This window comes from Candidatus Methanoplasma cognatum (assembly GCA_009777615.1).
GTDB lineage: Archaea > Thermoplasmatota > Thermoplasmata > Methanomassiliicoccales > Methanomethylophilaceae > Methanoplasma > Methanoplasma cognatum.
In genome coordinates, this window is sequence record WRLM01000003.1 from 115,344 (window position 1) to 219,639 (window position 104,296).

Annotated in this window: 95 protein-coding genes and 2 tRNA genes; 51 read left to right on the forward strand and 46 right to left on the reverse strand. The window is 52.4% G+C overall.

Going from position 1 to position 104,296, the window contains the following annotated elements; translation table 11 throughout:
• Positions 1-7: 7 nt before the first annotated feature.
• Positions 8-93: transfer RNA gene (locus tag FWG96_04880), tRNA-Leu, on the reverse strand.
• 117 nt (positions 94-210) lie between these two features.
• Here FWG96_04880 and iorA point away from each other — a divergent pair.
• Both iorA and FWG96_04890 read left to right on the forward strand, forming a co-directional pair.
• Complete coding sequence (gene iorA / locus FWG96_04885) at positions 211-2,022, forward strand: indolepyruvate ferredoxin oxidoreductase subunit alpha (GenBank protein MCL2032582.1); 1,812 nt, start codon at positions 211-213, stop codon at positions 2,020-2,022.
• Complete coding sequence (locus FWG96_04890; GenBank protein MCL2032583.1) at positions 2,019-2,606, forward strand: indolepyruvate oxidoreductase subunit beta; 588 nt, start codon at positions 2,019-2,021, stop codon at positions 2,604-2,606. The genes iorA and FWG96_04890 overlap by 4 nt, the downstream gene beginning before the upstream one ends.
• 114 nt (positions 2,607-2,720) lie before the next feature.
• On the opposite strand, the gene FWG96_04895 is transcribed toward FWG96_04890, so the two are convergent.
• Positions 2,721-3,431 carry a cell division protein FtsZ gene (locus tag FWG96_04895; protein MCL2032584.1) on the reverse strand — a complete coding sequence of 237 codons (711 nt, stop codon included), beginning with the start codon at positions 3,429-3,431 and terminating at the stop codon, positions 2,721-2,723.
• Positions 3,432-3,524: 93 nt separating this feature from the next.
• On the reverse strand, positions 3,525-3,875 hold the full coding sequence (locus tag FWG96_04900) for a ribbon-helix-helix domain-containing protein (protein ID MCL2032585.1): 351 nt from the start codon (positions 3,873-3,875) through the stop codon (positions 3,525-3,527).
• Positions 3,876-4,102: 227 nt separating this feature from the next.
• On the opposite strand from FWG96_04900, the gene leuS reads away from it, so the two are divergent.
• A complete protein-coding gene (leuS, locus tag FWG96_04905; protein ID MCL2032586.1) occupies positions 4,103-6,976 on the forward strand; it encodes a leucine--tRNA ligase in 2,874 nt (957 codons plus the stop codon).
• Between the two features lie 2 nt (positions 6,977-6,978).
• Here the strand turns inward: leuS and FWG96_04910 are convergent, their stop codons facing one another.
• From FWG96_04910 to FWG96_04920, 3 genes are read right to left on the reverse strand one after another with little or no spacing between them, the layout of a single operon-like run.
• Entirely contained in the window at positions 6,979-7,512 is a 534-nt protein-coding gene (locus tag FWG96_04910; GenBank protein ID MCL2032587.1) for a UbiX family flavin prenyltransferase, read from the reverse strand.
• A 13-nt stretch (positions 7,513-7,525) separates the two neighbouring features.
• Positions 7,526-9,430: a beta-CASP ribonuclease aCPSF1 gene (locus tag FWG96_04915; GenBank protein MCL2032588.1), complete on the reverse strand. Its 1,905-nt coding sequence runs from the start codon at positions 9,428-9,430 to the stop codon at positions 7,526-7,528.
• 46 nt (positions 9,431-9,476) lie between these two features.
• Positions 9,477-10,112, reverse strand: coding sequence for a proteasome subunit beta (locus FWG96_04920; protein ID MCL2032589.1), 636 nt, complete (start codon positions 10,110-10,112; stop codon positions 9,477-9,479).
• Positions 10,113-10,582: 470 nt separating this feature from the next.
• Here FWG96_04920 and FWG96_04925 point away from each other — a divergent pair, with 470 nt between their 5' ends.
• Positions 10,583-12,826: an adenosylcobalamin-dependent ribonucleoside-diphosphate reductase gene (locus tag FWG96_04925; protein MCL2032590.1), complete on the forward strand. Its 2,244-nt coding sequence runs from the start codon at positions 10,583-10,585 to the stop codon at positions 12,824-12,826.
• Here FWG96_04925 and FWG96_04930 read toward each other — a convergent pair.
• The 4 genes from FWG96_04930 to FWG96_04945 form a co-directional block, all read right to left on the reverse strand.
• Positions 12,823-13,353 carry a DUF2085 domain-containing protein gene (locus FWG96_04930; GenBank protein MCL2032591.1) on the reverse strand — a complete coding sequence of 177 codons (531 nt, stop codon included), beginning with the start codon at positions 13,351-13,353 and terminating at the stop codon, positions 12,823-12,825. The two genes, FWG96_04925 and FWG96_04930, sit on opposite strands and share 4 nt — an antisense overlap.
• Positions 13,354-13,534: 181 nt before the next feature.
• Positions 13,535-14,938 (reverse strand): hypothetical protein, encoded by a 1,404-nt coding sequence (locus tag FWG96_04935; GenBank protein ID MCL2032592.1) that lies wholly within the window; start codon positions 14,936-14,938, stop codon positions 13,535-13,537.
• 1 nt (position 14,939) lies between these two features.
• Entirely contained in the window at positions 14,940-16,844 is a 1,905-nt protein-coding gene (locus FWG96_04940; GenBank protein ID MCL2032593.1) for a type II/IV secretion system ATPase subunit, read from the reverse strand.
• Positions 16,844-17,374 carry a hypothetical protein gene (locus FWG96_04945; GenBank protein ID MCL2032594.1) on the reverse strand — a complete coding sequence of 177 codons (531 nt, stop codon included), beginning with the start codon at positions 17,372-17,374 and terminating at the stop codon, positions 16,844-16,846. The genes FWG96_04940 and FWG96_04945 overlap by 1 nt, the downstream gene beginning before the upstream one ends.
• A gap of 102 nt (positions 17,375-17,476) precedes the next feature.
• On the opposite strand from FWG96_04945, the gene FWG96_04950 reads away from it, so the two are divergent.
• Genes FWG96_04950 through FWG96_04960 form a run of 3 tightly spaced genes read left to right on the forward strand, consistent with a single transcriptional unit; the run spans position 17,477 to position 20,265 of the window.
• Complete coding sequence (locus FWG96_04950; protein ID MCL2032595.1) at positions 17,477-19,381, forward strand: U32 family peptidase; 1,905 nt, start codon at positions 17,477-17,479, stop codon at positions 19,379-19,381.
• A gap of 45 nt (positions 19,382-19,426) precedes the next feature.
• Complete coding sequence (locus tag FWG96_04955; protein ID MCL2032596.1) at positions 19,427-19,834, forward strand: hypothetical protein; 408 nt, start codon at positions 19,427-19,429, stop codon at positions 19,832-19,834.
• Entirely contained in the window at positions 19,825-20,265 is a 441-nt protein-coding gene (locus tag FWG96_04960; protein ID MCL2032597.1) for a hypothetical protein, read from the forward strand. Before FWG96_04955 ends, FWG96_04960 begins: the two co-directional genes overlap by 10 nt.
• Here the strand turns inward: FWG96_04960 and FWG96_04965 are convergent, their stop codons facing one another.
• Together FWG96_04965 and FWG96_04970 are read right to left on the reverse strand one after the other, a co-directional pair.
• Complete coding sequence (locus tag FWG96_04965; GenBank protein MCL2032598.1) at positions 20,266-21,504, reverse strand: 2,3-bisphosphoglycerate-independent phosphoglycerate mutase; 1,239 nt, start codon at positions 21,502-21,504, stop codon at positions 20,266-20,268.
• A 2-nt stretch (positions 21,505-21,506) separates the two neighbouring features.
• On the reverse strand, positions 21,507-22,085 hold the full coding sequence (locus tag FWG96_04970) for a flavodoxin family protein (GenBank protein MCL2032599.1): 579 nt from the start codon (positions 22,083-22,085) through the stop codon (positions 21,507-21,509).
• A gap of 474 nt (positions 22,086-22,559) precedes the next feature.
• Here FWG96_04970 and FWG96_04975 point away from each other — a divergent pair, with 474 nt between their 5' ends.
• Complete coding sequence (locus FWG96_04975; protein ID MCL2032600.1) at positions 22,560-23,339, forward strand: alpha/beta hydrolase; 780 nt, start codon at positions 22,560-22,562, stop codon at positions 23,337-23,339.
• Between the two features lie 122 nt (positions 23,340-23,461).
• On the opposite strand, the gene FWG96_04980 is transcribed toward FWG96_04975, so the two are convergent.
• Together FWG96_04980 and FWG96_04985 are read right to left on the reverse strand one after the other, a co-directional pair.
• Complete coding sequence (locus FWG96_04980) at positions 23,462-25,114, reverse strand: AMP-binding protein (protein MCL2032601.1); 1,653 nt, start codon at positions 25,112-25,114, stop codon at positions 23,462-23,464.
• 9 nt (positions 25,115-25,123) lie between these two features.
• Positions 25,124-25,675, reverse strand: coding sequence for a cupin domain-containing protein (locus FWG96_04985; GenBank protein ID MCL2032602.1), 552 nt, complete (start codon positions 25,673-25,675; stop codon positions 25,124-25,126).
• Positions 25,676-25,934: 259 nt separating this feature from the next.
• Between FWG96_04985 and FWG96_04990 the strand changes: the two genes are divergently transcribed.
• Complete coding sequence (locus FWG96_04990; GenBank protein MCL2032603.1) at positions 25,935-26,369, forward strand: pyridoxamine 5'-phosphate oxidase family protein; 435 nt, start codon at positions 25,935-25,937, stop codon at positions 26,367-26,369.
• A gap of 81 nt (positions 26,370-26,450) precedes the next feature.
• On the opposite strand, the gene FWG96_04995 is transcribed toward FWG96_04990, so the two are convergent.
• The 3 genes from FWG96_04995 to FWG96_05005 are packed head-to-tail and all read right to left on the reverse strand — an operon-like array spanning position 26,451 to position 29,135.
• Positions 26,451-27,860, reverse strand: a complete 1,410-nt coding sequence (locus FWG96_04995; GenBank protein MCL2032604.1) for a 2-oxoacid:acceptor oxidoreductase family protein — start codon at positions 27,858-27,860, stop codon at positions 26,451-26,453.
• On the reverse strand, positions 27,857-28,906 hold the full coding sequence (vorB, locus tag FWG96_05000; protein ID MCL2032605.1) for a 3-methyl-2-oxobutanoate dehydrogenase subunit VorB: 1,050 nt from the start codon (positions 28,904-28,906) through the stop codon (positions 27,857-27,859). Before vorB ends, FWG96_04995 begins: the two co-directional genes overlap by 4 nt.
• A gap of 1 nt (position 28,907) precedes the next feature.
• Complete coding sequence (locus FWG96_05005) at positions 28,908-29,135, reverse strand: 4Fe-4S dicluster domain-containing protein (GenBank protein ID MCL2032606.1); 228 nt, start codon at positions 29,133-29,135, stop codon at positions 28,908-28,910.
• Positions 29,136-29,403: 268 nt separating this feature from the next.
• On the opposite strand from FWG96_05005, the gene FWG96_05010 reads away from it, so the two are divergent.
• Positions 29,404-30,189 carry an alpha/beta hydrolase gene (locus FWG96_05010; GenBank protein ID MCL2032607.1) on the forward strand — a complete coding sequence of 262 codons (786 nt, stop codon included), beginning with the start codon at positions 29,404-29,406 and terminating at the stop codon, positions 30,187-30,189.
• A 25-nt stretch (positions 30,190-30,214) separates the two neighbouring features.
• Here the strand turns inward: FWG96_05010 and FWG96_05015 are convergent, their stop codons facing one another.
• The 3 genes from FWG96_05015 to FWG96_05025 are packed head-to-tail and all read right to left on the reverse strand — an operon-like array spanning position 30,215 to position 31,709.
• Positions 30,215-30,739: a YkgJ family cysteine cluster protein gene (locus FWG96_05015; GenBank protein ID MCL2032608.1), complete on the reverse strand. Its 525-nt coding sequence runs from the start codon at positions 30,737-30,739 to the stop codon at positions 30,215-30,217.
• 12 nt (positions 30,740-30,751) lie between these two features.
• Positions 30,752-31,033 carry a hypothetical protein gene (locus FWG96_05020; protein ID MCL2032609.1) on the reverse strand — a complete coding sequence of 94 codons (282 nt, stop codon included), beginning with the start codon at positions 31,031-31,033 and terminating at the stop codon, positions 30,752-30,754.
• 52 nt (positions 31,034-31,085) lie between these two features.
• Positions 31,086-31,709, reverse strand: coding sequence for a class I SAM-dependent methyltransferase (locus FWG96_05025; protein ID MCL2032610.1), 624 nt, complete (start codon positions 31,707-31,709; stop codon positions 31,086-31,088).
• A gap of 327 nt (positions 31,710-32,036) precedes the next feature.
• On the opposite strand from FWG96_05025, the gene FWG96_05030 reads away from it, so the two are divergent.
• The 5 genes from FWG96_05030 (at position 32,037) to FWG96_05050 (ending at position 35,718) form a co-directional block, all read left to right on the forward strand.
• The gene (locus FWG96_05030) at positions 32,037-33,350 is read left to right on the forward strand and encodes a phenylacetate--CoA ligase (GenBank protein MCL2032611.1); all 1,314 of its coding nucleotides are present in this window, start codon (positions 32,037-32,039) and stop codon (positions 33,348-33,350) included.
• Positions 33,350-33,778, forward strand: a complete 429-nt coding sequence (locus FWG96_05035; protein MCL2032612.1) for an amino acid-binding protein — start codon at positions 33,350-33,352, stop codon at positions 33,776-33,778. The genes FWG96_05030 and FWG96_05035 overlap by 1 nt, the downstream gene beginning before the upstream one ends.
• 2 nt (positions 33,779-33,780) lie before the next feature.
• The gene (locus FWG96_05040; GenBank protein MCL2032613.1) at positions 33,781-34,743 is read left to right on the forward strand and encodes an EF-Tu/IF-2/RF-3 family GTPase; all 963 of its coding nucleotides are present in this window, start codon (positions 33,781-33,783) and stop codon (positions 34,741-34,743) included.
• Between the two features lie 94 nt (positions 34,744-34,837).
• On the forward strand, positions 34,838-35,278 hold the full coding sequence (locus tag FWG96_05045; protein MCL2032614.1) for a PaaI family thioesterase: 441 nt from the start codon (positions 34,838-34,840) through the stop codon (positions 35,276-35,278).
• On the forward strand, positions 35,275-35,718 hold the full coding sequence (locus FWG96_05050) for a hypothetical protein (GenBank protein ID MCL2032615.1): 444 nt from the start codon (positions 35,275-35,277) through the stop codon (positions 35,716-35,718). The genes FWG96_05045 and FWG96_05050 overlap by 4 nt, the downstream gene beginning before the upstream one ends.
• Here the strand turns inward: FWG96_05050 and FWG96_05055 are convergent.
• The gene (locus FWG96_05055; protein MCL2032616.1) at positions 35,715-36,272 is read right to left on the reverse strand and encodes a hypothetical protein; all 558 of its coding nucleotides are present in this window, start codon (positions 36,270-36,272) and stop codon (positions 35,715-35,717) included. The two genes, FWG96_05050 and FWG96_05055, sit on opposite strands and share 4 nt — an antisense overlap.
• A 91-nt stretch (positions 36,273-36,363) precedes the next feature.
• Between FWG96_05055 and FWG96_05060 the strand changes: the two genes are divergently transcribed.
• From FWG96_05060 to FWG96_05070, 3 genes are read left to right on the forward strand one after another with little or no spacing between them, the layout of a single operon-like run.
• A complete protein-coding gene (locus tag FWG96_05060; protein ID MCL2032617.1) occupies positions 36,364-39,039 on the forward strand; it encodes a PD-(D/E)XK nuclease family protein in 2,676 nt (891 codons plus the stop codon).
• Positions 39,026-41,905 carry a UvrD-helicase domain-containing protein gene (locus FWG96_05065; protein ID MCL2032618.1) on the forward strand — a complete coding sequence of 960 codons (2,880 nt, stop codon included), beginning with the start codon at positions 39,026-39,028 and terminating at the stop codon, positions 41,903-41,905. The genes FWG96_05060 and FWG96_05065 overlap by 14 nt, the downstream gene beginning before the upstream one ends.
• 21 nt (positions 41,906-41,926) lie before the next feature.
• Positions 41,927-44,494 (forward strand): HAD-IC family P-type ATPase, encoded by a 2,568-nt coding sequence (locus tag FWG96_05070; protein ID MCL2032619.1) that lies wholly within the window; start codon positions 41,927-41,929, stop codon positions 44,492-44,494.
• On the opposite strand, the gene FWG96_05075 is transcribed toward FWG96_05070, so the two are convergent.
• A complete protein-coding gene (locus FWG96_05075) occupies positions 44,495-45,082 on the reverse strand; it encodes a 3'-5' exonuclease (GenBank protein MCL2032620.1) in 588 nt (195 codons plus the stop codon). It lies immediately after the preceding gene.
• 17 nt (positions 45,083-45,099) lie between these two features.
• Entirely contained in the window at positions 45,100-45,693 is a 594-nt protein-coding gene (locus FWG96_05080; protein MCL2032621.1) for a hypothetical protein, read from the reverse strand.
• A 78-nt stretch (positions 45,694-45,771) separates the two neighbouring features.
• On the opposite strand from FWG96_05080, the gene FWG96_05085 reads away from it, so the two are divergent.
• A complete protein-coding gene (locus FWG96_05085) occupies positions 45,772-45,966 on the forward strand; it encodes a hypothetical protein (protein ID MCL2032622.1) in 195 nt (64 codons plus the stop codon).
• On the opposite strand, the gene FWG96_05090 is transcribed toward FWG96_05085, so the two are convergent.
• Together FWG96_05090 and FWG96_05095 are read right to left on the reverse strand one after the other, a co-directional pair.
• A complete protein-coding gene (locus FWG96_05090; GenBank protein ID MCL2032623.1) occupies positions 45,955-46,788 on the reverse strand; it encodes a cobyric acid synthase in 834 nt (277 codons plus the stop codon). The genes FWG96_05085 and FWG96_05090 overlap by 12 nt on opposite strands.
• Positions 46,785-48,602, reverse strand: coding sequence for a cobyric acid synthase (locus tag FWG96_05095; GenBank protein ID MCL2032624.1), 1,818 nt, complete (start codon positions 48,600-48,602; stop codon positions 46,785-46,787). Before FWG96_05095 ends, FWG96_05090 begins: the two co-directional genes overlap by 4 nt.
• Before the next feature lie 268 nt (positions 48,603-48,870).
• Between FWG96_05095 and rmuC the strand changes: the two genes are divergently transcribed.
• Both rmuC and FWG96_05105 read left to right on the forward strand, forming a co-directional pair.
• Positions 48,871-50,085 carry a DNA recombination protein RmuC gene (gene rmuC, locus FWG96_05100; GenBank protein ID MCL2032625.1) on the forward strand — a complete coding sequence of 405 codons (1,215 nt, stop codon included), beginning with the start codon at positions 48,871-48,873 and terminating at the stop codon, positions 50,083-50,085.
• A 44-nt stretch (positions 50,086-50,129) separates the two neighbouring features.
• Positions 50,130-50,309: a hypothetical protein gene (locus tag FWG96_05105; protein MCL2032626.1), complete on the forward strand. Its 180-nt coding sequence runs from the start codon at positions 50,130-50,132 to the stop codon at positions 50,307-50,309.
• A gap of 64 nt (positions 50,310-50,373) precedes the next feature.
• On the opposite strand, the gene FWG96_05110 is transcribed toward FWG96_05105, so the two are convergent.
• Positions 50,374-51,576, reverse strand: a complete 1,203-nt coding sequence (locus FWG96_05110; GenBank protein MCL2032627.1) for an aminotransferase class I/II-fold pyridoxal phosphate-dependent enzyme — start codon at positions 51,574-51,576, stop codon at positions 50,374-50,376.
• A gap of 304 nt (positions 51,577-51,880) precedes the next feature.
• Between FWG96_05110 and FWG96_05115 the strand changes: the two genes are divergently transcribed.
• The 4 genes from FWG96_05115 (at position 51,881) to FWG96_05130 (ending at position 55,493) form a co-directional block, all read left to right on the forward strand.
• Entirely contained in the window at positions 51,881-52,303 is a 423-nt protein-coding gene (locus FWG96_05115; protein ID MCL2032628.1) for a 4Fe-4S binding protein, read from the forward strand.
• Between the two features lie 115 nt (positions 52,304-52,418).
• Positions 52,419-53,066 (forward strand): serine O-acetyltransferase, encoded by a 648-nt coding sequence (locus tag FWG96_05120; GenBank protein MCL2032629.1) that lies wholly within the window; start codon positions 52,419-52,421, stop codon positions 53,064-53,066.
• Position 53,067: 1 nt separating this feature from the next.
• Positions 53,068-54,477, forward strand: coding sequence for a cysteine--tRNA ligase (gene cysS / locus FWG96_05125; GenBank protein MCL2032630.1), 1,410 nt, complete (start codon positions 53,068-53,070; stop codon positions 54,475-54,477).
• A complete protein-coding gene (locus FWG96_05130; GenBank protein ID MCL2032631.1) occupies positions 54,462-55,493 on the forward strand; it encodes a radical SAM protein in 1,032 nt (343 codons plus the stop codon). The genes cysS and FWG96_05130 overlap by 16 nt, the downstream gene beginning before the upstream one ends.
• Here FWG96_05130 and FWG96_05135 read toward each other — a convergent pair.
• From FWG96_05135 to FWG96_05145, 3 genes are read right to left on the reverse strand one after another with little or no spacing between them, the layout of a single operon-like run.
• Positions 55,480-56,421 (reverse strand): TIGR00269 family protein, encoded by a 942-nt coding sequence (locus FWG96_05135; protein MCL2032632.1) that lies wholly within the window; start codon positions 56,419-56,421, stop codon positions 55,480-55,482. The two genes, FWG96_05130 and FWG96_05135, sit on opposite strands and share 14 nt — an antisense overlap.
• On the reverse strand, positions 56,405-57,592 hold the full coding sequence (locus FWG96_05140; GenBank protein ID MCL2032633.1) for an AAA family ATPase: 1,188 nt from the start codon (positions 57,590-57,592) through the stop codon (positions 56,405-56,407). Before FWG96_05140 ends, FWG96_05135 begins: the two co-directional genes overlap by 17 nt.
• Positions 57,592-58,554: a hypothetical protein gene (locus tag FWG96_05145; GenBank protein MCL2032634.1), complete on the reverse strand. Its 963-nt coding sequence runs from the start codon at positions 58,552-58,554 to the stop codon at positions 57,592-57,594. The genes FWG96_05140 and FWG96_05145 overlap by 1 nt, the downstream gene beginning before the upstream one ends.
• Before the next feature lie 284 nt (positions 58,555-58,838).
• On the opposite strand from FWG96_05145, the gene FWG96_05150 reads away from it, so the two are divergent.
• The 3 genes from FWG96_05150 to FWG96_05160 all read left to right on the forward strand — a co-directional run bounded on the left by FWG96_05150 (position 58,839) and on the right by FWG96_05160 (position 61,668).
• Positions 58,839-59,876, forward strand: a complete 1,038-nt coding sequence (locus FWG96_05150) for a hypothetical protein (GenBank protein ID MCL2032635.1) — start codon at positions 58,839-58,841, stop codon at positions 59,874-59,876.
• A 102-nt stretch (positions 59,877-59,978) separates the two neighbouring features.
• The gene (locus FWG96_05155; GenBank protein MCL2032636.1) at positions 59,979-60,938 is read left to right on the forward strand and encodes a replication factor C small subunit; all 960 of its coding nucleotides are present in this window, start codon (positions 59,979-59,981) and stop codon (positions 60,936-60,938) included.
• Between the two features lie 13 nt (positions 60,939-60,951).
• The gene (locus FWG96_05160; GenBank protein ID MCL2032637.1) at positions 60,952-61,668 is read left to right on the forward strand and encodes a nitroreductase family protein; all 717 of its coding nucleotides are present in this window, start codon (positions 60,952-60,954) and stop codon (positions 61,666-61,668) included.
• Here the strand turns inward: FWG96_05160 and FWG96_05165 are convergent, their stop codons facing one another.
• The 4 genes from FWG96_05165 to FWG96_05180 all read right to left on the reverse strand — a co-directional run bounded on the left by FWG96_05165 (position 61,669) and on the right by FWG96_05180 (position 66,286).
• On the reverse strand, positions 61,669-62,904 hold the full coding sequence (locus tag FWG96_05165; protein ID MCL2032638.1) for a phenylacetate--CoA ligase: 1,236 nt from the start codon (positions 62,902-62,904) through the stop codon (positions 61,669-61,671).
• 119 nt (positions 62,905-63,023) lie between these two features.
• Entirely contained in the window at positions 63,024-63,752 is a 729-nt protein-coding gene (locus FWG96_05170; GenBank protein ID MCL2032639.1) for a sel1 repeat family protein, read from the reverse strand.
• A 4-nt stretch (positions 63,753-63,756) separates the two neighbouring features.
• Positions 63,757-64,854, reverse strand: coding sequence for a sel1 repeat family protein (locus FWG96_05175; GenBank protein ID MCL2032640.1), 1,098 nt, complete (start codon positions 64,852-64,854; stop codon positions 63,757-63,759).
• Between the two features lie 13 nt (positions 64,855-64,867).
• On the reverse strand, positions 64,868-66,286 hold the full coding sequence (locus FWG96_05180) for an SEL1-like repeat protein (protein ID MCL2032641.1): 1,419 nt from the start codon (positions 66,284-66,286) through the stop codon (positions 64,868-64,870).
• Between the two features lie 405 nt (positions 66,287-66,691).
• Between FWG96_05180 and FWG96_05185 the strand changes: the two genes are divergently transcribed.
• Positions 66,692-67,381, forward strand: coding sequence for a sel1 repeat family protein (locus FWG96_05185; GenBank protein MCL2032642.1), 690 nt, complete (start codon positions 66,692-66,694; stop codon positions 67,379-67,381).
• Here the strand turns inward: FWG96_05185 and FWG96_05190 are convergent.
• Entirely contained in the window at positions 67,365-69,041 is a 1,677-nt protein-coding gene (locus FWG96_05190; protein ID MCL2032643.1) for a formate--tetrahydrofolate ligase, read from the reverse strand. The two genes, FWG96_05185 and FWG96_05190, sit on opposite strands and share 17 nt — an antisense overlap.
• Positions 69,042-69,313: 272 nt before the next feature.
• Here FWG96_05190 and FWG96_05195 point away from each other — a divergent pair, with 272 nt between their 5' ends.
• Entirely contained in the window at positions 69,314-69,940 is a 627-nt protein-coding gene (locus tag FWG96_05195) for an HAD family hydrolase (GenBank protein MCL2032644.1), read from the forward strand.
• A 109-nt stretch (positions 69,941-70,049) separates the two neighbouring features.
• Here the strand turns inward: FWG96_05195 and FWG96_05200 are convergent, their stop codons facing one another.
• Complete coding sequence (locus FWG96_05200; GenBank protein ID MCL2032645.1) at positions 70,050-70,265, reverse strand: antitoxin VbhA family protein; 216 nt, start codon at positions 70,263-70,265, stop codon at positions 70,050-70,052.
• Between the two features lie 384 nt (positions 70,266-70,649).
• Between FWG96_05200 and FWG96_05205 the strand changes: the two genes are divergently transcribed.
• From FWG96_05205 to FWG96_05225, 5 genes are read left to right on the forward strand one after another with little or no spacing between them, the layout of a single operon-like run.
• Positions 70,650-72,734 (forward strand): Hsp70 family protein, encoded by a 2,085-nt coding sequence (locus tag FWG96_05205; protein ID MCL2032646.1) that lies wholly within the window; start codon positions 70,650-70,652, stop codon positions 72,732-72,734.
• 14 nt (positions 72,735-72,748) lie between these two features.
• A complete protein-coding gene (locus FWG96_05210) occupies positions 72,749-75,769 on the forward strand; it encodes a zinc ribbon domain-containing protein (protein MCL2032647.1) in 3,021 nt (1,006 codons plus the stop codon).
• A gap of 4 nt (positions 75,770-75,773) precedes the next feature.
• Positions 75,774-77,039, forward strand: coding sequence for a hypothetical protein (locus FWG96_05215; GenBank protein MCL2032648.1), 1,266 nt, complete (start codon positions 75,774-75,776; stop codon positions 77,037-77,039).
• A complete protein-coding gene (gene grpE, locus FWG96_05220) occupies positions 77,036-77,818 on the forward strand; it encodes a nucleotide exchange factor GrpE (protein ID MCL2032649.1) in 783 nt (260 codons plus the stop codon). Before FWG96_05215 ends, grpE begins: the two co-directional genes overlap by 4 nt.
• Positions 77,815-79,398: an Hsp70 family protein gene (locus tag FWG96_05225; GenBank protein ID MCL2032650.1), complete on the forward strand. Its 1,584-nt coding sequence runs from the start codon at positions 77,815-77,817 to the stop codon at positions 79,396-79,398. Before grpE ends, FWG96_05225 begins: the two co-directional genes overlap by 4 nt.
• A gap of 78 nt (positions 79,399-79,476) precedes the next feature.
• On the opposite strand, the gene FWG96_05230 is transcribed toward FWG96_05225, so the two are convergent.
• Positions 79,477-80,205 carry a pseudouridine synthase gene (locus FWG96_05230; protein MCL2032651.1) on the reverse strand — a complete coding sequence of 243 codons (729 nt, stop codon included), beginning with the start codon at positions 80,203-80,205 and terminating at the stop codon, positions 79,477-79,479.
• Positions 80,206-80,268: 63 nt separating this feature from the next.
• On the opposite strand from FWG96_05230, the gene FWG96_05235 reads away from it, so the two are divergent.
• A complete protein-coding gene (locus tag FWG96_05235; protein MCL2032652.1) occupies positions 80,269-81,306 on the forward strand; it encodes a pirin family protein in 1,038 nt (345 codons plus the stop codon).
• Here the strand turns inward: FWG96_05235 and FWG96_05240 are convergent, their stop codons facing one another.
• A complete protein-coding gene (locus FWG96_05240; GenBank protein MCL2032653.1) occupies positions 81,307-82,836 on the reverse strand; it encodes a hypothetical protein in 1,530 nt (509 codons plus the stop codon). It abuts the gene before it with no gap.
• Between the two features lie 86 nt (positions 82,837-82,922).
• On the opposite strand from FWG96_05240, the gene FWG96_05245 reads away from it, so the two are divergent.
• Together FWG96_05245 and FWG96_05250 are read left to right on the forward strand one after the other, a co-directional pair.
• A complete protein-coding gene (locus FWG96_05245) occupies positions 82,923-83,204 on the forward strand; it encodes a peptidylprolyl isomerase (protein MCL2032654.1) in 282 nt (93 codons plus the stop codon).
• A gap of 16 nt (positions 83,205-83,220) precedes the next feature.
• Positions 83,221-83,619: a DUF2188 domain-containing protein gene (locus FWG96_05250; protein MCL2032655.1), complete on the forward strand. Its 399-nt coding sequence runs from the start codon at positions 83,221-83,223 to the stop codon at positions 83,617-83,619.
• A gap of 97 nt (positions 83,620-83,716) precedes the next feature.
• On the opposite strand, the gene FWG96_05255 is transcribed toward FWG96_05250, so the two are convergent.
• Positions 83,717-83,791, reverse strand: a tRNA-Ile gene (locus FWG96_05255).
• 63 nt (positions 83,792-83,854) lie between these two features.
• Between FWG96_05255 and FWG96_05260 the strand changes: the two genes are divergently transcribed.
• Together FWG96_05260 and FWG96_05265 are read left to right on the forward strand one after the other, a co-directional pair.
• Positions 83,855-84,355 carry a hypothetical protein gene (locus FWG96_05260; protein ID MCL2032656.1) on the forward strand — a complete coding sequence of 167 codons (501 nt, stop codon included), beginning with the start codon at positions 83,855-83,857 and terminating at the stop codon, positions 84,353-84,355.
• Between the two features lie 37 nt (positions 84,356-84,392).
• Positions 84,393-84,845 carry an exosome protein gene (locus FWG96_05265; GenBank protein MCL2032657.1) on the forward strand — a complete coding sequence of 151 codons (453 nt, stop codon included), beginning with the start codon at positions 84,393-84,395 and terminating at the stop codon, positions 84,843-84,845.
• Here the strand turns inward: FWG96_05265 and FWG96_05270 are convergent.
• Both FWG96_05270 and FWG96_05275 read right to left on the reverse strand, forming a co-directional pair.
• Positions 84,805-86,097 carry a hemolysin family protein gene (locus tag FWG96_05270; protein ID MCL2032658.1) on the reverse strand — a complete coding sequence of 431 codons (1,293 nt, stop codon included), beginning with the start codon at positions 86,095-86,097 and terminating at the stop codon, positions 84,805-84,807. The genes FWG96_05265 and FWG96_05270 overlap by 41 nt on opposite strands.
• 211 nt (positions 86,098-86,308) lie before the next feature.
• A complete protein-coding gene (locus FWG96_05275; GenBank protein MCL2032659.1) occupies positions 86,309-86,818 on the reverse strand; it encodes a hypothetical protein in 510 nt (169 codons plus the stop codon).
• 329 nt (positions 86,819-87,147) lie between these two features.
• Between FWG96_05275 and FWG96_05280 the strand changes: the two genes are divergently transcribed.
• Positions 87,148-87,372, forward strand: coding sequence for a PC4/YdbC family ssDNA-binding protein (locus FWG96_05280; protein ID MCL2032660.1), 225 nt, complete (start codon positions 87,148-87,150; stop codon positions 87,370-87,372).
• A 169-nt stretch (positions 87,373-87,541) separates the two neighbouring features.
• Positions 87,542-87,739, forward strand: coding sequence for a hypothetical protein (locus FWG96_05285; protein ID MCL2032661.1), 198 nt, complete (start codon positions 87,542-87,544; stop codon positions 87,737-87,739).
• Between the two features lie 17 nt (positions 87,740-87,756).
• Here the strand turns inward: FWG96_05285 and FWG96_05290 are convergent, their stop codons facing one another.
• From FWG96_05290 to FWG96_05305, 4 genes are all read right to left on the reverse strand, one after another.
• Positions 87,757-87,945 carry a hypothetical protein gene (locus tag FWG96_05290; protein ID MCL2032662.1) on the reverse strand — a complete coding sequence of 63 codons (189 nt, stop codon included), beginning with the start codon at positions 87,943-87,945 and terminating at the stop codon, positions 87,757-87,759.
• A 49-nt stretch (positions 87,946-87,994) separates the two neighbouring features.
• Positions 87,995-88,396: a pyridoxamine 5'-phosphate oxidase family protein gene (locus FWG96_05295; GenBank protein MCL2032663.1), complete on the reverse strand. Its 402-nt coding sequence runs from the start codon at positions 88,394-88,396 to the stop codon at positions 87,995-87,997.
• Between the two features lie 49 nt (positions 88,397-88,445).
• Entirely contained in the window at positions 88,446-88,844 is a 399-nt protein-coding gene (locus FWG96_05300) for a pyridoxamine 5'-phosphate oxidase family protein (protein ID MCL2032664.1), read from the reverse strand.
• A gap of 202 nt (positions 88,845-89,046) precedes the next feature.
• On the reverse strand, positions 89,047-89,403 hold the full coding sequence (locus FWG96_05305) for a PAS domain S-box protein (protein ID MCL2032665.1): 357 nt from the start codon (positions 89,401-89,403) through the stop codon (positions 89,047-89,049).
• A gap of 212 nt (positions 89,404-89,615) precedes the next feature.
• Here FWG96_05305 and FWG96_05310 point away from each other — a divergent pair, with 212 nt between their 5' ends.
• Complete coding sequence (locus FWG96_05310; GenBank protein ID MCL2032666.1) at positions 89,616-90,551, forward strand: NAD(P)/FAD-dependent oxidoreductase; 936 nt, start codon at positions 89,616-89,618, stop codon at positions 90,549-90,551.
• Positions 90,552-90,605: 54 nt separating this feature from the next.
• Here the strand turns inward: FWG96_05310 and FWG96_05315 are convergent, their stop codons facing one another.
• On the reverse strand, positions 90,606-90,770 hold the full coding sequence (locus tag FWG96_05315; GenBank protein MCL2032667.1) for a 4Fe-4S binding protein: 165 nt from the start codon (positions 90,768-90,770) through the stop codon (positions 90,606-90,608).
• Positions 90,771-90,899: 129 nt separating this feature from the next.
• Between FWG96_05315 and FWG96_05320 the strand changes: the two genes are divergently transcribed.
• The 6 genes from FWG96_05320 (at position 90,900) to FWG96_05345 (ending at position 99,175) form a co-directional block, all read left to right on the forward strand.
• Positions 90,900-91,943: an amidohydrolase family protein gene (locus FWG96_05320; GenBank protein MCL2032668.1), complete on the forward strand. Its 1,044-nt coding sequence runs from the start codon at positions 90,900-90,902 to the stop codon at positions 91,941-91,943.
• The gene (locus tag FWG96_05325; protein ID MCL2032669.1) at positions 91,944-92,393 is read left to right on the forward strand and encodes a universal stress protein; all 450 of its coding nucleotides are present in this window, start codon (positions 91,944-91,946) and stop codon (positions 92,391-92,393) included.
• Positions 92,394-92,504: 111 nt separating this feature from the next.
• Positions 92,505-93,350: a CBS domain-containing protein gene (locus FWG96_05330; GenBank protein MCL2032670.1), complete on the forward strand. Its 846-nt coding sequence runs from the start codon at positions 92,505-92,507 to the stop codon at positions 93,348-93,350.
• The gene (gene glyS, locus FWG96_05335) at positions 93,343-95,055 is read left to right on the forward strand and encodes a glycine--tRNA ligase (GenBank protein MCL2032671.1); all 1,713 of its coding nucleotides are present in this window, start codon (positions 93,343-93,345) and stop codon (positions 95,053-95,055) included. The genes FWG96_05330 and glyS overlap by 8 nt, the downstream gene beginning before the upstream one ends.
• 156 nt (positions 95,056-95,211) lie before the next feature.
• Positions 95,212-96,390: a CBS domain-containing protein gene (locus FWG96_05340; protein MCL2032672.1), complete on the forward strand. Its 1,179-nt coding sequence runs from the start codon at positions 95,212-95,214 to the stop codon at positions 96,388-96,390.
• Between the two features lie 178 nt (positions 96,391-96,568).
• A complete protein-coding gene (locus FWG96_05345; protein ID MCL2032673.1) occupies positions 96,569-99,175 on the forward strand; it encodes a valine--tRNA ligase in 2,607 nt (868 codons plus the stop codon).
• A gap of 1 nt (position 99,176) precedes the next feature.
• Here the strand turns inward: FWG96_05345 and FWG96_05350 are convergent, their stop codons facing one another.
• A complete protein-coding gene (locus FWG96_05350) occupies positions 99,177-100,589 on the reverse strand; it encodes a DEAD/DEAH box helicase (protein MCL2032674.1) in 1,413 nt (470 codons plus the stop codon).
• 172 nt (positions 100,590-100,761) lie between these two features.
• Between FWG96_05350 and FWG96_05355 the strand changes: the two genes are divergently transcribed.
• Both FWG96_05355 and FWG96_05360 read left to right on the forward strand, forming a co-directional pair.
• Positions 100,762-102,255, forward strand: coding sequence for a DUF1846 domain-containing protein (locus FWG96_05355; GenBank protein ID MCL2032675.1), 1,494 nt, complete (start codon positions 100,762-100,764; stop codon positions 102,253-102,255).
• An 84-nt stretch (positions 102,256-102,339) separates the two neighbouring features.
• Positions 102,340-103,164: a hypothetical protein gene (locus FWG96_05360; GenBank protein MCL2032676.1), complete on the forward strand. Its 825-nt coding sequence runs from the start codon at positions 102,340-102,342 to the stop codon at positions 103,162-103,164.
• Positions 103,165-104,296: the final 1,132 nt, after the last annotated feature.

The window sequence follows — 104,296 nt, forward strand, 5'->3', positions numbered from 1 at the left end:
TATGATATGGTGCAGGGGAAGGGATTTGAACCCTTGTATCACTAAGAACAGGATCCTAAGTCCTGCGCCTTTTCCAAGCTTGGCTACCCCTGCCTGTGAAGACCTGACAACGCTTTCCGTTATTATCGTTTTCCTTTTTGAATAACAAAGCGCCGAACGAAATCCAATTAAGCAGGAGATAGATATACCGGAAAAAGAGGTGTCCCGTTAATGAACATTCTTGAAGAAAGCGGCAAAGGCCTTCTGTTGGGCAACGAAGCCATAGTGAGAGGCCTTATTGAGGCGGGAGTGAGATTCGCATCCACATATCCCGGTACCCCCTCGTCGGAGATCGGCAATATCCTGGAAGAGATCTCTGAGGAAGCAGGGATGTATTTCGAGTTCTCATCCAATGAGAAGATAGCGTTGGAAGTGTCCGCCGCCGCCGCTTCCGCCGGAGTAAGGTCCTTCGCTTTCATGAAACACGTCGGCCTGAACGTGGCCGCCGATCCCCTCATGACACTGGCATACTCAGGGGTGGTGGGGGGGATGCTCGTGCTGACCGCGGACGATCCCTCGGCGCACAGCTCCCAGAATGAACAGGACAACCGCTACTTTGCGACGATCTCCCTGTTGCCGATGATAGAGCCGTCCACAGCCGCCGAAGCTAAGGACATGATAAAGTACGCTTACGAGATATCCGAGAAGCTGACCCTTCCGGTGATATACAGGACCACCACCAGGATTAACCATGCCAGATCGATAGTCGAATACGGGCCTAAGATGGAGACGCCTGCAAAGGGGCACTTCAACAAAGACGATAAAAGATTCGTGAACATACCCGCATTCGCCAAACTGAACAGGGTGAGACTGCTTGAGCTCAACAAAAAAGCGCAGGAGCTGTCCGAGGTCTCGCCTCTGAACCGTATCGAGGGCGAAGGGGAGATAGGCGTCATCACTTCCGGCGTGAGCTACACTTATGTCAAAGAGTTCACCTCAAAGGCATCGATCCTGAAGATCGGATTCACGAACCCTCTCCCCGAGAAGAAGATCGCCGATTTCATCAGAGGTAAGAAACATGTGATAGTAGTGGAGGAACTTGATCCGTTCCTGGAGGACCAGGTGCTCCGCATATGCGCTCAGAACGGCCTCGGCGTTCCGATATACGGGAAGAGGTCGGGGCACCTTCCGAGGGAGTGGGAGTACTCCCCGGACACCATGAAAAAACTGAATGGCCTGCTTGAAGTAAAGGATATGCCTACACCTCTTCCCCCGGCCGATATCAAGCTGCCTAACCGCCCGGCGACACTCTGCGCCGCATGCCCACACAGAGGGATGTTCGCGGCGGCGAAAAGGGCCGTGGGGAAAAGGGATGTGGTATACTGCACCGACATAGGCTGTTATACGCTCGGATTGCAGCCTCCTTTCCATGCCGCCGATTTCCTGATATGTATGGGAGGCGGAGCCGGAGCCGCCGGGGGATTCGACAAATCGACAGATCAAAAAGCGATAGCTTTCATCGGAGACTCCACCTTTTTCCATTCCGGCGTGGGGCCGCTGACGTCCTCGATCTTCAATAACCACAAGATAGTGATGGTCATCCTCGATAACCGGACAACGGCGATGACGGGACACCAGCCGAACCCGGGGACGGGTAGGGACTTCGGCGGCGTATGCACCGAGCCTATCGACATGGAAACGCTGGTCAAAGGACTGGGCATAAAGTTCGTCAGGACAGTCAACCCGTATGATGTTAAGGCGGCAGAAAAGGTAATGAAAGATGCTCTCGACTTCGACGGCACTGCTGTGGTGGTGTCAAAGTGCCCCTGCCCTCTGGAACTGAAGAGGAACAAGACACTCGTCGTCAAAGAATGCAGCGTCAACCAGAACAAATGCATACACTGCCATATCTGCGTAAAGACGATCGCATGTCCCGCTCTCATCAAGAAGGGAGAGGTCGTCACGACCGATCCCGCCAACTGTATCGGGTGCGGGATGTGCGCTAATGTCTGCCCCAAAGGCGCGATAGAGGTGAGAGAATGAAGTACACAGTGCAGATCGTAGGCGTAGGCGGACAGGGAGTGCTCTTGGCGTCCATGGTGCTTGGAACTGCGGCCATGAGGGCCGGCCACCAGGTATCGATGAGCGAGATCCACGGCATGGCCCAAAGGGGAGGGAGCGTGATATCTACACTGCGTTTCGGCGGCGACACCGTCAGCCCCCTGGAATCGGCGGGCGGAGCGGACCTGATCATGGGGTTCGAGCCGGTAGAGACCTGCAGGTATCTTTCCCTAGGTAATAAGGAGACGTTCATACTAATGAATCTTGACCCGACATACCCCTCGGCGGTCGCCGCCGGCTTCGAAGAATATCCAGACATTCAGAAGCTGGTGGATTCGGTAAGGTCCAGGACAGATAACCTAAAAACATTGGACGCTACAAAGGTCGCCGTGGCCGCCGGAAAAGCGGTCGCCGCTAACGCCGTGATGATCGGAGCGGTCGCGGCGGTGAAAGGCTTCCCATTGAAGAAAGAGCTTCTCAAGGAGGTCTTATTGGAGGTCGTGCCTGAGAACTCCAAAGAGTTGAATTCAAAAGCATTCGATATGGGTTACGATGCGATGTCATAAATCAAAGAAGGAAGAACTTGGGGGAGGGGGAATCCCCCATTTTTTGATAGTGAGTTTATGCCCCCGGAGGAAGAACTTGGGGGAGGGGGAATCCCCCATTTTTTGATAGTGAGTTTAGACACCTGAGAACAACGGGAGCTCCCGTGTGTTGCCGACATCCATCTTCTTGGAGTAGACTGTCTTTTGGATTGTGGTTATTTCATCTTTTATCTTCGATGCCAGCGTAGCCGATGTTTCGCCGACGAAGCCCATTATGCTTTTGTTGACTGTGCGCATGGCTTCGTTCATTGTAGCGTTCGGCATGAGATCGAGGACCTTGTCGTTCTCTATGGTGAATGTGTTCGGGCATGTTGCCCTGATCGTTCTTATCCCCTCTCTTGCGATCGATACCTTTTCGGTCTCGAAGAAGAACGGGTTGATACCGATCGTGAATGTCATCATGTTGTTGCGGCTGCATATCTCCGCCACCACTGACGCCGCGCCTGTCCCGGTGCCTCCCCCGAGTCCGGCGATAATGAAGACCGCATCGTGCCCGATGACCGCCTTCTCTATCTCCTCTTCGTGGATCTTGGCGCATTTGTTACCGAGTCTGGCGTCGCCCTTGGTGCCCTCGCCCTTTGTGACCGCTTTGCATATGTAGACTTTCTTATCTGCGGCTGTTTCGTCCAGGGCCTTTCTGTCTGTGTTGATGGCAATGGTGTCCACTGGTGCAAGCGCTTTGTAGAAACCGCTTACAACGTTGCATCCCGCACCTCCGATACCGACCACTGCTATACGAGGCTCGATCGTTATGGATCTTTCAGTTTCCTTTGTGTTCGCTTCCATTTGTGCATCCCCATTTTTTTAAAGTGTTTCTATCCGGCGAAGATGTGCATAGCACTTTCCCATCGCCCCGCCGGAGTGTTTCCCATCCCTTCTTCATTTCATTTTTGAGGACATCTGCGCAGCCTTAAAGGAGCGGTTGGCGGAATCCGCTTCGGATTCCGGCGACACGATCCTGTCGGTCACGCATTTTCTGATGTATTCCTCTTCGCTGAAAATGGTCCCATCTTCCACCATCAGTCTTAAGGTCTCCATCTGTACCTCATTAAAGCGGATGAAGAATCCGCTTCCGGACCCAATACGCCTTTGCGAGCTTATGTGCCCGGCTATTGCGTCCCTGATGAAACTGGAGCGGCTGTCGATCTTATTCTCAGCCATGAAGTCCTCCATTTTCTGGATGTCTTCAGTTCCCATCCTGATCGAGATCGTTATTTCCTTGTCTCCCATTCCATCACCTTAAGCTCGCAGAGTCCCATCCCTCCGCGCTCGCAGTATTACTACATGTATTACAAACTATTTAAAGATGTACTACAAATGTATTATGTTCCTATTTTGCAGGCTTTAACGCGGCTGTTGTTAAGAAACCCGTATGCGGCTGACCGTTGTCACTATTCCATAAGATATTATTTTAATAAGGGGACATATTAGAGCGTAAACAACCGCCGAGGGCTCAGATGTCTGATTATGGTGAGATGGAAAGGAAGTGGCAGGCGGAATGGTCCGAGAAAGGACTGGACCGTGCCGAAAGAGATGTGGGCAGACCGAAATTCATGATCATTTTCGCATATCCGGGAGTCACCGGGTTCCTTCACGTAGGACATCTCAGGGGGTACACGTATACGGACGCCATCGGGAGATACAAACGTATGACAGGATACAATGTCCTGTTCCCCGTGGGGACGCATGCCACCGGCAACGGCGCGATAACTCTCGCTTCAAAGGTTTCGGGCAACGATCCCGATTTCATTGATTATCTGATAAGGAACGGCTGCCCGGAAGAGAAGCTGGAGGATCTGAAGGATCCGGTAAAGGTCATTGATTATTTTAACGGAGTTTATGTGAACGAATATTGGAAGAGGTTCGGATTCCTTGCCGATTGGAGACGGTTCACATGCACGCTGTACCCGGACTACGGGAAGTTCATGCAATGGCAGTTCAGAAAGCTGAACGACTGCGGCCTGCTGATACAAAAGCCGTACTACTCTCCGACCTGCCCGGTCCACGGGCCGGTGGCGGTCGACGCCTCCGAGACCGACATATCCAAAGGCGGCAATGCGGAGGTCCAGGAATACACTCTTTTGAAATTCAGGCGCGGAGATGAGTACTTGGTCGCCGCTACTCTCAGGCCCGAAACGGTATACGGGCAGGTGTGCTTCTGGGTTAACCCGGATGTAGAATACACACGGATAAAGAAGGGAGAAGAGACATGGATAGTGTCCAAAGAGGCGGCTGAAAAACTTAGTCTGCAGGTAGACGGCATAACGATACTTTCCCCCGTCGCCGGAAGGGACATGATAGGCTGGATGTGCGAAGCGCCGATGATACACAGGGAGATACCGGTCTTCCCAGCGTCTTTCTCGGACCCCAACGTGGGAAGCGGACTTGTCACATCCGTCCCCTCGGATGCTCCGGATGACTGGATCTCGCTGGAGGCCCTGAAGAAGGATCCTGCCCTTACAGAGGAATACGGCCTTCCCAGATCGCTCGTCGATTCTGTAGATCCGATCTCAATAATATCGATCGAAGGATACGGGGAATTCCCCGCTCATGACGCAATAAAGGAAATGGGCATAACCCAGCCCGGAGACCCGAGGCTCGATGAGGCCAAAAAGCAGGTTTACAAAGACGGCTACCACATGGGCCGCATGAAAGATATCTGCGGGCCATACTCGGGGATGAGGGTGGAAGAGGCCAAAGAGAAGATGAAGCAGGCCATGCTCGATTCCGGCGAGGCGGAGATATTCCACGACCTCACGGAGGAAGTGGTCTGCAGATGCGGTATGCCGGTCAGGGTGAAAAGGGTAGACGACCAGTGGTTCATCGATTACGGCAACGAAGAGCTCACCGAAAGAACAAGCGAGCACTGCCGCAGCATGGAGCTGTACCCTCCGGAGTTCAACGAGAACGTACACGCCACGCTGAGATGGTTCAGGGAACGCGCCTGCGTAAGGCAAGGCAACTGGCTCGGAACAAGGTTCCCCTTTGATGAGAAATGGATAATCGAGGCCATATCGGACTCCACCCTGTATCCGTTGTATTACATTATTTCGATGTATGCTAACGACGGGAGGATATCCCCCGATAACATGACGGAGGAGTTCTTCGACCATGTGGCGCTTGGCAGGGGAGTTTCCGCTGAAGTATCTGAAAGCACGGGCGTTCCCGAAGATATTCTGAATGATATACGGGAGGACATAATATACTGGTATCCGCTGGACATAAATCTGGGCGGCAAGGAGCACATGACCGTGCATTTCCCGGCGTACCTCTTCAACCATCGCGCCATACTTCCTGATGATATGCAGCCGGGAGGGATCATCGTTAATTGGTATATCACAGGAAGGAAGAACAAGATCTCAAAATCCAAAGGCGGAGCGCAGCCCATCTCCGGGGCAGTGGAGCAATTCGGCGTCGACCCTCTCAGACTGTATTATGCGCATGTGGCGTCGATGTTCGTGGATGTGGAATGGAACGAGGAGAACGTATTGACGTACTGCCAAAGGCTGGACAGGGTCATGGGCACGATCGAAGAACTTCTCTCCTCTGACCGCACCGATGAGAAGAAAGGGATCGACGAGTGGCTGATATCAAGGTTCAACGGCCACTTGCTGTCTGTGAAGAAGGCGATGGAGAAGTATGACCTGAGGCAGACGGCGACCGCCGTCTACTTCGAAATGCTGAACGATATTAAATGGTACGGAAGAAGAGGGGGGAAGAACGACAACACCATAAAGGAGGCCATGAGGATCTGGATACCTCTTATGGCGCCTATCACACCGCATGTTGCAGAGGAGATGTGGAACATGGCTGGGTTCGAGGGCCTCGTGTCGTCGTCACAGCTCCCCGAAACAGGCGGCATATCCGGCTCCGCAGAATACTGTGAGGAGTTCATCAGAGGCGTGATGTCGGATGTCATTCAGATCAAGAAAGTGACCGAAACGGATCCGGAGAAAATATTCCTTTACACCTCGCCATCATGGAAGAGGGACATCATGAGGATAGGGTTGGAGATGAAAGACAACGGCACTTTGGACATCCCCGCCCTCACGAAAAAATGTATGGAGAACGAAGACCTCCGAAAGAACGGCAAGGCTGTGTCTGAGTTTGTTAAAAAGACCGTTACCGACCTGACAAGGTCCTCTTCCGGAACGATGACAGAGATGGTAATGACGGACGAATACTCTGTCCTGGTCTCGGCGAAAGATTTCCTGAAAGACGAACTCGGCGCGGAAGTAGAGGTGTTCTCTTCCGACGATACGGGCATCTACGACCCCAAATTTAAATCGAAAGCCGCAGTGCCGGGAAGACCCGCCATCTATTTGGAGTGAGCTCATTCCCATTTTTTGTACAGGTTGTGGTCGATGCCCACTCTGTCCAAGCATTTTCCTACTACGAAGTCGACCATATCCTCAACGGAGGCCGGTCCCGAATAGAATCCTGGGTTGGCGTCCATGATCACCACGCCGCACCTGGCCAGTTTCAGTTCGTTCTCCAGCATTATGGCGCTTTTAGGCGTCTCCCTTACCACAAGAACGACTTTCCTTCCTTCTTTGATGCAGACAGCCACCGCTCTGGAGATCAGGGTGTCCGAGATCCCCGACGCGAACTTCGCCACGGAGGATTCGCTGCATGGCGCAACGAACATACAGTCATAGTGAAAAGAACCGGACGATATGGATGCGAAGAGGTCGCCGTCATCGAAGACCTTGTCGGCCAGCGCCCCCACCTGCTCGACCGACATGCCCGTCTCTCTCGGAATTATCATCTTTGCTATCTTGGACATCACAAGGATCTTCTCACCCGGGAGTTCCTGAAGGAGACGTATACCATATACGATCCCGGATGCGCCGGTGATAGCTACCACTGACCTCAGCCGATCACCTCAGCCTGATCGTCTCAAGATTAAGCGGTGCTTTGGTCTCGATGTTGAATTTTTTGTATATTGAGGATGCGAGGTCCGTACACTTCCTGTCTTCCCCGTGACCTATTATTATCCTATCGGGTTTCGGCTCCAGCGAGGAGATGTACTTCATCAGCTGCTTGCGGTCCGAGTGTCCGGAGAACCCGTCCACAGTCACGCGGTTCATATCTATGCTGATCGTCATCGATTTCCCCTTGTAACTGAGCGCTATGTCCTGACGCCCCCTCTGTATGGTGCGTCCGATACTTCCCTCCGATTGGTATCCTACGAACAGCAGCGTGTTCTTGGCGTCGTCCGCCCATTCTCTGAAGTATTCCAAGACAGGGCCGCCGGACATCATTCCGCTCGTCGCGAGGACTATGCATGAATCCGGCGAGTGACATATCTCTTCTCTCATATCGGCGGTCTCCACCCTCTTGAATATGGGAGACAGGAACGGGTTCTCGTTCTGCTGGAATATCTGCGTCCTGAGCTGACTGTTAAGATATTCTGGATATGCGGTGTGGATCGCGGTGGCTTCCCATATCATCCCGTCGAGGTATACGTTCATGGTGGGTATCTTGCCAGTGCGCATAAGCTCCTCGATCACGAGCATGACCTCCTGGGATCTTCCGACGGCGAACACAGGTATCAGGACCTTTCCGCCCAGCTCTGCCGCGTGCAGAAGGATCTCTTTCATCTCTTCTGAGGCATCCATCCTGGACGGCTGTATGTCGTTGTGGCCGCCGTATGTGGATTCGATGACCAATGACTCCAGTCTCGGGAATCTGTTGTTTGCGGGGTTGAACAGCCAGGTCTTTTCGTATTTTATGTCTCCGGAGAAAGCGACGTTGTGCAGACCGTCCCCCACATGGAAGTGCGCGATCGCGGACCCCAGAATGTGCCCGGCATTGTGGAAAGTAAGCCTGACGTCCGGCGAGATGTCCGTCGTTTCGTTATATTTCAGAGTTATGGTGTGCAGTATCTCCTTTCGGACATGCTGCGCCTCGTAGTGCTGTTTCTTCGCCTCGCCATATCCCAGCTTGATGTTGTCCAGCTGGAGCAGGGCCATTAGGTCCCTCGTCGGAGGGGTGCAGTACACCGGCCCTTCGTAACCGTATTTGAAAAGCGCGGGCAGCGTGCCGCAGTGGTCGAGATGCGCGTGAGTGATCACCACCGCATCGATATTGTTAAGGGGCTGGGTCTCCGGTATCGCAAAGTACGGGGTGGCGTCGCTGTTCGGGTCGAGCCCGCAGTCGATGAGGATCCTGCTCTCTCTCGTCGTAAGAAGCGTTGCGGACCTTCCGACCTGCCTGAAACCTCCCATGGTGGTCATCCTTACCCACTGCTCTCCTTCCAAAGTGGGCCTGACGAGCGATCTTGCGACGGACTTCAGCACCTTGTGCCTTTCGTCCATGTTCACTCTGATGTAACCCCTGACATCCGATACCGTCTTAGACGGTATGGGCGGAGCCCTCATGACCTTGATGTTCCACCCCGACTCCTTTTTTATGTCGGAAAGCAGCTGACCTTCTCTTCCCAGCACCTCATTGGGATTTATCGCTTCTATTATCGCCTCTCCCGTCTCTTCGATGAAGTTTATATCGAACACCTCTGCCGATTCGGGTATCATGGAGAGTATCTTCTCCCTTACCTTTTCAGGGTCAGCTAAAGCTGACGGGTCCGGCCTTATGTCCACTCTTCTCTTCAGGCTCTGGGCGAGCGTTCTCGGTATGTCGTCATTGCCAGAGAATTTATCGTATTCGGGCGTATAGATGATGATGACCGAGCCTTCGAACTCTATCGCCGATACGTTCATTTCCTGAGGTACCAGTTTTCTTACCTCTTCTCTTTGGCTTTCAAATAATCTATCTGGGTTCATGTGAAATCCTACTATCAATAATGTCAGAAAATGTTTGGACGGAGGCTCAGCTCGGGTATGTGAATCCGAGCTCCTCGCAGCGGGCCTTGATCTGGTCCTGCGCTATCTCCTCGTAGCCCTTCGGCCCGATATAGGATATCAGCATGCCGTCCCCCGACGCGCTGTCCCTCTTCCTCGAGGAGTTGAGCGCCGTGATGGCCACGTCTATCGCCTCTTTTTTGGTCATGTTCTTTTTGTATGAAGCTTCCAGGGAACCCATTGCAAATGTCGAGCCGGAGCCGATCGATATGAAGTCATCCTCAATGTATCCGCCGGCGGCGTCGACACTGAACACATGGCTGCCGGTTGAATCGTGGCCGCCGACTATCAGTCCGAGGTAGAAGCCGTTGCGCATGACGTTGCCGACAAGCGTGGCTGCTGCCTTCACCGACATGGGCGACCCCCTCTTCATGGAATATATCGACACCTCGCTCTCGATGAATCTTATCATGAGCTGAGCGTCGCCCACGACACCTGCGATCGTCATCCCGAGGTTGTCTGCCAGAGGATATACCTTCTGGACATCGCTGTGCGCGATGATGTTTCCCATAGTCGCTCTCTGATCGGACGCGAGGATCACGCCGTCTTTTATCTTCATACCGATGGTCGTCGTTCCCGTCTTAAGAATGTCTTCCTTGCTCATCTTTTCCCCTCATAGTGAAATGCAGCAAAATGCATCTGTTAGCATAACAAAGATGCTATTCCCCCCTATTACCCGCTATATTAAATACTTTGTTAACCAACAATTTGAAACCGTTTCCGGACCATTGTGGCACATTTTGGCCGGAAAGCGACACTGCAGTGCCGTTACAACATCACGGGATAAAAAGGAAAATATCCGATAATGCGGCCGCATCGACAAAGATCTCGGGTGCTTCAAACGGCGGAACGTTTTTTCTATATATAAATTCACAGCACTTACTTAGATAATGTCGCCTGCGAAACTGCCTCAAATGCTTTCCGGCTTCCGACCATTCTCAGAAAACGCGGTGAGGCGGCTTTTCGGCCTGTTTTTTTATACCTTATCGGTAGAAAGATGCGGGGTGGTTTATCCAACTTTGGGAGGTTTAATTAAAGTGAAATTCATCCTCTTCTAAGATGGGAGAATGACGCATGGAAATTGAAGAATGGCTGGGTGAAGATAACCAATTGGGCATTGATATTTGGCAAAAAAAATACTGTTACAACGGGGAGACCTTCGACCAGTGGCTGGACCGTGTCAGCGACGGGAACAAAGACGTCAGAGAGATGATCAGGCAGAAAAAGTTCCTCTTCGGCGGAAGGATACTGGCCAACCGTGGTCTCCATAAGACCGGACTGAAGATCACTTTATCCAACTGCTATGTGGTGTCTCCTCCTGAGGATTCGATAGAATCCATATTTGAGTGCGCCGGCAAACTTGCGAGAACCTTCAGCTACGGCGGCGGTGTTGGAATAGACCTGTCCAAACTCGCCCCCCGCGGCGCGAAGATCAACAACACCGCGTCCGAGACGTCCGGGGCCGTTTCCTTCACCGATCTGTACTCGATGGTCACCGGCCTAATAGGGCAGCACGGAAGAAGGGGGGCGCTGATGCTCTCCATCTCCTGCGAGCATCCCGACCTCGAAGAGTTCGCTTTTGTCAAGACCGATGTGGACAGGGTCACCAAAGCGAACATGTCCATCCGTGTGACGGATGAATTCATGGAGTGTGTAAGGGATAAAAAGAATTTCAAGCAGAGCTTCCACCGGCCAGAAACAAAGGATGCTGTGGAGAAGAACCTCAACGCTTACGAATTCTTCAAAAAGCTATGTTTCGCAAACTGGGACTACGGAGAGCCCGGATGTCTGTATTGGGACAGGATAGAATCATGGAACCTTCTCAGCGAATTCCCAGATTATCATTATGCGGGGACCAACCCCTGCGCCGAAGAGCCTCTGCCCGCGGGGGGGAGCTGCCTTCTCGGAAGCATCAACCTCGCCGCGTTCGTCAAAGATGGGGAGTTTGACGGGGAGGATTTCAGACATGCCGTCGGAATATGCGTTAGAGGCCTCAATGATGTCCTCGACGAGGGCCTCCCGCTTCACCCTCTGCAGGAGCAGAGGGATTCCGTAAGGGACTGGAGGCAGATAGGCCTCGGAATAATGGGTCTCGCCGACATGCTGATAGAACTGGAGTTGGAATATGGAACGAAAGAAGCAATGGATTTCTGTCACATGCTCGGTTTCATGATGGCCGATACCGCAATAAAAGAATCCGCCCTCCTTGCAAAAGAGAGAGGAAAATTCCCTAAATGCGATATAGGCCTGCTCATGCAGTCGCCGTTCTTCGCGGAGAACACTTGCAAAGAGACAAGAGACCTTGTGGAGAAATATGGCATCAGGAACTCGCAGCTGCTCACTGTAGCGCCCACCGGCACATTGTCCACGATGCTTGGCATATCCGGAGGCATCGAACCCATATTCGCCAATTCTTTCGAGAGGAGGACCGTTTCCCTCTCTGACCACGATGAATATTACAAGGTCTATACTCCGGTAGTGAAGGAGTACATGGACAAGCACCAGATAACCGACGAGAGGAACCTCCCCAAGTTCTTCGTGACAGCTCAGAATCTGGATTACAAACAGCGTCTCAATCTCCAGGGCACGTGGCAGATGCACATAGACGCCTCCATCAGTTCTACGGTGAACCTTCTGAACGATTTCCCTGAGAACGAGGTATACGATCTCTATATGTATGCATGGCAGATCGGCTGCAAAGGCGTCACCGTTTTCAGGGACGGCTGCAAACGTCTCGGCATCCTCACAGCGAAGGACAAAAAAGAGGACGAACAGGAAAACGGCAACGGAAAACGCAAGAAGAGAGGGTTCGTCGAAAATGTTGCGGACGATGTCGTCGGAAAGAAGAGAAAGCTTATGACAGGTTGCGGGAGTCTCCACTGCACCGCATTCTTCGACCCCCACAGCGGGGAGCTGCTGGAAGCCTATCTGAACAAAGGTTCCACCGGCGGTTGCAACAATTTCATGATCGGTCTGTCCAGAATGATCTCTTTGGCGGCGAGGAGCGGATGCGACATCACTTCAATAGTGGACCAGCTCAGAAGCTGCGGCTCCTGCCCCTCATATGTGGTGAGGACATTCACCAAAAGAGACACCAGCAAAGGGTCCTGTTGTCCGATGTCCGTAGGCTGGGCGCTTCTCGACATGCATGCGGAGATGCAGAGGGAAGTGAGCGGGACCACCTTTGAGGCGGAGAAGGAGAGGAATGCCGCCGACTCGAAGAAGACGGCCAATCCCTGCCCCAAATGCGGCGACGAACTTCAGTTCCAGGGCGGCTGCAACATATGCAAGACCTGCGGATGGACAAAGTGCGATTAACCTCCCGCATCAAACCCCATTATCTTTTCATATTGTCTTGTGACGTAATGCTGCAGCAGCAGTGCTATGCCGGCTCCGGCCAGCAGACCTGTGGCTATCCTCGCCGCAAGAATGTCTGCGCCCAGACCGTACTCGATCCCCCATTCGATGAACGTAGACGATATCATTACGGCCCCAATGATCGGGCATAAGCTCTTCCCCGCGTATATGCGGCCTACCCTCTCGTCGGCGGCCAACAGCCCGATAATTACGCCTGTGAGAACAGATACGTCCCTCTGACAGAAGGCCATCTGCGATCCGTTTATGATGAATGACCTTGCCCATTCCTGATGGCAGAACAGATCCCCCATTGTGTAAACGGTCCGGGTCAGCGGATCGGCGAACGCGAGCTGGTCCCAGTTCTCGATGATGCCGGCCCTGCCGTCAAGTCCCGCGAACGACCCGTGGGGATACAGCAGAGTCGGCAGGATCATCAAAACAAGGAAGGAAGCAGAGAACAGCAACACCGCTCTGCCCGGAGTGGACATTTCCATACGGAATCATTGCCTTTACCGTATAAAACAGCGGTGCCAGGAAAGCACAAGATCGGACGGCCCTTTTTTATCGTACATGCCGCGGCACCCAGGGCGGCGCGGATCGTGCCACAAGTCAAGAAGCATATAAAAAAAAAGGGGGGGGCACCCCCGCACAGGGGAGACCGCGGTGCGGTCACAGCCCTATGCCGGAACACAGCGTGAACATTATCATCGAGACCGGGAGCATTACCCCTATCCTGTATGCAATGTCTCTTGTGTCAACCTTGCCGTTGAGGAACGAAGTGAGCACCGCTATCAACACGCACAGCTCAACGAGATAGACCACAAGGATGGTCGATGTGCCTCCGAGGTCCACCCCCTCCATTACCCTGGAAACAGGCTCCAGCATTGTCACGCTCATCCCCAGTACCAGCGGCGCGAAAACCGCTGCCGTTCCAGTCATCATGTCGGTCATGCTCTTCAGCTTGTTCTTTATCCCCTTTCTGACCGAATCCTGGTCCTGGATCTGCCTCCCCACAGACACGGCTAGCCTGCCCGCATCTCTGACGTCCTTCAGAGAGCACCGGTAAACATCGCAGAAAACCTCTGAGATACGGGCTGATATCTTCCTGACGGCTGTCCTTATCGCGGCGCATGTGTCGCCCCTGCTTATCCCCATCTCTCTGCTGATGCTGTCTGCGACGGCCGAACATTCCTTCCTTATTCCAACCGCTTTCACGATCGCTGTTTCGAAGTTCTCCCCCGATATCAGGCGGTTGCCCAGCTCGAAAACGGAATCCTGCAGAAGCATCTCCTGCTTCTCTCTTCCCTTTTCAGACAGGACATACGGGGCCGAATACGCCAGCACCAGAACGCCTGATACCAGCGCCGCGACCGTCAATGCGGCCTGTACATCTCCGGTCATTGCGGAGACAGCGAATGCGACGGGGATAGCCGATAATATAGGCAGGATGTACTTTGGATCCAAGTTCGACACCGGCCTCATAAAGGGATTCTTGTCCTTCACGGAAAGGATCAGGAACATTATGATCGCAGGGATAAGCACCAGCGTCACCATCACTATCGGCCCTGTGTCCATCGCAGAACCGCCGAACACCCCTCCCAGACTGAGCATGGGCAGTATGGACATGAGGATCATCGGCACCATTATTCCAAGGCCGAATATCATCATGCAGGGGACGTTCAGGGACGTACTGTAGTTCTCCCCGATCTCTTTGAGGCCTTCCAATGATATGTTGGAAGCATCACCCAGCACCTTTTTCCTCTCCGAACGGTCGGAGGACGCGGCGGCGACCATCACCATGTGGACGGAACGCCTGAACGCGGCGGCTTCCGCGGGAAGGGTTGAGAGCATATCCGACAGCCCGTGGGCGATGTCCGGTATCTGCCTCGTGTCTGCTTTAACCACAATGGATCTGAACAAAGACGCCGACCTTTCCGGCCCGTTCGATGCCACATCCCTTACCGCCGTATCGATGGAGCCTCCTCCGTCGATGACGGCGGACATCATCCCGACGACGGTCGGACCTTCGTTCAGGATCGCATTGGGATTCTTCACCCTCTCTTTTCGAGCCATCTCAGACACCTATCCCCGTGAGATCGCAAAACTTAGCTTTGAATGATGTGATCACATCCTCCGCCGTTTTCCCCTGCGACCTGGAAACATGGTCGTTCGCGATGCCCACCCACTCCGGGCCGTGGTATTCTTCGCTGTGGATCTTCCCCATCTCGGCCAGGAACGACCTTATGACCGCCCTCGCCCTGATCTCTTTGGTTATATCGGCTTTGCTCATCTGAGAGGATGAGAGGACGCGCCTCATGATAGGCGCCAAGAACAATGTCGCATTATCCGTTATATCCACGAACTCACCCATCATGTCCGTGGTCGCCACAACCTCATTCACTTTTCTTACCTGGTTCCCCGTCCTTCTGTCCTTGACCGTACCCAGCGTCACCAGGATGTCGGTCGCCATGAACGCTTCCGGGGAGATGTTCATGTCGTGAACCACTCTCTCATAGACCGACTTTGCCGAGTCTCCGTGGATCGTCCCCATGATCGAGCTTCCCGCACGGCCTGTCCTCATGCTCTGATACATCGTTCTGGCCTCCTCTCCCCTGACCTCTCCCAGAATTATGGCGGATTCCCCCATCCTCAGCGATACTCTGAGCGCCTCGTCCGCTCTTGAGAGGTTGTCCCCTCCCATTCTGTCGTCGATGAGCATCGACTGTACTTTGTATCCCATCTTTCTCATTATTGCGGTCGGCAGTTCCATTGTGTCCTCTATCGTCAGTATCCTCTGCGAAAGAGGGAATTCGAACATAAGGGAGGAAAGAAGCGAGCTCTTCCCCGCTCCCCTGGCGCCGCATATCAGGAAGGTCGCTCTGTTGTCGACCATGAATGACAGAAGACCCGCGGTCCTCGGGTCCATCGTGCCGTTGGCTATCAGCCTGGTAAGGGTCCACGGCCTCACCGAATGTTTCCTTATCGCGACCGCGTCCCCGTTGGGGCTCATCGGATACCCGACGACGGTCGCTCTCGCGTCGTGTGTCTTGATATCGGTCTCAAGGATGGGGTTGGATTCGCAGAACTGCAGCCCGCTGTCCCTTTTCAGGATATTTATCAGGTTCATCACTTCTTTCTTGTCGACAATAAGGTTCGTCCTGCATTTGGTGTGGGAATTGCTGCCGACGATGCCGTTCATCGTAACGTGTATCCTGTTCCTGTCGCAAGGCGCATCGATGTATATGTCCTCGAGCTTCGGATCCGCAAGCAGCACTTCGAAAACGCCCATTCCCACTGTGTATCTGTAAATGATGCCGCACATATCCCCGATTATCTTTTCCACGGTGTCGGTATCGCTTCCGCAGACAGCTTCGATGGTATCGGAATAGTCGATCAGCATGCCTCTCGCCACCCCCATGACGCTCTGTTTGTCCATCCTTCCGCCCTTTTCCCTGTAGCTCTCCCTTATGCCGGATATGATCTTCTCCACGACGGCGTTCATCGAATCGGGATAGGAGTACTCAATCGGCATGAGGTTATACTCGGTCTCCCCGTCGATCGCTGTTCCTATAGAGACCCTGCCGCCGGGCGATTCATACTCAAAAACGTTCTCCAGATCACTTTTCTTTCCGATGAGCCAGCAGTCCGCATAAGCAGGTTTGGATCTTACGTTATTCTCTGAAAGAAGGATCATGCCGTCCAATATGGACCTCTGACTGTGTGGATGCGGACGTATGGTCTTTTCAGGCCTCGGATCGCTTTGCGGTTTCTGAGGATTGAACTGTGCTGCGGGCACACTGTATTCCATCGGTTCACAGACCGGGTCGTCATCAGGCAGATGGATGTCCGCGTGTCTTCTTCGGAAAGCGTCACTCTCCGAGTCGCTGTAGTCGGTGATGATGAGGCGGTCATTGTAGCTGACCTGATGCACATTCTTTTTGTTGATCCTTCCGACAATGGCCGACAGTATTCTGGGCATCACACACCCCCCGTCCTTGCGGCTTCGAAGGATATCCTCTTCTTCAGGTTGTTCATCCCCAGTTCTGCCTGGTCCAAAGCCCTGTACGTCTTCTGTATGCAGTTGTTGCACTTGCCGTCGACGGGGCGGAAGGACACCAGCCTGCCCCTTGCGGAGTCGAATTTGGGGTCCGGGAATCCTGCCCATGCTATCTCCATTATCTTCCGGCACGAGTTGTCGCAATCGGAGCAGGACCTGCCGCCGAGGTTCGTGCAGAGCGTCGTAGACCTGTACAAAGCGGCCATTTCGCAGAGGACCTCCGCAGCCGGCCCGAATAATTCAAGGTCTCTGCTTGTCCGGAGCCTTATCCTTCCCGCATTGCCCTCTTGGGAAATGTGGTGCACTATGCATTTCAGACACACAGGCGATCTGCAGTCAGGTACTTTGCTGCATTTTCTGCAGTTTATCGAGAGGACGTCTTCCGACAGCTCCGCGCCGACGGCGTCATCCTTCTTCATGTTCATTGCCGAACGTATTGAATCGGTTAACATAGATTACTCATCCTCCGCATAGTGTATTAAAAACGGACACTACAGTTAGCATACGGCGCTCTATGTGAGAGCTTATTAAACAATGAGGAAATAGGTGGCGATATGGAGATACTTTCACCTGCGGGTTCGCCGGAAGGGCTGATCGCTTCGATCAAAGGAGGCTGCGACGCCGTCTACCTGGGAGGAAAAGCGTTCGGCGCAAGAGCATTCTCACAGAACTTCTCTGACGGTGAGATCGAAGGGGCGGTGAACTATGCGCATGAAAGGAATGTGAAAGTGTACGTGACGGTCAACACCCTGATAAAAGACCATGAGATGAATGAAGCAGTATCTTTCGTGAGATTCCTTGAAGACATAGGAGCGGACGCTGTGCTCATCCAGGACCTGGGGCTTCTGGAGAGGATCAGCGGACTGGGTATCGGGAAACACGCCTCCACGCAGATGGGTATCCATTCCGCCCCCGGACTGGAATGGTGTTATGAGAATGGGATCGATAGAGCGGTGCTCGCGAGGGAACTGACCTTCGACGAGCTGTCATCCGTCATAAAAGGATCGAAGATAGAGACGGAGGTCTTCGTCCAGGGTGCGCTGTGCTACTGCATATCAGGCGGATGTCTTTTCTCAAGTATAGCAGGCGGAAGGAGCGGTAACAGAGGACAGTGCGCCCAGCCATGCAGGAAATCATATCTCTTCAACGGGAAAGAAGGATTCTTCCTCAGCAGCGCCGACCTTTACGGAGTGGATTGGCTTCGCCGTCTGGAATCCATCGGCGTCTCGGCCGTTAAGATCGAAGGCAGGATGAGAAGTCACGCGTACGCTTACCTGGCCGCCAAAGTATATTCGATGGCGAACCGCGGACGCCCTCCGGAGGAATTTGCAAACGAGACAGATCTGCTGAAGACCGTTTTCAACAGAGGGTTCTGCGAAGGGTATCTTCCCGGAGTGTCAAGTCCCGTTCAACAGAAATACGCGGATAACAGGGGTTTCCTTTTGGGAACCGTCTCGATCACCGATAGAAAATTCAGCCTTTCCGATCTGAACGTAACAGTGAACATCAGGGACGGCATATCGATATTCAAAGGAAAGGAAAAGATAGGCGGCTTCAAGATCAGCTCGCTAGGAACGGCGACCGTCCCATTCAAAGTAGAGAACGGGAAGTATGAGATATACAGGACATATGATCCGCACATTGACGAGATAAAGAACCTCATCGGCGAGGTGCCTGACCTGAAGGGGCGCACAAAAAGGATGCCTTATCGGCAGGATCTTGAAAAGATCGACAGAAAGGCAAAGGATCCCGATATCTCATTCTATGTAAGCTCCCTAAAGGTGCTGGAAGCTGTGATCGAGCATGCTGACCGAATCTATTATGACCTGAATGACAGCACGGGAACGGCGGAGAAGGTATGTGAAAAGAAAGGCGCGGAGTTCGTGGTCAACCTTCCGAGATTCAGACCGCTGATGGACCTTGACGCGTCCGGGCATGACGTCGTGGTGAACACGCCGGATCAATTCCGTCATTATCACAGCAGTAAAGTATACGGAAGCTACCACATGAATATGTTCAACTCCAGCTTTCCGCCCAGAATGCATCAGACCACACTTTCGGTCGAGCTCTCCAAGTCAATGATACAGGACGCGGCCGGACATTATCCGGGAAGGATAGAAGTGATGGTCTTCGGAAGAACGGAACTTATGTGCACGCGCGATCCGGGTCTTGCCGCAGGAACGCTGGCGGACGAGCTCGGGCATGAGTTTCCCGTCTACCGTGACGGTTTCGGCCTTGCCCATATTTTGAACTCGTCCGATCTTCTGCTGCTTCCGTATCTGGAGGAATTGGGTTCGATGGGAGTGGATTCCTTCGGCATAGACCTGAGGAAAAGGCCCGCCTCGCTGGCAAAGGTCGTTGCGGACGCATATCGGAACAAGGACCTCGGCAAGAAGGGGAGGATCACCGAGATGTGCGGATCCATCAATTACGGGCATTACCTCCGCGGGGTAGACTAACTGTAGAAATCTTCCCTATATATGTTGAGCATCGTAGAACATAATATGCGATTTAACAAAAGAGGGGAACTCGGTTTCCCCGAGGCTATGATGGCGGTCATGATAGTGACCTTATCACTCACTGCGTACCTCGGACTTTTTGCATTGAACGCCGCCAACAACGAAAGCGGGGCTGCGGTACACGTAGACCACAGGATATTTGACAACCTCGTCCTGAACAACGGAGAGGTGGCGGGGGACATCGAAATGCAGCTTGTGTCGGAAGCTGAAAGGCACGGATACAGAGGAATTTCGGTCATATGCGAAGTGCCGGGCGGCCTGGGGTTCAAAGGCATGTCCGTGCGCATAGGTGATATGGATGGTATGATCAGCAGCGAGAGGTTCCTGTTCCAATTAAGGTCGGCTGACGGCAGGATCGTGCCGGCGGTGATAGAGGTGGCAGTATGCGTCTGAAGAACAAGAAGGGGATGACCGCGATGGTGGATGCGATGATCTTTGTCGTGGTCATGGGGTTGGCCGTCTCCGCCATATTCGCGTTCAGCGGCGGGGAGCCTGCGCCGGACGATGCGTCGGCAGTGTGTGACGGTATCTTCACAGCAAAGCTCAGGACAAACGATATTCTTGAAACGGAGGAGACCGGGCTTGTCAGCGTGACGGATATGGCCGCTTTCTACATCCTCACCGGAGAAGGGACGATCATCAGATACATAGAAAGCGTTCTGGGGTCCCTGCTGCGTAAGCCTGACTCCTATCGCTTGGATATCAGTTATCAGGGGAGCACCGTCAGCATCGGGAACGGTGCGGGCGATGCGGTGTCGTCATCCCACAAGGAATACGTAGTGACCTACGGCGGATCTATCACGGCGGATCTGCGGATATACTGATCATGCGCCGAACTTTTCGGCGCGGTCCGCTAGGTCCATGCACATCGGGACTATGTATTTCCCTCTGATGCGTCCGATGCGGCCGTGCGAACACCCAGATTCGCTGAACGTATCTGCGTCGTCCCTTATGTTGCCGGGCGTGTATACGGTTATCGGCACCGGGTCCCCGCTGTGGTCGCCCAGAGAGCAGGGCGTGCTGTGGTCGGCCGTGAATACAATGACAAGATCTTCCCGGAAATTGTCTTTGAAGTATCTGGCCATCTCGTCCAGGCGTTTCACCACACTGCATTTCAGAAGCGGGTCGCAGTCATGTCCGCACACATCGGGCGCCTTTACGTTCATTAGAACGAAATCATATTCTTTCAGTGTCTCCATCGCAATTTTCGCTTTGGACACAAAATTGGAACTGCATCCGCCCGTACAGTCGGGAGGGAGGTCTATGACGTCCAGTCCGCATACTCCGCATATCCCCTTTATCATACCTACGCCGGCGACGCATGCCGCTTTGACCCCGTATTTCTCCGGGAATGGCTTTATGTCGGGGAACGAGCCGGCGCCTCTCGGAACTATTATGTTCGCGGGAAGAAGCCCTTCCGCTGCCCTTCTAACATTCACAGGATGGTCCTTGAGCCTTTCATACGACTCTTTGACGAACTTGTTCAATACGTTAGCGGTGAACTCCGCTTCAGGGACCATGCCTTTGGATCGATTCAGCGGTCCGTTGTCATGAGAATCCACATCCGTCACTTCCGGACTCAGACCGCTGCCCCTGAGGATCAGGGCCGCTCTGTGTTCAGTGCTTTCTTTTAAGATCGCTTCGACACCGTCGATCTTGATGCCGGCGAGGGACTTGATAAGCTCCGTGGTGTCCGGCTTGTCTATCCTTCCCGCGCGGCGGTCTATGATGTTCATGTCCTTGTCGCAGGTGGAGAAGTTGCATCTGAACGCGACATCCCCGTGCCTGCCGATGAGTCCGATGCCGGCGGCCTCGAACGGTCCTCTTCCGGTGTAGACCTCAAGGGGATCATAGCCCAGTAAGGAAAGATGGGATGTGTCGCTCCCTGGTCTTATGCCGATGTCGACCGTGTCGCATGTGCCGGCTATCCCGTTCTTTGTGAACCAATCGAGGTTCGGCGTCTCCGTTGCCTGGAGGGGGGTAAGCCCGTCCAATTCCTTACAGCCTCTGTCCCCCAGGCCGTCCATCACCACGATCAGTATCTTTTTTTTAAGGGCGGGCAATCTTATTCCTCTTTGATCTTTTTCAAAAGCCACGCCATGTTCTCTCCGAGAACTTTAACGGTCCTTACTCCTTCCTCATCCTTTTCATAATCGCCTTCCATCCTGGCGAGGCTTATGTTCCAATAAGATGACCCCACGATCATCATTTCGCTTATGGAGAAGAAGTGGTTGATGGTGTCGAAAGCGTGTATCCCTCCGGCGCGCCTTGCCGCGACCACGGCCGCTCCGACTTTCCTTCTGTTGGGGTTGCCGTTAGATTTTATCACATACCCGGCGCGGTCGATCAGGGCTTTGGCCTCGGTGTTCACGTCCGCGAAGTATGTCGGGGACCCGATTATGATGCCGTCCGCCTCGATCATCTTTTGAACGCAGGAGTTGATGATGTCGTCATCCATTACGCAACGCATGTTCTTATTTTTCCCACAGGCTCCGCACGCTCTGCATCCGTGGATGTCATTCCCTCCGACCTGGACCATCTCAGTCTCTATGCCTTCGGAGTTCAGTACTTTGAACATGTCTTTGATCATGTGCGCTGTGTTGCCGTCTTTTCTGGGGCTGCAGTTAAAACCTACTACCTTCATCAGAATCACTCTGGGTTGTCATAATGTCATCCGGATAAATAAAATGAATCATGGACGGAATTCATGACCTCCGCGGTAGCAGCAGTAAAATGTGTTCATATTGACACGGACAATCGGGACATATTCATTAAGGCCGCCGATCGCAGAACATGTCTGCTATTCGCCGCGGCCGCGGATGGTTTTAATCACCGGGTGCTTCCGTTATATAAGCAACTGTCGAACGGAAACGACGATATCTATGTACGACAAATAGAGGAACGCACACCTGCATATTCTTTCCGATCTCCGCCGTTATCGATCGGTTGTGCGGCTCTTTGGACCGAGTGTCAAAAATACTCCTTTCCTCCGAAATAAGACGTCTACTGTCCGTCGTAGTTGGAACAGAATCTTGTTTAACGTATCCCTCCTGGAACATAGTCAGCCGTCGAACTTTGGGCACAGAAGCGCTTTAATACTATTTGCAATGTAACAAATATGCCTTACGCAGATGTCAACAACGTCCATTTGTACTATGACAGAGAAGGGAGCGGCCCGCCTCTGATACTCATTACGGGCTTCGGAGGGGACATAGGTTTCTGGAGAAGGGCTTCTGAAATGCTTTCCGAAAAATTCACTCTAATAAAGGTAGATAACAGAGGGTCCGGAAACACCATCTACAAAGACCGGTTCACGCTGGACGACATTGCCGAAGACGTCAGATGTTTGACCGAAGAATTGGGATTTGATAAAATAAGCATCCTCGGGTGGTCCATGGGGTCTCACATAGCGCAGAAAGCTGCGGTACTTATGCCAGAGAAGATAACCGCGCTGATCCTCGTCTCTTCCTATCGTTACAGACCGTCCCGTTTCAATTACATCGTGTCGGCGATGGTCGATGCGATAAAACAGGGGATGCCTGCGGAATACTTAGCTAAAATACTGAACGGTATTTGTTATACGGAAGAGTTCTTTAAAAAGAAAGAAACCGAAGAAAAGAGCATCAGAGCGTATAGCTTTAAGGATATTTTGGGCTTAGGATACCAGATCGGTGCGATGGGGCTTTCAGACGTGACCGGTCTGGCGGCGGAGATCAGTGTTCCGACGCTTATTATACACGGCAGCAAAGACATCACGGTTGAGTGCGAGGAGGGGCTTCGCCTCGCGGAAACCATACCCGGATGCAAAACGGCGATAATAGAAGGGGCAGGACACCACATACCTGCGGACGAATACGTACCGCACGCCGTGGATTTCATCGAGCAACATATGGCTTGAGAGTGTCATAAAGATAGTGAATGTTATCGAACATGCGAGCCTTGATCCTGTGTCGTGATCGGGTCGGAAAAAGAGTGCCGGGTACGCCCTGTTCCGGTTCCGCACGAGAGCGAACCGCCGTCTCACACGCTCGGCCACATCTGAGCCGACATTTCCCTGAGCTTATATTTCTGGATCTTACCGCTGGCGGTCATCGGATACTCTTTGACGAAGGCTACGTACGCGGGGACCTTATGTTTGGCGATCTTTCCGCGGCAGTGGTCTTGTATGTCTGCTGGGGTCAGGTCGTATCCTTTCTTCAGTATTATGAAAGCGCCTGGGACCTCTCCGTATTTCCTGTCCGGGACGCCGACGACCTGCACATCGTTGACCCCCTCGATGTGATGTATGAAATCCTCCACCTCTTTCGGATAGATATTTTCCCCGCCCCTTATGATCAGGTCCTTGATCCTCCCCGTGACGGAAAAATATCCGTCCGCGTCTTTCACCCCGATGTCTCCGGAATGCAGCCATCCGTCTTTGTCTATTGCTTCGGCCGTCTCCTCTGGCATGTTGTAATACCCTTTCATTACGTTGTATCCGCGGCAGCAGAATTCTCCGGGTATGCCGACCTCGCAGATCTCTCCCGTATCAGGGTCGATTATTTCCACCTCTACCCCGTTCATAGCCTTTCCGACGGTTGAGCATTTCTTTTCGATGCTTGGCTCGTCATACGTTGATTGGGTCATCCCGGGGGAAGATTCGGTCAGGCCGAAGACGATCGTCACTTCCCTCATGTTCATCCTGCTGACCGCTTCCTCCATCGTTTTGGTGGGGCAAGGGGAACCGGCCATTATTCCTGTCCGCAGGGAGCTGAAGTCGAACTTATCGAACATCTTGTGCTCCATTATGGATATGAACATCGTGGGGACGCCGTAAAGGGCGGTGCATCTTTCCTTTTCGACCGACGTCATCACTATCAAGGGATCATATTCTTCCAGTATGACCATCGCCGCCCCGTGGTTGACAGAGGCCATGACGCCCAGGCTGCATCCGAAACAATGGAAGAGTGGCACAGGCAGGCAGATGCGGTCGTCGGGTTTGAAATTTTGATTTATGCCGACCCAATATCCGTTGTTGCCTATGTTGTGGTGGGTGAGCATGACCCCTTTAGGGAAACCGGTCGTCCCGGATGTGTACTGCATGTTCACCACATCGTGAACGCTCAGCCCGTTCTGTCTTTCTCTGTATTCATCTTCGGTCACCTGACATGACATGGCCATTACCTCAGGCATAGAGAACATCCCGCGGTGCTTTTCTGACCCGAGGAACATCACTCTCCTCAGATGAGGGTACCTCTCCGATCTGAGCATCCCTCTCGGCTGAGATTTCAGCTCGGGTATCAGTTCATAGAGGGTCTTCACATAGTCGGTATCCCTGCAGCCGTCGATAATGAAAATGTTCTCTGTTTCCGACTGGCGGATTATGTAATCTATCTCGGCCGATTTGTAATTGGTGTTGATGGTCAAAAGTATAGCGCCTATTTTGGCGGTGGCAAACTGTAAAGCAACCCAATGGGGTACGTTCGTCGCCCATACGGCGACTTTCTCTCCTCTCTGGACCCCCATCGCCATCAGCCCTTTCGCGATGTCGTCCACGGTCTCTTTGAATTCCCTCCACGTCTGCCTGTAACCCCTGTCCACATACACCACGGCGTCGTTATCCGGATATTTGGCAGTGATCTCGTCAAGCAACTGACCCAACGTCGCTTCTCTCGTTATCTCATCCCTCGGCATGTTACGGCCTCAGAAAGGAACGTATATCATGGCGAATATCTCCGCCGGACGGTCGGCCGCACTGACCTTGTGCGGTATCAGCGAGTTATAATACACCGAATCACCCGGCTCCAGCATGTGCTTCTCTTTGCCGTATGTCAATTCGATCTTTCCGGAAAGGACCATGATGAATTCTTCCCCTTCGTGAGACGACAATGCCTCTCCGCACTCGGGGTCGATCTTTATGAACAAAGGCTCCATGTTCCTGTCCGTTTTGCCTTTGCCCAGCGGGAAATAGTGGTAATGGGATTTACCTTGGGAGGAACTGTCTTCCGTTCTCTCGGAGACCTTGGTTATAAGGGGGTCTTTCACGGCAATGTCGTCCGTAAAGGTCCCAAGACGCTTGCCCAATGCTCTGGAAAGTTTTATCAGCATGCCCACGGCCGGATATGTGCTCCCATCTTCGACGTCCCTGATGAAATCGACTTCCAATCCTGTTCTTTCAGCAAGTTCTTCTTGTGTTATGCCCAACCTCTCTCTGTATACTCGGATCCTTGAACCCAGCTTATTAGTATCGTCCATCCGGCCTTCCTCCCTCGGCTTCGGTGGATATATCTCATCCGATTAATAAGAAATTCGGCAGGTGCGGGGGGAGAGGCAGAACGGGGGTCATACCCGGAACTCATTCCCGTCTGCTTTTTTCCTTAACTGAATAGTGCGGTACCTGTCCTTTCTGCGGCGGTCTCGATACGGCGGCTATAGAGACAAACTTATTTTATGGGCAGGACCTATATTGTCACCTTTATCAGATACGGATTAAGAGAGACGGAAGGTTAGGAAAATGAGTCAGAAAATCATTGCAAAAGCAGGAGAGATCATCAACGCGAAAACAGGATACATAGGCGGCGGCATGGGAGGATATGCCGCCCTCGCCCTTATTGATGAAGAAGGCTATCCCACAGCCTCCACATTGACCATCGCAAAAGCGGACGGTATCAAATGGCTTACGTTCTGCACTTCGCTCGGCAGGAATTCAGCTAAAAGAGTTAACAAATGCAACCGAGCAAGCGTGTGCATCAACTCCAGCGAATACAACATAACCCTTGTGGGCACAGTAGAAATACAGACCGACCCAGATACCAAAAAAGATATGTGGTTTCCGGAAATGAAAGGTCACTGGAGCGGCCCCGATGATCCGGACTATTGCGTTTTACGTTTCAACACGGAGCGCTATAGCCTTTTTGTCGGTTACGAAGAAGCAAAAGGTACTCTGTGATCGGCAATTCGACTGCCGATCACGCACCTGTTTAACATGGGATTCGGAGAACATCGGCCAGCCCGGCGCCCCGCCGGCGTCTCATGGCCGCCGGTTTTCCGATATCCACTTCTTTGCGGCTTCGAACACTCTCGCGTTGGGTTCGATCAGCGACGGTCTGGCTGACATGCTCTCGGCGAGGGCATCCAATACATTCTTCTCCCCGAAGGGAAGGAGACCCAGTCCCGCCATCGCGCCGAGGAACGCAGTGTTGCTCGCTTTGGAGACACCGTTCTCGTTCGCTATCGAAGATGCCGGGAACGGCACTGCCCTGACCCCGGAAGGGAACTCTATGTCCGCTTTTATCGAAGATTCGTAAATGATCGTTCCTCCTTCCGCGACGGAAGAAGCGAACCTCTCAAGAGCAGGCTGGTTCATAGCCACCAGCACATCTGGGTCGTCTATAGTCGGCGACCCTATCTCCTTGCCGCCGATCCTGACCGAGCATGAGGCGGACCCCCCTCTCTGCTCAGGGCCGTAGCTGGGCATCCATGAGACGTACCTTCCGTCGGATGCCGCCGCCTCGGCGACTACCAGACCCAAGCTGAGTATCCCCTGCCCTCCGAATCCGGAGAATTTGAACTTCCTCTCTCTAAAGGAGGGGTCGTTCTTCATGGCCACCGCCTCTTTGCCGCCCCCGATCAGTTCTCTTTCGGTCCTCGCAAGGACGTTCTTAGGCGCGGGTGCCGGCCTCTCGGAAAGGTCCCTGAAGTTGCCTAACGGATATGTCTTTTCCATCGCCTCCGTGAACGTCTCCGCAGCTTTGACGGGATCTTCCCTCATGTTGTTCGGGCATGGGGAGAGTATCTCCACGAAAGCGAAGCCTTTCTTTTCTTTCTGGATCAGGAGTGCTTTCCTTATCGCCTTCTTCGCCTGCATTATCCTCTTCGTGTCGGCGACCGAGACCCTTTCTATGAATACGGGCGCCTCCAGTGTTTCGAAGACCTCGCATACCTTCAGCGGGTGACCGGCTTTCACTGTGTCCCTCCCATAAGGTGTAGTTGTGGTTACCTGCCCCTCAAGCGTCGTGGGGGCCATCTGCCCCCCTGTCATGGCAAAAATCGAATTGTTAACGAAGAAGAGCGCGAAGTTGTCCCCTCTGTTCGCCGCCTGGAAGGCGTTGTTGAAGCCTATCGCCCCCAGGTCCCCGTCCCCCTGATAAGCGATAATGGGCTTGTCGGGGAGGACCCTAGATACGCCGGTCGCCACCGCAGACGCCCTGCCGTGGGGCGCGGATATATGTCCGCAGTCGAAATAATAGTAACAGAATGTGGCGCATCCGACCGGCCCCACGAAGACTGCGTCGTCCTGCATGCCCAGATCAGCCATCGCCTCGCCTATGAGCTTCAGTATTATGCCGTGCCCGCAACCCGCACAGTAGTGCGTCGCCCGGACGGCGTCCCCGCCCTTGCGGGTGAATTCCTCATAGAGCCCCGTGGACCTTTTTATCATGGCCTTCCCTCCGCCGCTTCTTCGGCCGCTTTCACCAGGTCCGCGACCTTCGGCAGGTTCCCGCCCATCCTGTTGAACAGCGTGACCCGCTCTTTGTTCTTCAGATGCAGAACGACGTCGTCCCTGTACTGCCCGTTGCTCATCTCCACGACGATCATCCTCTTCCCGGAGGCACAGGCATTCAGCGCTTCCTCAGGGAACGGCATCAGCGTTATCGGGCGGAAGAGGCCCGCCTTGATCCCCTTTTCTCTGAGGATGTCGACCGCTGACCTCGCTATCCTGGCGCTCGTGCCGTATCCGGTGAGGATTATCTCCGCATCTTCCGTAAGATAGGACTCGGCTCTTGCTTCCTTTCGCATTTCTTCATATTTTTTGTTCAAAAGGAAATTGTGTCTCTCCTGCCTTTCCGCATCCAGGTATATCGAGCATATGAGGTTGTTCTTTGTTTCCGAGTTGCCTTTGACTGCCCATCCGTCCGTGCCCGGCGGTTCGGGGACCTTGTCAGGCACGGTTATGGATTCCATCATCTGGCCGAGGACCGCGTCCGCCAGCACCACGGCGGGGTTCCTGTATTCGAAGGCGAGGTCGAAGGCCAGGATTGTGAGGTCGCACATCTCCTGGACGGAGGCTGGCGCCAAGACTATATTCTTGTAGTTGCCGTGCCCGCCGCCTTTGACCGCCTGATTGTAGTCTCCCTGCTCGGGGTAGATGTTGCCGAGCCCCGGCCCCGCCCGCATGATGTCGACGACGACGGCCGGCAGCTGGGATCCAGCCAGATATGATAATCCCTCCTGCATCAGGCTCATGCCCGGGCCTGATGAGGCGGACATGACCTTCTTACCGGCGCTCGCCGCGCCGTACATCATGTTCGCCGATCCTGTCTCGCATTCGGCCTGGAGGAACTCCTTCCCAAGACAGGGGAGGTATTCCGACGCGGCGTGGGCTATCTCGCTCGCGGGAGTGATCGGATATCCGAAATATGCATCCACTCCGGCGTAGACGGCGCCTATCATCACCGCCTCATTCCCTCTTACGAATTTGCGCATCTTAATCCTCCTTTCCGGGACGGTAAACTTCTATTGCATAGGGCTCGGGGCAGTTATAGAAACAAATGAAACACCCGGTGCATCCTTCTCCCGAATATTTGACATGCGTGTACCCTCTTTTGTTCATCTCGCCCGATATGTTCAGAACTTTCTTCGGGCAGGCCGCCGCACACCTGCCGCAGCCTTTGCATTCGTCCACATTAATAATCGGATATGGCTTATCTTCCACTTGCCGTCACGCCCTGTGATTCAGGAATATAACAAGGATACTTAAAGATTATAACGGCCTCCATATGTTATCCTCGTGAATTCAATAGAGATTCCGGAATAGGGCTTTTTTGTGCGACCATGTTGTGCTCTCAAAGGAACTGTGGGATGGGGGATCGATGTGTTGCATACCTTGTTCGGTTCAATTCGAGCCGTTCGCGGGCCGTCATTACCTTTTTGTAGAGGACGCACATTCCGAGGATGATATCTTATTTAGCGGAGACAGAAAGATGCCCAAGGAAACCGTCGGAAATATCAAAATGAACTATAAGGTCAAAGGGAACGGAGAACCAGTGGTACTGATAACCGGCCTTGGGGGAGACGTCTCCTTCTGGAAAGGGATGGTCCCGCTCCTTTCAGACCGATTCATGGTGATAACGTTCGACAACAGAGGCTCTGGGCTCACCGAATATCCGGACGAGCCCTTCGACATAGGGACATTGGCCGATGACATAGTCCTTCTTCTGGACCGCCTCTCCATACCGAAAGCGCACATCCTCGGATGGTCCATGGGAGGGAACGTGGCCCAGGAGATCGCGCTGAGCCACCCCGACAGGGTCGCGTCCCTCACACTCGTCTCCACTTATATGAGACGGCCTTCGAGGTCCAGCTACATAATGAACGCAATGGTCGGCTCCGTCCAATCTGGCGGCGACCTCATATATCTCTTCACGGTGATGCAGTCGCTCTGCATGACCGAGGAGGCCTTCAGAAAGATGGAGGAGAAGGGCATATGCACCCCGTGGAGACTCAACTCGTCCCTGAATGGGTTCCTTTATCAATTGGCTGCGGTGGACGGGTTCGACAGCCGCCTGAGGGCAAAGGGCATACAGGCGCCGACGAGGGTCATACACGGTAAAGCGGACATCATGGTGCCCTCCAGCATGGGGGAGGAGCTTGCGGCGGAGATTGAGGGGGCAGACTTTGTGCTGATCGATGGGGGCGGCCACACTATGTCTCCCAAAGAATATGCCGGGGCGTTTCTTGAGCACGTCCTGAAACATCCCATTATCTGAATGCGCTGCGGACGAGGAAACCCCGTCAGGCGCCATTGCGCCTGACCGCCCTTGCCTCCTCTATCTTCCGAGATATGCTGGAACGTATCACTTTTGTGCAAGGCCAGGAATCGTCCATGTAATTTATGAGTTCAACGACGTCGGCATCATCGTTTGTCAGCGCTATGTAGACCCTGCTCATGAACATCGATACCGCATACGGAAAATCCCTGCATATTTCCGGCCTGTCTTTCCATATCCTGCATCTGTTATCCCCGCCGAGGAAAGCGCAGGGATCCGTCTTTCTGAGGAGAAGTCTCCCGTCAGAGGTCCTTACGATGTAGTTGGCGATGAAGTCGTGAAGCGGTATATCGGCGGCGTCCGCTATCCTGTCCACCTCCTCCGGCAGCACCGCTATGTTAGGCTGGCGGCAGCACCTGCCGCACATTTCGCACGGGAAGCTGTCCTTGTAGCTCATGCATATCTCATATGCAATATCCAGATCCTTCTCCATCTCCGGAGTGATCTCCTTCAGCCCCTGGAGTACATACTTCCCTTTGTACACAGCCATCCGAACACTTCGTCAGAACATGTTGACAAAGCCAAGCATGAACGCTATGACGGACGCCATTAAGCCGGTAGCCGCAAAGCCCATGTACTGAGGCCTGTTCTTGTCGCTCAAAGGGAAATGGCTTGCCACATTGATGGAGAATCCTCCTATGACCATACCTATGGCTCCCAAGCATGTCGCCGCCATTGGCACGTTAAAACTGTAGTACGCTACAACGCCGAAGATACCGCATACCAAAGATAACAATCCGTATGCCACCGGATTCCTGGGCGGCCTGTCGTAATAATCGTCCATTTGCTTACACCTATGGGTGATGATTCTCCTTTACTATTAAAGACATTTCCCATCATCCCGGCAGACGGAACAGACACTCGGTCTTCACCCTCACGGCGCCGAACCGCATGGTCTCGTCCTTCCTTTCACTGCATACCAGTTCGAACCCTTTGAATATGTCCTTCATATCCTCTTCGTAATAATACCGATACTCTATGCCGTTTCCCCGGGTGTTCCTGTCCCTGCCCTCCGACCTCATGTCCCCCACCGCGAACGCCCTCACGAGGACAAGCCCGCCCGGCGCCAGCACCCGGCGTATCTCCTTCGCCGCGCCGGCAGCCTGTACATCGTCCAGATGCTCCAGCACGTGTATCGCGGTGACAGCGTCGAAATAGCCGTCCGGTAGCGGTATGCGGTCGCACTCGGCGAGAATGAACTTCGCTCTGTCGCCGAAGGCGCCGATGCAGTGATTTATCGCCGACGGCGAGAAGTCCAGCCCGGTGACGTCCATCCCCATATTTATCAGGGCGGCCGTGGTCTTACCGGTGCCGCATCCCAGATCCAGGACCTTGGATCCTGGTTCGAGGTCCAGGCTTATTTTGCCTATCCCTCTCCACGGCCTCTTGTGTTCCTGATAGAATCTTTCCCAGCAGTCGGCCTGCCTCTCACGCCCCTCCGGGCCGGACGGATCCCCCATATCGGTGTAATTGGCATATGGTAAAAAGGTTCTTTCTATGGTGCCGAGCGGCCACTCTCCGGAAGGATTGTTTTGCGCGAAAAGCGAGGTCTCTTAAACATCGGAAGTGAAAAGCATGCTTCAGCGTCTGGCTATATTGATGGAGACAGAGTGTACCTTTGAGACGGAATTGAAGGGCGGTCTGTCCCATTTATCGGACACCTCATAAGCCATTGCAGCGGTCGGCATAATCCGCAAAGAAGTCACGGAGATTGCTCTGCGTCCTAACAGCCTCGGCGGGAGACCGTCCGAGAGAGCCATAAATAATAAGACTGATATGGGGTCGGCATGGGACAGAACATGTATTGGAATGCTGACATCGAGTGTATGCCCGCCGACGATCTAAAAAAACTTCAGTATCAGAGCTTTAGGAGCCTTATCGACCGCCTATACAATACGAACAAGTTCTACCACGACAGGATGAAGATCGCGGGGATGCGTCCGGACGACCTCAGGTCCCTGGATGATGTGAAGAAGCTTCCTTTCATGTTCAAAGAGGACCTAAGGGAGAACTATCCCACCAAGATGTTCAGCGTCCCGACCCGGGACATAGTAAGGTTTCACGCCTCGTCCGGCACGAGCGGCAAGCCCACCGTTGTGGGATACACGGAGAACGACCTCGCATACTGGACGGAGGCGCTGGCAAGGTCCCTGACCTCCATCGGGATCGGAAAGGACGACATCCTGCAGGTGTCCTACGGATACGGTCTGTTCACAGGCGGGCTGGGACTGCACTACGGCGCGGAGAAAGTGGGCGCGGCGGTGGTCCCGACAAGCACCGGCAGCACGGAAAGGCAGCTGGAGCTAATGCAGGATCTCGGAGTGACGGCGATAGCCTGCACCCCCTCCTATCTAGTGCACATGAACGACGTGGCCGCAAAGATGGGCATAGACTTCAGAAGGGACACCTGCCTGAAGAAAGCGGTCCTCGGCGCCGAGCCGTGGACTGAGAGCATGAGGGCGAAGATCGAGAGTTCGATGGGCATCAGGGCATACGATATCTACGGGACATCCGAGCAGGCCGGCCCGATGTTCACCGAATGCGAGGAAAGGAACGGTATCCATATCGCGGGCGACATAATGTATGTAGAGATCATCGACCCCGAGACCGAAGAGGTTTTAGAAGAAGGCGAAAGGGGGGAGATGGTCGTGACGATGCTTAAAAAAGAAGCGCTTCCCATGGTCAGGTTCAGGATCAAGGACATAACCTCCCTGATCAAGGACGAATGCCCCTGCGGGAGAACGTCCCCGAAGATATCCAGGATAACCGGCAGGTCCGACGACATGCTGATAATACGCGGCATCAACGTGTTCCCGTCCCAGATAGAATACACGCTGATGCGCATACCGCAGATAGGCGATCAATACATGATAGAGATAACCAGGGACGATGGGGCGCTCGATAACATGAAGATACAAGTAGAGATCAGGCCCGAAGTGTTCAGCGACAGGGTGGAGGATATGATACTCCTGAGAACGGGGATCGAATCCGAACTCAAGAAATACCTGAACATAGCTGCTACCGTTGAGCTTAAGGCTCCGGGTGAACTCCCGAGATTCGAAGGAAAAGCAAAAAGAGTGAAAGACAAGAGGGTGATGTGATGGAGAACGAGAACATAATCACGCAGCTTTCGATATTCGTCAACAACGAGCCCGGGCGCCTGGCGACCATCGCGGGGATACTGAAGGATTTCAAGATCAATTTGAAAGCCTTCAACCTTGCCGAATCGTCGGAGTTCGGCATACTCAGAGCCATAGTAGACGAACCCGACAGAGCGTATGAGAGCATAAGGTCCAAAGGCGTCATTGTCAAAAAGACCGATGTTATAGGAATTGCAATGAAGGATTCGCCGGGCGCGCTTTTCGAAGCAGCGGACGTCCTTGGGAAAGCGGGGATAAACGTTGACTACGGCTATGCGTACAGCGGCAAGACCTTCGAGTCCCTTTTCGTGAGGGTCGACGAGGCTGGGAAGGCCGTCGAAGTGCTGAAGGACGCCGGGATAAAACTGATCAAAAGATCGGAGATATAAGCATGGGCAACCTGAATGTCGCAGTTCTCGGAGCGAAGGACCTTGCCGACAAGATAGGTAAGAAGGGCACCGTCACCGACGTGACATTCTTTGAGGTCAAAAGAGGCAATGATTCGATCACCCTGATAGAGCCTTCCAAATATCCCGAGAAACTGTCATCCCTTTTCTTCTCCATGTGCATGTCCGAATTCGCCATACTCGTAGCGGAGAAGATCGACTCCTCCCTTGGGGAATCCATTATCATGGCCGACCTTTTCAAAATAAAGAACGGGTGGATCATACTCAGAAACTATATCCAAAAAGAACAGCTGTCGCCGCTGATAGCGGGAACGGCCCTGGAAAACTATACCTACGTTGAAGAGGACCACGTCAAAATGAGAGAGGACCTCCTTGATATCGCTCAGAAAGAGGCCCGGCAGCCCGGCAGCGGGACGTGCGGGTCCTGCCCTGTGGACAGTCATTTCAATGTCAAGGGGGTCGGCACGGTCGTTCTGGGGTCCGTCATGGACGGACACTTCAGAAAACACGACAAGATGCAGGTGTTCCCTCTCAAGAGAGAGGTTGTCCTGAAGTCCATACAGAAACACGATATCGACGCGGACGACGGCGTGAAAGGGGACCATGTGGGGCTGGCGCTGAGAGGGATCGAATCGGATGAACTGGACAGAGGGTACGTGCTCACTACGGATCCGTCGGTCAAAATGACCCGTAAGATCACAGGGAAGGCGGAACTCATAAAATATTGGCCTTCGCCGCTGAAAGAGGGGATGGTGCTGCATATGGGACACTGGATGCAGATGATCCCTTGCCGGATAACGGGCGTAGATAACGGGGGCGACTTCAGGAACCCTATTCTTACGATCGAAACGGAATCGGATGTCATACATAAGCCCGGGGACACGGGCGTCATGATGTACCTCGAAGGCGGGAAGCTGAGGATAGTGGGGTCCATAAAGCTTGAGTGATCCCAGATCATATCCGCCCGTTTCCGCGGCGCTTTGGAACCAACCATTTTGACCATGTGTTTTGATTAAATATCACCCCATGTATACCCCATTTATGGACGTGGAAACCATTCTCGGACTGGTGGATCCAAAGTGGCATGATTGTATGGACAACATCCATGAGATGTGCAACGCACCGTATGCCGTAAATAACGGGATAGAGCTTGTCAGCATAGATAAGGACGGAACGGTCGTTATGAAAAAAGATGTTCTGCCCCATGATCTCAACAGCAACGGGGTCGTCCACGGTGCGGCCACATTCGGCATTATAGACCATACGTTTGCGGTCATAGGCAACATGGATGTGCGTACCGTCGGCCTTTCCTGCAACGTCACTTATTACCGCCCCTGTTTCGGCAGCATGATCACAGCGGAGGCGAAGATGATAAACGAATCAAAAACACTGATAACCGCAGACGTGTCCGTCCGCAGCGAGGGCAAGCTAATCGCCTCGGCTACCTGCATAGGTTTCAAAGGCGAGAGGCCGAGAAGATGAGTCAGAAAAAGTGTCCGCGCTGCGGGGAGTATGTCCAGAAGAACAGTCTGACATGCCCCCGGTGTTACGCGGAGATACCAAGGGAGCCGCCTGCTGAAAGCCCGGAACGCGTTGCGAACGGTAAAAAGAAAAGGGTGCCCGGAGATATTCCGGCCGCTGCCGTGCTGCTTGCCGTGATCCCGCCTTTTTTCGGCCTGCTGGGACTTGGGATCATATATCTTCATCCCAGAGACAGTAAGGGATATTGGTTCTTAGCGGCCGGACTGTTATTGTTCCTTTCCGTTATGGCGCTGTTCTTCCTGATGCGGAATTCCGGTTTCCTTTCGGCATTGTTCCTTCTGGTAGCGCTCGTCATCCTGCTGATCGTCTATATCTCCGGAGCCGCGGCGGCTTTGCTTGAGACCTTGTTCGGTTCGGTCTTCAAGATCCTCAGGTTTTAATATTTGCCTTTGGACCTCATGTATATCATGAGTTCCGAGGTCATCTGTGCCAAATGGATGGCCCTTCTTCCGGTCCCGATGCATGCCGGATCGTTCCTCAGAAGTCTTTTGTAGGCCTTCCTTATCGTGACCGGCTCATCAGAAGGGAACCTGCATTTGAGGCTTACAGGCATCTTCGACGACACGGACGGCATAACGGTGGATCTGTATGTTATATCCCAAGGGTCGAAGGTCATGTACCTTCCGAACTCCTGTTTTCCATCGAACGAGGCTATGTTCTTCCCGTCGATGATCTGCGCTGTCTCATCCGCCACCTTTCTTTCCGGATCTCCGGCATAGATCTCTTCGGCAGACAGCCCGCCTATCCCGAAAAGATAGTCGAGTTTCTTCTTCCCAAGCTGTTTTGGGTCATAGTAGATGACGTTATGATAAACGGTCAGGTACTCACTCCGGTCAAGATCCACGCAGCATACGGCGATATCCACTATCTCGTCGTAAGGGAAGCCGTCCGGGCCTGTCGGAAGCGCCTGTATGACGAATATCTCCTCTGACACATTACGGGTTATGCGGACGGCATAATTGTACTTTCGCCAGTTTCGGACACCTCTCTCCTAAATATAAATACCCTGACGACCTGTTTGGAGCATGCGCCGCGCAAAGAGCATCGACGAGCTGTATGAGGAGGTCAAGGGATATGATCTGGTCATCACTAACGACGCCGCTCTGGCCACCGCGCTTAACGCAAGGATAGATATTCCGAAGATAGGCGGCTTCGCCTATACGCCGAGGCACATAGCTGGGAACGAGGCCGTGCCGGTGCTGGGCGCGGGGGTCCTCGGCGATTTGAAGATAATATCAGAGATTTCCAACGAGACGGGGTACGGCTTCAAGCACATTCACAGCGAGCTGGAGAACATACGGACCATAAGGCGGTATAAAAAAGACGTTCGAAGGTATCTGTACTCCCGATCGTCGGCTGATATATACAGGTCCTTTCTGGGACTCAGGACGATCGAGAAACTCATGGATTCCTACATCCCGGAAGAAATGGAGTTCTTCAATGGAAAAAGGACGGCTGTGATAGGGATCGAGCTTTTCAACGACCTCGATAAGCATTTTGTTCCCGCCCGACACGATGAGATCGATATATTCACGGACGGAACATACGAAATAGATACGATATACGAAGTGGGGAACGACAGGCAGATCGCCGAGAATGCCGTCGCCCTGATAGACCCGGAAAGAGCTGACGATACGGCGATCGTGTTTGACACAACGGGCCCGATCGCCGATGCCGTCAGGGCCGCGCTGTACCGCAGGAACATACCTTTCAGGAACACCATGTCCGTGAAGGACCTGTCTCAGGTAAGGGATTATCTCCAATTCCTTTCCCTTTCGCTGTCATATGAGACGCTGAGGGTCAGACATGTCCGTGAACTTTTCTCCGGCTACGGAGGATACTTCGACCAGCGCGAGAACGAATACCTCCTGCACAAGATCGAAGGTCATCTCAGGCACAGAGCAAAAGAACTTGCGGACGTGATGAAGAACATTAGGGAACTCACATTTCAGGATGTCTGCGACCGGGTGGTGAGGGAGGTGCACCGTCCGCAGATAAAGATGCTGATCGAAGACATGAAAGTGAAAGACTCCAAAGTGACATCCGGATCGGTGAATGAGCTGAACTACGCCGTCAATAATATTGACGACCTCCGCCACAACGAAGAGATACCTGACGACGAGAAGAGAGGGGTCCTGCTGGCCGACTGTCTGAAATCCATGTACGTAGACCGCCCTTTCATCATATATCTGGGTCTGGGGCCTGAATGGTCAAGCACGGTTGTCGGTAAGGAGTATATCGACAGAGAGGCGGAGGCGGAGCTCGATATGTACAGGTTCTCGATCCTTTTACAGCAGGGCGTTTCGAGACTCTATGCAGTGAACTCCATGAGGAACGGCAGAGAAGCCTCCCCCTCCCCCATATTCGAGCAGATAAAAGAATATGAAAAAACAGGAGACGGAAGGTCTGCGTCGGTGTCCGGCTTCGGGGATGTGTCAAAAATTGTGATCAGGGGGCAGTGGGCGCTTTCCGGCGAAAAGGATCTGCTCATCATCGGGGAGGACAGGCCGGACCCCGTGGAGAATAAGGATTGGAAATTCTCCAAATCCGCTTACAACAACTACTTCGCATGCCCGCGTGCCTATATGTACGGCAGGATCATCTCGATCCCCGATTCCGAAAGCACGATATTCGGTAACATACTGCACGACTTCGCCGAATTCTACCTCTGTTATCCAGAACTCGTGGAAGGTAAGCTAGAAGAACACACGGAGATGATACGCGAGAAATATTCGGGGCTGTCGAGCCGGCAGATGATGGAGATCGACGGGAGCAGGATAAGGATATGCATGACCAACATCATACGCTTCATCGACTCCCTCATGATAACCGATGTTCCCTTGGACAGGGAGTGCTCGAAGAGAAAATACAGGAACATGTTCATGGAGATGCACGGCTGCAAGATGTACAGCAGCATCACTGAAACGGAATTTGCGTCCCGCACGCATCCGCTTTTCGGCAAATTCGACCTTCTGACCGATCACCGAATAGTGGATTACAAAACGGGGAAGGCCATCGCAACGAAAGATATAACGAAAAAGATGAATACATCTCTGAAACAAGACTATTTCGAGTTTCAGCCGCTGATCTACCTGTCTTTGATGAAGGACAATTCTCCCCCGCCGCATATTTTCAGTTTAGTCTATGTCGCGGACAACGACGTACGCTCCGTCACCGATGAAAATTTCAAAATAGCGGACAACGTCCGCGACGTAGTGCTTATCGAAGATAGCATGAAAGCATTCCTGTCGGACCCGAACTCTCCCGCCAAGACCGCATTCGGCAAGACCTATCAGCACATCACTGACCGATGGAGTTCGTTCGTGAACAGGGCAATGGTGACGGGGATGGATTCTTGCACATCCTGGAAGAACGACCGCGGACTGATCTCATCCCTCATCGGCATACTTGGAATGAATGATAACAAAACCAATTCTGACAACGTATCAAAAGCGCTGGGGAAGCTCTCGGACATTATCTCGTCGGGAATGTTTGTTGACAATGATGAAGTCATCATTCCCTCGGACACCCTTGAAAGGTTCCTCTCGATGGTGGATGAGCATCATTCTCTTGCGTCTTCGCAGACATACTCGGAGTTCCCCCCGTCCCCGAGAAGAGACTGCGGAGGATGCGATTTCTTCAGGGCCTGCACAAAAGACGTGGTCGAACTTGACTTAGGTGATGAAAATGACGACGAATGACCTGAACCCGTCGCAGAAAGCGATCGCCGACGAACTTGAGGGGATGATCGTTGTCGACGCGGGACCCGGTACCGGCAAGACGCACACAATTGTGGAGAGGTTCCTGAACATCCTGAGTAAGGAGGACGTGGGAACTAAAGACGTCCTTCTTCTGACATTCACAAGAAACGCGGCAAGCGAGATGGAAGAGCGGATAAGGAACAGGATGGCGGGAACCGAGCTTTCCAGATCGTCCAAGTTCATTCAGACGAGCACTTTCGATTCATTCTGCTACTCAGTGGTGATGGAATCCCCCGATACGGTCAGCAGGTTCTTCAGAATGAGCGAGGTGCTCACAAGAGGGGCGGCCCTGGTGGAGAACGAAACGCTGAACTTGGAATACTTCACGGATTTCTTCGACCGCTTCATGATCTCCCGTCCCGAAGAATATGGCTTAGAGGAGGTCATAGCATCGCAGAACATCCCCGAACTGTACAGGATCATTAACAAACTGATGTCTATGGGCGTCGTCCCTCTGAAAAAAGGATGGTTCGGCGGTAATGACGGCCGCGTCCTTTTAGGGGATCCGGAAAGGGTCCGCGGGATACTCTCCTCCATGAACGGCAATGCCAGTCCCAGAGGGAACTACGAATTGTCTGATTTCCTCTGTAAGAAATTCTCGAATGATCAGACCTTTGGAGAACTCGGTGTCTCAAGGGCGGAACCTTTGTCCGATATGATGATCGAGGAGGCATCGTTCGATAACAGGACCGAGCTTCTTTCGCTGATCCATGACGTTTATTATGAATACGTCAGAAGCTGCATAAACGACGACAGACTGACATACGGCCTCGTTGCCTCCTTTGCGTTCATAGTGCTGTACGAGGACAAGAGCGTAAGAGAAAGGATGTCCGTGAAATATCTCATGATCGACGAGTTCCAGGATACCAACGAGAATCAGCTGATGATCGCGCTGATGCTGCTTAAGGAGCCGAACCTCTGCGTGGTTGGGGATTGGAAACAGGGGATATACGGTTTCAGACATGTGTCGATCGAGAACATCATTGATTTTGAGAACAGAGCGATAGCGCTGAGAAGGGTACTTAACGACGACAGCGTGAGGATCCCGTTCTCTATACCGGAAGTAAAGAAGCTGTCGCTGGATATTAACTACAGGAGTTCGCAGATCATAATCGACGCCGCCTATGACGCTTTGTACATACCCGCGACAAAAAAGGACGATGTCAACAGAGATCTGCTGGAAAACAACATCACCAGAATAACCGCTCGGCGGGATGACATCGGCGGCGATACCCGGATAGAGTTCGTATCCGCCGCTTCGAGGGAGGAAGAAGCGGAGGAGGTCATCAGGACAATAGCCGGCTACGTGAACGGCGGTCATCTGATCCATGAAGGCAGCACGGCAAGGCGCCCGGGATTCGGCGACATAGCGGTCCTTTGCAGGAAGACCGACCTGTGCCGTGCGGTCAACGACGCCGCCATATCTTCCGGCATACCCGCATTCCTTCAGGGGGACGTGGAGGTCATGAGCACCAGGGAAGGCAAGCTTGCGCTGGCATGGCTCAAATATCTCAACAACAAGGATGACGACTGGGGTATAGGCCCAATAATGGCCGATGCGGGATACACCCTGAGCGACATCCTCGAGTTGAGGGGGGAACCTCCTTCCGTGTTCTCGGACATGAGAAGATCCCTCATAAGGAAAAAAAGGCGTATAACCGATCTTCTCTCGTCGGTGTTCGCTTTCTACGGCCTGAACAACGATATGACCCAGACGATCATCTCCGTCATATCGTCATCCCACAGGGACTCCCTGCTCACCATATCTGACGTGATAGGGATGATAGAGAAAGACATAGAGAACCACACGAAATACCAGGTCGACGGCATGCTTGACAGGAAAGCGGTTACGATACAGACGATGCATAAATCAAAGGGACTGGAATACCCGATAGTGATAATAGCGGGAGTGGACTCGAAGGTCATGCCCAGCATACAGTCCGATAGATCGACATACACCTTCAACGACGCCACCGGCATACGGTGCAGAAAGAGCGTCTCCTCCTTTGGAGGAGATTATTCCAAGATAACGGCGTCATGGAAGACCTACCTTGCGGAATACTCTTTGACGAAGGATTACAGCGAGGAAAGGAGGCTCATGTTCGTCGCCCTCTCTCGGGCTAAACAATATATCACGGTGGTGTCCGGGCCGAAACCTTCCCCTTTCTTCGAACATCTTTTGAAAGGAAGGGGCCGGCCGTGCGGGGATGCCGATATCAGGAAACTCGATGTTAAAGCGGATGTCGATCTCATCCAGGCCCCGGCGATAGGGAAATTCGCCCCCAGAAGGGTCAACCTGGGAGTGCACGATATCATGCGCTCGATCGGTTCCCTCCGCCCGGATGCCGACACGGACGAGTTCTCCGGCAAAGGCAAGGAATACGGAACAGAGATTCACGAGCTGGCACATGCTATGGCTGCCGGCCACAAGGTGGATGATGAACGGCCTGAGGTGCCCGTTATCCGAGGGGTGCTTTCGGCGGCCTCGGACGCCGATCTGATACTTCCTGAGAAGGAGTGTTCCCTGCCCTTCAACGACCTCAACGTTACTTTGAAGGGAGTGATAGACCTTCTTATCGTCAGGCCCGAAAGGATCGAGGTGCACGATTATAAGACCGATATCGACACATCCTATGAAGAGGAATACCGCATACAGCTGAGCGTGTATGCCCACGCCGCCTCCGAATATTACGGGAGACCGGCGAAATGCATTATAGATTACGTCTCTCTGGGAAAGACCGCTGAGTTCGATCCGCTGCCCAAGGAGGCCATCGCCCAGAGGATCGCAGAGTATATTTCTTTATAATGGAAAGTGCTGCATACAGGCATGGAACCGACGGGGCTTACCGAAAAGGAGGTCAAAGACAGGATCTCCGAAGGAAAGGTCAACCGTTTCGAGTCCCCGGTGAGCAGAAGTTATATCGATATTGTAATAAAGAACGTCTGCACCACATTCAATCTGATACTTTTCATCCTGGGGGCCGCCCTGCTTTATTTCGGCGAGTTCATCAGCGCCCTTTCGGCAACGGGCGTAATAGCGCTCAACGTTTTCATATCCACCATACAGGAAATGAGGGCGAAAAGGAGGCTGGATAAGATCGCGCTGCTCCTAAGGCCTACCGTCCGTGTGATAAGGGACGGCATGGATGTGCAGATCGACCCGTCGGAGATAGTCATGGATGATATCATCCGTTTATCATCCGGCGATCAGGCCCAGGTAGACGGCGAGCTCCTTTCATCCGTCTCGCTGGAGATGGATGAATCGCTTCTCACGGGAGAATCGCGAACTGTGAGAAAACATATCGGCGATACCATCCATTCGGGGGCTTTCTGCGTGACCGGCACCGGCCATTATAGGGTCACCGCCCTCGGAGAGGACACTTTCGCCTCGCAGATGCTGGCGAGCGCAAAGAAATACAAAAAGAAGAACACGCCTCTGCAGAGGGAAACTTCAACAGTCACGAAGATGCTCATGGTAATGGCATTCGTCTTCCTGTTGATACTCACGGTGCTCAACACCTTCACCGGAGGCGGGGCCAGGCTCCTCGCCATCAAATCCGTGCTGGTGCTGGACATTGTGCCGATAGCCCTATTCCTCCTTATCACTATAACCTACATGATCGCAGCCGTCCGGATGGCTAAGAGCGGCGTGCTGCTTCAGAACTCGAACTCGGTGGAATCGATGAGCCATGTGGACACGGTCTGCATGGACAAGACCGGCACCATAACGACCAACAACCTCGTTTACGAAGGGATGGAAGCATTCATCGAGAAAGATGAGGCGGAGCGTTTGATCAGATCGTTCGTCCATTCCACAGGAAGCAAGAACCTCACTGTGAAGGCCCTGGAAAAAGAGTTCGGGGGCGAGGAGTCCGACCTCATTGAGGAAGTGCAGTTCTCTTCCGACCGAAAGTACAGCGCTGTCAGGGTCTTGTCAGGCAATATTTCTCAAACTATATTCATGGGCGCATGGTCCTCGCTCAAAAAATATGCGGTAGGGACGGACATCACGGCGAATGTCTCGGAGCTCTCCAGAAAGGGCCTCAGAACGGTGGTCCTCTGCAGAGGCCCCGATTCCCCTTTATATGAAGGTGACGAGCCGGCAGTGCCCGAATTAGAATTGGTCGCCCTTATTTCCATCAGAGATGAGATAAGGCCTGATTGCAGAGAGATAATAGACGATTTTCAAAAGAACGGCATGGACCTCAAGGTGATATCCGGGGACGATCCCGAAACGGTCAGCGCCCTGTTCTCTCTCGCAGAGATACCCGGGGAAAGGAACATCATATCTGGCGACGAACTTGCGGTGCTGTCCGGGGAAGATCTTGACAAGGCCGTCCTGAGAACGAACATTTTCGGAAGAATGAAGCCGGAACAAAAGGAGATCGTGGTCGAATCACTGAAAAAGAACGGGCGGTACGTAGCGATGGTGGGCGACGGCGTCAATGACGTGAGATCCATCAAAGCGGCAAACGTCGGGGTGGCTCTCCACAGCGGAAGCGGCGCCGCAAGAGGCGTTGCGGACATGGTCCTTATCAACGACCGGTTCTCGGCGCTCCCAAAAGCCATAATCGAAGGGAAGAGAACGGTCACGGGGATGAGGGACATCCTCCGCCTCTACCTTACGAGGAACTTTGTGCTCGCGGTGCTCGTGGGGGTGCTCCTGCTTGCGCTCGGAAGACTCCCCATGCTGCCTGTGCACAACACTCTCTATGCCCTTACATCCGTATCCTTCGCCGCCTTCCTGATGGCGGTATGGGCCAAACCCTCCAGCAATAAAACGCTTATATTGCCGGGGGTGCTCAGATTCTCGATACCGATGGCCGCGATGATAGCGGGGTCCGGACTGATAATATATTTCGTGTTCCTGCATTTCACGGGGAACGGGACGTTCGATCTCGGAATGAACTTTTATCTCGATATGTACAACGGGTACGGCAGCTCGCCTATGTGGAGCGACCCGGACGGGTTCTGGGCGCACATGTCGCTCGGAGAGGTGTTTGGCGAGGGTGAGAGCTTCGAGGAGGTGACCGCGAGGAACGCGATGCTTGTGTTCGTGATGCTCGCGGGGATATCTCAGCTTTTCTTCATATACCCCTTGTCCAGGTTCTATTCGGTGGACGGTAAGGTCTCCAGAGACCTCAAGCCGACGGGACTGGCGCTGCTGCTCTTCGGTCTTGTGGCCGGTGTTTACGAAGTGCCGCAAGTGGCGGTGGGAGTGGCTTCGCTTGCGGTGTTCCCGACGGAATACTTCCTGATGATCATGGGGGCCGTCGTGATCTGGTTCTTCTTTGCGGTCTTTTTCCTGAAAAGCAGGTTCATGAGAAGGGTATCCGACGCGACGGAATCCGCTTACAAAAGATCGCTTGAAGCGGAAATAGAGAAAGAGGAATGATCACGGACGGTAATTCCCCGATCTGTACATAGCCGTCATGACATAGGATGCCATCCTGGCGTCGGACAATGCGCGGTGGTCCTGCGCGTCGCCGACCCCCGCCGGATCGCCGTCAACTATCGTTTTGTACGCATGATCCAGCTTAGGGAACCTGTAGCTCACGCCGTATAGCTCGCTTGGAAGTTTGCATACGTCGGTAGCGGCCTTCATTATATCTGTGCAGACATTGAACGTTCCCCTCAGGCCCCATGGCTCTCTGAACAGGAATTTGTCCATATCGAAGGGCACATTGTATGACGTCACGATCCTGCCTCTGAGCAAGTCTATTATGTCTCCCTTAACTTTCAAGAAAGGAGGCGCCGCGGCCACCTTATCAAGCGTGAGGTCGCTGTTTTCGAATATCCACGCTTTGGATCTGTGGTCCCCCCATTCGGTCACGTCATAACCGACGACGGACTCATAGACGTCCTTTACCTCCCCTTTGTTCAGGTTGACCGAGCAGACGCCGATGTCTACCACCACATCCTTTGGTCCGCCGTCAAGCCCGGTGGTCTCCGTGTCGATGACGTATATCTCGTCCTGGACCATGAAGTAATCCTCTATTCTTATGATGCTTCCTCCAAACCTTTTAAGAAAGAATCTATCTTTTTGATGGAACTCACCATCAGCAAGAGCATTATGGCGGCGAACAATGCCACTACCGCCATGATGGCCGTCACCGGATCGACGTCAAAACCAGCATTAGCAGGAACAATGCCGGGAACATTGCCGGGGATGTCGTCTATGATGCCGCCGGGAGTGCCGTCTTCTGCGTTTTGGTCCAAAAACTTAAGGTCGCTGAAACGCATTTCTATGTCCTCGATAAGGTTGAAGAATGTGTATGTTACGACATTACTGCTAACATCTTTTTCATAGTAATCCGACGTCACGCTCGATGTCATGATCGGACGGCCTTGCGTATCGAGTCTATAGAACATTATTCCAGATGCTGCCACGTCATAGCGCTGAGAAGAGATAACGATTATCAGTTCTTCTCCTCTTTCGATCTCGGTACCGTTCGGAAAGGTCACCTGTATGTCCTGAGCGGGCTGGTAGAACACTTTTACCGTATCCGCTGAAGACAACGGCGCCGATGCAGTGAACAGCACGGCCGCTGATACCGCCGCTAAAACCAACATCGCTCGGCCCAGTTTCCTCATGGCGGAATCTTTACCGTATGGGTGATATAAAGAACCGACTGTCAAAAAATCAAAATAAGAGCATACGCTCACGTCATTATGGGCGCGAGGATAGCTATCGGCGGCAAAGAGCATGAGGTCTCATGCGGGACAACCATCTGCGATGCCGTCCGTTTGCTCGGCTTAGCTCCGGACACGTTCATTTTCATGATCGGAGGAAGGCCGGTCCCCATGGATTCGCATATTGCCGACGGCGTTCTGATAAAGGCTGTCAAAGTAGCTTCAGGCGGATGAGATATCGTCTATCTTTTTCAGATCCAGCCCGCCTTTCTCCGCCGTCTCCAGCAGAGAATCCAGATTGCCGATGAAAACTTCCGCCGCAGCCGGGTCCTCTATACTTCCGGATGCGTCTGACAAAGAATCCTCTTCGGGAAATTTCAGTTCTGCGTAAGGGATCGTTCCGATATAGGTCATGCCTGTAAGTTTCTCTATTTTCTCGATAGCGCCCCCCAGCAAGGAAGGGTCCCCTCTGAACCTGTTTATTATGAACCCTTTCAGCAGGGGACGGACATCTTCCGGCATAAGCAGCCACGTTCCATATAAAGCGGCGAAGACCCCTCCTCTTTCTATATCCCCCACAAGGATAGCCGGTATGCGGCGCTCTCTCATCAGACCTATGTTGGCTATATCCCTGTCGATCAGGTTCAGTTCAACGGGGGACCCGGACCCCTCGCATATGACTGCGTCGAATTGTTCTGAGAGTCTGTCAAAAGCCTCGCAGGCCTTTCCCATGACGGCTTCCCTATCCATGGGGCTATCCTTGGAGATGTTTTCCTGCACCTTACCGTTTATCACCAGCTGGATCACGCCTTTCCCCAGCGGTTTGAGCAGTATCGGGTTCATATCGCCGGACGGTTCCGCTCCGGACACCCACGCCTGGAACACCTGCCCCACTCCTATCTCGCCCCCGTCCTTTGTTGGAAGCGAGTTGAGAGAGAGGTTGGAAGCTTTGAACGGTGTGACCCTGATGCCTTTCTTGCGGAGGTGCCTGCAGTACAGTGCGGTGATGGTCGTCTTACCCGCACCGGATGAAACTCCGAGGAAGATCGCTTTCACTGCTCTCCCTCCAGTATTTCCATGAGTTTTTTGATATCAACGTTGCTCTCGAACGCGCATGAGAGTTTTTCTATGTTCTCCTCGATGAGGTCGTCATAATCCTTCGGTTCTGATGCGGAGAGCGCTTCCTTCCCCCCTTTGATATAAGAAAGGAAGAACCTTCTGAAAGAGGGCTTTTCTAAAACTCCGTGAAGGTATGTTCCGAACAGCATATCCTCCTCTCTGAAGGAACCTTCCTTCTCGTCCCCTGAAAAGCGTTCTATGTTGAACAGCGGTTCCTCATTCACTTCGCTGACGCCCATGTGTATCTCATAGCCAGTGACCGGTTCCCCGGTATTGAGGAATGTTCCCTCCGCCTGGGTGGTTATTTTTTTGTATTCCTCCCATCTTGTAACATTGTCGAACAATCCCAGCCCTTCCATCGTTCCGCAGAGCGAGCTCTCCACTCCGAGGGGATCCTCCAAAGAGCGCCCCATCATCTGGTATCCTCCGCATATTCCCAGTATCGGGACCTTTCCTTTTCGTTCGGCTATGGCTTTGTCGAACCCTTTTTCTTTCATCCAGACGAGATCGTCCACAGTGTTCTTCGTTCCGGGTATTATTATCGCCCCGGTGCCCTCCAGTTCCTCCGGGTCGGTGACGAACTTTACGGTTGTGTCTTCCATATAAAGCGGGTCGAGATCGGTGAAGTTGGCTATCTTCGGCAGCCTTATGACAGAAATGACCATACTTCCGCTGCCTTTGCTCCTCATACTTCTAAGTGCCTCGGAGTCTTCGAGAGGCAGTTCAAGCTCTATGTGCGGGACCAGCCCTATTACGGGGATGCCGAGGATCTTTTCGAGCTCTCTGGCTCCCGGCGCCATTCTGGACGCATCTCCTCTGATATTGTTCAGGATTATGCCTTTTATCATCCCTCTGTCTTCTTCTGGCATCAGCCTGACCGTTCCCACCGCATATGCGAACGACCCTCCCCATTCGACATTGATCACCAGAATGCAGGGGGCACCGGCCAGCTTTGCGGCGCCGATGTTCGCTATGTCCTTATCATAGATGTTTATCTCGGCGGGGGAGCCGGCACCTTCCATTATGACAAAGTCATAACGTTTCTTCAGGAATTCGATGTTCCTCTTTGTGATATCCTTTCCCGGCCCCGGTACGAAGTTTCCGTAATAGCTTTTGACGTCGTAGTCGCCGTACGGCTCACCTTCCACCACTACCTGAGACACCCTGTCCCCCTTGGGCTTCAGAAGTATCGGGTTCATGTGCTCATCGGGATTCTTCAGACCTGCCGCTTTGCTTTGAAGCGTCTGGATCATCGCCATCTCTGACCCTCTTCTGGTAACTTTGGAGTTCAGGCTCATGTTCTGAGATTTGAATGGGGAGGTCAGATAACCTTTTTTGTGAAGCACCCTGCATATCGCGGCGGTGATTATTGACTTGCCGGCATCGGATGTTGCTCCGAGAACCATCATCGGGCGCCCTTCTTTATAGAACCTTTCTTTCGCTCTGGCTAATATATGTTTGATTCTCGGATCCTTCGGATCAGTTATCTCCATATCCTTTATTTCGGACATGACGTATCTGCCGACCTCCGGCCGATGGATGAAAAGACAGTACGTGCAGTTCCAAATGTCGGAGCCTCTTTTCGATCTTAACACCTGCCCGAGGTCTTCGTCAAGACAGGGGTAGAAGGGGCAATAACAGAACGTACAGTCCTGACCTGTGAAATGGCATGGGTGATATGGACAATCCTTATCCGAGCCGATCCATCCTCTTTCGATCTCTTCCCTCACCTTCTTAGTTATGTTGTCCACAGTATCCCCTGCAAGCGCATAATGGTGATAAGATAATAACTTTTCACATTGGCCTTCTTTTTTACCTTTGTAGGCTTCACACAGATGGATGGCAGATTTAGCGAATTAGTAACCTAACAGGTTTTGATCTGAAGCTTATTCGTACTTTCGGAGACCCCCTGAGATTCTATTTAAATTAAAATGAAGTTTTTCCGCATAGTGGTAGCGGATCTGCTCATTGGGCTAGGTCGCTGCGTTTCCAAAAAAGATAGTATAGGAGAAGATAAACATGGATGTCCTGGTCATTTCAATGTTGGCTGTGCTGTGTATATTGGCGGCGGCCAACATCATTCTGAGTTTAAGGAAAAGAAGCGGGGCGGTCATGCCGCCCGGGTTGGAAAGCAGGTTGGCCTCGATGGAAACATCGTTCGAAAGATTCGATCCCATGATACGCGGGGAGTTCGTCCGCAACCGTGAGGAGAACAGCAAGGCCGCACGTGAGAACCGCGAAGAACTGAGCAGTCAGCAGGAAAAGATGAAGCAGGCCATCGACCTGCAGCTGAAGGAGATCCGCGCAGAGACCGAGAAAAGGCTTGAGGAAATGCGGAAGACCGTTGACGAAAATCTGAAGGAAACTGTGGAAAAAAGATTTAACGACTCTTTCAAACTGATCAGCGAACGGCTTGAGCAGGTGCATAAAGGACTCGGCGAGATGAAACAACTCGCATCCGGCGTAGATGATCTGAAAAAGGTGCTCGTCAATGTCAAGACCAAAGGTAATCTGGGAGAGGTTCAGCTGGGCTCGATCCTGGAACAAATACTTTCCTTTAACCAATTCGAACCGCAGAAAGCGGTGAGAGAGGGAAGCCAGGAACGCGTGGACTATGTGATAAAACTCCCGGACAAGAACAGCATGGATAAGATGCTGCTGCTTCCGATCGATTCCAAATTCCCCACCGAGGACTACCAGCGGCTGCTTGATGCTTATGATTCCGGCCTCTCCGAAACCGAGTTGAAGAGCGTTTCAAGCAGTTTCGAGTCATCCGTCAGAAAATGTGCGAAGGACATACGCGATAAATACATCAACCCTCCGACGACCACCGATTTCGCCATTATGTTCGTTCCCACGGAAGGATTATACGCGGAGATAGTCCGCAGAACGGAACTGTTCGAGAATCTTCAGAGGGTCTATAAAGTAACGGTAGTGGGGCCGACAAACCTCGCCGCTTTCTTATCGAGCCTGCAGATGGGGTTCAGAACTCTTGCGATCGAGCGCCGCTCCAACGAAGTTTGGGAGTTATTGGGTGCGGTCAAGAGCGAGTTCGGTAAATACGGCGCCGTTATGGACAGCATCAAAAGAAAGATCGACTTAGCCGCGAAAGAGATAGACACTGTGGGAGTGCGTTCAAGAGCTATCGAGCGTAAGCTCAAGTCCGTCGAAGAGCTGCCGGTCGGGCAAAGCACCCTTATGATCAACGTAGGAACGGATGACGAAATGGAATGATGTATGTGATAAATACAAGAAGCCATTCATAGGGGTGTGGTAACATGATATACAGTGTCGAAACAAAATATGACGACGGATTTGAGAGTGTGAAGGAGTTCGACGACCTTCAGAAAGCAAAATCCTACTTCCAAAACATCGATGATAAAGAAATCGAACTCAGCTCTCTTAAAAACGAGAACGGTGAGGTCATAGCTCAGAAGGAAGGAAGGAAAAGGAAGTGAATGAAAAACAGCCCGAGCCTTAGAGGCTCGGGGGACCGCGTGAGCGGTCATGTGAGGTTAAGTTTCATCTGCTGTGTCTTATCATGAACTTTTCGAGCTTATCATAGGCCTCTTCCAGGGCCTTCATGGGGGGGAGAAGTATCGTCCTGAAATGACCTTGTCCGAACTCTTCGGAGAACCCGGAGCCGTGAACCAATACCACGCCCTCCTCATTGATCAGGTTGATGACGAAATCCTTATCCGTCTTCCAATCGAACAGGTCTACCTTCGGGAACATGTAGAACGCACCCTTTGCCTTGTTAGTGGTTATCCCTGGGATCTCATTCAGTCTTTTGTGTGAGAAATCCCCTCTTTCCTTCAGCTTCCGGTTCATCTCTATGATATAATCCTGAGGCCCCTGAAGGGATGCGCGCGCCGCCTCCTGGCATGGAACGTTTGCACAGATCCTTGTGCGGAATTGCTTCATCATCCCTTCCCTGATCTCATCCATGAAATCGCCCTCGTACATGAAGTAGCAGTACCCTTCCCGCCATCCAGGCATCAGGTTCACTTTCGAGAAGCCGTTGAAGATTATCCTCGGGACGTCCGACGGCAGCCTTGATGCCGAGAAGTAATCCCCTTCGAACACCAGTTTATCATATATCTCATCGGAGATCAGTGGTATCCCGTATTCAGCGGCAACATCTCCCACTTCTCGGATTGTCTTCTCGTCATATACTGCGGAAGTGGGGTTGTTGGGGTTTATCACAACGATCGCCCTTGTCCTGTCGGATATCTTCTTGCGGATCATGTCCACATCCAACTTCCAGTCCTCTTCCTCAATTTGTCTGTATGATACGGTATTGCCGCCGTAGAATCCAATATACTGGGCATATGAGGGATAGCCAGGGCCCGGAAGGAGGACCTCGTCACCCGGCTCCAGGATGGTCGCCATAAGGACGTTGATCCCTTCGCTGACCCCGCTTGTCACGTAGACGTTGTCCGAATCTATCTTCGTACCGTGTTTTTCGAACTCCCTCTTCACTATCGCTTCTCTGAGGGATATGTTCCCCTGAGAGTCACCATAGCCGTTATCGGTATTATCGACTGCGCTCCTCAGCGCGGATTTGAAATATTCAGGCGTCTCAAAATCCCATTTGTTAGGGTCGCCGATGTTGAAGCTGTAAAGCTTCATGCCTCTCTTGGCGGCGGCTGCGGCCGGGACTGTTACCTCGCGGATCGCGTAGTCCATTGCCATTGCCCTGTTCGAAGCTTTCATCTTCTTCATCTTGGTATCACCGGGCTCGACACGTTGGTTTACTTATTTAAATAGTAGCGCGTGCAGATATCTTCTGGTCTCCCTCTCTCTTACCCCGCACGGCCTGGTGTTCCGGACAGGAGATAAAATAAAATCCAGGAAACAGATTCCAGCATGACGATCCCGCTAAAAAAACACGGCGGACGGCTGATCCGCCCCTGCGCGGAAGGCTTTGGGATAAGAAGGATGCGCCTTCGGAAGAAAAAGAGGTGAAATAATAACAGAAAAAAACATTTCTGAGACGGAGGAGAAAGGATCCTCGTCCGGCAAACCGATGACGATGAAGGTCCACGGATCGTTCCCAAGCGCGATGGGGTACAGCATTGAGGCTTCCGTTTCAAGACCCGTCGACCTAAAAAAGCTTAAACCATTCGCACGCGCGATAGCATGGTTCGTGGAATTGGATGAGGATAAGAACACGCTTGCGGCGGACCTCGTCACCTTCAGCGGCGACGGTTCCATAGTCTCGATGGCATATGTCGAGAAGGATGCCGCCTCGCGCATCGGCGAGGCTCTCCAGCTTATAGCGCGTGCCGAGCAGTGCACTGGCTGTGGCCTCTGCGCGGAAAGATGCCAGGCAGGCGCACTTTACATGAAAGACGGAAAGGTGGAGATCCACGAAGACGAATGCATATTCTGTAAGGACTGTTTCGGCCCGTGTCCCGGAGTGATTATTGAGCCGGATGACTCGGCCTAACGCAGCCCCTCTCTCGTTCGGCGCGGAGCTTTGGCGGCGCCCTTTGTGTTTCAGCCGTTTTGAAACCCTTTCCTCTGAATAGATTATTAACTGTTAGTCTATTCTATCTACCATCATGATGAAAATAGATCCCGGCGACCTAGCCGCCGTCATGGAGCTGGACCCAGCCATAATTGACGAAGAAGATGCAATAAAATTCCACACGGGGCTCCTCGCCGTCACTATGTACAGGAAAAGCCATAAGCTTTGGGTGGAAGGAAATGTCAAAAAGGCCAGAAAGATCAACTTCAAAGCGCACAGGATCACCGGCTGCGACATACACCCCGGAGCCGCCATCGGAAAGAGGTTCTTCGTCGATCATGCCACAGGAGTGGTCATCGGGGAGACGGCGATCATAGGCGATGATGTCACCATATATCAGGGGGTCACTTTAGGCGGTGTCTCTTTCGAGAAAGGCAAAAGGCATCCGACAGTCGGAGACCGTGTCGTCATCGGAGCAAACGCGACCGTTCTTGGGGACATCGTTATCGGCAACGATGTAAGGATCGGCGCGGGGTCCGTTGTCCTGAAGAATGTTCCCGACAACAGTACGGTGATCGGCATTCCGGGCCGAGTAGTAGAGAGGGACGGCGTCAAAATAGAGAAAAAGGAAGTGCTCAGGCACAATGACATTCCCGATTGCTTCATGGATGAGATAACCAAACTCCGGTCAGAAATGGACGAGCTTAAGGCCATGATCGAAAAGAAAGGCGACGCACAGTGATATGATGTCTCTGACAGTCTACAACAGCCTTACCAAAAAGAAGGAGGAATTCGTCCCCAACGAGCACGGAAAGGTCAAGCTCTATGTATGCGGCGTCACGGTCTACGACGACATTCACATGGGTCATGCCAGAAGCATGACGGTGTTTGACACATTGGTGAGATATCTCAGATACATAGGATACGAAGTGACGCATGTCACGAATTTCACCGATGTCGACGATAAGATAATCAACAAGGCCAATGAAGAAGGGATCGATCCGCTCGAACTTTCCGCGAGATACATCGATCGGTACTTCGAGGACGCCGACTGCCTCGGCATAAAGAGGGCCGACATGTACCCAAAAGCAAGCGAGAACATGGACGCCATTATAGAAATGATAGAGGAGATCATCGCCAACGGGTTCGCATATCCCACCCTGGACGGCAGCGTCTATTTTGAAGTGAGGAAGGTAAAGGATTACGGAAAACTCTCCAACCAAAAGCTTGAGAATATGGAATCGTCGGGCAGAGTCGTGCTTGACGAGCAGAAGAAGGACCCGATGGACTTTGCCGTCTGGAAGGGCGCTAAGCCGGGAGAATGCTCATGGGACTCGCCCTGGGGAAAAGGGAGGCCCGGCTGGCACATTGAATGCTCGGCTATGATAAGGCGCCATCTCGGAAACAAGATAGACATCCACGGAGGGGGCAGCGACCTGATCTTCCCCCATCACGAGAACGAGATCATACAGACCGAGGCCGTCACGCATGACGTGCCCGCCAAATATTGGATGCACAACGGCATGCTTCAGGTCAAGGATGAGAAGATGTCCAAATCGCTGAAGAACTTCTTCCGGGTCCGCGACGTGACAGAGAAGTTCGACGGCAACACAATAAGGTTCTATTTCCTCAACACCCACTACGGCAGCCCCCTGACGTACGGAGAGGACATGCTGATCGAAGCGAAGACGGCTCTCAGAAGGCTCAAGAACAATTATGCCGAGCTTTCGGATTACGCTGAAAGCGGCCCGGACGAGGAAGATGACAGGTGCGATATCATAGAAGGCACCAGATACAGGTTCTTTGAAGCGATGAACGACGACCTGAACACAGGCGCCGCAATAGAGGAACTATTCCAGCTGGCACATTCCACGAACAAAATGATGGCGGATCGGTCGCTTTCCAAAAAGACTGCCGGAAAGATACTTAATATGATAGACGAGTTCAACACGGTGCTCGGAATACTTCCGGGAGAGGATGATATGAAGGTTGACGAGACGGCGGATGCCGTGATGGATGTTCTTATAGAGCTCCGCAAAGAGCTCAGGGCAAGGAAGCAATACGACCTTGCGGATATGATAAGGGCCAAGTTGGCGGAAGCGGGGATCACCTTGGAAGACACCGCAGATGGTATGAAATGGAAGAAGATCTGAATGTGAGGAAAAAGGCCGAGCTCACACTCGGAGGAGGCGTCAGGCTTCCGGAGGGTTTCGTTTTCCCGTACAGGATATCGACGTCCACAGCCGGACCCGGGGCCGGTTCCGCGTCTGCTGTGTTCTCTTTCGGAGGGCACAGAGTAAAAAAAGGCATATCCTACGGATCGGGAGAGTTCGAACTTGAGGAGAACGACGGCAGGCTTTTCATAAGGAGAGGCGGAGCGTCGTTCCTCGAAGATGTGAAGATAGAGCCTGTCGTGTTCCATTGTCCGGAACAGGCGTTCTTCAATCTCGACCCTAGGTGCATCTACAACTGCGCGTTCTGCGTGTCCCCGAAGCTGGACAAAGGCCTTGACAAAAGACTTTCCTGCGATGACATGGTAAAAAAGACCAAAGAAGCCGCCTGCGAACAGAAGATCATATCGATCGCCCTGACAAGCGGCGTCGTGGGAAGCGTCGATAAGACTGTTGAAAAGTTCGCGTCATGTGTCACGAAATTCAGAAAGGAGTTCCCTGAACTCCCCATCGGCATTGAGCCGTATGTTTCAAAGAAAGAGCATGTCAGATTGTTGAAGGATGCGGGAGCGACCGAGATCAAACTCAATATCCAGTCTCCGAACGAAACGATATTCAAAAAGGTCTGTCCGGACCTCGACCGCGGCAACATCATCGAGATGCTCCTGTATTCGGTCGACGTCTTCGGCGCAGGCAAGGTCACGTCCAACATGATATTCGGCATGGGGGAGACCGACGAGGAGATCGAGGAGATGACGGAGTTCCTTTGTTCAAAAGGTATAATACCTACTCTGAGGGCGCTGCATATCAACCCTTTGAACCGCGGTCCGCTGACGGCTGCGATCGGCGCACAGCCGCCGGCGGAAGCGGCCAGAGCGATCAAACTCGCAAAGATGCAGAAAGAAAAACTCAGGGCGCATGGGCTTGACACAAGAAGCTGCCGCACGATGTGCCTGGAATGCACTTGCTGCGATATCGTGCCTTTCAGAGACCTTTGATCCTTTCCTCAAGCGATGACCGGAGTTCGCATGCTTTGCACATCTCTCCGAGCGTGGGTTCGCCGCATGCGCACATGTGCAGACCTGACGGCCGGATGTGATCAGCGAGCATAGGCCTCAGCGAGTCATACGAGGCAAGGATGCTGAACTTTGACCCGGGCGATCTGTCCTCCAGCTGATCCACCACGTCCCTGTACTGGTTCCTGAGCGCTTCTTTGTAATACGGGCACTCCCCGTCCCAGAACGGTATCCCGGAAACGATGGCGTAGAGAAGTGACTCCTTCTCCGGTATCAGCCTGAGAGGGTGGAATCTGGGTATGAGTCCTGGCTGTATCTTTGTGTGAGGGCCGAGCCTTGCGAGGCGTTCCACATCGCCCCTCACAAAATTCATCATTATGGATTGAGCCATATCGTCAAGATTGTGCCCGGTGGCAAGGTACTTGGCGCCCGCCGAACGTGCCTGGTCGTTCATGAGCTTCCTCCTGAAGACCCCGCAGTAGGTGCAGGGGCTGTTATCTTCCGTCACGGAAGCGATCCTGTCCATCTCCATGCCCATCTCGGAGAAGGATCTGACGTAAAGGGGGATCCCGCGGTCTTTGCAGAAATCCCTTACGATATCCAGACTCGGCGGCCTGTAGCCCTCGATCCCCTCATCAATGGATATGGCGCAAAGCGAGACGTCCTTCCTTTCCCCGAAAACTTCGTCGAGAATGTGGAGGGTCACCATACTGTCCTTCCCTCCCGAAACCGCTACCGCGATAGTATCTCCAGAGTTGACGCTGATCTGCTTCCGGATCTCCTTCTTCACCCTTTTTTCCACATATGATCTGAAATGTTCGTCGCAGAGATGGGTCCCGTTGTATCTTATCAGGGTGACGGCTTCGCGGGAACATTGATCGCATCTCATCGTATCAAAACTCGAAGTCATTGTTTGAGGTGGGGGAGTCCAGCATATATTCCAATTTCTTGGCCAGTTCTTTAGGCGGGATGTCGGGTATCGAGATGTACGTGACCCTTCCCCCTTCGTCCTCACTCTTGACGAAAGTGTCCAGAAGGTTCATCTTTTCCATGCTCTGAACATATGTCCAGAACTGAGTGTGCTTCCTGGCGGTCTCTCCGTATTCCTCGCAGACGACCGCATAGGTCTTCTCCGCCCGTGTGATGCTGATGTACGGGTCGCCTTTGATGGCGCGGGCTATGGCCAGAAGCGCCAGCTTCCGTTTCTTGTCAAGGCTGGCCAGCTTATCTTCCGAAACATTACTGTAGATCATCGCGTTCGCTGACCTTATGTCATCCGCGGTCAGTCTGCCATCCGCTCTTTCCTCCGCGATCGTCGCCGCTGTCTCAAGCATCTCTATGACCAAACGCGCATCGCCGTATCCCTTCCCGATGTCAGCAAGAAGATCGATGACGTCGTCATCCATGACATCCGGCAGCAGGGCCTCGTCCGCCCTTGCCTTCACTATGTCCTTGAGTTCACTCTTTGTATATCTTTCGAACCTTACGGTGTTTGCCCTTTTGAAGCTGGACATTGACGCCTTGTCAAGCATCTCAGATACCTGCTCCTGCGAGATCATTATGGTGGATAGGGATGAGCCCCCTTGCAGCTCCTCGGTGAACCTCGACATCTGATATATCAGGTCCTTGCTGTTGCTTTTAAGAAGCATATCCGCCTCGTCCAGAACGACCAGGAACGGCCTTGATCCCGATTCTATGTGTTTTTTGAGGGACCGCAGCATCTCATCGGCGGAGAACCCTCTGTCAGGGAATCCCGGATCGAAGTGACGGACCATCTGGAGGATCACTCCGTGCTCGCTGTTCCTCATCCTGCAGTTGATGAAAATATGATCCATCAGCTTGTTGCTGCCTGCGCAATGCTTCCGCATATCTTCGCAGAATCTTTTTGCGGTGGCTGTCTTTCCCGTACCTACACTTCCCGTCAGGAATGCCGAACAAGACAGACCGTCGGATATCATCGGCTTGAAAAGCGTTTCCAAGCGGCGCATCTGCTCCTCTCTGTGGACAAGCTTTTCTGGAACATACTCAAATGACAGCTTCTTCCTGTCCTTGATCACCACAGAGGATCTTTCGAACATCATCAATTCCTGCTGAATCTCATGAACCCTGAGCAGCCGAACACTTCGATGCCCTTTTGCTCCCACACGTCGCATATTCTGTTTATTCCTAATGAATCGGACGCCATGTGACCGGAAATGATCATGTTGATGTTATGTTTCTTTGCTTCTTCCAGATGATTCTCTGGAAAATGCATTCCCACAACCGTCCCTACTCCTGCTGCCGCAAGCTTCTCGTATATCTCCTTAGGGCCGGATGTCCCGCCGGTCATCTTCGCTATTATCTTTCCGCAGCGGTTCTTCTTACCGCCGGCCATTATCTTGGGCGGGTCGTTGTATCTTGAGGCCTGTTTGAACTCAGGTTCTTTCATAAGTATGTCGATCACATCCTCCAGATACTTCGGCTGGCTCTTCTCGATAAGATCTTCCAAATAAAGCTGCACCATGTTGTCAGCCGGCGAATGTATGTTGAACATAAGCATACCCATGAGTCTTGCGGCGTCCACCGACTGGTTGTAATTGGAACCCATCACATTCCTTGATACTTCGTCCATTCTCGCCCTTATGAGGCCCTCTGAGATGTTTATCGGAATGCCGACGTCGTGGAACATGTCTGTCTGCATCCACATTACCTCCGGGAATGGGGTCTTCGACACGCCCACCGGATGGTGTGCGACGACCGCCGAGACCTTCTGGCCCTTCTCTTTGAGACGGTCTGCCAGCATTATCTCCCCTGTCCCGATGTCTATGCCCCACATGAACCTCTCCGCTTCCGCCTCTTTCGCAAGGTCTTCGCCCCACGAGAACCTGGAGTCCGCGTAAGGGTTCCAGAGTCTTTCCTGGTCGAAAAACTCCTTCTTTTCGTCAGAGAGTTTCTCATATTCCTCTTTGGCATTTTTGAGAGCGAGGTCTATCTCTTCCTTGGGCCTGGGATCATTTTTGATGCCTGTTTCTATCGCCAGTTTATAGGCGTCGTAGATCTTCATATGTTTAATGATAGAACGCGGGTTATAATTAACCTTGCCAAGCGCGGCATCTTTTGTCTGAGCATATTGCGTGAGGATCATGGGCATATGCCGCTCAGAAGGTTTTTGATGGCGCTTGCCCCGTTTACGATGGCGGTATAGCCTTCTGCGCCATACTTTTCCGTATTCGTCCTTTGACCCGCAGCGGCCGCCGCTGGTCCGTACGGCGCCGGGAGATATAGGCGATATAGTTAATATCTGTTCAAAATACGACCTAATAAATACCGCGCCAGGAATCTTCTGTTATGGTCATAACAGCGGAGATGGCATTGAACATGCCCAAAGGTCTTGGCGCCGCATTATCCGGCATCGTATCGAAAAGCTCGCTGGAGGGGGCTCCTTATACAGCCGATCTGGATTATGTTCTGCCCGGGGCGAAATCGGCTATAGTGTTCGCCGTTCCTTTCAGCCAAGAGTTGATAGAACCGTTTCTGAGCAAGAAAGATTTCTCTCTCAGCGGGCATAAGATCGAGAGGACGACATTCGCATTCGGCATCTCCTTCGAGTTGTCCACAGTTCTCGATTCTTTGGGGCACAGGGCGGTTCCGATCGCATCGAATTTCGCCTTCAGAAAGGATACTCCGAACGGCATCTTCGACCGCATCCCGCCAATCTCCCTGAAGCTCCTTGCCGCGGCTTGCGGAGTGGGCAGCATAGGACAGTCCGGACTGCTCCTGACAAAACAGCACGGCGCGGCATTTTCGCTGGGTGGAGTGGTCACCGACATCGAACTGGAACCGACGGAGTCCCTCCCCGAAAGCGAAAATTATTGCGACGGGTGTCTTCTCTGTAAAAGGTCATGCGTGGCGGACTTCATTCTTCCTGGTAAACGTACGATGACGATCGGCGGAAAGGAGATGAGGGTCGGCAACTGCAGACTCGCCTCGCGCTGCGCTTATCCCTGCGGAGGGATAACGGGATTGGACGGAAGCGGAAAATGGTCCACATGGTCACCGGGAAGATTCCCTCTCCCGGATGACGATGAAGAATACAGAACGATATCAAAAAGATACATCGAACGGTACCTGCAAAGAAAAAGGACCGGCCCCGTATCATACAACCCGCTGCTTGCCGGCACATACGAAATGCAGTATACCTGCTCCAACTGCCAGTTCGTATGCCATCCTGACAAAGACGTGAGGAAAAAAAGGCATGATCTGCTGATCAACAGCGGCGTCGTGATAGAGGATGAGGACGGGACCAAACATGCCGTCTCCCCTGATGAAGCTGAAGAATTCCTCAGCAGAATGCCGGAGGACAGAAGAAGACTATTCTCCGAGTGAAAAACACATGAACGGTGCTGGCACCCCTTATGTGTTAAGGCTGGAGCCGCACTGTAAGCTGAAAACTTTTATCAGTTACATATGCCATAGTGAACCATTCCCATGAATGAGATTTGGACCGAGAAATACAGGCCGAAGGATCTTGACGAAGTTATAGGCCAGAGGCACGTGACCGAGAGACTGAAAGCATATGTGTCATCGGGCAATACTCCCCATCTTCTGCTTGCCGGCCCCGCCGGTACCGGGAAGACCACCTGCGCCCTCGCTTTGGCAAGGGGGCTGTTCGGCGGAGAATGGAAGGGGAATTTCATAGAACTGAACGCGTCTGACGAAAGAGGCATAGACGTCGTCAGAGGAAAGATCAAAGAGTTCGCCAGGACCGCGCCTTTGGGAAAGGCCGATTTCAAGATCATATTCATGGATGAGGCCGACGCCCTTACGAATGACGCGCAGGCGGCGTTGAGGCGTACGATGGAAAAGTACTCCAAGGTCTGCCGTTTCGTTCTGTCATGCAACTATTCATCCAAGATCATCGACCCGATCCAGTCGAGATGCGCAGTGTTCAGATTCAGCCCTCTTTCCAAAGAGGATATCGAGGACTACCTCAAAAGGATCATTGAAAAAGAGAACGTTAAGATCGATGATGACGCGCTGGAGGGACTCGTCCACGTCGCCAGAGGGGATATGAGGCGCGCGGTGAATTCCCTGCAGGTGGCCGCGTCGCTCGGTAAACAGATAACAATGGATGTGATCTTCCAGACTACCGGTCTTGCCAAACCTGAGGAAATAAAGAAGATGCTTGAGGCCGCACTTGGAGGGAGTTTCACCGGTGCGAGGGATATGCTCGACGATATCATGATCACATACGGTCTGTCCGGGCAGGACATAATACGGCAGATACATTCCTCATTCTTCAGCCTCAGCATAACCGATTCCGAAAAGGTTAAGCTGATGGATAAAACGGGAGAGATCGAATTCAGGATAGTGGAAGGGAGCAACGAAAGGATACAGCTCGAAGCACTGCTGGCATATCTCGTGATGGTGGGCGGGAGCAAAAGATAAGGGGGGTTTTCAGGTGGAGAGAAAGGATCTTTACGACGCGGTATGGAAAAGAAGGTCGGTTAGAAAATATCTTGACAGGCACATAGAGGGAGATAAGATCGAGATCCTCAGAGAGTCCGTACGCTCTCTCAACGAGGCCTCCGGGCTGACAATAGAATTTGTGGAAGACAGCGATTCCTTCCACTCGATCAAGACCTTCAGGTTCAAGAATGTCCGTTCTGTGATCGTGCTCAAAGGGAAAGCGAATGATCCGGACCTGTACGAAAAATGCGGATATTACGGGGAACATATAGTGCTGGAGGCAACGTCTCTCGGACTCGGCACCTGCTGGGTTGCCTTGACCTTTAACAAGAAAAGCGAATCGTTGAACATAAAAGGCGATGAGGAAATGGTATGCGTGATATCTGTAGGCTACGGCGCGGAAGCTATGGCCGAGCCGACATCTGTGCCGGACACACCGCACCGCAAGACAAAGAGCGTGTCCGATTTCCTTAACGGCAACACCAATGTTCCGGATTGGGTGACCGCGGGCGTTAAAGCGGCACAATTCGCGCCCACTGCGATGAACCGTCAGAGGACCAGATTCCATTTTGTCGATGGAACGCTTTCCGCAGAGACCCCCGGAGGCAGACTGAACATGGTCGACTTTGGTATAACCAAGTTCCACTTTGAGCTGGCAGCCGACGGAAATTTCGAACTGGGTTCCCCCTGCACATTCGGGAAGAACTGATCAATATCTGTTGTCGAATATGCGATTGGTCTTCTTCTCGCTCCTCGGAAGATCCCCTATGTTGACCGCTTTTGGTATGACCATAACGCCTATGGTCTCCTTGAGCCGTTTGGCGGTCTCTTTCTCTAGCGCCGGCCTCTTTTCCTCAGGAAGCTTTGTTTCGAAGAACACAGTGATTATGTCCTTTCCCTCCAAATGATCGATCATCACTTGGTATTCGCTTTCGACATCCTCCATCTTGCTCAGCACGCCATCGAACTGGGCGGGGAATATGTTGGTCCCTTTCACCTTGACCATGTCGTCCGTCCTTCCTGTTATGATATCGATCCGCGGATACCTGGATCCGCAGGGACAGTCCCCTGTCATTATCCTTGTAAGGTCATGGGTCCTGTATCTTATCAGGGGCGCCCCCTCCTTAAGAAGGGTGGTGATCACCAGTTCCCCCACCTGGCCGTCCGGAAGCACCTTACCCGTCTTCGGATCTATTGTTTCAAAATAGAGATAGTCATCCCACATGTGTATCCCGTTATCGTAACTGCAACTTATGCCGATGCCCGGCCCGTATATCTCCGTCAGGCCGTATATATCGTACAACTCAACGCCGAGATCGTCCGCTATCCTCTTCCTCATCTTATCTCCCCAGCGTTCCGACCCTATCACTCCCTTTCTGAGGCTTATCTTGTCTTTTATGCCGCGCTTTTTGATCTCTTCCGACAGAAGCAGGGCATACGATGACGTTGATCCCAGGACCGTGCTGTGAAGGTCCGTCATCATCTTGATCTGTTTTTCCGTGTTCCCGGGCCCCATGGGGATCACCATCGCGCCGAGCTTCTCCGCGCCGTACTGGAACCCTATTCCAGCCGTCCATAACCCATATCCCGGAGTCACCTGTACAATGTCCTCGGAATTCAACCCCGCCATCCTGTAGCAGCGTTCGAACATAGTTCCCCAATCTTCGACATCCTTCTTTGTGTATGGTATTATGACCGGGACGCCCGTCGTCCCCGATGATGAATGTATCCTCACGATCTCTTTTTCTGGCACGGCGCTGAGCCCGAGAGGGTACGCGTCGCGAAGCTCTTCTTTTTCAGTAAACGGGAGTTTCTCAAAATCCTCCTGCGTATTCACCTTTGAAAGGTCTATCTTTTTGAATTTCTTTCCGTAGAAAGGACTTTTCTCCTTTATCGTTGATAACATGTTCGTTATCTTTTCCATTTGGTAATCGTTCATTTTCATGGGGATGCCTCTTGTGTGAATATACAAATCAATTCAAATATAACCACTTTGCGGCATTAATGTACAATAATATACAGTTAAAACTTCCTTTCTAGCGTAAAAACACGCCCGCACCATGCTCAATGCTGCAGGTCCTTCAGAATATCCTTTGCCTCTTCGCTGCCTCTCGCAGCCGCTTTTTTGAACCATTTCATGGCGTTGTTCTCGCTCTTCACCATTCCTTCCCCACTTAAAGACATCTTTCCGAGCTGCAGCATGGCATCCGGGCTCCCCTCCTCCGCGGCCTTTGCCAATATCTTTGCCGCCTTGTTCGGGTCCTTCTGTACCCCCCTTCCCTCAAAGATCATCATGCCCAGCCTGAACCTTGCCTTAGGGTGTCCTACCTCCGCACATTCAGCATATATCTTTAAGGCCTCTTTCTCATCGGCTGGTATCCCTCTGCCCTCTTCTTTCATCACGCCTATCCTGTAATGAGCCGCGAGATTGCCGTTCTCGGCGGCCTTTGAATACCACGTCAGCGCCTCATTCCAGTCTTGTTCCGTTCCGAGGCCTTCGGAATACATGTGTGCGAGGTTGAACTGCGCCCTCACGTATCCCTGTTCGGCGGAGCATTTGTACAGCTTGAACGCTTTATCGGTGTCCTGGTAGGCACCATACCCGTGCGCGAGCATGTATCCAAAGTTGCATTGCCCTTCCGGATCTCCCTGCCTCGCGGACAGCCTGAACCACATGAGGGCTTTCTCCATATCCTTTTGGACGCCGCTCCCGTCAAAGTAAATGTATCCCATCGCATTCTGCGCATGGGGATCGCCGCCGGACGCGGCATCCAGGACCTCTTTGAAACCCAAAAGATCACCTCACGATCACGGCCGAGTTCCTGACGTGTATCTCGGGATGCTCCATGTGCAGGCTGAGCCTGTAGTATGCTGTCAGATAACCGTTCGCGGCTGCCATCGTATAGTATCTTATCGCCTCGTCCAGGCTTTTCTTCAGGCCCATCCCTTCTTCATAAAAAGTGCCGATGGTGAACTGAGCATCTTCGGAGCCCGCGACCGAAGCCTTCATCATCAGCTCCAGGGCTTTCCTGTCGTTTCTTTTGACATGGATCCCGGCATGGTACATCATTGCCAGAGTGAACATCGAAAGAGGATCCCCCAATTCCGCCGATATCGTGTAGTTCTTGAACGCATTCTCTTCGTTTCCTATCTCGAAGAAATAATCAGCGGCGTTGAGCGCCTGTTCCCTGGCAAGCTTCTCTTTCTCGACGTCGGCGTTCATCAGGATGGATTCTCTCTCCTCCAGAGAATCATGCTTCCCTCCAGCGAGTGCGGAAAGGACGTACTGCCAGCACATGAGACATTTCTCGTGCCCCATGTCCGCCCCCATCTTATACCACCTGCCCGCTTCGAAAAGATCGAATTCGACGTTGAACAGACCGTATTCGAAGTTCCGGCCTATCCAATAGAACAATTCCCCATTGCCTTTCAGTCCCGCCCTCGCATACCACTGCTCTTGCTCCGATATGTCCTGCCGGGTGCCGATCCCTCTCCCGTACATGTATCCGGTCATGAACAGCGCCATCGGATCCCCTTGGATCGCGGCGGAGTGCATCCACTTTAACGCCGACACCTCGTCCCTCTTTATGTGGATCCCTTTCAGATATGTGAACCCTAACTCGACCTTTGCCTCTGGAACCCCGGCTTCGGCCGCGGCTTTGAGGTGGAAAACGAACATCGCGCCGTCCTTATTGGCTATCGTTCCGTCCCGGAATATCTTTGCCAGCTCCCATTTGGCCCTCGAACATCCCGCTTCCGATGATTTGGTGTACCATTTCATCGCAAGTTCCGGATCCGGGTCTATGTTCTTCCCGTGGTGGTACATATAGGCAAGACCCAGCCTTGCGTAGGGGTTCCCCGTCTCAGCATCCTGGAATATCGTTCTCTTTGCCATGCCGTACCTCCTTTCAGCGTATCCTCTCCGCTTTTATCTTTCCGAGAAGCGTTTTTGCGTCGAGATCTCCCTGCTTAGCCGCCATAGACAGATATTTTTTTGCGCGAGGTATGTTCTTTTTCACGTGCTTGCCTTCCATATACAGTTTCCCAAGATAATACTGCCCTTCGGCGTATCCCGAATCGGCGGATTCATTGAGAAGTCTCATTCCTTCTTCGATGTCCTCCGCGACCCCGGAACCTGTGACATATATCATACCCAGGAAGGCTTTTGCTCCCGGATGCCCCTGCTCGGCCGCCTGTCCGAGCCATAACACAGCATCCTTTTCGCTCCTCTCCACTCCTCTTCCTTCGTAGTAGTAGCATCCCAGATAATACTGCGAGTTGGCCTCCCCCATCTCCGCCGCGTCCGTGAAATACTTTACGGCCATTTTGTCATCTTTTTTGTAATAGCTTCCTGTACCGTACATGCAGGCGAGCGCATACTGAGCGTATCCGTTGCAGGATGCGGCGGCCTTCTCGAACCATTTGGCCGCTTTTTCCAGATCCTGTTCTAGCACCTCTCCTTCAAATCTCATGTTCGCATAGTCGACCATTGCCTGCTGGAATCCCTGTTCGCAGGATGCTTCGAGATTCATTATCGCCTTGGCCTCGTTCCTTTTGACCCCTTTGCCGTAAGCGTACATCATGCCAAGCTGATACTGCGCCTCGCTGTGCCCGGATGCGGCGGCCTTCTCCATATACGCCGCGGACTTGGCGTCGCTGTGATATGATGTCTTCGGGACCATGTGTATGAATGCCAAGGCATACTGTGCATCGGCGTTGCCTGCGTCGGCCGCCTGCTGATACCACCTCACCGCTTCCTTCATATCCGTGTCCGAATAGCAGAGGCCGGCCTCATACATCTCTCCGATATGGTACATTGCCTCGGAGCTGCCGTTCTCTGCCGCCTTACTCAGCCAATACACCGCCTTTTCCTTATCCTTACCGACACCTTTGCCCATTAGATACATGAAACCGATCGTACACTGCGCGTGGACGTCATCCTCCTCGGCGCATACGGTGTACCATCTGACGGCTGCCCTGTGGCTTTTCTTGACGGGGGGCCTTCCTTCTGTGTACATCTCGAACAGCTCCCTGCAGGCATCGGTGTCCCTCTGTTCACCCCTGAGTTTAAGATCAAAGAGTGTGTCTGCGTCTTCCGCGCCGGCGCTTCTTCCGATCTCATCCATAGTCAGAGCGGCGTCCTCCCAGCCCGAAGCGGCGGACAGCGTCAGAAGCTCTTTTGCCGTGATCTCGTCCCTGATGACGGACGTTCCGGTGCGGAGGAACAGGGCATAAAGATACCGGGCTTCGCCGCTGCCCTCTGCGGATAACTTTTCCAGCATCTCCGCCGCCTTGTTCGGATCGTAATTCGGCGACGCGCAATCCATATGGGAACGCGCTTCCGAACAAGTGCTGTCATACCTCAACGTGGGCATAAGTCCTCCATATACCGAACAAGTTTATCATTTTAGCTACACTCGGATCCTTCTCCTCACCATCGATGCCCTTGAGGAAGAACGATACATACGAAATATCTCGCACTGACCAGAACGTTCCAACACAGAGGGTTGTTAACACAAGAGAGATCATAACAGAGTAACGAATTTTCGTTTCCTCCGTGCACGGAAAGCGACGTATAGGAAACATCGGACAGCTCAAACAATACAGATATTTGCCGCTGCCCGTGCTTTGATGAAAACATATTTCTGACGTAAACCGTCACCTTTGCAACGATTCCTGACAGGGACCGAAAAAGCATAAGAATTATAACCGTCCTAACTCATTGCGCATCTATGCACGAGGACTCTGGCATTCCGTTCGAAAGTCAGATGGAACCATTAGAGTGGGCTAAATTCATAATCCGGACGAAGTCCGAAAAGAACTACCGTTCCGCTTTCTCTATACTGTCGTCCTCCGCGAACAGAGGGTCCTCCGACGCGGAATTCTATCTGGGCCTCCTTTATTCAAGAGGACAGGGCGTGAAAAAAGACCTTTCAGCGGCAAAATACTGGTTCGAACAAGCCTCTGATGACGGGAACCTTGGCGCGATGTATTTCTTGGGGAAAATGCACAGTAAAGGCTACGGGGCGGAAAAGGACGCCAAAAAAGCCATTTCTTTGCTGAACATGCCTGCGACGATGGGAGATCCCCGGGCCCAGTACGAACTCGGGCTGATCTATTTCGACGGGGACAGTGAAGAAAAGGATCTTTCCGCCGCAGTAGAATGGTTCACTGCGTCCGCCGAATCCGGCCATTCGGAGGCCCAGTTCATACTGGGGCAACTGTACAAGACCGGATACGGCGTAGAAAAGAACACCGAGAAGGCTCTGGACTGGCTCACTTCCGCCGCGATGAACAAGCACCGCGGCGCACAGATACTCCTCGGGAATATGTACGACACAGGGGACGGCGTTCCCGTGGATAAGGAAGAGGCCGACCGCTGGTACAGTATGAAGGACGATGCGGTTATTTCAGCCCTCTGACCTTTCCGTCTTCCGTCAGGTCCATCTTCATGGCGGCCGGAACCTTTGAGAGTCCGGGCATCAGCATCATCTCGCCACAGATCGGCACTACGAATCCCGCCCCGGCGGAAACGGTGACCTCTCTCACGCTGAGCTTCCACCCTTTCGGGGCTCCTTTCATTTCGGCTACGTCGGAGAGAGAATACTGCGTCTTCGCCACGCATATCGGGAGTTTCCCGAACCCTTTATCCTCAAGGTTCTTAAGGGTCTTCTCCGCCTGGCCGGAATACACCACTCCGTCCGCGCCGTATATCCTGGTCGCGATGGTCTCGATCTTCTTTTTGAGAGGGACGTCGTCCTCATAAAGCATTTTGAAGTTCTTCTCCCCTCTTTCGAGGACCTCCACGACCTTCCTGGCAAGCTCCTCAGCGCCTTTCCCGCCTTCCATGAATGCGTCCGACTGAACGCATTCCGCTCCAAGCTCTCTGCAATGATCGCGGAGCATCTGCATGTGTTCCGGATTGTCGAAGGAGAAGTGGTTGATCGACACCACCACCGGAACCCCGTATCCTTTCACGTTCTCTATGTGCTTGTCGAGATTGGACAGGCCTTTTGTCAAAGCTTCTTTCGTCAGGGTCTCCGGCTTCTCGAGGTCCGCGCCTCCGTGCGTCATCAGCGCCCTCACGGATGCTACGATGACGACGCAGTCGGGGGATATCCCCGCCTGCCTGCATACGATGTCCAGGAACTTCTCCCCTCCGAGGTCCGCGGCGAATCCCGCTTCGGTCACCGCATAATCGCCGAGCTTCATGGCGTATTTCGTAGCTATCACGCTGTTGTTGCCGTGAGCTATGTTGGCGAAGGGGAACCCGTGAACGAACACCGGCTGGCCTTCCAAGGTCTGAACCAGATTGGGCTTTATCGCATCCTTGAGCAGTATCATCATTGCCCCGGCGCATCCCAGGTCCTTAACGGTCACCATCTCTCCCGTGTACGTGTACGCGACGACCATCCTCTCGATCCTCTCCCTGAGGTCTTTATAGCTTGTAGAAAGCGCGAGTATGGCCGAGATCTCGGATGCCGAAGTTATAAGAAAACCGCTCTCGTGCATCACGCCGCCGGACAGCCTTCCTCCGCCGAGGCCGACAACTATCTCCCTGAGCTCGCGGCAGTTCATGTCCATCGCCTTCTTCAGAACTATCTTGGACGGATCTATTCTGAGCGGGTTGTCCCTCACTAAGTTGTTCTCAAGGACGGCTGACAGAAGATTATGGGCGGATGACACCGCGTGTATGTCCCCGGTGAAATGAAGGTCGATGTCCCACATCGGATACACTTGGGAATACCCTCCGCCGGTGGCTCCTCCCTTGACGCCGAACGTTGGCCCCACGGACGGCTCTCTGAGCGCACCCACCACTTTTTTGCCTATGTGGCTGAGGCCCTGTATGAGGCCGATGGTCGTAACTGTCTTCCCCTCTCCTGCGGGGGTCGGAGTCACGGCCGTGACCATTATCAGTTTCCCGTTCTTGTTGCCGTCGAATCTCGACAGGACGTCGAGCGGCACTTTTGCGATGTATTTTCCATACTGATCTATGTCTTCCGGCCTCAGACCTATTTTACCGGCGATGTCCGTTATGTTCATGACGTTGGCTTCTTCTTCTATCTGAATGTCGTCCTTCATTTAGTCACTGGGTGGGAAATGTGCTTCAACCATAAAAAAGAATGATAGGAAAACGAGCGATATCACATAAGAGGCGCATTTTTTGCAGGGGTGAGCCGTACAAAACTATCGAAAAAAATACATTTGTCAGGGATGACGCCGAAACAACGATGAAAAACAGCACTGCTTTAAGGCATGACTACTGTATAGTTGCTTTTCCTTTAGCCAAAAGGCATGCGCGGAAGGGAAATAGCAGAGAAACCATATCTATCCGAACTGCGTCCGGGCGGCAGATGGAAAAATATGGCTTCTACATATTCGACCTGGACAACACTTTGGTCGATTCAAGAAAAGGCTATGAGGAAGCGTTCATGGCCGCATTCAGGGAGTTCGGCATACCTTACGATCCGGCGCTTTACAACGAGTACATCCGAACTCCTCTGAGCGCTACATTCTCAAAATATCATCCCAACTCCCCCTGCAAGTACAGAGAGTTCATCTCCCTTGTCATGCGCACCTATGACGATACCTGCGTAAACGGCCTGAGGTTGTTTCCAGACGCGGAAAGATGTCTGTACCGCCTTTCCGATGCGGGCTGCGTGCTGGGAATAGTCTCCAATTCATACATGCCGCAGATCAGAGAAGTGCTCGCGCTGCTCGGTGTGGAAGGTATGTTCGCATCTGTTGTCGGGCAGGACAGAGTGGCGTTCTCAAAGCCGGATCCCGAGCCGGTTCTGCTGTGCATGTCCGAGATGGACGCATCCTCTGAGAACTCCATGATGATCGGGGACAGCGTCAACGACATATTGGCCGGGAAGGGAGCCGGTTTGTTCTCGGTACTTATAAACAGGAGCGGGGAGAATGTTCCGTGCGCCGAATGCGACGCGCGAATAAGAAGCCTGGACGAGATCTTAATCTGAAAAGGATATTGACCTTTGTCCGTTGTCTCTTTTCAGGCATTTTATTCACATTGCCGTTCATTTATCTTCAGGGTCGGTGTATACGTAATCAGGATCTATGTACCTATACTCACTCATAAGATCTCTCTGCCGCAAAGGCCGCCAACTGTTCGATCGTCAACTTACCTAGACAATAGTCTCGAATGATCTCGATCCCCCTGCGTGTCGGACAGAATCCCTCGAACATATTGGACCCTATCGCCGCCGCTGTAATTTCCAGTGTCTCCAGATCGGGGAACTTTACTGCGCAGTCTGAGGGGCTGGGTGTCTGCCGGATTTCAGACACTGAGTTCACAGCTCTGCGGAAGCAACGGATCAGGTCCCGGCAAAGTCCGGAGCGGGACGCCGCACAGCCGTAAGGGGCTATTTCTCCGTCACTTTCGCATACGGTTGAAAGGTGACAATATGTCAGCAATTTAGTCAGCGCATTCCGGCATCTAATAGAAAACCTCTTCGGTCCTTTAGCAACGTAAATATCCCTTCCTGTTTCCTGCTGGCATATCAGCAATGAATGGTCATCAGCGTATGGCGCCGGATGCTTCTGCGGTTTTCGTATCGGCGGATGAGGGTTTAAAAAATTAATCCTGCCGCTTGACTTGGATTTCGAAATTCGTAGCGGCCCGTCAAACCTATTTTATATCGCGTTATACATATCTCCTACTGATGGGATATGAAGGTGGGTATAGACCTAGGAACAACGTACTCTACAGTTGCAAGATATGACAGAAAGAACTCCAGGCCCGAGATCATCAACAATAAGTTCGAAAAGGAACTGACCCCTTCGGTCATATGCTTTTTGGACAACGGTGAGGTCCTGATTGGCGAGGATGCAAAGGATATGCAGGCCGGCGGCGCCGGGACCATAGCGGCATCTTTCAAGAGAGGCATGGGGGACAACAGCTTCACTGTCGAGGCGCACGGTAAAGTGTACATGGCGGAAGACCTTTCCGCAATGCTGCTGAAAAAATTGATATCTGATGCGGAAGAGCGGACCGGGGAGAAGATAGATTCGGTGGTGATCACCGTCCCCGCGTACTTCAACGACTTCCAGAGAACCGCGACGATCCGCGCCGGAGAGGCGTGCGGCGTCAAGGTCATGAAGATCATAAACGAACCGACCGCTGCCGCGATATCGTACGGATACAACAGAGAATCCAATAAGACCGTAATGGTCTATGACCTCGGAGGCGGGACCTTCGACGTCACGCTGGTGAAGGTCGAGAAAGGTAACATCAAGGTACTCGGAACGGACGGCAACCACATACTCGGAGGAAAGGACTGGGACGCAGCTATCGTCAAATTTGTCTGCGAACAGTTCTACGAAGAATACGGCGTGGATCCGAGGGACGACGAGCCTACCAAGAACGAATTGATCGTGGCGTCTGAAAACTATAAGAAGATACTCACCAAGACCGACAGCGTCACCATACAGATAAAATACGAAGGGTACGCGAGCAAATATACGCTTACAAGAGAGCAGTTCGACACCCGGACGCAGTTCCTCCTCAACGCCACGAAGGACGTCTGCATGAAATTGTTCAGCGACCTCGGGGTGTCCTGGGGAGATGTTGATGAGATACTTCTCGTAGGAGGTTCTACGAGAATGCCTCAGGTTACCGAATTCCTGGAAAGGATATCGGGAAAGCCGGTGATAGATCACTCTGACACCGACCTTGCGGTGGCGAAGGGCGCCGCCCTTACGTCCGAATTCTATTGCAGCACAAGCACCGGAGTAAGGGAGATGCAGATATCTGACGTAACTGCGCACAGCCTCGGCGCCTTGTCGGTGAGTCCGGGAGGAGACCGGTACATCAACGAGATAATGATCAAAAGGAACTCCAAGATCCCATCCTCGGTAAAGAAGCCTTTCAGGATAGAGCCCGGCAATCAGACGGACATCATCGAAGTGTATACTCTCCAAGGCGAGAGCAGGATGCCTCTGGACTGCTATGTGCTTGCCAAGGTGGTCATCTCCGGATTCTACAACCCCGGCGACGGCGCGATCATAGATATAGAATACAACTACGACGAGAACGGGGTCGTGAAGGTCTCCGCGACCCAGGATGGGGAGCTTCTGCAAGTGGATTCAGAGCCTGTCCCCGGCGACATCTCATGGATGAGTGAAAGGCCGAAGGAAAGATCATCGGGCGCGCCTATAGCGAAGAACGTCGTCCTCTGCATCGACCTGTCCAGAAGCATGAGGAACTCACTTGAAGAGGTAAAGAAGACAGTCAACGATTTCGTCATGACGGTAGCTAGCGATAACACGAAGTTCGGACTCGTAGGGTTCGGCGACAAGGTCGGCATAATGAGGGATATGACCGGCGATCCCAACATGATCGTCACCGCCCTCGACGGCCTGAAAGTGAACGTCTACGGGAGAGGCACGGACGCCAGCCCGATGGGCACGGCGGCGACGATGCTGTCCAACCGCCCCGGAGGTAAGATGATCCTCATTCTCACAGACGGGATCTGGGGAAAGAGGGACTTCGCCGTCAGCGAAGCGATCAACTGCAGAAACTCGAAGATCGCCGTCGTGGCGGTGGGTATAGGCGAGGCGGATCTTGGCTTCCTTAAACAGATATCGACCGTTGAGGAAGGCGCGATGTTCACCACCCTGGACCGTTTGGGAGAGGCGTTCAGCACGATCGCCACGGCCATCGGCTCCGGTTCGATGGGAATGCGCGAAAGTGCCGGAGGCGGCGGAGCCAGCGGAAGAATAGGTAGCGGAGAGATAAGAGGAAGGCTCCGCTGATGAGGAATGGGTCGATGACAAGTGACAGAGAGAACTACTGTCGCCTTATAGGACTTAATCCTCTGAAGGAAAGCTCGTACACCTACGACGCGATAGATAAGAAGATAGCCGCCAAAGAAGGCAAGTGGACAAAAGAGAGCAAGGACAAACAGAACGACCTTGACCGCAGGTTCCAGATAAGCAAATGGCTGGACATGGTCCCCGACATGCGCCGGGTGATGAAAGACCCCCTGCTCAGATCCAAAGAGTTCGACGAAGGCCGGAAACTTCTCAGAGCTAAGGCCTCAAGGCTTAACAGAGACTCCATCATACTGCATGACGGCAGCCGCATTCTGCTGCCGGGCACCGCCGAGAACCTCGTAAAGAAACTGCAATGGGACGGCGTTAACAAAGAGGACCTTATCAGCATGGCAGGCATCAGGAAGACATCCGTCCCGCCGATCGTCAGCGACAAGGTCATGTCCGCCTTCAAAGGGCTGCAGGAAGTTCACGCCTTCACACCCATGGACCTCCTGAACGACCTCATAAAGAATCCCGATCTGGAGATCAACATCAATCCGCTTGACGAAGGGAGCGCCCTCACTCAGATAAGGTCCTCATTCGATTCATGCGAGAAGAGAGTGAACAGCGTAAGGCAGGAGATACTCCCTAACCAGGATTCGTACATACAGTCGCTGAGGTCCCTCAAGCTGGTTCTGGGCTCCGACCAGGACCTCACCAACCTGGTGAAATACGGTAAATGCATGAGGACCCTCGAGCCCGCGAAACAGCTGATGGACGAGGACTACGGGCAGCCCTTCACAAGAGAATATGTGGATGAGATCGTGAACAGATTCATCCGCAAAACGAACGCCGATCCGTCAATGGCGATATCCATACTCGAAGAGTACTGCGTGAAGAGGAAATACATCTCCAATTTCTCATCCAAAGAAAGCAGGCTTGCAACGTGTTCAAACTGCGGCGCCCTCGTCGAATCCGGAGAGGGCGTGATGTGCTGCTCGGTCTGCGGTTCCAGCATGAAGATCAAATGCCCGCAGTGCGCGACCAGTCAGATATCCGGGAACAAAGCCTGCGTTAAATGCGGCTTCGATTTCGAGGACGGCTTCAACAAAGCAAAGGACCTTGAGAAGAAGTTCAGGATCGCCATATCGTACGGAATGATCGACGAGGCCGCGAACTGCATATCGAAGATAGAGCGCGTTTACTCCACATACCCGTCGATACTTGAGATGAAGAGCGAGCTCAGACCGCTCTCCGCAAAGCATGCGGAGTTCAACAACAAAGTTGACCTCCTTTACAAACAAAGGAAGTACCACGCGCTGAGGGGCGCCATCGACGACGCGAAGCTGGACTTCACAAAGATACTGAACAATCCCGACATCGAGAGAAAATACGAGGAGGCGGCGCAGAGGATAATAGAGGCGGACCGGATATGCGAGAAGGCCTCCGAACTGAAGGATGCGGACCGTGTCATGATGATGTACGTCACCGCGGTCGAGCTGTGTCCGGACCACCCTATCGCCAAAGCGATGATGAAGGAGCGTCCCCCGGAGTCCCCCGCCGACGCGGTGGCTCAGATCAGAGAGGGAAAGATACTGCTGAAATTCGCCGTTCCGGAGGACAGGACGGGAATGACGTTCTGCATCTTCAGAGCGAAAGATTCCTTGCCTATCGTAACGGACGAGACCGTTCCTCTGGCGGATATCCCCGGGAGCGTGTTCCTGGACAAGACGATGGATCCGGGCGTCGACAATTACTATTCGATCTATTCAAAAAGATGGGGGATCCTCTCCAGAGAGGCGGCCTCCTGCGGCCCGGTGATGGTCTTCAGAGAAGTGGAGAACGTAAGCATCGAGCCCATCGAGGGGGGATTGAGACTGATATACGAAAAGCCCAAAGGCTGTTCGAGGGTGCGCATATGGAGAAAAGAAGGCACCAGCGCCGCCGGCGTCGGAGAAGAAGTGGAAATAATGCACGACGGCGGGACGGTCATAGACGATTACGGTCTGAAGGGCGGAATGAAATACCACTACCTTTTCGTTGCCGAATACATAAACAAGGGACGCACCGAAAGATCCATGGGCGCCGCATTCTCCTTCACCACCACAAAGTTCCCGGAACCTGTAAGGGATATGGAGATCAGATGGAACAAAGCGGACGGCTCCTTCACGGCTAAATGGAAGAGCAAGGAAAAGGTCGTCCTGTATTCGTCGCCTAGAAAAGTGAACATGTTCGGAAGGATGGTCAAGTTCGAAGACCTCAACGCATGGATGAAAGAGATACAGCCTCTGGAGGTATATGAGAACGGAATGAGGTTCTTACTCCCGGACGGCGCGGTGCAGTACATTTACCCCATGATACCCGCGGGGAAGGTGGCCGTAAGAGGCAAGGACATCATGGTGGCCAACCTGAAACCCTTCAGGGACGTAGAGAAGAGGATAAGCGGGAACGACTGCTGTCTGACGATGACATGGCCGACCGGAGCGGAGTCGGCGGTAATTGTGATCAAGGAATCGTCTGTCGCATCCGGCCCGGATGATCTGGACGCGGAAAGGATCACCATTACCAGGGACGCTTACGACAAAGACAAGATGGTAAGGATACCGATGGGCAACTCGAAGAAACGGGTCATAACCATATATGCCGTTTACGACGTGTCCGGGGAGAGGATGCCTTCACGAGGAATGAGCTTGGATATCTTTTCCGGAGCGTACACCAAAGTAAGATACTCTCTGGCGGCCGAAGGGATATCGAGGACGGATACAAAGATGATCCTGAGCATCGACACCGACCCGTCGGTAAAAGAGCTTCCCCCCGTATCGGCGGTAGCGGTCAAAGAAGGTATACCGCTCAAGATCTGGGAAGGAGAGACGATGTGGTCGTCCAACAGGCCGGTGCCGATCGTTTCGGGAAGGAATGTGACCGTTTTCACGGTGAAAGACAGGATAGACATCAGCAAGGTGAGACTTTTCTTCGTCAACGAGGAGGATTACAACCTGTTCAGGTTCATACACCCGCTGTACAAGGAGAAGTGAGAAAATGGCAAAGAGACCAGAACCATCCCAGGCGCCTTCGGTGACATACACCTGCCCCTTCTGTTTCAGTTCGGTGGACCTTAAGAACATCCACTATCAGTGTACGAACCCGGCATGCACGAAGATGTTCCTCAGAGAACTTGACGAGAAGAGCGCGCGCAGATTCAGATCAAAGAACATGGACGAGGAGATCGACATAGAGAACTCCATCTTCCTGGGCAAGGACCCGGGAGGTCCCTCCCCGGTCACAACAAAATATCACATCATGAGGAACTCGTCGGGGACCTGCGACGTCTGCAAGAAGCATGTGTACAAAAGGCTCTGCCCGAGCTGTCACAATCCAATACCTCAGGGGGCGGAGGAAGAAGGGAGCACCGTATTCGTGGTTCTCGGCCCCAAAGGGGTCGGCAAAAGCCATTACATAGCGGTGCTGATCGATCAGCTTAAGAACTCCTTCTCCAAGGAATTCAACGCGATAATGAGCTCCGCCACCGACCGCACCACCCTGAAATACAGGGAGATGTACTACAAGAGGCTGTACGAGGAAGGAAGGAAGCTGGCTCCCACGCTCTCGTTCGAAGAGAGCAAGGAGTCAAGGGAGCCGATGATCTACTACCTCAAATTCTTCAAAGGGGACTCGCCCAGGGTGTATACTCTGGCTTTCTTCGATACTGCGGGAGAGGACCTCGATTCCACCGGAAAGATAATGGGGCTCAACCTGAACTCATTCATTTCCAGAGCGTCGGGGATCGTTTTCCTGGTGGACCCGCTGCAGATCCCCTACATCAACACACGGATACGTATGGACAACAAACCCCCCACGGGGGTCAGCGTGGCCAATATGCTTTCCGATATCGTGAACATCATAAGAACGAACAACTCGCTCAGGATGAAGGACCCCATACCCATCCCGCTGGCGGTCGTGCTCACAAAGGCGGACGTCCTGATGAAGGTCCCGGAGAACGACGAGGAAAGCAGCATACTTTTCGGTATGAACTCGTCGCTGAACATCGAAAGAGAGAGGGGAAGATACGACAGGACGAACTTCGAACAGATAAGCGTGGAGATCGAAGAGTATATGCGCAGAGCCGTGTCGACTGCTTTCGTTCACACTGTCAAGGAATTCAGAGAACATTCTTATTTTGCGGTATCCGCGCTCGGCAGCAACCCTCCGGGGAGCGTGCTCACGAGAGGGATATCGCCTATGCGCGTGGAAGACCCATTCATTTGGCTTCTCAACTGCGAGAGCCTGGAGGATAAGATGAAATGACCGAAAAAAAGAGATCCAGCAAGACCAGCAGGCTGAAGAACTTCCTCGTCACCGGAACCATCGAGGACGAGGAAGGGCACTGGGATATATCCGAGGGAGAAGAGCCTCGGGAAGATGGTATGGAATCAGTGATGAGCTCTTCCGCCGAGGGGCCGCCCGAAGAGGAAGTCATCATAGAGGACATCGTGATAGAAACAGCGACCGCGGAACCGGTACGGGAAGACACCCCGTACAGGGCGGCGTCTACCTGGGCGGATGCGGGCTCTCTCACAGAGGAGATCGCCGAACTCAAAGAGATGGTCGCCGTCCTGACATCGGAACTGGGAAAATACACCACCTCTAAGGAACAGCTGAGAGAATACTCAACGGTCATGAACAAAAGAGATGCGGAACTTGCGAACAGGAAGTTCATCGGGATGCTGGAACAGCTTTCCATAATGAGAGAGGACTTCTTCAAGCTCTGCAAAGGAATGAACGCTAAAATGGACAGTTTCTCACCAAAAGACATACTCAGTTCGTTCGAAGCGTACGGGGTCGACATGGAGAACATCCTCGTCGACTGCGGCGTGCAGATCGGCCAGAGCAAGTACGAGAGACTGAACACAATACACCAAAGAATCGTCGGCGTTATACCAACCAGCGATGAATCTATGAACGGTATGATAGCAGAGAGGGTGTCGGACGGGTACGTGTACCAGGGACGCGTCCTCCAAAAGGAAAAGGTGAAAATCTATAAGTTTTCTGAAAACAAGATAAGAGAAGGAGATGAGGAGAAATGAGCAACGAATATATGATCGGAATTGACCTTGGCACGACGTACTCGTGCCTGGCATACATAGACGAAGAGGGAGACCCGGTTGTCGAGAAGAACTTCGAACAGGAAGACACGACACCGTCGGTCATCCTTTTCAACGAGAACGGAGAGATAATAGTCGGTTCACCCGCAAAGGACATGGCGATAATGTACCCTCTGGAAAGGGTGGTCACAGCCATAAAGAGGCAGATAGGCACCGACTACGAAGTGGACATCGACGGAGACAGATACACCCCCGTCACCCTGTCCGCGGCCATACTCAGGAAGATGATCAACGATTTCAACGACAACCACGGCGTGGAAGTTAAGAAAGCAGTGATCACCTGCCCCGCATACTTCGGGCAGACTGAAAGGGACGCCACGAAGACGGCCGGTAAAGTGGCCGGCCTTGAGGACGTGACCATAATCAACGAACCCACCGCCGCCGCGATATCTTTCGGATTCGGCGCGGGAGGAGAAAGCAAGAAAAGAGTCATGGTATACGACCTCGGAGGCGGGACCTTCGATGTGACTATCCTGGACATCGACGGCAGCGCGTTCACGGCGGTCGCGACCGACGGCGAGAGGCTTCTGGGAGGCAAGGACTGGGACCAGGCGCTGACCAAGATCATAAAGCAGAAGGTATGCGAGGAGAACGACATAGAGGAGAGCGAGCTCGATGATGACGACGACGTCAAGCAGTCCCTTATCCTTGACTCGGAAACGATCAAGAAGAGGCTGTCGACGGCGGATTCCACTAAAGGGACGCTTACCGTCGGAGGAAAGAAGGCCGTCTACACAATAACAAGGGCTGAGTTCGAGGCCGCCACGGCGTCCCTTATGCAGACCACCATAGACATAATCGACAGGGCGCTCGCGTCAAAGGGCTTCAGCATATCCGACATCGACGATGTTGTCCTTGTGGGCGGATCCTCCAGGATGCCTCAGGTCAAGAACGGCATATCCCAAAAGTACCCGGACGCCAGCGTCAAGGTGTTCGACCCGGACCAGTCCATAGCGAAGGGTGCCGCCATATTCGCCGGCGCACACAACTGGGCAGGCGCGGAGGAGTTCGCCGCAGCGGCAGCAGCCGGAGAGACATACGTTCCCCAGGAGGGAGAGATAACCGTCCACAACGTTCTGAGCAAGTCCTTCGGGATCAAAGCGATGTACGACGAGAAGGAGATGGTGTCCAACATCATCTTCAGGAACGAAGTGCTCCCCATCGTCTCCACGAAGACCTATTTCCCAATCGAGGACGGCCAGACATCTATAAAAGTGGAGATCTACGAGAACTCCGCCTCCAACAACGAGGGCGGGAAGAGGATAGATCTCATCGACGGATACAGCGTGGGAGAGTTCGAGATGGACCTTCCGGAAGGAGTTACCAGAAGCACCCCCATAACGGTCAAATTCGTTGCGACCGACGAAGGCATACTTGTTTCGCATGTGGACTGCATGAGCGTTCACACCGAATACCAGTTGCAGAACAAGCTCCAGATGTCAGACTCGGAGATCAAGGACTCCCAGGGACTGATGGAGAAGGTTACCAAACCCAATGAATAAACAGGGGCCCCTGCCCCTTTCTTTTAATTTTTGCTGTGCCATAACAATTGCGGCCGCCGAGAATGCCCCGGCGGAGCCTTACTTCAGGCCGATCTGCCTGTACAGCTCCTCTCTTTCCTTTTTCGATATGTCCCTGTAACGGCCCTCTTTGAGGTCGCCCAGAGTGATGTTGACCACCCTTATGCGCTTCAGGTTCCTTACCTCATAGCCGAGCTGGGAGCACATCCTCCTGATCTGCCTGTTGAGGCCCTGCCTCAGTATTATCCTGAACTCCCTGGGGCCGATCGCCTCCGCAAAACATTTCTTGGTCACCCTGCCGTCGTCCAGAAGGACCCCGCCCGACATGCCGCTGACAAACTCTTCTGTTATGTCTTTGTCCACCCTTACGAGGTACTCTTTCTCGTGCTCGTTCTTCGAACGCATTATCTTGTCCGCGAGTTCGCCGTTGTTCGTCATCAGCAGAAGGCCTTCCGAATCCTTGTCAAGCCTCCCGATGGAGAATATCCGCTTGGGGTACCCAATGAAATCCACCACGTTGTCCTCATCATCCGGGCTGGATGTGGATGTTATCCCCGCCGGCTTATAGAACGCCAGGATTATGTCCTCTTTCACCCTTTTTATTTCTTTACCGTCGACGCACACTTTGTTATCAGGGAACACCTTGTCGCCGATGACCGCTGCCCTGCCGTCGATGGTCACCCTCCCTTCCTCGATGATCCTGTCTGACCCTCTCCTCGACGCCGTTCCCGCTTCGCTGAGGAACTTGTTGAGCCGCACCCCGTCCTGCTCATCCTTCTCAACGGCCATATCCGGCCATAGCGGGGCCGATATTTTTAATCTGTTGCATGTTTAACGTGTGTGTGATATTGGATGTTCGGAAAGAAGATATCCGGGCCGGTCATAAAGAGGCAGCATCTGAAGCTCCATTGGGATGCAGAGGACCCTTTCGTGTTTGTTTCCCATCATACCGACGATTACCCCAAGGGTAACGCCCAGCAGGCTCCCCCGCTGCATGAGATCGGCGGAAGGGATCTGGGGAGGGATTACAAGAAGATCTTCGGCTTCAGGATGTATCACGGGAAAGTCGTACCCGGATTTCCGATGCATGCGCATTGGGGTTACGAGACCGTCACCGTACCGGAGATCGGATTCATAGATCATTTCGACTCCCTCGGCAATCAGGGGAGATACGGGTTCGGGGATGTCCAGTGGGTATCCGCCGGGAGCATGTATCTGCATGATGAGATGTATCCTCTTGCGTACGATGACCAACGCAATCCCAACGATATAACGCAGATAATGATCAATCTGCCGCTGAAGGATAAGGGATCCTCCCCGGAAGTGAAGATGATGTGGTCGGAACACATACCGATCATCAAAGGAAAAGACGAGGAAGGCAGAGACTACTCGGTGAAGGTAATAGCCGGAGACTTCGGCGGGGCGCATGCTATCTCTCCGAACGATGTTTCCTGGGCGGCGGATAAGGAACATCATGTCAGGATACTGCTGATACGGATGTCCCCCGGCTCGGCGATCACATTGCCGGCAGTATCCCCCACGGTCAACAGGAACCTCTATTTCATCGGGGACGGGACAGTGATGATCGGCGGCGAGGAGTATGAGGCGTCGCAAAGGTTCAAGCTCGACGGAAATAAGGATGTGACATTCGTCAACGGGGATTCGGACGGGACATACTGGCTGCTTGAAGGCGAGCCCATAGGCGAGAAGATGTCCTCCTTCGGCCCGGTCATCCTTGATAACGACAAAAAGGTCAGGGAGGCCATGAACTTCATAAGAGCTAATGAATTCAGCAGCTGGCCGTGGGACCTTATCGATAAGTTCCACCCTAAAGGGACCGGACGGTTCATCAGATTCTCTGACGGAAGGGAGGAGATCCCTCCCTTCTGATCACTTGAACAGCTTATTCTTCAGATCCCGGTCGTTATCTCCCAGTATCCACACGAACGGCTCTATGGCATTGGTGTTCTCGCCGAGGGATGCGACCTTGAAATATCTGACATTCTTGAACGCGGACTCGGCGATATCGACTATCATCTTGTGGCTGTACTTTTTCAGGAACCCGGCGGGCGTTGTCTCCGCGTCGACGGACGGTCTCACTTTCGGATCGTCCATCTTCGTCAGCACGATAGCCAGAGGGACCGTTGACTTTACGGCCGGACCGTACCCGTTGATCTCCATGTACATGTGGTAGAACGATTCCAGCGTGGAAACGGGAGTGTTCTTCGAACCTTTTGTCGGAGATTGGGAATGGTGTAGCGCCATGACCTCTAGTGGATCAATTGTGAGGATTATGCCGTCGTTGTATCTGTAATACTCCTCAAAGAGTATCTTATCCCTGTCGGGCTGGAATTCGACCCCCGAAATGTCATTTATTACCACTTCCTTTTCAGTAAGGTCCCTTGCCCTCAGGAAGAAGTATTCCGAATCAAGTTCTCCGGGGTGAGTTGGGATCACGTCCGCCTTTCTGCGCTGTGCGTTGGCGGATATCCCCTCCGTTATTATCTCCGTGACTATTCCCTTCTCCTTCGCGAGAGCGGCGATCGCTTCGACGGCGGAAAGCATGAGGGTCGTCTTTCCGGACCCTACCGAGCCCACCAGCGATATGACCAGGGGTTTCGCTTCATGGGTGAACATTTCGCCTTTGCAGTGGGGGCATACCGCCTGCATCCTCGCCCTTATCCCGTCGGCGTTGGTGCTTGGGATCTTGTGGCCCTTGTTGCAGGTGTGGTGTCTCACGCCGTGTGCGCCAGGGACCGGATATGAGACGACGAGACCGCATTTGCACTTGACGTTCGGCTGGTAGAAGTTCCTTTTGCACTTGGGGCATACGGCGTACTGGGTATCCCTTTCATATGCCTCACGGTCCTTGGAGGCCGCCACCTTTATCCGGACAGTCATCACCATCCAAGCGATGATGAAAAGCGCCGCTAAGATCAGATCCATTATCAATGCGAACGGCAGCATGAAAGGTATGAATATTATCGGAAATATGACCGGTATCTTTTTCAGCCTCCAGCATACGGTCAGAATGTTCCACGGTATCATCAGGCACCGGAGGAATGCTTTCGGTCTGTGGGTGAAGAGGTACTCTTTGGGATCTTCGGCGCTTCCCTTGATGTCCCTGGTCGGCTTGGACGCGCATCCTGCGACCACCAGCAGAAAACCTGCCGCCAGCAATGCCATGGTGACGTTGGTCTCGTTCCCTCCTCCGGCAAGGTCTGTGTAGAGTTCGACAAGGCTCCAATATGCGTCGGATCCTGGCACTGCCAAGCTCGGGAATAATTCAAACGGATCGGCTACGATCCTAAATTCGCTTCCGTCATTCATGTTCAGCATCGTGCTGACGAATGAATAAACGGCGTAAAACAAGGCAATCCCGATTAGGGCTCCCATCAATGCCTGGTTGGTCCTGTTCATCCCTTACCGTATGAAGCTGAGGAAATATATCATTTTCTAATAATCCAGACAAACAACATATAAATGAAAGACACACTACATTGCTCATGGTAAAAGAGGTGTACGCCGCACATATCCTTGTCAAGACAGAAAAAGAGGCCAAGGACCTTAAAGAAGAGATATCGAAGGGAAAGAATTTTGCAGACGCCGCAAAGAAACATTCCAGTTGCCCTTCGGGAAAGAAGGGCGGGGACCTGGGGTGGTTCGGAAAAGGACAGATGGTCGCACCCTTTGAGAACGCTGCTTTCAATGCGAAGAAAGGCGATCTGGTGGGTCCTGTGAAGACTGATTTCGGGTGGCACCTCATACTCGTCAAAGATCAGAGGTAATGCTTGGGGGATGCTTATGGGCTTTTTTGACAAACTGAAGAAAAAAGAAGACAAACCTAAAAAAGAAGATGAACCTGAGAAACCCGTTAAGACCAAAACAAAAGAGAAGGATGCCGCCTGGGCAGCATCCAAGAAAGAACCTGTCGAAAAACCTAGGGAGGAACCGAAAATGGCTGAAGCAAAGAAAAAAACGGAGAAGCCCGCTGCGGCAAAGAAATCAGATAACAAAGTTTGGCACATAACGAAGAGGGATGACGACGGCATGTGGCAGGCCAAGGCGGAAGGCGCCGCAAAGGCCACAAAGCTGTTCAGAACGAAGGCCGAGGCGGAAGAATACGTAAAAACGCTCCTTTCCAATAACGAGGGTTCAAGGGTCGTAAAACACAAAAAGACCGGCGAATTCCAGAAAAAATAAAGTGGGACACCCACTTTCATTTAATTTTTCAAAGAAGGCGACCGCTTTCTTTTTTTCTAAAAACAGAGACGGTCTGCTGGAGAACATGTATACAAGGTGGACCCAATGCGATTTGAACGCACGACCTCCCGGTTATCAGCCGGGCGCTCCAGCCAGTCTAAGCTATGGGTCCGCATTCACTCGAATAAGGACTTACCATATAAACCTTGCCAATATGGCATTTTGCCCGGGTTTCTTGATAAACTATGAACGCATATGCCCGTATAATATGGCCAAGACCTTTGAAGAGGTGCAGAACATCCTGCCGAAAGACGCATTTGTCATCATGTCGGTCGTGCTCATAGCGACCGACGTCTTCATACTGATATGCTGTTTTATCGAGTCTTTGAACATCCCCTTGTGGGTGTTCGGAGCCACATCCGTGATATTCGCGGCGATAATCGTCTTCTGTCTGTCGGTGAAGCTGAGGATCTTTGTCGAAAACGGCGTCATACACATCAGGTTCCTGAAAAGATATGCCATACCGTTCGGGGAGATCATCGATCATAAGGTGGGGGATATAGACGTGATACGCAATTACAGCGGGTGGGGGATTAAGAAGGTGACCTTCAAAAACCTCATCTGCGCAGGATATGACAACGGGGTCTCCCTGAAACTGACGGGAAGGAGGGTCTTCACTCTCTCTATCGGCGATCCTGATACATTCGCCTCGCTTCTCCCTCCGGCTCAGAACTGATTGTAAGTATTATTAATCAACATATCATCGGCAGTTCATGCAGGGCACGTTCCATTGGCTCAGGGTAAAGGTCTTCTGTTACGCCACAGAGAACGAAGAGCTTATCGGCGAAGCGATGGCTGAGCTTATCGGCACCGACGAGATAGAATGCGACACAGCGGACAGCGAGCACGGGAACAAGATATTGATATTAAGCTGCGAACTCCTCAAACAAAGAGAGTTTGTTCCCCTGTTCCAAAGGCTCGGGAAGGAATTATGCGGCGAGCTGAGAGACAGCCTTGAAGAGAGGATCGATGACGACTGCGTCCTGTATCTGAGGCTTGACAAGCAGGAGCTTGTGCAGGGAAGGTATGCCGCGGCGCATCACGGGGATGTTCTGTCATTAACAGGCAAGATCGTATCCCATCCCGCAAGGAAAGAGATCGCCGTTGGGAAAATGGCTGAATTCCTCAACTCTCTTGAGTTTCCTGAGGAAGATCATCCTTCCTGACAGGCCATATCCTTACTTCTTTCACACGGCGGCTTTTCATCGATCTCACTATTATTCTTGCGCCACCGGTCTCTATCACATCGCCTTTTCTGGGAACCCCGTCTTTGTTGTGGGATATGAACTGGCTTACGGTGTGGTCCTGAAAATCTCCGGCATCGAATTCTACGCCTATCTTTTTCATGACGTCGAATATATTGGCTTCTCCGGGGACTATGAAGCTTCCGTCCTTCTCCTCATGGACCGGGTACCCGGCCACATCGCTCTCGTCCCATATATCGCCGACAAGCTCCTCCAGGATGTCCTCCATGCTCGCCAGCCCCAGGGTCCTGCCGAAGTTGTCCAGAACGATGGCGATATGGATGTGCGATCTCTGGAGTTCGGTGAGCAGGTTAGCTATGCTTACGTTCTCTGGAACGAACTTCACCGGCCTTATGATGTCGCCTATGGTGAAATCATCGTCCGCGAGGTATTTGGAGAAGAAATCTTTCGAGTGGACCAAACCGATTATGCGGTCCACGGAATCTTCATACAGCGGTATCCTTGAGTATTCGCTCTCCAGAAATAGTTTCTTAAGGTCTTCGACCTCAGTCTTCATATCGGCGGCGACGATGTTGGCCCTCGGCGTATACACCTCGGAGACCTTGATGTCATCGAACTGCATCGCGGATTTCACCAGCTCGCCTTCGCTCCTTTCGAGCGCTCCTTCTTCGGCCACTTCGTCTATCATCACGAAAAGTTCATCTTCGGTGAAGGAAGGAGTTTCGGCGGAATCGTTCTTTGCGTTCCTCGACAGGAAGTTCGAGAGCTTCATGAACACCCACGATATGGGCGTGAGCATCACCATCACCACCTGCAGGGAGCCCGCCAGCTTCAGCGCGTAACGTTCGGCGTTCCTTTTTGCCAGGGTCTTCGGGATTATCTCCCCGAATATCAGTATCAACGTGACCATGAACACCGTCGCGACGATGACCCCCATTGCAACGCCCAGCAGCTCTGCGAACACCATTGTTCCAAGTGTTGACAATGCGACGTTCACCACGTTGTTACCGACGAGCGCCGTTATCAGGAGCCTGTCGTAGTTGTCATGGATCCGAAGCGCCTTCTCTGCATTCTTGTTCCCCTCGTAGGCCTGATTCTTGATCTTGATCGGATTCGCGCCTGTATAAGCTGTCTCCGAGCAGGAAAAATATGCCGAAAAAACGACCAGCACCGCCATCAGCAGAATTATAATTATCAGGGACAGATCATCCATCTATCAGACCGTCCCGGCAACTTTATTTATCAATTCGATTCCGACCTTACGCAGTGTTCTATTCAGAACATGAATATAAATTTTTATCCCACTTCGAGCTCCGAGCTGTGAAATGTCTATGCTATGTGTGTCAAGTCTGGGTGAAGTGTCAAAATAAAAATGGAAAGAAAAATAAAGTTATTTAAGGGGTTTTTGATCGTTTGGTAGCTATTCAGATGCCCATTGAGCTCTTGACATCGGGCGATAGTGTCGCAATCAATGCATAGATGTACACGATCAGCCAGCACAGCAGGCCGATGGCATCTATCCACGCTCCGTCCACAAGGCAAACGATGGAACCTAATAGCGCAGATAACGCCAGTATGACGAACGCCACTATCAAGATCACCCAGAGGACCTTGCTTACAATGTTCTTGCTCTTGCCGCCAATCTTAACTGAAACCCACAGAAGGATCAGACCGACGATTATCTGGACAATGAACGTGCCCATGCCTGCGCTGAAGCTCTCTAGCTCTAGCCAGTCTGCGGCCGCATAGAACAGCGCCGCAAGTATTGTAATTATACCAACGACCCTCACTAGCCCCGCCAGGATTGTTACTTTGTCATTGGAACCGCCGCGAACGTTTATTCCGTAGAACAATATCAGCACGCCGAAGATTAGGGATCCGATAGCTCTCAATGCAGCAACAGTTAGGTCTTCATCACCGTTCCATGCATCCACTACCTTTAATACTGCATAAATCAAGTTTATAAGGCCCACGATTATTAACGCGAGCCCTACATTTTTATTGTTGTCAAAGAATGACATAAATAGAAGCTAGCATTTGCATATATTTATATTATTCTTTTTTACATAGATTTTTTGTAGCTTTTTTTACCATCTGGGTCTTTTAAATTATTAAAAAAAAGTCTCTTTTCATCTATATATTTCATGCTTTCGGATTACCTGATAAAGGACCCGCCCTTGCGGGGACGGCCCGTATTTTTATTTTACTTCTCCCATTTTATTTATATAACTATGCTGTAATCCCCGTCATAGGAGCTAATACCATGCCGGCTGAGTTCAAATATGAAATAGTCGAAAAGATCGCAGTTCTCTCGGAATCGTCCAAAGGCTGGACGAAAGAGCTGAACCTGATAAAATGGAACGACAGGGACCCGAAGTACGATATAAGGGAATGGTCCCCTGACGGAGAGAAGATGGGGAAGGGCATAACGCTGTCCGATGAAGAGATGGCTGTGTTAAAAAGTGCCCTCGAGAGCAGAGAACTCTGAGAACTCCCCCCAAACCATTTAAAAAACACCACTTACAGTCAGGTTTTCATAGCAACGTTTTTAAGCTAAATGACATGTCTCCTTATAGGCATTCAAATATTGCTCCTGGTCCATCGTTGAAGAGGTAAAGGTAGAGTATTGGGAATACCCAAAAGTAAGAGGAATAAAAATGGCCTACGGAAGCGGAGGATACAGGGGAGATCGCAGGGATCAGCCCAAGGAATACTTTAAGACGAAATGCTCAGACTGCGGGAACGAGTGCGAAGTACCGTTCAAGCCTACACAGGGAAGGCCTGTGTACTGCAGGGACTGCTTCAAGAAGCACCAGCCGGAAGGTAGGGGCGACAGAGAAAGAAGAAGGTTCTAAACCTTCTTTTAAACGTTTTACTTTTCATTCATTCTTTTACGTTCTTTGTATTCTTCTCTCATTTTGATCTGGAAGAACACACCAGCTATCGTCCAAGTTATGATCAGTACGGATATCCCGGCCACCATAAGCAGAACTCCGGCCAGCTTGCTGCTCATAAAATAGACCGCCACCCCGGCTGCGGCCGCGATCAGGCCGATGGCCATAGCCAGTATGTTTACCTTTTTCTCTTTTTCAAAGGTCAGCAGACCACCGTCACAGTATCTGTGTCCCCGCCGTGTCGGACGATATGCCCTCATCATAAGCGGAGAGGACCTTGAATTCCAGGACCGCGACGGCTTTCATTTTCATCTTCTCAAGGTTATGGTTCATCCTTTCCAGAGCCGGCCCGGATGTCATTCTTGAGGTCAGGACCGCCTGTATCGAATAGGCTTCCCTTCCATACCACACAAGGAATTCCGCTTTGGGGCTGTGCACGAGGTTCCTGCATGTCGCATACATGTAGACCTCCCCGACGATGATCGTCTCATCGTCGGAAACAAGCAGACTTCCGCATACTACCGCATGGGGGTCTCCCTCCGGCGATACCGTTGCCAAGACCTTGCTGGTCTCCGGCCGCTTTACCATATCAGCTATTTTGGGGATCAGCTTGACCATGTGAGTACCGCCGTCGGGTGTGAACCTAAGTGGTTTAAAACATGCCTTTTCAGGCCAGTTTTGTCCCTGCGTTCGGGGATGCTCCCTGTTCATATACGGCTTCTACTTTGAACACCCAGACCGCTGCCGCTTTGAGCCCTATTGCCTCAAGCTCCTTGTTCATGGCGTCGATCTCCGGGCCCTTGTCAAGACGCGCTTTCGCTGTGCAGTCTATCACAAAGGAATCCATTCCGGATGTGACGAGGAAAGCGGCTTTTGGGTTCTCGGAAAGGTTCTTGGATGACACTTTCATAAGGATCTCTCCGACGATCATCGTGTCGGCCGCCGGCGCCCCTATACTGCCGGCCACTACCGCATGAGGCTTTGCGTCCTTTGACGATGTCACAAGGACCTTGGTCGTTGTCCTGGCGTTGATCATTTCCAGCACGTTGTTAGGGATGTTTGTCATTTAATCACCTGTAGAGAAATCTAATTACAGGTATATTTTAAGAACGGTCGTTCCTGGCATAGAAGAGCGTCACTCTTCTTTCGGCCTCTTGACCTTGTTCACGATCAGCAAGATCGCCGCGAAACAGGCTACCACTCCGATACAGATGTAGAACTCTGATATCTCAAACACGAACGGAGTATCGTATGTTGATATTTATTCATTATCGTTTGACGGAACGGATGTGCTGCACGACCGCCCTCAGCTTCCCCTCTTTGTAATGAGGGATGGGTTCGCACTCATATTCGCCGGCCATATTCCTGCACTTGAACTTGCACCCGCAGCGGTGCGGCCCTCCCAGGGTGTGGTTCGCGGTGCAGCTGTCGCAGCAGCAGGTTGCTCCGAAGATCTCATAACATTTCGAGCCTACCGCTTCCTCGATATGAATGCCCAGGCCCCGCTGCGCCGCGCGGTTCATCCATATCACATTCCTTTCGGAGTCATTGATGATTATCATGTCGTCTACCTGATCCAATATCATATTGAGAAGGCTCTCCGCGGAAACATCGTTGGCATCCATGATGATATGGCATCGCTTTGCCGCATAAATAATGATGATGTACCGGACAGACCCATAAAAAAAGACATGTGTTCATAAATTTTCGATTTTCGTAGTAATCCTGCGGATTTCAGACCTGTACAATCAAAAAATGAAATTACCATGAGAAAAAATCAAAAAAACACAGCGAGATATAAACAATATTTTATACGGATAAATTATACGACCCTAAAATGTGCTACGATGTCGTCATTATCGGCGCCGGACCTGGGGGACTTACGGCCGGCATATACGCTCGGTCGAAGATGATGAATACTCTGATATTGGAGGCGGGACGCGTCGGCGGACAGCTGACATGCCTGTATCCGGAGAAGGGAGTACATAACTATCCTGGCTTCGAGACCGTCCAGGCCAGAAAGCTGTCCGACAGGCTGTACGCTCAGGCGGAATCCATGGGCTGCGACATCCGGGAGAACGAAAAGGTCATGGAGATCAACGACGGCAAGGAAGAGCTTCTTGTCGTCACAAAAAAAGAAACTTACCGCACAAAGTCCGTGATCATAGCAATAGGCATGGGCAGTTTCCACCCGAAGAGAATGGACTGCCCCGGTGAGAAGGAATTCACCGATAAGGGGGTGACATACATACTCCCTGTGAAAGAAGAGCTTGTGGACCAGAGGGTGGTCATGTTCGGAGGGGGGAACAGCGCGATAGAGATGGCGCTCATCTCGGACACCGTCACGGATACCACGATCGTCCACAGAAGGCCGGAGTTCAGGGCGGACGAAAGCAACGTCAACGATCTCAACAACAGCAACATCAGGACGATAATGAGCGCCAATGTGGTGTCCTTCAACGGGAAGAGCTGCCTCGAGAGCGTCACTTTGGACCAGGGTGGGAAGGTGTTCGACGTGCCGGTGGACCTGGCGGTCATCAACATCGGAATAAACTCGGACCTCACCGATCTGAAAAAATGGGGGATAGACCTTACTTCCGAAGGGTTAGTGAAGGTCGGTTTCGACATGACCACCAACCGCCACGGTATATTTGCCTGCGGGGATGCGGTAGACTACCCCGGAAAATACAAACAGATCATAACTGCCTGCGGGGAAGCGGCCACTGCCGTCATCAGTTCATATAAATTCGTAAAGAAACCCTACTGGGCATAAAATTGTTTTCTCAGCGGGAGGTCCCGCTGACTTTGTTTTGGCGGTCCTTCCGGATCATTCCACTATGGCGTCAGAGGGGCACTCGTCTATGCATGCTCCGCAGTCGATACATTTGTCCTGATCGATGACTGCTACATCATCGACGACAATCGCTCCCTCGGGGCAGGCATCCACGCATGCTCCGCATGCTACGCACTCTGCTTCTATTACTTTCGGCATATTTTACACCTCAATCTTGTAACCTATGTTAGTATTTTAACGTTTCCGAGATTTGCTGGCACCCTTTGAAGAGCAAACTCCCGCCGTGTCTGCTCCATCTGATTTATACTGTTATTTCGATACTCCGCCATGGATATTCTCAGCGGTTCCGTGCTTACGGCGGACGGCGTCATAGAGGGATATGTCTGCATTGAAGGCGGCGTCATAACATCCGTTGAAGAGGGCGCTCCTCCGGAAAAGCCCCTTGCCGCCGGCCTCATAGTGCCTCCGATGGTCAATTCTCACACCCACTGTGCGGACGCGGGCCTGAAGATACCTCCGGGTATGACGATGGAGGAATTGGTCGCTCCGCCGGACGGGCTCAAGCACGTTCACCTCAGGGGTCTTGAGGATTCAGCCCTGGAGGATGACATAGCCGCCTATGCGGAAGCCTCCCGCTGGAACGGGATAGGGGCCTTCATAGACTTCAGAGAGGGCGGGGAAAGAGGGTGCAGGATCCTCAGGAGAGCCGCTCCTTCGTCGGTGATACTGGGCAGGCCTTTGAGCGAAGAATACGATCAGGACGAGATATCCCGGATACTTGACGCATCGGACGGCATAGGCATCTCGAGCATATCCGACATGAATCACAGATACATAGAGAATGTGGCCGACCAGGTCAGGGACAGCGGGAAGATGTTCGCCATCCACGCCAGCGAAAGGAGGAGAGAGGACATCGATCTCATTCTGTCGTTCGACCCGGCGTTCGTCGTCCACATGGTGGAAGCGACGGACTCGGACCTTCTGAAGTGCGCAGAGACGGAGGTTCCCATCGTAGTATGCGCCAGATCCAACCTGTATTTCAAGAAGATGCCTCCGGTGAAAAGGATGTTCGACTGCGGTGCGGACGTCGCCATAGGTACCGACAACGCAATGTTCGGCGGCCCCGACATGCGCTCGGAGGCCTCCGCGTTCAGAGATGTCCTTCTTTCCCAAGGCGGCTCCGCCGAAGATGTCGCGGACCCTATGTTCAGCAACGGAAGAAAAATATTATATCCGGGCAACAAAATCCATATTTCTGTGGGGATGCCGGCGGATCTGACCGTGCTTCCCTGCTCCGGAAGGTTCGATATGAACGAGATCCTGCAAAACAGGGGCCCCATATTCAGATATGGGCCGGAATGGAGGAATTGAATGACATTCAAAAAAATACTCGTCCCGACGGACGGCAGCGAATTCACCAAATATGCTGTGGACATAGCCGTCGAACTTGCGGAATTATCTAAAGGAAAGGTCACCGCGCTGTATGTTCTGGACCGGACCGTATACGCCAACTCGCCGATGGATACGGCCTTGGTCAACGTGTACGATGCCCTCGAGAAGGAGGGCACTCTCGCGACGAGTTACGTCACGGAGAAAGCAAATGCGGCGGGCGTGGAGGTCGAGGAGAAACTGGTAGAGGGCGTACCGTCGAAGGTCATCCTCCAGGAAGCGGAGACGGGCGAGTACGACATTATAGTGATGGGCTCCCTTGGAAGGACCGGCATATCGAAGCTCCTGATGGGAAGCGTTGCCGAAAAGATCGTGCAGAACGCAAAATGCCCGGTGATGGTGGCCAAATCGCCTGCCGCCGCGAAGGAATGATTCCCGTTCAATCAATGGCCTTAATTACCTAAAGGCAAATAACCCGCCGTCAGTACCGCAGGAGAGGCCCGGTGCTTTTCCTTTGGTAGGGTCTTCAGAGGTCGGTTCAGGATGAAAACAGTTACAGACATTATGACTGCGGCACCAATTGTGGTGGAAGTTCCGGGAAGCCGCAGCGATGCAATTAACGTGATGGTCAGGAAAAAGCTGACCGGGCTTCCGGTCGTACGCGCTTCCGACGGCAAACTTATGGGCATTGTCTCCCGAAGAGACATTTTCAGGAAATTCGAGGAGGACCAGCTGTCGCTGATAATGAAAAAAGACTGCATCACAATAACTCCCGATGAGAACATCATAAGCGCGGCAAAGATATTCGCCGACAAAAGGATACACAGGCTCCCCGTGATAGAGAACGAAAGGCTTGTGGGGATAGTGACTCCGACCGATCTCCTGAATGAGATCCGGACAATGAAGACCGCGATGACTGCGGAAGACGTCATCAGAACGACCTGCGTGACCGCATATGAGGGCGAGCCCCTTGCATATACGGTAGCGGCGATGAGGATAAGCGATGTGTCGGCAGTGCCGGTACTGGACATAAAGGGAAAACTGGTCGGGATATTGACAGACCGCGATCTTTTCAGCGATCAAACGGTGGACGCCGAGGCGATGATGCGCCTTGGGATAGAGGATTCCGAGCTTGCCGGATACAGGAACGTCCTTCCGCTGTTCTATGCGGCGACCGATAAGTACATCCCGGACGATACAACGGTCAGCGACTATATGGTGAAAGATCCCTACACCGTCTTCAAAAAGACGCCTTTGAACGAGGTCGCCCGCATCATGACCGAGAACGATTTCGGGCAGCTTCCGGTGCACGGCACCAAAGACGAGCTGGTCGGCATGATCTACGACGTGGACGTCCTATGCGCACTCACAGGTAATTGCAATGAGTAACGAAGTGAACAGCGGCGACCTTTTATCCCTATGCAGGCGCAGAGGATTCATATGGCCGTCCTTCGAGTTATACGGAGGAGTTGCGGGGATGTTCGATTACGGTCCGCTCGGCTCCAACATGAGGAACAACATCGTGGAGGTCTGGAGGGACATATACAGGGGCAGGGAGGGTTTCATTGAGATCGATTCCGAGACCGTCAACCCGAGGGAGGTGTTCAAAGCGTCCGGCCACGTGGACGAATTCGCGGACCTCATATCGTATTGCGCCGGGTGCGGCTCCGCGTTCAGGGCGGACCACCTTGTGAAAGAGTTCTTCGACAATGCGGACGTGCTGTCCCCGAAAGAGCTGGACGACGCCTTCGTGAAATTTGATGTGAAATGTCCGGAATGCGGCGGAAAGCTGGGCCCCGTTGAAGAATTCAACCTTATGTTCAAGACAACCATCGGCCCCGGGTCCTCCAGAGTGGGGTATCTCAGACCGGAAACGGCACAGGGGATATTCGTCAATTATTTGAATCTGTACAGATACAACAGAGAGAAACTCCCCCTCGGCGTCATTCAGACAGGCAGGGGCTACAGGAACGAGATCGCACCCAGGCAGGGGATGATAAGGATGAGGGAGTTCAACATGATGGAAGTGGAACTCTTCGTCGACCCCGATGACAAAAGCTGGGGCAGATTCCCTGAAATCGAGAACGAGCCGATGACGCTTGTTCCCAACACCGGCACCGAGGCGGTGATCATTACCGTCGGCGAGGCCGTAGAGAAGGGGATAATAGCGAACAAAGTGCTCGCATACTTCATATACACTACGCAGCAGCTGCTCGTCCGGCTTGGGGTGGACGCCGGAAGGCTGAGATTCAGACAGCATCTCCGCGATGAGATGGCGCATTACGCCATGGACTGCTGGGATGCGGAGGTGCTCCTCTCTTTCGGGTGGATAGAAGTGACGGGCATCGCGGACAGAGGATGCTGGGACCTTTCAAGACATGCGGAATTCTCCGGTACCGAACTTACGCATTTCAAAAAATTCGATGAGCCGAAGGAGATGGAGATCGAAAAGGTCAAGGCCAAACACAGGGCCCTCGGTCCGAGGTTCAAAGAAAAAGCGAAGACTCTGGCGGAGATGATAGAGGCAAAGCAACCCTCCGACGTCAAAGACGGAAAGCTCACCCTGAACCTGAATGATGAGGATATCATACTCGACGGCGAGTATTTCGAGGTTGTCATGGTGCGCGAGAAGGTCTCCGGAGAAAGAGTGGTCCCGCACGTGATCGAACCTTCGCATGGATTGGACAGGATCTTCTACTCAGTGCTGGAACATTCCTATGAACATGATAAGGGCGAGGACTACACGATCCTCAGATTAATGCCTGAAGTTGCCCCCATCAAAGCGGGGATATTCCCTCTCATGGAAAAGGACGGCCTGGATACGCTTGCCACGGAAATATACTCAAAGGTTCACTCTCCGAGCATGGAGGCCTATTACGACGGTTCGGGGACCATCGGCAAAAGATACGCAAGGATGGATGAGGTGGGTACCCCCTGGTGCATAACTGTGGATTATGAATCGCTTGAGGGGCCGAACAAAGGCACCGTTACCATAAGGGAACGCGACACCACCGCCCAGAAGAGGATACCTGCGGACTCCGTGCCTGAGATCCTGAGATCCCTGCTTTCCGGTAAGCCTTTCAAGAATCTCTGAGTTAATCTATATAATACCTTCCCGGAAACATTTAGGGGGAAGCTTTGGCGGGTCTTTTTCTTATAGGTCAGCGGCGCGGCAAGCGCGGACGGCCGCGAATCTGTTCGGTAACTAAACAATCTTTATATCCGCAACACTCTGTATTAGGACTGTGAGATGATGGGAGTAGAATACCTAGAAGATCAGAAGAAATTGTCTATTTTGAGATCACAGCTTAAGGGGATTACAGTCAAGGAAATAATGACAACGGAATTCCCCACCATTGACCCAGAGGATAGGGTCTCTGAGGCGCTCTCTAAAATGAGGGTGTCCGGTTTCCAGGAGATACCTATAATCGAGAACGGGAACTACGCAGGAATGGTAAGCTACGGAACGATACTCAGGAAAGGGAACATCGCCCCGGATACAAAGGTGAAGAACCTTGTGCGCAACCTCCCGACGGTCTCTCTGGATACAGAGATAACAAAGATAGCCGAGCATATCGTTGCAAACAACTGCAGGCAACTGGCGGTCCTGAACGGAAAGAAGATCACGGGGGTTGTGTCAAGAAGCAGCCTTACTCGGGTAGCGGCCGGCATGAAGATCCTCAAAGACATAAAGGTCTGGGAGATAATGACCACTCCCGTGGAGTCCGTCAGGGAGGACGGTATGCTGGATGACGCCATGGAGATAATGCGGAGACTGGATATCAGGACCGTGCCGGTCGTCGGCAGCGACGGGGCGCCCGTCGGAATAGTGGGGATGAATGAGATCATAGACAACCACTGGAAGACCGATACAAAGAGCTTCGGCGATTTCAAAAAGAGCTCAAAGGCCCAGATATCAATAGACGGTATCTACGCAAGCGCGATAAAGATCATCGAGTGGGATGAGACTATGAGGTCTGCGGCGTCGACAATGGAAGAGCACCGCATCTCCACCCTGCCCGTCGTCGAAGGGAAAGAGCTTGTGGGGATAATCACTGAATATGACATCGTCGAACTGATATCGGCAAGCAGGGAAAGGGATTCTCTCTTCGTGCAGATAAGCGGACTTGATGACGAAGACAAACTCTACGCCGATTCAATGTACGCGGATATCGAGGCGGAGATGAGCAGGATCTCCAAGATATACAAGCCGGAATCTCTGACCATACACATATCCAGATACAACGAGGAAGGTACCAGGAAGAAATACAGCCTGACCGGCAAGCTCTTCATACGCGGGACCCTGATCAGTTCGAAAGAGATAGGCTGGGACCTTGTGAAGGCCAACAACGACCTCATGAAGAAGATAGGGCAGCAGGTAGCCAATATGAAGGACTCCAACGTCACTTTCCGAAAGAGAAAGAAGTGACCGCTGAACAACCAACTCTTTTCAACCCTCTTTTTTTCAACTTTTTTTGAACAGATGGTGTTCGGCACTTCCAGCCGCCGCTCCATCCTTTGGCGGAACGAAACCGAGCTAGACCCATTTACCGCCATGAATTTTCATAACCTTTTTTTATATCATCCCGATTAAGTGTCTGTTCAAAATGTCACAGTATGATTCAGTTTCGGTCGAGAAGCGCTGGCAGAAGATGTGGAGGGAGGAGGGGATCTACCGTTTCGATCCAGAATCCGACAGGCCCGCATACAGCATCGACAATCCTCCAAGGTACACGTCCGGGTCCCTCCACCTGGGGCATGCGACCGGATACTCTCTTATTGACTTCGCTGCGAGATACAGGAGGATGAGAGGGTACAACGTATTCTTCCCTCTCTGTTTCGACGTGAACGGTACCCCTATTGAGGTAAAGGTCGAAAAGAAGCACAACATCACAAAGCTCGACCTGCCAAGAGAAGAATACAGGAGACTGTGCAGTGAATACGCGAACAGCTTCATCGAGGAGATGACGCATCATTTTGAGATACTGGGGGAGAGCATGGACCCCACCATATATTACCAGACCGACGCCCCTTACTACAGGCGCATCACACAGGTGTCTTTCGTGGAGTTATTCAGAAGAGGGCTCGTCTACAAAGGGGATTTCCCGGTCAACTGGTGCCCGAGGTGCATGACCGCCCTCGCGGACGCGGAGGTGGATCACAAAGACAACACCACCAAGCTGAACTTTGTGAAGTTCGGAACCGAGGACGGCGGTCATGTCATGATCGCGACCACCAGGCCCGAACTTATCTGCACATGCAAAACAGTGGCCGTCCATCCGGACGACAAAGAGAAACAGCACCTTGTCGGCAAGGACCTTGTGACCCCCATCTACGGGCGCAGGATAAAGGTCATCGCCGACCCCAAGGTCGATCCGAACTACGGAACAGGCAATGTGATGATCTGTACCATCGGCGATAAGGACGATCTCGAATGGGTGATGAAATACCGCTTCGAAATGGAAAAAGGCATTGATGAGACAGGAAAGATGACGGAGCTCGCAGGCAGATACAAAGGGATGCCAGTGAAGGACGCGAGAGCCGCCATCATCAGCGATCTTAAGGAGACGGGCGCGCTTGTTAAGCAGGAAGACACTCCTCAGCAGGTCTCTGTCTGCTGGAGATGCGGTACGCCGGTTGAATATCTTCAGGTGCCTCAGTGGTTCCTCAGGACCCTGGATCTCAAGGAACAGGTGCTTAAGAAAGCCGATGAGATAAATTGGTATCCCGAGTTCATGAAGATAAGGCTTAGGGATTGGGTAGACTCCCTGGAATGGGACTGGGTGCTGAGCAGACAGCGCATATTCGCGACCCCGATCCCGGTCTGGGAATGCGAAGATTGCGGAGAAGCGGTCTGCGCAGAGGAAGAACAATGCTATGTCGATCCCACGCTTGACGCTCCCCCTGTCGAGAAGTGTCCGAAATGCGGCGGCAGACTGATCGGATGCACCGATGTCTTCGACACGTGGATGGATTCCTCCGGGTCCTGCCTTTATAACACATACTGGAAAAGAGACGATGCTCTGCATGAGAAATTCTTCCCCATGAGCATGAGGCCCCAGTCCCATGACATCATAAGGACGTGGGCGTTCTATTCCATACTGAGGTCGGAACAGATAAAACAATCCCGCCCGTGGGACGATATCATGATCCACGGATTCATTATGGCACCGGACGGGACGCCCATGCACTCCTCCGTCGGGAACGTCATAGACCCCATCCCTATCCTCGACAAATACGGCGCGGACGCGCTCAGATACTTCGCCGCGTCCTGCTCGCTCGGCACGGACCATGCGTTCAGGGAGCCGGACGTGGTCAGGGGTAAAAAGCTGGCCAACAAGATATTCAACATCGGGCAGTTCGTGGGAAGGTTCTTCGACGGGAAGCCGGCGGAGACCGGAGAGCTCAGAGTATCTGACAGGTGGATAATAAGCCGCTATTCCCAGACGGTGGAGGCGGCGACCGCATACCTTGACGGATACCAGTTCGATAAAGCGATGAAAGAGGTAGAATCATTCGTCTGGCACGACCTTGCGGACAACTACATAGAGATGGTGAAGGCAAGAAAAGACCCGGCTGTCAAGTACACTTTGTACAATGTCTTCCTGGGAAGCATAAAGATGATAGCGCCCATCATGCCGCACGTGGTCGAGGACATATATCAGGAGCACTTCGCCGCCCACGAGGGGGAGAAGAGCGTCCATATAACGGACTGGCCCTCTCCGATCTTCATCGATGACGTGGCTATCCGGACAGGAGAGGCCGTAACGGACATAACGTCCGCCATAAGGGCCTGGAAATCCGAGAAGAAGATGCCTCTCAACGCTGAGCTGTCGATGGTCGAGATCATCGGCGAGGATGCGCCCGAGCTTCAGGAGAGCTCCCAAGATATAACCGAGACATCCAAGATCAAGGAACTCGTCTTCTCGAAGAAAGCGGAGCTGAAAGAGGAGGTTGCCGGCATAAAGCCGGTCCACTCTAAGCTCGGCCCGGCGTTCAAAGGAAAAGCCAAAGGCATAGTTTCCGCTCTCGCCGCTTTGTCCCCGAAGGATGCGCTGAATGTTATGACGTCCGACGGGCTCGCACTCAGCGTCGACGGGGAGCTGATCACCCTGGCGCCGGAGTTCTTCGAGATGGAAAAGACGCTGACGCTGGACGGCAAAGCTGTGGAAACCATACAGCTGGGGAATACCCTGATAGTGCTGGAGATCTGAATCAGTCCTGCGACACTCTCACGGTGACCTTCTTATTTTTGAATCTGACCTTGGGGAGGTCCATCATCATCCTGTTGCCGAAGTCCATATGCACTTCCACTATCGACGAGTCGGGCCCTACCTCTATCTTGCCTATGGCAAAGTCCCTTATCTTCGCCGCTCTGATTATATGTTCGGCGAGACCCACCTTACCAAGGCCGTCGTTCTTTCCGAGGTTCACCTGGAACCTCACCATACCGTAGACGTTGGAGATCTGGTCATAGTCGATGACCTTCCTGATGGTGTCCCTTGTCCCCTCTTCGGCCTCGGGGACCTCTCTCTTCTCTATGCTCATCTCCGTCCTGAGCTCGAACTCTCTGATGAAATGCTCTTCTTCGGAGGTCACGAAGGATATCGCTATGCCTTCTTTGCCCGCCCTTCCGGTGCGTCCTATCCTGTGGATGTAGTTGTCGACGTCTTCCGGCATGTCGTAGTTTATCACATAGGAGATATCGTCTATGTCCAGGCCCCTTGCCGCGACATCCGTGGCGATGAGGATCTGTATCTTATCCTCCTTGAAGTCATTGAGTACTTTCTCCCTTTTCTGCTGCGGCATATCTCCGTGGATCGCCTTGACCTTGTAGTCCAGCTGGGTGAGCCTTTCGTCCAGGATGTCCACCATCTTCTTGGTCTGACAGAATATTATCGCCTTCGGCTTATCTATATCCAGTATCCTCGTCAGCGCCCAGGATTTGTTCCTCCTTCCCACCGAAATATAGTACTGTTTGGTGAGGTCGAGGACCATTTCGTCCTGAGAAACGCTGATCTCCTTCGGTTTGATCATGTAGTCGCCGGCCAGGCGTTTGATGTCTTCCGGCAGGGTTGCCGAGAACATCATCGTCTGCCTGCTCTTGGGCATTGATGACAGTATGAACTCTATATCTTCTATGAAACCCATGTCGAGCATCCTGTCGGCCTCGTCCAGGACCATTATCTTTATTTTACTGAGGTTAAGGACACCTCTGTGTATCATGTCCATCACCCTTCCGGGAGTCCCGGCGATGATGTCCGCGCCTTTCTCTAGCTTTTTTATCTGCCCTTCTATGCTCGCGCCGCCGTATATCGGGACGGTCTCGTGTCCTGTATATTTGGCGATCATGGTAAGCTGTTCCGCCACCTGGTTCGCGAGCTCCCTCGTCGGGACGAGGATTATCGCGGCCGGGAGCTTCTGTCTCGATTCCGTCCTCTGAAGTATTATGGAACCGAACACACCGGTCTTTCCTGTTCCGGTCTGGGCCTGAGCGAACATGTCTAAGCCTTTCAGGCCGGTGGGGACCGCTTCCGTCTGTATTGGGGTGGGTTCTTCCCATCCCATGTCATCCAATGCCTTTGCGATATCTTCCGATATACCTAAATCTGTGAACTTTGAGATCATTTATACATCACTGATCTGAATCCAAACCGCCTGCGACTTTTACGCAGACACCTCTGTTTCACTATTGCTAATCCTCCTTTATCTTATATACTTACCTAAAGAAGCCATAGCCGCTGCCTTTTCGTATAGGATAACTTTTTACTAATGCAGATTATCCCTTAGTCCTATTGATATGAAGGTCGGCTTTGACAACGAGAAGTACATCGGCGTGCAGTCTGAACGCATAAGGGAAAGGATCGACAAGTTCGGCGGTAAGCTGTACCTTGAGTTCGGCGGTAAGCTGTTCGACGATTACCATGCCTCCAGGGCCCTTCCGGGATTCAGGCCCGACAGCAAGATCGAGATGCTCATGCAGATGAGGGATTCCGTTGAGGCTATCATTGTCATCAACGCGGACGATGTGGCGAAGAACAAGATGAGGGGCGACCTTGGGATAACATATGATATGGAAGCCCTGAGAATGATCGACTCTTTCAGAGAAAGAGGGATGTTCGTTGAAAGCGTGGTAATGACCCATTATGTCAAACAGCCGGCTGCGGTCGTGCTCGAAAAAAGGCTTAAAGCTCTGGGCATCAAGGTGTACAAGCACTATCCGATAGACGGATATCCGCTGGATGTGGAGAAGATCGTCAGCGATAACGGGTTCGGGAAGAACGATTTCGTTAAGACGAGCAGACCGCTCGTGGTCGTCACTGCCCCCGGTTCGGGCAGCGGCAAAATGGCCACATGCCTATCGCAGCTTTACCATGAGAACAAAGGAGGCGTTTCCGCCGGGTATGCTAAGTTCGAGACGTTCCCCGTATGGAACGTGCCTATCAAACATCCGATAAATCTAGCATATGAAGCGGCGACCATTGACCTCGGCGACGTCAACATGATCGACCCGTTCCACCTCGAAGCATACAAAGAAAGCGCTGTCAATTACAACAGGGACATAGAGATATTCCCTGTGCTGAATTCGATGCTGAAAAGGATACTGGGGGAATCTCCGTACAGATCGCCGACCGATATGGGCGTCAACATGGCGGGATACTGCATTACGGATAACGATACAGTATCAAAGGCCTCGAGGTTCGAGATCATCAGAAGATATTACGACCTTCTGAAGAACAGAAAACAAGGCACAGCGTCCGACGAGATGGTATCCAGAATGGAACTGCTCATGAAGAACGCCGACATCAATCCAAGCGAACGGAAGGTCATACCGGCGGTCATGAACAGGGCGACGGCCCTCAAGGTGCCCGTTTCGGGAATAGAACTGGAAGACGGCACTATAATAACGGGGAAGACGTCGGCCCTGCTGGGCGCCAGCTCTGCCGTCATACTCAACGCCATAAAAACGATCGCCGGCCTTGACGACGGGATACTGCTCATCTCCCCGAGCATCCTGAAGCCCATTCAGGAACTCAAGACCAAGGACCTGGGTTTCATGAATACCAAACTGCATGCCGACGAGATGCTGATCGCGTTGTCGATATCGGCTCAGACGGACCCTGTGGCGAGGGCCGCCCTGGAACAGCTTCCCAAACTCAAAGGGTGCGAGATGCATTCCTCGGTGATATTATCGTCTGTCGAAGATTCGACCCTTAAGAGGCTTGGGCTGTACATAACCTGCGAACCGGCCTATCAGAACAATTCCCTGTACCAGGGTCAGCGCATGATGTGAGGACTGCGCAACGGCTTTGGTGAAACCATCGTCCAAACATAAAGGAAAAGTCTACATACTCATTAATAATATCTGAGCCGATGGGTGATAATAACGGGCAGTAATTTCATTGAATACTTAAATGCAATGTCTGAACATTTATCGAAATTATCAGAGGCAGCAGGAGTAACACCCCATAATTTATCAAAAGGACATAACAGAGAAGACATACTAGTTGATTTTTTTAATTATCATTTACCCAGACGGTTAAAAGCTAGAAAAAATGTAATCGTTATTGATAATAAAGGAAATGAGTCAAATGAGATTGATATTGCAATAACAAATGACATAATGCCAGACTTCTCTACTCAAATGAGGATGTGTATTCCAATAGAGAGCGTTGCAGGAACAATTTCTGTAAAAACTAAACTCGACAAGAAAGAGCTTTTTAACTGTCTGGATAATATAAAAGAATTGCCTCAAATTCAACCCGAGTATATATACACAGATAAAGAACCTACAAAAAAACATAAAGAATATTTGAATTCCCTGCCAAAAAATTACATCTTTGCATATGACGGAATAAAGCATGAGGCCATTATCAAACACATCGAGAGGTATTATACAGATAATCATGATGTGCCACTAAATAGGAGGCCTGTGCATACTATAGTAAATGGTAAGTACAGCGTGTCTATTTCTGATTGCGATAAAAAGACCATCAGAGGTGCAGATATAAAAAAAGGGCACCCATATCGCATGATAATAAAAAATTCGCCCGGAACTCCTTTTGCACACATACTAAATGACATGACAATCTACACCGGGCTTCTTGCAACTGTGGGAATTGATATTTCAGGCTATTTTGAAAAACACACTATTGAGCACTATGCAAAGCAAGGAATCAACAATAAGCCCAGAAAAAAATAAGAGACATCTGGATACTATTTCTGCACCAAGAGTGCGAATTTCTTATGATCGTCATACAATCGATTGCTGAATTCCAATGAATATCTGGGTACCTCCAACTCGTCCAACACTGTAGCCGTTGCATTGGTAATGGGCCCACCTGTTCCTACGTGAGGACAAACTCATTGTGTGCATGCTATTCCCATCCTGGGGCTACCCACCGTAATCAACAATATGCCGTTGGTGGGATTAAAAGCGTCAATAGGAATATTCTATGCCATATGGGTTCGCTCGAATCTTCCTGTAATCAACTATAAAACTTTGAGAAAAGACGTAACTCCGTCATGGGAGGCACTTATGCATGGAGTTCCGGGACATATTGGAAAAATATAGGACGGAGAAATTGAACAATCACGACAGGGGTTTGAAATTTGAATGGCTCATGCGTAGCTACTAAAAAGGTACAACTATGAGAGACTTTGCGAGGGAAAAGGGATTCAGCTTCAACGATACTGTAATTGATCTCATGGCTGAAGCCAAGTAGGGAGAACACTGTGCTATACAGTGTAAACTTTACGCAGAGACAACATCATTCAAAAATCGGATGTTGATATGTCCCTATCCATTTCTGGTAAATACTTCCCAGACGAGAAGACCAAGTTCTAACTTTGTTTATGGATCTCTACAACAGACAAATGGTCGGACAACGCGATATATGCTCTCAGACAGCAGAATCCAGAAGTAGCGGTATTGGGACTCGGAGAACTGACATCATTACAGGTGGGCTGGGAAAAACTTGAGAATGGGGCCCACAGAAAAGCGATGAGATAAAGAACTACAATCCGAAAGATCATCAGATGGAAGCTATTGATGCTGCGCACGAACACCCAATACCAATAATCGTGGAAAGTTGAAATGGCATGCGGTACAGGAAAGCCTCGCCGACTGCTCTGGTGAAACCATAAGGAAAGATTAACCTCCCGCATTGCAATTCACTCCCGCGGCCGGCTGCTCCCTTAGAAAGAATGGCCGGCCCAGGATGGGATTGGTGTGCGCAGGAGGAGGTCAACCTCTGAACGCGATAGGCTGGCTTATGTTATTAAGGTCACGTCTATGGTGCTGGAGGGACTAGGTGTTCCGAGGTATTCCTCGG

Coding starts and splice junctions, on each gene's coding strand:
- iorA (MCL2032582.1), top strand. CDS start 211: ATGAACATTCTTGAAGAAAGCGGCAAAGGCCTTCTGTTGGGCAACGAA.
- FWG96_04890 (MCL2032583.1), top strand. CDS start 2,019: ATGAAGTACACAGTGCAGATCGTAGGCGTAGGCGGACAGGGAGTGCTC.
- FWG96_04895 (MCL2032584.1), bottom strand. CDS start 3,431: ATGGAAGCGAACACAAAGGAAACTGAAAGATCCATAACGATCGAGCCT.
- FWG96_04900 (MCL2032585.1), bottom strand. CDS start 3,875: ATGGGAGACAAGGAAATAACGATCTCGATCAGGATGGGAACTGAAGAC.
- leuS (MCL2032586.1), top strand. CDS start 4,103: ATGTCTGATTATGGTGAGATGGAAAGGAAGTGGCAGGCGGAATGGTCC.
- FWG96_04915 (MCL2032588.1), bottom strand. CDS start 9,430: ATGAACCCAGATAGATTATTTGAAAGCCAAAGAGAAGAGGTAAGAAAA.
- FWG96_04920 (MCL2032589.1), bottom strand. CDS start 10,112: ATGAGCAAGGAAGACATTCTTAAGACGGGAACGACGACCATCGGTATG.
- FWG96_04925 (MCL2032590.1), top strand. CDS start 10,583: ATGGAAATTGAAGAATGGCTGGGTGAAGATAACCAATTGGGCATTGAT.
- FWG96_04930 (MCL2032591.1), bottom strand. CDS start 13,353: ATGTCCACTCCGGGCAGAGCGGTGTTGCTGTTCTCTGCTTCCTTCCTT.
- FWG96_04935 (MCL2032592.1), bottom strand. CDS start 14,938: ATGGCTCGAAAAGAGAGGGTGAAGAATCCCAATGCGATCCTGAACGAA.
- FWG96_04940 (MCL2032593.1), bottom strand. CDS start 16,844: ATGCCCAGAATACTGTCGGCCATTGTCGGAAGGATCAACAAAAAGAAT.
- FWG96_04945 (MCL2032594.1), bottom strand. CDS start 17,374: ATGTTAACCGATTCAATACGTTCGGCAATGAACATGAAGAAGGATGAC.
- FWG96_04950 (MCL2032595.1), top strand. CDS start 17,477: ATGGAGATACTTTCACCTGCGGGTTCGCCGGAAGGGCTGATCGCTTCG.
- FWG96_04955 (MCL2032596.1), top strand. CDS start 19,427: ATGCGATTTAACAAAAGAGGGGAACTCGGTTTCCCCGAGGCTATGATG.
- FWG96_04960 (MCL2032597.1), top strand. CDS start 19,825: ATGCGTCTGAAGAACAAGAAGGGGATGACCGCGATGGTGGATGCGATG.
- FWG96_04970 (MCL2032599.1), bottom strand. CDS start 22,085: ATGAAGGTAGTAGGTTTTAACTGCAGCCCCAGAAAAGACGGCAACACA.
- FWG96_04975 (MCL2032600.1), top strand. CDS start 22,560: ATGCCTTACGCAGATGTCAACAACGTCCATTTGTACTATGACAGAGAA.
- FWG96_04980 (MCL2032601.1), bottom strand. CDS start 25,114: ATGCCGAGGGATGAGATAACGAGAGAAGCGACGTTGGGTCAGTTGCTT.
- FWG96_04985 (MCL2032602.1), bottom strand. CDS start 25,675: ATGGACGATACTAATAAGCTGGGTTCAAGGATCCGAGTATACAGAGAG.
- FWG96_04990 (MCL2032603.1), top strand. CDS start 25,935: ATGAGTCAGAAAATCATTGCAAAAGCAGGAGAGATCATCAACGCGAAA.
- FWG96_04995 (MCL2032604.1), bottom strand. CDS start 27,860: ATGATAAAAAGGTCCACGGGGCTCTATGAGGAATTCACCCGCAAGGGC.
- vorB (MCL2032605.1), bottom strand. CDS start 28,906: ATGCGCAAATTCGTAAGAGGGAATGAGGCGGTGATGATAGGCGCCGTC.
- FWG96_05010 (MCL2032607.1), top strand. CDS start 29,404: ATGCCCAAGGAAACCGTCGGAAATATCAAAATGAACTATAAGGTCAAA.
- FWG96_05015 (MCL2032608.1), bottom strand. CDS start 30,739: ATGGCTGTGTACAAAGGGAAGTATGTACTCCAGGGGCTGAAGGAGATC.
- FWG96_05020 (MCL2032609.1), bottom strand. CDS start 31,033: ATGGACGATTATTACGACAGGCCGCCCAGGAATCCGGTGGCATACGGA.
- FWG96_05025 (MCL2032610.1), bottom strand. CDS start 31,709: ATGGGGGATCCGTCCGGCCCGGAGGGGCGTGAGAGGCAGGCCGACTGC.
- FWG96_05030 (MCL2032611.1), top strand. CDS start 32,037: ATGGGACAGAACATGTATTGGAATGCTGACATCGAGTGTATGCCCGCC.
- FWG96_05035 (MCL2032612.1), top strand. CDS start 33,350: ATGGAGAACGAGAACATAATCACGCAGCTTTCGATATTCGTCAACAAC.
- FWG96_05040 (MCL2032613.1), top strand. CDS start 33,781: ATGGGCAACCTGAATGTCGCAGTTCTCGGAGCGAAGGACCTTGCCGAC.
- FWG96_05045 (MCL2032614.1), top strand. CDS start 34,838: ATGGACGTGGAAACCATTCTCGGACTGGTGGATCCAAAGTGGCATGAT.
- FWG96_05050 (MCL2032615.1), top strand. CDS start 35,275: ATGAGTCAGAAAAAGTGTCCGCGCTGCGGGGAGTATGTCCAGAAGAAC.
- FWG96_05060 (MCL2032617.1), top strand. CDS start 36,364: ATGCGCCGCGCAAAGAGCATCGACGAGCTGTATGAGGAGGTCAAGGGA.
- FWG96_05065 (MCL2032618.1), top strand. CDS start 39,026: ATGACGACGAATGACCTGAACCCGTCGCAGAAAGCGATCGCCGACGAA.
- FWG96_05070 (MCL2032619.1), top strand. CDS start 41,927: ATGGAACCGACGGGGCTTACCGAAAAGGAGGTCAAAGACAGGATCTCC.
- FWG96_05075 (MCL2032620.1), bottom strand. CDS start 45,082: ATGGTCCAGGACGAGATATACGTCATCGACACGGAGACCACCGGGCTT.
- FWG96_05080 (MCL2032621.1), bottom strand. CDS start 45,693: ATGAGGAAACTGGGCCGAGCGATGTTGGTTTTAGCGGCGGTATCAGCG.
- FWG96_05085 (MCL2032622.1), top strand. CDS start 45,772: ATGGGCGCGAGGATAGCTATCGGCGGCAAAGAGCATGAGGTCTCATGC.
- rmuC (MCL2032625.1), top strand. CDS start 48,871: ATGGATGTCCTGGTCATTTCAATGTTGGCTGTGCTGTGTATATTGGCG.
- FWG96_05105 (MCL2032626.1), top strand. CDS start 50,130: ATGATATACAGTGTCGAAACAAAATATGACGACGGATTTGAGAGTGTG.
- FWG96_05110 (MCL2032627.1), bottom strand. CDS start 51,576: ATGAAGAAGATGAAAGCTTCGAACAGGGCAATGGCAATGGACTACGCG.
- FWG96_05115 (MCL2032628.1), top strand. CDS start 51,881: ATGACGATGAAGGTCCACGGATCGTTCCCAAGCGCGATGGGGTACAGC.
- FWG96_05120 (MCL2032629.1), top strand. CDS start 52,419: ATGATGAAAATAGATCCCGGCGACCTAGCCGCCGTCATGGAGCTGGAC.
- cysS (MCL2032630.1), top strand. CDS start 53,068: ATGATGTCTCTGACAGTCTACAACAGCCTTACCAAAAAGAAGGAGGAA.
- FWG96_05130 (MCL2032631.1), top strand. CDS start 54,462: ATGGAAGAAGATCTGAATGTGAGGAAAAAGGCCGAGCTCACACTCGGA.
- FWG96_05135 (MCL2032632.1), bottom strand. CDS start 56,421: ATGACTTCGAGTTTTGATACGATGAGATGCGATCAATGTTCCCGCGAA.
- FWG96_05140 (MCL2032633.1), bottom strand. CDS start 57,592: ATGATGTTCGAAAGATCCTCTGTGGTGATCAAGGACAGGAAGAAGCTG.
- FWG96_05145 (MCL2032634.1), bottom strand. CDS start 58,554: ATGAAGATCTACGACGCCTATAAACTGGCGATAGAAACAGGCATCAAA.
- FWG96_05150 (MCL2032635.1), top strand. CDS start 58,839: ATGGTCATAACAGCGGAGATGGCATTGAACATGCCCAAAGGTCTTGGC.
- FWG96_05155 (MCL2032636.1), top strand. CDS start 59,979: ATGAATGAGATTTGGACCGAGAAATACAGGCCGAAGGATCTTGACGAA.
- FWG96_05165 (MCL2032638.1), bottom strand. CDS start 62,904: ATGAAAATGAACGATTACCAAATGGAAAAGATAACGAACATGTTATCA.
- FWG96_05175 (MCL2032640.1), bottom strand. CDS start 64,854: ATGGCAAAGAGAACGATATTCCAGGATGCTGAGACGGGGAACCCCTAC.
- FWG96_05180 (MCL2032641.1), bottom strand. CDS start 66,286: ATGGATTGCGCGTCGCCGAATTACGATCCGAACAAGGCGGCGGAGATG.
- FWG96_05185 (MCL2032642.1), top strand. CDS start 66,692: ATGCACGAGGACTCTGGCATTCCGTTCGAAAGTCAGATGGAACCATTA.
- FWG96_05190 (MCL2032643.1), bottom strand. CDS start 69,041: ATGAAGGACGACATTCAGATAGAAGAAGAAGCCAACGTCATGAACATA.
- FWG96_05195 (MCL2032644.1), top strand. CDS start 69,314: ATGGAAAAATATGGCTTCTACATATTCGACCTGGACAACACTTTGGTC.
- FWG96_05205 (MCL2032646.1), top strand. CDS start 70,650: ATGAAGGTGGGTATAGACCTAGGAACAACGTACTCTACAGTTGCAAGA.
- FWG96_05210 (MCL2032647.1), top strand. CDS start 72,749: ATGACAAGTGACAGAGAGAACTACTGTCGCCTTATAGGACTTAATCCT.
- FWG96_05215 (MCL2032648.1), top strand. CDS start 75,774: ATGGCAAAGAGACCAGAACCATCCCAGGCGCCTTCGGTGACATACACC.
- grpE (MCL2032649.1), top strand. CDS start 77,036: ATGACCGAAAAAAAGAGATCCAGCAAGACCAGCAGGCTGAAGAACTTC.
- FWG96_05225 (MCL2032650.1), top strand. CDS start 77,815: ATGAGCAACGAATATATGATCGGAATTGACCTTGGCACGACGTACTCG.
- FWG96_05230 (MCL2032651.1), bottom strand. CDS start 80,205: ATGGCCGTTGAGAAGGATGAGCAGGACGGGGTGCGGCTCAACAAGTTC.
- FWG96_05235 (MCL2032652.1), top strand. CDS start 80,269: ATGTTCGGAAAGAAGATATCCGGGCCGGTCATAAAGAGGCAGCATCTG.
- FWG96_05240 (MCL2032653.1), bottom strand. CDS start 82,836: ATGAACAGGACCAACCAGGCATTGATGGGAGCCCTAATCGGGATTGCC.
- FWG96_05245 (MCL2032654.1), top strand. CDS start 82,923: ATGGTAAAAGAGGTGTACGCCGCACATATCCTTGTCAAGACAGAAAAA.
- FWG96_05250 (MCL2032655.1), top strand. CDS start 83,221: ATGGGCTTTTTTGACAAACTGAAGAAAAAAGAAGACAAACCTAAAAAA.
- FWG96_05265 (MCL2032657.1), top strand. CDS start 84,393: ATGCAGGGCACGTTCCATTGGCTCAGGGTAAAGGTCTTCTGTTACGCC.
- FWG96_05270 (MCL2032658.1), bottom strand. CDS start 86,097: ATGGATGATCTGTCCCTGATAATTATAATTCTGCTGATGGCGGTGCTG.
- FWG96_05280 (MCL2032660.1), top strand. CDS start 87,148: ATGCCGGCTGAGTTCAAATATGAAATAGTCGAAAAGATCGCAGTTCTC.
- FWG96_05285 (MCL2032661.1), top strand. CDS start 87,542: ATGGCCTACGGAAGCGGAGGATACAGGGGAGATCGCAGGGATCAGCCC.
- FWG96_05290 (MCL2032662.1), bottom strand. CDS start 87,945: ATGGCCATCGGCCTGATCGCGGCCGCAGCCGGGGTGGCGGTCTATTTT.
- FWG96_05295 (MCL2032663.1), bottom strand. CDS start 88,396: ATGGTCAAGCTGATCCCCAAAATAGCTGATATGGTAAAGCGGCCGGAG.
- FWG96_05300 (MCL2032664.1), bottom strand. CDS start 88,844: ATGACAAACATCCCTAACAACGTGCTGGAAATGATCAACGCCAGGACA.
- FWG96_05305 (MCL2032665.1), bottom strand. CDS start 89,403: ATGGATGCCAACGATGTTTCCGCGGAGAGCCTTCTCAATATGATATTG.
- FWG96_05310 (MCL2032666.1), top strand. CDS start 89,616: ATGTGCTACGATGTCGTCATTATCGGCGCCGGACCTGGGGGACTTACG.
- FWG96_05315 (MCL2032667.1), bottom strand. CDS start 90,770: ATGCCGAAAGTAATAGAAGCAGAGTGCGTAGCATGCGGAGCATGCGTG.
- FWG96_05320 (MCL2032668.1), top strand. CDS start 90,900: ATGGATATTCTCAGCGGTTCCGTGCTTACGGCGGACGGCGTCATAGAG.
- FWG96_05325 (MCL2032669.1), top strand. CDS start 91,944: ATGACATTCAAAAAAATACTCGTCCCGACGGACGGCAGCGAATTCACC.
- FWG96_05330 (MCL2032670.1), top strand. CDS start 92,505: ATGAAAACAGTTACAGACATTATGACTGCGGCACCAATTGTGGTGGAA.
- glyS (MCL2032671.1), top strand. CDS start 93,343: ATGAGTAACGAAGTGAACAGCGGCGACCTTTTATCCCTATGCAGGCGC.
- FWG96_05340 (MCL2032672.1), top strand. CDS start 95,212: ATGATGGGAGTAGAATACCTAGAAGATCAGAAGAAATTGTCTATTTTG.
- FWG96_05345 (MCL2032673.1), top strand. CDS start 96,569: ATGTCACAGTATGATTCAGTTTCGGTCGAGAAGCGCTGGCAGAAGATG.
- FWG96_05350 (MCL2032674.1), bottom strand. CDS start 100,589: ATGATCTCAAAGTTCACAGATTTAGGTATATCGGAAGATATCGCAAAG.
- FWG96_05355 (MCL2032675.1), top strand. CDS start 100,762: ATGAAGGTCGGCTTTGACAACGAGAAGTACATCGGCGTGCAGTCTGAA.